110 protein-coding genes (1 of these 110 running past the window's edge) are annotated in these 115,343 nt (G+C 38.8%); 49 read left to right on the forward strand and 61 right to left on the reverse strand.

All coding sequences use genetic code 11. The annotated features are described in order from the left end of the window. Positions 1 to 252 precede the first annotated feature (252 nt). The 6 genes from tadA to ACTIEV_RS02440 form a co-directional block, all read right to left on the reverse strand. Positions 253 to 702 carry a tRNA adenosine(34) deaminase TadA gene (tadA, locus tag ACTIEV_RS02415; protein ID WP_439515977.1) on the reverse strand — a complete coding sequence of 150 codons (450 nt, stop codon included), beginning with the start codon at positions 700 to 702 and terminating at the stop codon, positions 253 to 255. A 139-nt stretch (positions 703 to 841) separates the two neighbouring features. Next, on the reverse strand, positions 842 to 1,447 hold the full coding sequence (locus ACTIEV_RS02420; RefSeq protein WP_322195500.1) for a YdeI/OmpD-associated family protein: 606 nt from the start codon (positions 1,445 to 1,447) through the stop codon (positions 842 to 844). A gap of 81 nt (positions 1,448 to 1,528) precedes the next feature. After that, positions 1,529 to 2,257 carry a 3-keto-disaccharide hydrolase gene (locus ACTIEV_RS02425; RefSeq protein WP_322195501.1) on the reverse strand — a complete coding sequence of 243 codons (729 nt, stop codon included), beginning with the start codon at positions 2,255 to 2,257 and terminating at the stop codon, positions 1,529 to 1,531. Between the two features lie 2 nt (positions 2,258 to 2,259). Further along, positions 2,260 to 2,703 carry a c-type cytochrome gene (locus tag ACTIEV_RS02430; RefSeq protein WP_439515978.1) on the reverse strand — a complete coding sequence of 148 codons (444 nt, stop codon included), beginning with the start codon at positions 2,701 to 2,703 and terminating at the stop codon, positions 2,260 to 2,262. A gap of 67 nt (positions 2,704 to 2,770) precedes the next feature. Then, the gene (locus ACTIEV_RS02435) at positions 2,771 to 3,829 is read right to left on the reverse strand and encodes a sugar phosphate isomerase/epimerase family protein (RefSeq protein ID WP_322195503.1); all 1,059 of its coding nucleotides are present in this window, start codon (positions 3,827 to 3,829) and stop codon (positions 2,771 to 2,773) included. A 105-nt stretch (positions 3,830 to 3,934) separates the two neighbouring features. Continuing rightward, positions 3,935 to 5,101 (reverse strand): Gfo/Idh/MocA family protein, encoded by a 1,167-nt coding sequence (locus tag ACTIEV_RS02440; RefSeq protein ID WP_322195504.1) that lies wholly within the window; start codon positions 5,099 to 5,101, stop codon positions 3,935 to 3,937. A 355-nt stretch (positions 5,102 to 5,456) separates the two neighbouring features. Here ACTIEV_RS02440 and ACTIEV_RS02445 point away from each other — a divergent pair, with 355 nt between their 5' ends. The 4 genes from ACTIEV_RS02445 (at position 5,457) to ACTIEV_RS02460 (ending at position 9,770) form a co-directional block, all read left to right on the forward strand. After that, positions 5,457 to 6,341, forward strand: coding sequence for a hydroxypyruvate isomerase family protein (locus ACTIEV_RS02445; RefSeq protein ID WP_322195505.1), 885 nt, complete (start codon positions 5,457 to 5,459; stop codon positions 6,339 to 6,341). Between the two features lie 110 nt (positions 6,342 to 6,451). Next, complete coding sequence (locus tag ACTIEV_RS02450) at positions 6,452 to 8,131, forward strand: GMC oxidoreductase (protein WP_439515979.1); 1,680 nt, start codon at positions 6,452 to 6,454, stop codon at positions 8,129 to 8,131. Between the two features lie 79 nt (positions 8,132 to 8,210). Further along, positions 8,211 to 8,777 carry a gluconate 2-dehydrogenase subunit 3 family protein gene (locus tag ACTIEV_RS02455; RefSeq protein WP_178888352.1) on the forward strand — a complete coding sequence of 189 codons (567 nt, stop codon included), beginning with the start codon at positions 8,211 to 8,213 and terminating at the stop codon, positions 8,775 to 8,777. A gap of 120 nt (positions 8,778 to 8,897) precedes the next feature. Then, entirely contained in the window at positions 8,898 to 9,770 is an 873-nt protein-coding gene (locus tag ACTIEV_RS02460; protein WP_322195506.1) for a sugar phosphate isomerase/epimerase family protein, read from the forward strand. A gap of 90 nt (positions 9,771 to 9,860) precedes the next feature. On the opposite strand, the gene ACTIEV_RS02465 is transcribed toward ACTIEV_RS02460, so the two are convergent. From ACTIEV_RS02465 to ACTIEV_RS02490, 6 genes are all read right to left on the reverse strand, one after another. Further along, positions 9,861 to 11,339 carry a Gfo/Idh/MocA family protein gene (locus ACTIEV_RS02465; protein WP_322195507.1) on the reverse strand — a complete coding sequence of 493 codons (1,479 nt, stop codon included), beginning with the start codon at positions 11,337 to 11,339 and terminating at the stop codon, positions 9,861 to 9,863. Between the two features lie 152 nt (positions 11,340 to 11,491). After that, positions 11,492 to 11,935, reverse strand: coding sequence for a hypothetical protein (locus ACTIEV_RS02470; protein WP_322195508.1), 444 nt, complete (start codon positions 11,933 to 11,935; stop codon positions 11,492 to 11,494). Between the two features lie 114 nt (positions 11,936 to 12,049). Then, positions 12,050 to 12,640: an LPS export ABC transporter periplasmic protein LptC gene (gene lptC, locus ACTIEV_RS02475; RefSeq protein ID WP_322195510.1), complete on the reverse strand. Its 591-nt coding sequence runs from the start codon at positions 12,638 to 12,640 to the stop codon at positions 12,050 to 12,052. Next, a complete protein-coding gene (locus tag ACTIEV_RS02480; protein ID WP_322195511.1) occupies positions 12,633 to 14,006 on the reverse strand; it encodes a hypothetical protein in 1,374 nt (457 codons plus the stop codon). The genes lptC and ACTIEV_RS02480 overlap by 8 nt, the downstream gene beginning before the upstream one ends. Beyond that, on the reverse strand, positions 13,972 to 14,706 hold the full coding sequence (locus tag ACTIEV_RS02485; RefSeq protein WP_439515980.1) for a type III pantothenate kinase: 735 nt from the start codon (positions 14,704 to 14,706) through the stop codon (positions 13,972 to 13,974). Before ACTIEV_RS02485 ends, ACTIEV_RS02480 begins: the two co-directional genes overlap by 35 nt. A gap of 8 nt (positions 14,707 to 14,714) precedes the next feature. Continuing rightward, complete coding sequence (locus ACTIEV_RS02490) at positions 14,715 to 15,356, reverse strand: LON peptidase substrate-binding domain-containing protein (RefSeq protein WP_439515981.1); 642 nt, start codon at positions 15,354 to 15,356, stop codon at positions 14,715 to 14,717. A gap of 134 nt (positions 15,357 to 15,490) precedes the next feature. On the opposite strand from ACTIEV_RS02490, the gene ACTIEV_RS02495 reads away from it, so the two are divergent. Next, a complete protein-coding gene (locus ACTIEV_RS02495; protein WP_439515982.1) occupies positions 15,491 to 16,363 on the forward strand; it encodes a glycosyltransferase family 2 protein in 873 nt (290 codons plus the stop codon). Here ACTIEV_RS02495 and ACTIEV_RS02500 read toward each other — a convergent pair. After that, a complete protein-coding gene (locus ACTIEV_RS02500; protein ID WP_439515983.1) occupies positions 16,323 to 17,549 on the reverse strand; it encodes an O-antigen ligase family protein in 1,227 nt (408 codons plus the stop codon). The two genes, ACTIEV_RS02495 and ACTIEV_RS02500, sit on opposite strands and share 41 nt — an antisense overlap. An 84-nt stretch (positions 17,550 to 17,633) precedes the next feature. On the opposite strand from ACTIEV_RS02500, the gene meaB reads away from it, so the two are divergent. Then, the gene (gene meaB, locus ACTIEV_RS02505) at positions 17,634 to 18,539 is read left to right on the forward strand and encodes a methylmalonyl Co-A mutase-associated GTPase MeaB (protein ID WP_439515984.1); all 906 of its coding nucleotides are present in this window, start codon (positions 17,634 to 17,636) and stop codon (positions 18,537 to 18,539) included. Positions 18,540 to 18,548: 9 nt separating this feature from the next. After that, entirely contained in the window at positions 18,549 to 19,472 is a 924-nt protein-coding gene (locus tag ACTIEV_RS02510) for a glycosyltransferase family 2 protein (protein WP_439515985.1), read from the forward strand. On the opposite strand, the gene ACTIEV_RS02515 is transcribed toward ACTIEV_RS02510, so the two are convergent. Together ACTIEV_RS02515 and ACTIEV_RS02520 are read right to left on the reverse strand one after the other, a co-directional pair. Further along, on the reverse strand, positions 19,469 to 20,365 hold the full coding sequence (locus ACTIEV_RS02515) for a glycosyltransferase family 2 protein (protein ID WP_439515986.1): 897 nt from the start codon (positions 20,363 to 20,365) through the stop codon (positions 19,469 to 19,471). The genes ACTIEV_RS02510 and ACTIEV_RS02515 overlap by 4 nt on opposite strands. Positions 20,366 to 20,382: 17 nt before the next feature. Beyond that, positions 20,383 to 21,261 carry a glycosyltransferase family 2 protein gene (locus tag ACTIEV_RS02520; protein ID WP_439515987.1) on the reverse strand — a complete coding sequence of 293 codons (879 nt, stop codon included), beginning with the start codon at positions 21,259 to 21,261 and terminating at the stop codon, positions 20,383 to 20,385. A 127-nt stretch (positions 21,262 to 21,388) separates the two neighbouring features. On the opposite strand from ACTIEV_RS02520, the gene ACTIEV_RS02525 reads away from it, so the two are divergent. Further along, the gene (locus ACTIEV_RS02525) at positions 21,389 to 22,138 is read left to right on the forward strand and encodes an FkbM family methyltransferase (protein ID WP_439515988.1); all 750 of its coding nucleotides are present in this window, start codon (positions 21,389 to 21,391) and stop codon (positions 22,136 to 22,138) included. Here the strand turns inward: ACTIEV_RS02525 and ACTIEV_RS02530 are convergent. Beyond that, on the reverse strand, positions 22,135 to 22,389 hold the full coding sequence (locus ACTIEV_RS02530; RefSeq protein WP_439515989.1) for a hypothetical protein: 255 nt from the start codon (positions 22,387 to 22,389) through the stop codon (positions 22,135 to 22,137). The genes ACTIEV_RS02525 and ACTIEV_RS02530 overlap by 4 nt on opposite strands. 194 nt (positions 22,390 to 22,583) lie before the next feature. On the opposite strand from ACTIEV_RS02530, the gene ACTIEV_RS02535 reads away from it, so the two are divergent. Beyond that, positions 22,584 to 23,879 (forward strand): aminotransferase class V-fold PLP-dependent enzyme, encoded by a 1,296-nt coding sequence (locus ACTIEV_RS02535; RefSeq protein ID WP_439515990.1) that lies wholly within the window; start codon positions 22,584 to 22,586, stop codon positions 23,877 to 23,879. An 85-nt stretch (positions 23,880 to 23,964) separates the two neighbouring features. Here ACTIEV_RS02535 and ACTIEV_RS02540 read toward each other — a convergent pair whose 3' ends face one another. The 5 genes from ACTIEV_RS02540 to ACTIEV_RS02560 form a co-directional block, all read right to left on the reverse strand. Then, entirely contained in the window at positions 23,965 to 24,090 is a 126-nt protein-coding gene (locus tag ACTIEV_RS02540) for a 30S ribosomal protein THX (RefSeq protein WP_250686738.1), read from the reverse strand. Positions 24,091 to 24,178: 88 nt separating this feature from the next. Then, on the reverse strand, positions 24,179 to 24,448 hold the full coding sequence (locus ACTIEV_RS02545; RefSeq protein ID WP_133474259.1) for an HU family DNA-binding protein: 270 nt from the start codon (positions 24,446 to 24,448) through the stop codon (positions 24,179 to 24,181). A gap of 298 nt (positions 24,449 to 24,746) precedes the next feature. Further along, positions 24,747 to 25,052, reverse strand: a complete 306-nt coding sequence (locus tag ACTIEV_RS02550) for a DUF4286 family protein (protein ID WP_439515991.1) — start codon at positions 25,050 to 25,052, stop codon at positions 24,747 to 24,749. Positions 25,053 to 25,080: 28 nt separating this feature from the next. Continuing rightward, complete coding sequence (locus ACTIEV_RS02555) at positions 25,081 to 25,848, reverse strand: exodeoxyribonuclease III (protein WP_439515992.1); 768 nt, start codon at positions 25,846 to 25,848, stop codon at positions 25,081 to 25,083. Between the two features lie 11 nt (positions 25,849 to 25,859). After that, positions 25,860 to 27,266: a hypothetical protein gene (locus ACTIEV_RS02560; protein ID WP_439515993.1), complete on the reverse strand. Its 1,407-nt coding sequence runs from the start codon at positions 27,264 to 27,266 to the stop codon at positions 25,860 to 25,862. 81 nt (positions 27,267 to 27,347) lie between these two features. Here ACTIEV_RS02560 and ACTIEV_RS02565 point away from each other — a divergent pair, with 81 nt between their 5' ends. After that, positions 27,348 to 28,079: a TIGR00730 family Rossman fold protein gene (locus ACTIEV_RS02565; RefSeq protein ID WP_439515994.1), complete on the forward strand. Its 732-nt coding sequence runs from the start codon at positions 27,348 to 27,350 to the stop codon at positions 28,077 to 28,079. Between the two features lie 66 nt (positions 28,080 to 28,145). On the opposite strand, the gene metH is transcribed toward ACTIEV_RS02565, so the two are convergent. From metH to ACTIEV_RS02605, 8 genes are all read right to left on the reverse strand, one after another. Then, positions 28,146 to 30,866 carry a methionine synthase gene (gene metH, locus ACTIEV_RS02570; protein WP_439515995.1) on the reverse strand — a complete coding sequence of 907 codons (2,721 nt, stop codon included), beginning with the start codon at positions 30,864 to 30,866 and terminating at the stop codon, positions 28,146 to 28,148. Between the two features lie 16 nt (positions 30,867 to 30,882). Then, positions 30,883 to 31,899, reverse strand: a complete 1,017-nt coding sequence (locus ACTIEV_RS02575) for a homocysteine S-methyltransferase family protein (protein ID WP_439515996.1) — start codon at positions 31,897 to 31,899, stop codon at positions 30,883 to 30,885. 237 nt (positions 31,900 to 32,136) lie between these two features. After that, positions 32,137 to 33,048 (reverse strand): DUF5777 family beta-barrel protein, encoded by a 912-nt coding sequence (locus tag ACTIEV_RS02580; RefSeq protein ID WP_439515997.1) that lies wholly within the window; start codon positions 33,046 to 33,048, stop codon positions 32,137 to 32,139. Between the two features lie 25 nt (positions 33,049 to 33,073). Continuing rightward, entirely contained in the window at positions 33,074 to 33,598 is a 525-nt protein-coding gene (locus ACTIEV_RS02585) for a YceI family protein (RefSeq protein ID WP_439515998.1), read from the reverse strand. Positions 33,599 to 33,611: 13 nt separating this feature from the next. Beyond that, entirely contained in the window at positions 33,612 to 34,211 is a 600-nt protein-coding gene (locus ACTIEV_RS02590) for an OB-fold protein (protein ID WP_439515999.1), read from the reverse strand. Positions 34,212 to 34,394: 183 nt separating this feature from the next. Beyond that, entirely contained in the window at positions 34,395 to 35,009 is a 615-nt protein-coding gene (recR, locus tag ACTIEV_RS02595; protein ID WP_439516000.1) for a recombination mediator RecR, read from the reverse strand. 141 nt (positions 35,010 to 35,150) lie between these two features. Beyond that, entirely contained in the window at positions 35,151 to 36,566 is a 1,416-nt protein-coding gene (locus ACTIEV_RS02600) for an Ig-like domain-containing protein (protein ID WP_439516001.1), read from the reverse strand. A gap of 64 nt (positions 36,567 to 36,630) precedes the next feature. Beyond that, positions 36,631 to 39,777 carry an ATP-dependent helicase gene (locus ACTIEV_RS02605; protein ID WP_439516002.1) on the reverse strand — a complete coding sequence of 1,049 codons (3,147 nt, stop codon included), beginning with the start codon at positions 39,775 to 39,777 and terminating at the stop codon, positions 36,631 to 36,633. Between the two features lie 200 nt (positions 39,778 to 39,977). Here ACTIEV_RS02605 and ACTIEV_RS02610 point away from each other — a divergent pair, with 200 nt between their 5' ends. Next, the gene (locus tag ACTIEV_RS02610) at positions 39,978 to 40,487 is read left to right on the forward strand and encodes an SRPBCC family protein (protein WP_439516003.1); all 510 of its coding nucleotides are present in this window, start codon (positions 39,978 to 39,980) and stop codon (positions 40,485 to 40,487) included. Here the strand turns inward: ACTIEV_RS02610 and ACTIEV_RS02615 are convergent. From ACTIEV_RS02615 to ACTIEV_RS02625, 3 genes are all read right to left on the reverse strand, one after another. Continuing rightward, positions 40,479 to 41,960, reverse strand: a complete 1,482-nt coding sequence (locus tag ACTIEV_RS02615) for a glycoside hydrolase family 10 protein (RefSeq protein ID WP_439516004.1) — start codon at positions 41,958 to 41,960, stop codon at positions 40,479 to 40,481. The genes ACTIEV_RS02610 and ACTIEV_RS02615 overlap by 9 nt on opposite strands. 77 nt (positions 41,961 to 42,037) lie before the next feature. Further along, positions 42,038 to 42,493, reverse strand: a complete 456-nt coding sequence (locus ACTIEV_RS02620) for a MarR family winged helix-turn-helix transcriptional regulator (protein ID WP_439516005.1) — start codon at positions 42,491 to 42,493, stop codon at positions 42,038 to 42,040. A gap of 78 nt (positions 42,494 to 42,571) precedes the next feature. Further along, the gene (locus tag ACTIEV_RS02625) at positions 42,572 to 43,603 is read right to left on the reverse strand and encodes a radical SAM/SPASM domain-containing protein (protein ID WP_439516006.1); all 1,032 of its coding nucleotides are present in this window, start codon (positions 43,601 to 43,603) and stop codon (positions 42,572 to 42,574) included. 96 nt (positions 43,604 to 43,699) lie between these two features. On the opposite strand from ACTIEV_RS02625, the gene ACTIEV_RS02630 reads away from it, so the two are divergent. Then, on the forward strand, positions 43,700 to 44,488 hold the full coding sequence (locus tag ACTIEV_RS02630; RefSeq protein WP_439516007.1) for a glycoside hydrolase family 25 protein: 789 nt from the start codon (positions 43,700 to 43,702) through the stop codon (positions 44,486 to 44,488). A 351-nt stretch (positions 44,489 to 44,839) separates the two neighbouring features. On the opposite strand, the gene ACTIEV_RS02635 is transcribed toward ACTIEV_RS02630, so the two are convergent. From ACTIEV_RS02635 to ACTIEV_RS02655, 5 genes are all read right to left on the reverse strand, one after another. After that, complete coding sequence (locus ACTIEV_RS02635) at positions 44,840 to 45,241, reverse strand: VanZ family protein (RefSeq protein WP_439516008.1); 402 nt, start codon at positions 45,239 to 45,241, stop codon at positions 44,840 to 44,842. Positions 45,242 to 45,327: 86 nt separating this feature from the next. After that, complete coding sequence (locus ACTIEV_RS02640; protein ID WP_439516009.1) at positions 45,328 to 46,131, reverse strand: anti-sigma factor; 804 nt, start codon at positions 46,129 to 46,131, stop codon at positions 45,328 to 45,330. Further along, the gene (locus ACTIEV_RS02645; RefSeq protein WP_439516010.1) at positions 46,132 to 46,632 is read right to left on the reverse strand and encodes an RNA polymerase sigma factor; all 501 of its coding nucleotides are present in this window, start codon (positions 46,630 to 46,632) and stop codon (positions 46,132 to 46,134) included. A gap of 122 nt (positions 46,633 to 46,754) precedes the next feature. Next, positions 46,755 to 47,132: a glycine cleavage system protein GcvH gene (gene gcvH / locus ACTIEV_RS02650; protein ID WP_178888299.1), complete on the reverse strand. Its 378-nt coding sequence runs from the start codon at positions 47,130 to 47,132 to the stop codon at positions 46,755 to 46,757. A gap of 100 nt (positions 47,133 to 47,232) precedes the next feature. Next, positions 47,233 to 47,589 carry a hypothetical protein gene (locus ACTIEV_RS02655; protein ID WP_439516011.1) on the reverse strand — a complete coding sequence of 119 codons (357 nt, stop codon included), beginning with the start codon at positions 47,587 to 47,589 and terminating at the stop codon, positions 47,233 to 47,235. Between the two features lie 72 nt (positions 47,590 to 47,661). Here ACTIEV_RS02655 and serS point away from each other — a divergent pair, with 72 nt between their 5' ends. Continuing rightward, positions 47,662 to 48,933 (forward strand): serine--tRNA ligase, encoded by a 1,272-nt coding sequence (gene serS, locus ACTIEV_RS02660; protein WP_439516012.1) that lies wholly within the window; start codon positions 47,662 to 47,664, stop codon positions 48,931 to 48,933. Positions 48,934 to 48,961: 28 nt separating this feature from the next. Beyond that, positions 48,962 to 49,906, forward strand: coding sequence for an alpha/beta hydrolase (locus ACTIEV_RS02665; RefSeq protein ID WP_439516013.1), 945 nt, complete (start codon positions 48,962 to 48,964; stop codon positions 49,904 to 49,906). Between the two features lie 212 nt (positions 49,907 to 50,118). Here the strand turns inward: ACTIEV_RS02665 and ACTIEV_RS02670 are convergent, their stop codons facing one another. The 5 genes from ACTIEV_RS02670 to mqnC all read right to left on the reverse strand — a co-directional run bounded on the left by ACTIEV_RS02670 (position 50,119) and on the right by mqnC (position 55,028). Then, a complete protein-coding gene (locus ACTIEV_RS02670) occupies positions 50,119 to 50,667 on the reverse strand; it encodes a L,D-transpeptidase family protein (RefSeq protein ID WP_439516014.1) in 549 nt (182 codons plus the stop codon). Positions 50,668 to 50,912: 245 nt separating this feature from the next. Continuing rightward, positions 50,913 to 51,794: an outer membrane beta-barrel protein gene (locus ACTIEV_RS02675; RefSeq protein WP_439516015.1), complete on the reverse strand. Its 882-nt coding sequence runs from the start codon at positions 51,792 to 51,794 to the stop codon at positions 50,913 to 50,915. Positions 51,795 to 51,810: 16 nt separating this feature from the next. Continuing rightward, positions 51,811 to 52,914 carry a hypothetical protein gene (locus tag ACTIEV_RS02680; protein WP_178888293.1) on the reverse strand — a complete coding sequence of 368 codons (1,104 nt, stop codon included), beginning with the start codon at positions 52,912 to 52,914 and terminating at the stop codon, positions 51,811 to 51,813. 13 nt (positions 52,915 to 52,927) lie between these two features. Further along, positions 52,928 to 53,419 (reverse strand): RNA polymerase sigma factor, encoded by a 492-nt coding sequence (locus ACTIEV_RS02685; protein ID WP_178888292.1) that lies wholly within the window; start codon positions 53,417 to 53,419, stop codon positions 52,928 to 52,930. Positions 53,420 to 53,903: 484 nt separating this feature from the next. Further along, positions 53,904 to 55,028, reverse strand: coding sequence for a cyclic dehypoxanthinyl futalosine synthase (gene mqnC / locus ACTIEV_RS02690; protein WP_250686700.1), 1,125 nt, complete (start codon positions 55,026 to 55,028; stop codon positions 53,904 to 53,906). Positions 55,029 to 55,193: 165 nt separating this feature from the next. On the opposite strand from mqnC, the gene ACTIEV_RS02695 reads away from it, so the two are divergent. The 4 genes from ACTIEV_RS02695 (at position 55,194) to ACTIEV_RS02710 (ending at position 59,463) form a co-directional block, all read left to right on the forward strand. Then, the gene (locus ACTIEV_RS02695) at positions 55,194 to 56,399 is read left to right on the forward strand and encodes an aspartyl protease family protein (protein ID WP_439516016.1); all 1,206 of its coding nucleotides are present in this window, start codon (positions 55,194 to 55,196) and stop codon (positions 56,397 to 56,399) included. A gap of 66 nt (positions 56,400 to 56,465) precedes the next feature. After that, positions 56,466 to 57,701 carry a M16 family metallopeptidase gene (locus ACTIEV_RS02700; RefSeq protein ID WP_439516017.1) on the forward strand — a complete coding sequence of 412 codons (1,236 nt, stop codon included), beginning with the start codon at positions 56,466 to 56,468 and terminating at the stop codon, positions 57,699 to 57,701. A 26-nt stretch (positions 57,702 to 57,727) separates the two neighbouring features. Further along, a complete protein-coding gene (locus ACTIEV_RS02705; protein WP_439516018.1) occupies positions 57,728 to 59,008 on the forward strand; it encodes a M16 family metallopeptidase in 1,281 nt (426 codons plus the stop codon). A 92-nt stretch (positions 59,009 to 59,100) separates the two neighbouring features. Next, on the forward strand, positions 59,101 to 59,463 hold the full coding sequence (locus tag ACTIEV_RS02710) for a phage holin family protein (protein WP_439516019.1): 363 nt from the start codon (positions 59,101 to 59,103) through the stop codon (positions 59,461 to 59,463). Positions 59,464 to 59,550: 87 nt separating this feature from the next. Here ACTIEV_RS02710 and ACTIEV_RS02715 read toward each other — a convergent pair whose 3' ends face one another. The 3 genes from ACTIEV_RS02715 to ACTIEV_RS02725 form a co-directional block, all read right to left on the reverse strand. Continuing rightward, entirely contained in the window at positions 59,551 to 59,949 is a 399-nt protein-coding gene (locus ACTIEV_RS02715) for an arsenate reductase ArsC (RefSeq protein WP_439516020.1), read from the reverse strand. A 15-nt stretch (positions 59,950 to 59,964) separates the two neighbouring features. After that, positions 59,965 to 60,816: an arsenite methyltransferase gene (locus ACTIEV_RS02720; RefSeq protein WP_322196735.1), complete on the reverse strand. Its 852-nt coding sequence runs from the start codon at positions 60,814 to 60,816 to the stop codon at positions 59,965 to 59,967. Between the two features lie 79 nt (positions 60,817 to 60,895). Next, the gene (locus tag ACTIEV_RS02725; protein ID WP_439516021.1) at positions 60,896 to 61,279 is read right to left on the reverse strand and encodes an ArsR/SmtB family transcription factor; all 384 of its coding nucleotides are present in this window, start codon (positions 61,277 to 61,279) and stop codon (positions 60,896 to 60,898) included. A 178-nt stretch (positions 61,280 to 61,457) separates the two neighbouring features. Between ACTIEV_RS02725 and ACTIEV_RS02730 the strand changes: the two genes are divergently transcribed. Then, positions 61,458 to 61,751, forward strand: coding sequence for a hypothetical protein (locus ACTIEV_RS02730; protein WP_322196736.1), 294 nt, complete (start codon positions 61,458 to 61,460; stop codon positions 61,749 to 61,751). Between the two features lie 92 nt (positions 61,752 to 61,843). Here the strand turns inward: ACTIEV_RS02730 and ACTIEV_RS02735 are convergent, their stop codons facing one another. From ACTIEV_RS02735 to ACTIEV_RS02745, 3 genes are all read right to left on the reverse strand, one after another. Next, complete coding sequence (locus ACTIEV_RS02735; RefSeq protein WP_322196737.1) at positions 61,844 to 62,365, reverse strand: TlpA family protein disulfide reductase; 522 nt, start codon at positions 62,363 to 62,365, stop codon at positions 61,844 to 61,846. Between the two features lie 560 nt (positions 62,366 to 62,925). After that, positions 62,926 to 63,075 carry a hypothetical protein gene (locus tag ACTIEV_RS02740; protein ID WP_322196738.1) on the reverse strand — a complete coding sequence of 50 codons (150 nt, stop codon included), beginning with the start codon at positions 63,073 to 63,075 and terminating at the stop codon, positions 62,926 to 62,928. Between the two features lie 19 nt (positions 63,076 to 63,094). Continuing rightward, positions 63,095 to 64,030 carry an IS1595 family transposase gene (locus tag ACTIEV_RS02745; RefSeq protein WP_322196739.1) on the reverse strand — a complete coding sequence of 312 codons (936 nt, stop codon included), beginning with the start codon at positions 64,028 to 64,030 and terminating at the stop codon, positions 63,095 to 63,097. A 39-nt stretch (positions 64,031 to 64,069) separates the two neighbouring features. Here ACTIEV_RS02745 and ACTIEV_RS02750 point away from each other — a divergent pair, with 39 nt between their 5' ends. From ACTIEV_RS02750 to ACTIEV_RS02785, 8 genes are all read left to right on the forward strand, one after another. Next, entirely contained in the window at positions 64,070 to 64,507 is a 438-nt protein-coding gene (locus ACTIEV_RS02750; protein WP_322196740.1) for a hypothetical protein, read from the forward strand. Between the two features lie 371 nt (positions 64,508 to 64,878). Next, on the forward strand, positions 64,879 to 65,073 hold the full coding sequence (locus ACTIEV_RS02755) for a hypothetical protein (RefSeq protein ID WP_250686694.1): 195 nt from the start codon (positions 64,879 to 64,881) through the stop codon (positions 65,071 to 65,073). A 76-nt stretch (positions 65,074 to 65,149) separates the two neighbouring features. Further along, complete coding sequence (locus ACTIEV_RS02760; RefSeq protein ID WP_439516022.1) at positions 65,150 to 65,515, forward strand: PadR family transcriptional regulator; 366 nt, start codon at positions 65,150 to 65,152, stop codon at positions 65,513 to 65,515. Between the two features lie 20 nt (positions 65,516 to 65,535). Beyond that, complete coding sequence (locus ACTIEV_RS02765) at positions 65,536 to 67,746, forward strand: PspC domain-containing protein (RefSeq protein ID WP_439516023.1); 2,211 nt, start codon at positions 65,536 to 65,538, stop codon at positions 67,744 to 67,746. A gap of 97 nt (positions 67,747 to 67,843) precedes the next feature. After that, positions 67,844 to 68,239 (forward strand): hypothetical protein, encoded by a 396-nt coding sequence (locus tag ACTIEV_RS02770; protein ID WP_439516024.1) that lies wholly within the window; start codon positions 67,844 to 67,846, stop codon positions 68,237 to 68,239. 111 nt (positions 68,240 to 68,350) lie between these two features. Then, positions 68,351 to 69,178: a hypothetical protein gene (locus ACTIEV_RS02775; protein WP_439516025.1), complete on the forward strand. Its 828-nt coding sequence runs from the start codon at positions 68,351 to 68,353 to the stop codon at positions 69,176 to 69,178. A 147-nt stretch (positions 69,179 to 69,325) separates the two neighbouring features. Beyond that, a complete protein-coding gene (gene gcvT, locus ACTIEV_RS02780; protein WP_439516026.1) occupies positions 69,326 to 70,411 on the forward strand; it encodes a glycine cleavage system aminomethyltransferase GcvT in 1,086 nt (361 codons plus the stop codon). Between the two features lie 108 nt (positions 70,412 to 70,519). Then, positions 70,520 to 70,915, forward strand: coding sequence for a septal ring lytic transglycosylase RlpA family protein (locus ACTIEV_RS02785; RefSeq protein WP_439516027.1), 396 nt, complete (start codon positions 70,520 to 70,522; stop codon positions 70,913 to 70,915). Here ACTIEV_RS02785 and ACTIEV_RS02790 read toward each other — a convergent pair. Beyond that, positions 70,893 to 71,297 carry a hypothetical protein gene (locus ACTIEV_RS02790; protein WP_439516028.1) on the reverse strand — a complete coding sequence of 135 codons (405 nt, stop codon included), beginning with the start codon at positions 71,295 to 71,297 and terminating at the stop codon, positions 70,893 to 70,895. The two genes, ACTIEV_RS02785 and ACTIEV_RS02790, sit on opposite strands and share 23 nt — an antisense overlap. Positions 71,298 to 71,559: 262 nt before the next feature. Between ACTIEV_RS02790 and ACTIEV_RS02795 the strand changes: the two genes are divergently transcribed. The 14 genes from ACTIEV_RS02795 to ACTIEV_RS02860 all read left to right on the forward strand — a co-directional run bounded on the left by ACTIEV_RS02795 (position 71,560) and on the right by ACTIEV_RS02860 (position 92,265). Next, positions 71,560 to 71,898: a single-stranded DNA-binding protein gene (locus ACTIEV_RS02795; protein ID WP_178889199.1), complete on the forward strand. Its 339-nt coding sequence runs from the start codon at positions 71,560 to 71,562 to the stop codon at positions 71,896 to 71,898. A 108-nt stretch (positions 71,899 to 72,006) separates the two neighbouring features. Further along, entirely contained in the window at positions 72,007 to 72,723 is a 717-nt protein-coding gene (locus tag ACTIEV_RS02800; protein ID WP_250686687.1) for a 2-phosphosulfolactate phosphatase, read from the forward strand. A 285-nt stretch (positions 72,724 to 73,008) separates the two neighbouring features. Then, entirely contained in the window at positions 73,009 to 76,779 is a 3,771-nt protein-coding gene (locus ACTIEV_RS02805) for an SNF2-related protein (RefSeq protein ID WP_439516029.1), read from the forward strand. A gap of 191 nt (positions 76,780 to 76,970) precedes the next feature. Beyond that, positions 76,971 to 79,820, forward strand: a complete 2,850-nt coding sequence (locus ACTIEV_RS02810; RefSeq protein ID WP_439516030.1) for an outer membrane beta-barrel protein — start codon at positions 76,971 to 76,973, stop codon at positions 79,818 to 79,820. A 379-nt stretch (positions 79,821 to 80,199) separates the two neighbouring features. After that, positions 80,200 to 80,901: a GNAT family N-acetyltransferase gene (locus ACTIEV_RS02815; protein WP_439516031.1), complete on the forward strand. Its 702-nt coding sequence runs from the start codon at positions 80,200 to 80,202 to the stop codon at positions 80,899 to 80,901. Between the two features lie 20 nt (positions 80,902 to 80,921). Continuing rightward, complete coding sequence (locus tag ACTIEV_RS02820) at positions 80,922 to 82,145, forward strand: argininosuccinate synthase (protein WP_439516032.1); 1,224 nt, start codon at positions 80,922 to 80,924, stop codon at positions 82,143 to 82,145. Next, positions 82,142 to 83,143: an N-acetyl-gamma-glutamyl-phosphate reductase gene (gene argC / locus ACTIEV_RS02825; protein WP_439516033.1), complete on the forward strand. Its 1,002-nt coding sequence runs from the start codon at positions 82,142 to 82,144 to the stop codon at positions 83,141 to 83,143. Before ACTIEV_RS02820 ends, argC begins: the two co-directional genes overlap by 4 nt. A gap of 17 nt (positions 83,144 to 83,160) precedes the next feature. Further along, positions 83,161 to 84,318, forward strand: coding sequence for an aspartate aminotransferase family protein (locus ACTIEV_RS02830; RefSeq protein ID WP_439516034.1), 1,158 nt, complete (start codon positions 83,161 to 83,163; stop codon positions 84,316 to 84,318). A gap of 12 nt (positions 84,319 to 84,330) precedes the next feature. Further along, positions 84,331 to 85,299 (forward strand): acetylornithine carbamoyltransferase, encoded by a 969-nt coding sequence (locus tag ACTIEV_RS02835; RefSeq protein WP_439516035.1) that lies wholly within the window; start codon positions 84,331 to 84,333, stop codon positions 85,297 to 85,299. Between the two features lies 1 nt (position 85,300). Continuing rightward, complete coding sequence (gene argB, locus ACTIEV_RS02840) at positions 85,301 to 86,083, forward strand: acetylglutamate kinase (protein WP_439516036.1); 783 nt, start codon at positions 85,301 to 85,303, stop codon at positions 86,081 to 86,083. Between the two features lies 1 nt (position 86,084). Then, on the forward strand, positions 86,085 to 87,170 hold the full coding sequence (locus ACTIEV_RS02845; protein ID WP_439516037.1) for a M20 family metallo-hydrolase: 1,086 nt from the start codon (positions 86,085 to 86,087) through the stop codon (positions 87,168 to 87,170). Beyond that, positions 87,167 to 88,504 carry an argininosuccinate lyase gene (argH, locus tag ACTIEV_RS02850; RefSeq protein ID WP_439516038.1) on the forward strand — a complete coding sequence of 446 codons (1,338 nt, stop codon included), beginning with the start codon at positions 87,167 to 87,169 and terminating at the stop codon, positions 88,502 to 88,504. Before ACTIEV_RS02845 ends, argH begins: the two co-directional genes overlap by 4 nt. A 77-nt stretch (positions 88,505 to 88,581) precedes the next feature. After that, complete coding sequence (locus tag ACTIEV_RS02855; protein ID WP_439516039.1) at positions 88,582 to 89,310, forward strand: FKBP-type peptidyl-prolyl cis-trans isomerase; 729 nt, start codon at positions 88,582 to 88,584, stop codon at positions 89,308 to 89,310. Between the two features lie 147 nt (positions 89,311 to 89,457). After that, the gene (locus ACTIEV_RS02860; RefSeq protein WP_439516040.1) at positions 89,458 to 92,265 is read left to right on the forward strand and encodes an outer membrane beta-barrel protein; all 2,808 of its coding nucleotides are present in this window, start codon (positions 89,458 to 89,460) and stop codon (positions 92,263 to 92,265) included. Positions 92,266 to 92,827: 562 nt separating this feature from the next. Here the strand turns inward: ACTIEV_RS02860 and ACTIEV_RS02865 are convergent. Continuing rightward, positions 92,828 to 93,652 carry a GLPGLI family protein gene (locus ACTIEV_RS02865; RefSeq protein ID WP_439516041.1) on the reverse strand — a complete coding sequence of 275 codons (825 nt, stop codon included), beginning with the start codon at positions 93,650 to 93,652 and terminating at the stop codon, positions 92,828 to 92,830. Positions 93,653 to 93,827: 175 nt separating this feature from the next. Between ACTIEV_RS02865 and ACTIEV_RS02870 the strand changes: the two genes are divergently transcribed. The 5 genes from ACTIEV_RS02870 (at position 93,828) to ACTIEV_RS02890 (ending at position 99,033) form a co-directional block, all read left to right on the forward strand. After that, positions 93,828 to 95,654, forward strand: coding sequence for a sensor histidine kinase (locus tag ACTIEV_RS02870; RefSeq protein WP_439516042.1), 1,827 nt, complete (start codon positions 93,828 to 93,830; stop codon positions 95,652 to 95,654). A 6-nt stretch (positions 95,655 to 95,660) separates the two neighbouring features. After that, positions 95,661 to 96,344, forward strand: a complete 684-nt coding sequence (locus tag ACTIEV_RS02875; protein WP_439516043.1) for a response regulator transcription factor — start codon at positions 95,661 to 95,663, stop codon at positions 96,342 to 96,344. 121 nt (positions 96,345 to 96,465) lie between these two features. After that, complete coding sequence (kbl, locus tag ACTIEV_RS02880; RefSeq protein ID WP_439516044.1) at positions 96,466 to 97,653, forward strand: glycine C-acetyltransferase; 1,188 nt, start codon at positions 96,466 to 96,468, stop codon at positions 97,651 to 97,653. Positions 97,654 to 97,683: 30 nt separating this feature from the next. Beyond that, positions 97,684 to 98,520 (forward strand): penicillin-binding transpeptidase domain-containing protein, encoded by an 837-nt coding sequence (locus ACTIEV_RS02885; RefSeq protein WP_439516045.1) that lies wholly within the window; start codon positions 97,684 to 97,686, stop codon positions 98,518 to 98,520. 15 nt (positions 98,521 to 98,535) lie between these two features. Beyond that, positions 98,536 to 99,033 (forward strand): deoxycytidylate deaminase, encoded by a 498-nt coding sequence (locus ACTIEV_RS02890; RefSeq protein ID WP_439516046.1) that lies wholly within the window; start codon positions 98,536 to 98,538, stop codon positions 99,031 to 99,033. On the opposite strand, the gene ACTIEV_RS02895 is transcribed toward ACTIEV_RS02890, so the two are convergent. After that, the gene (locus ACTIEV_RS02895; protein ID WP_439516047.1) at positions 99,030 to 100,067 is read right to left on the reverse strand and encodes an LLM class flavin-dependent oxidoreductase; all 1,038 of its coding nucleotides are present in this window, start codon (positions 100,065 to 100,067) and stop codon (positions 99,030 to 99,032) included. The two genes, ACTIEV_RS02890 and ACTIEV_RS02895, sit on opposite strands and share 4 nt — an antisense overlap. A 165-nt stretch (positions 100,068 to 100,232) precedes the next feature. On the opposite strand from ACTIEV_RS02895, the gene ACTIEV_RS02900 reads away from it, so the two are divergent. Further along, the gene (locus tag ACTIEV_RS02900) at positions 100,233 to 100,571 is read left to right on the forward strand and encodes a hypothetical protein (RefSeq protein ID WP_439516048.1); all 339 of its coding nucleotides are present in this window, start codon (positions 100,233 to 100,235) and stop codon (positions 100,569 to 100,571) included. Positions 100,572 to 100,653: 82 nt separating this feature from the next. On the opposite strand, the gene katG is transcribed toward ACTIEV_RS02900, so the two are convergent. Beyond that, positions 100,654 to 102,867 (reverse strand): catalase/peroxidase HPI, encoded by a 2,214-nt coding sequence (gene katG, locus ACTIEV_RS02905; RefSeq protein WP_439516049.1) that lies wholly within the window; start codon positions 102,865 to 102,867, stop codon positions 100,654 to 100,656. Positions 102,868 to 102,997: 130 nt separating this feature from the next. On the opposite strand from katG, the gene ACTIEV_RS02910 reads away from it, so the two are divergent. Further along, a complete protein-coding gene (locus tag ACTIEV_RS02910) occupies positions 102,998 to 103,933 on the forward strand; it encodes a LysR substrate-binding domain-containing protein (protein ID WP_439516050.1) in 936 nt (311 codons plus the stop codon). A gap of 11 nt (positions 103,934 to 103,944) precedes the next feature. On the opposite strand, the gene ACTIEV_RS02915 is transcribed toward ACTIEV_RS02910, so the two are convergent. Then, positions 103,945 to 104,319: a helix-turn-helix domain-containing protein gene (locus ACTIEV_RS02915; protein ID WP_322197402.1), complete on the reverse strand. Its 375-nt coding sequence runs from the start codon at positions 104,317 to 104,319 to the stop codon at positions 103,945 to 103,947. Positions 104,320 to 104,521: 202 nt separating this feature from the next. Between ACTIEV_RS02915 and ACTIEV_RS02920 the strand changes: the two genes are divergently transcribed. Next, on the forward strand, positions 104,522 to 105,367 hold the full coding sequence (locus tag ACTIEV_RS02920; protein WP_439516051.1) for a HEPN domain-containing protein: 846 nt from the start codon (positions 104,522 to 104,524) through the stop codon (positions 105,365 to 105,367). 450 nt (positions 105,368 to 105,817) lie between these two features. On the opposite strand, the gene ACTIEV_RS02925 is transcribed toward ACTIEV_RS02920, so the two are convergent. From ACTIEV_RS02925 to mobC, 8 genes are all read right to left on the reverse strand, one after another. Next, on the reverse strand, positions 105,818 to 106,393 hold the full coding sequence (locus tag ACTIEV_RS02925; RefSeq protein ID WP_322197443.1) for a hypothetical protein: 576 nt from the start codon (positions 106,391 to 106,393) through the stop codon (positions 105,818 to 105,820). Between the two features lie 86 nt (positions 106,394 to 106,479). Then, positions 106,480 to 107,163, reverse strand: coding sequence for a retron system putative HNH endonuclease (locus tag ACTIEV_RS02930; RefSeq protein WP_322197444.1), 684 nt, complete (start codon positions 107,161 to 107,163; stop codon positions 106,480 to 106,482). Next, entirely contained in the window at positions 107,147 to 108,643 is a 1,497-nt protein-coding gene (locus ACTIEV_RS02935; RefSeq protein WP_322197445.1) for an AAA family ATPase, read from the reverse strand. Before ACTIEV_RS02935 ends, ACTIEV_RS02930 begins: the two co-directional genes overlap by 17 nt. A 2-nt stretch (positions 108,644 to 108,645) precedes the next feature. Then, positions 108,646 to 110,331 carry an ATP-dependent nuclease gene (locus ACTIEV_RS02940; protein ID WP_322197446.1) on the reverse strand — a complete coding sequence of 562 codons (1,686 nt, stop codon included), beginning with the start codon at positions 110,329 to 110,331 and terminating at the stop codon, positions 108,646 to 108,648. Continuing rightward, a complete protein-coding gene (locus ACTIEV_RS02945; protein WP_322197447.1) occupies positions 110,331 to 111,668 on the reverse strand; it encodes a restriction endonuclease subunit S in 1,338 nt (445 codons plus the stop codon). The genes ACTIEV_RS02940 and ACTIEV_RS02945 overlap by 1 nt, the downstream gene beginning before the upstream one ends. Positions 111,669 to 111,674: 6 nt before the next feature. Then, positions 111,675 to 113,888 (reverse strand): N-6 DNA methylase, encoded by a 2,214-nt coding sequence (locus tag ACTIEV_RS02950; protein ID WP_322197448.1) that lies wholly within the window; start codon positions 113,886 to 113,888, stop codon positions 111,675 to 111,677. Position 113,889: 1 nt separating this feature from the next. Beyond that, positions 113,890 to 114,105, reverse strand: coding sequence for a helix-turn-helix transcriptional regulator (locus tag ACTIEV_RS02955; protein ID WP_322197449.1), 216 nt, complete (start codon positions 114,103 to 114,105; stop codon positions 113,890 to 113,892). A gap of 599 nt (positions 114,106 to 114,704) precedes the next feature. Continuing rightward, a protein-coding gene (mobC, locus tag ACTIEV_RS02960) for a conjugal transfer protein MobC (protein ID WP_322197450.1) crosses the window boundary here: on the reverse strand, positions 114,705 to 115,343 show its 3' end. 1,332 nt of this gene lie beyond the right edge of the window; the window shows 639 of its 1,971 coding nt (coding positions 1,333-1,971); its start codon lies beyond the right edge, outside the window; its stop codon occupies positions 114,705 to 114,707.

Here is a 115,343-nt window from a genome sequence, read left to right on the forward strand (position 1 = left end):
CCGAATATCGATAAATCCACCTGTAAATAACAGAACTACACACAGAATATAGCTGTGTCAATTCATATACCGTGTACTTACCGTATTCGTACTCTTTGACAACACTCTTCTTAAAGTCGTCACTAAACACCCTTTTCGGTGCGATTTTCTTGCCCTTTTTCATAACGTTGACCTCCTTTTTTGGTCAACCTTTTTTATATACGGACACTCAAATCTGCTACTTGCAGCTTGTAGCTTGCAACGTGCAGCTTTTTAACGTTTCTGCTGAAAAAAATTCTTCATCAACCATGCACATTCATCTCTCAAAACACTGCTGATGACTTCTGTTTTGGGGTGGAAGGGGGAGTGATTGGCGATGAGGTGTTTATGGAATCCATTTTTTTCATCACTGGCACCATATACAATGCGACCGATCTTACCCCAATACAAGGCACCACAACACATCAAACAAGGTTCGAGGGTAACATAGAGGGTTGCATCCGGTAAATATTTACTACCCATGCTACTGTAGGCTGAAGTGAGTGCGAGGATCTCTGCATGCGCAGTGGAATCGTTGAGTAATTCCACCTGGTTATGTCCGCGCGCAATGATCTTATTGTTCATGACCACCACCGCACCTACCGGAACTTCATCCGAATCAAAAGCCAATTGGGCTTCTTTAAGCGCTTGCTGCATGAAATATTCGTGGGATTCGGAGAGCATGGGGGGTGAAAAGTGAAAGGTGAAAAGTCAATAGTCTTTAGACATAGTCCATAGTACATGGACTAGCGTAAAAATAGTGTATAAAATGAAACATATCTAATATCTGCCATCTGCGATCAGCCCTTCGCTATCCGCTATTTCACTTGTATTTCCAATTTCTGTCTTTTCCTTCTTCCAGCCATTCGAGCATGGTGTTGAGACGTTTGATGCGGGTGGGTTCTGTTTTGGCTTCAGTAATCCATTCGATGTATTCTTTTTTATGTGATGGAGAAAAGGCTTCAAAGACTTTTTTGGCTTTAGAATTTTTTTTTAATGCTGCAATGATATCTGCCGGAACGACGATCTCTTTTGGGGTGGTTTTTGTTTTAGCGGGCAGCTTAATACCGTTTTCGTTCAACAGCACCGCCTCTTTGATGTATGCGATCATGATCTTATCTGCCGGAAGATCTTTAACAGTCGTAATTCTATCAAAATGTCCCATGGCACCTCGGTCTTTGATCTGCATGATCTTATTCGGGTCTTTCATGATGGATGCTTTCCAGAAACCAAAAGCACAATGTTGTTTAAAAGCTGCCATGCTGCATACTACCCCTTTGTATTCAAAATGTGGGAAACTCCATTTAATGGTTTCGGTGATATCCGGACAAGCTTTATGTACCAGCTTTCGGATATGTTGTAAAACAGTCTGGGCAAAAGGTGCCGCTTTTGTGATATAAGCATCAATTCGCGGGTCTGGTTTGTTCATGAGCTAATATAAAAAAACATCCGCTCTAAAGAAAGCGGATGTTTTATAAACCCTTGTAGCCTGAAGCTTGCAGCCTGTAACTCAAAGCTTCCTCACAACAATATTCTTAAACCACACATTATCTCCATGATCTTGTAAAGCGATATGCCCTTTGAAGTTCTTACCAAAAGCTGGCATGGATCTGAATTTACTGTTCGCAATTAAGTTATTCCATTGCTCATCACCATAGGTAGTTGATAAGATGGAAGTGCCATTCAATTTGAACTCTAATTTACCTTTGTTACAAATGATCTCTGCAGTATTCCACTCGCCAACGGGCTTGGTGACACCTTCTGTTGAAGCAATCAGATCATATAAATTACCGGCACGGTGTTTATCGATCTTTGCATCAGGATGTCCATCATTGTCCAGCACCTGCATTTCCGGTCCGGTATACCAAACGTATTTGTATTTGGAAGGATCATTTTGTACCCAGAAAATAATGCCGCTATTTCCGTTTTTAGCAATCTTCCAATCTAGCTTGAGATGAAAATTCTCCAGTTCCATCTCGTGTATAATATCACCCCCTCTTTTCGACTGCCAGTCTGTTTTATCAGATGCGTCTAAATGTAGGGTTCCATCTACCACTTTCCATGCTTGTCCGATAGACTCCTTGCCATAAGTTTTCCAACCCTTGGTTGTTTTTCCATCAAATAAGGATATCCAGTCTTCTTTTTGTTGAACACTATTCATGGTAGTATTATGTTCGGAAGTGCTGCCACAAAATAACATAGCGCTTAACAAGGCAGTGGTGATCCAGGTTTGTATCATAATTATTTCTTTAAGAGCATGATATATTTTACCATCGCTTTAGCGTCATCTTCACTGATGGTAGGATGTGCTGTCATAGGCACTTGACCCCAAACACCCTGTCCGCCTTTAATGATTTTTCCGGCAAGCATTGTTACATTCTCTTCTGTATTTTCATATTTCTCTGCCACCTGTTTGTAAGATGGACCGATGAGGTTATCACTTACTTTATGGCAAGTCAAACAATCTGATTTTCCTATCAGTTCCAATCCTTTTACATAATCAGGATTACTGCTCAGGTCGTCTGCAGCTGCCGTTGTGGTTGTAGCAGCATTACTTGTTTCTTTTTTCTCTTCATTTCCTCCGCATGCAGCCAGAATTGCTAACATGGAAAGTGATACTAAGTACTTTTTCACGGTGTATTTGTTTTGGTGATGAGTGAGGTTAGCAGATAGCTTATAGTTCATAGCGTATAGTTGGGAAAAAATTATTGCTATTCGCTATGAACTATAAGCTATCTGTTATCCTGCTAAGTTATTCATTGATTCCCAGAATTCTTCGGTTAAAGTTTTCATCTGATCCGGTGCCGGCAAAATCGTCGAAAGCTTTGTCGGTTACGCGGATGATGTGTTTTTTAATAAAGGGCGCACCTTCTGCAGCACCTGTCTCCGGATGTTTGATGGCACATTCCCATTCCATCACGGCCCAGCCTTTATAATCATAGGCAGCCAACTTACTAAAGATGGAACTGAAATCTACTTGTCCATCTCCCAGTGAACGAAATCTTCCTGCACGATCGATCCAGTTTTGGTATCCGCCATAAACACCTTGTTTTCCGCTGGGATTAAATTCGGCATCTTTTACATGAAACATGCGAATTCGTTCATGATAATGATCGATATAACTGAGATAGTCTAAACATTGTAACACGAAATGGGATGGATCAAATAATAAACAAGCTCTTGGATGATGATTGACTTTCTCCAAAAACATTTCATAACTGATGCCATCATGCAGATCTTCGCCGGGATGTATTTCATAACAGAGGTCTACACCTTGCTCATCAAATACATCCAGAATGGGGTTCCATCTGTTGGCAAGCTCTGTAAATCCGGTTTCAACCAATCCGGCCGGACGTTGTGGCCATGGATATACGGTATGCCATAACAATGCACCACTAAAAGTAGCATGAGCATTCAATCCCAGATTGGCAGATGCTTTGGCTGCATATTTTAATTGTTCAACAGCCCACGCTGTTCTGGCTTTGACATTACCGCGAACGGATGCGGGAGCAAAGCCATCAAACAATACATCATAAGCAGGGTGTACTGCTACGAGTTGGCCTTGCAAGTGGGTTGATAGTTCCGTGATCTCTAATCCGGCAGATTGTACAATACCTTTAATCTCATCAGCATAGGTTTTACTTTCTGCTGCTTTTTGCAAATCGATGCAACGGGCATCCCAGGAAGGAATTTGCACCCCCGTAAAACCCAATGATGCAGCCCATTTACAAATGCTGTCCAAAGAATTGAATGGGGCCTGATCACCCATGAATTGTGCTAGAAATATACCGGGTCCTTTGATTGTTGTCATGATGGTTAAGTCAAAAGTGAAAAGTCAAAAGTGAAAAGTCAAAAGTCAAAAGTGAAAGGTCAAAAGTGAAACCGTTTGACTTTTCACCTTTCACTTTTCACTTCCTTATATCTTATATTCCGTCCATTTTTCTGTTGATGCGGCTGACGCTACTACATTGTCGATGAATGCCATGCCTCTTAATCCGTCTTGGGTATTGGGGAAGTCCAACATTTCGGGGGTAGGGGTGGTGCCATCGATTCTTGCGGACAATGTTTGTGCAAAATTTCGGTAGATATTGGCGAAAGCTTCCAGATAACCTTCGGGGTGTCCGCCCGGTGTTCTGCAATTAGACGTTGCAAAAGAGCTAAGTCTATCACCATAATTACCGCCCGCTCTTAAAATTTGTGTAGGTTGATCGAGCCATTTTACAATTAAGGTATTGGGTTCATGTTGTGCCCATTCAATACCACCTTTTTCGCCATAGATACGAATCTTCAAAGCATTTTCTTCGCCTGCGGCTACTTGTGAAGCCATGAGAACACCTCTTTCGCCATTGCTCATGCGTAATAAAACATTCCCATCATCATCGAGTATACGTCCTTCAACCATTGCATTCAAATCAGCACAAAGATGGGTGATCTGTGAGCCGGTTACATATTCTGCTAAATGTGCGGCATGGGTACCGATATCGCCCATAGCACCTGCTTTACCGGATTTTTTCGGGTCTGTTCTCCAGGCAGCCTGTGCATTGCCTTCTCTTTCTGATAATTTGCTCAGCCAGCCTTGCGGATATTCCACCCACACTTTTCTAATCTTACCCAATGCACCGCCCGTTACCATGGCACGCGCTTGTTTTACCATTGGGTATCCTGAATAAGTATGAGTCAAACAAAGAATCAATCCTGTTTCCTGTACTTTTTGGTGTAATTGTTTCGCCTCATCAAGGGTAAATGTGATGGGTTTTTCGATCACAACATGAAATCCATGTTCCAATGCCATCATTGCCGGGGCAAAGTGTGCGAAATTGGGTGTAACGATGGTTACAAAATCCATACGCTGATCAGCGGGCAACTGACTTTCCTTAGTGATCATCTCATCATAAGTCAGATAGATCCGGTCTTCCGGTAAAAACAAAGAGCGACCAGAGTCTTTCGCGATCTCGGGATTGATGCTGAGAGCTCCACAACAAAGTTCAATCAGTCCATCCATGTTAGCGGCAAGGCGGTGAATGGCACCAATAAAAGCATCTTTACCCCCACCTACCATACCCATCCTGAGTTTACGATTCATGTCAATTAGTTTTTGGTTTCGGTTATTAAGCGCTGAAATATTTTAGAAATGTAAGGTTATTAAAAAAATAGAAGCGGACGAAATTTTGCTGAGTAAAACAGAAAGATAAAAGTGAACAGTTGTTCGTTTTATCATCTAATACTTTGTCATGCGTTAAACATTTTAGTAGGGGTTGAAAAAATAAAAATTACATTTAGTGGGGTTTTCTATTCTCAATACCAACGCTTATGCAAGCCATTATAGTCATATCTATTCACCCCTATTCAAGGGTATTCCACCGACAATCATTTTTTCTTTGTCGACAGCTATTGTTTAAACACTAATTCCTATATTTATTACCTGCGAAAAAACGATTATGGGAACAGATCAGAACAGAAGAAAAACGATCAAACAATTGCTTGCCGGATCAGCACTTCTTGCTACATCTGTGCCTTCTTTTGCATTAGAAGCAGAAAAAAAGTCTTCGTCTATGGCACTCAAAGGCAATATCAATCATTCTGTTTGTCGCTGGTGTTACAATGATATTCCACTGGATCAGTTATGTGTGATAGTGAAAGAAATGGGATTGGTGGGTATAGATCTGGTTGGACCTAAAGAGTGGGACATTCTCAAAAAACATAACCTCATTTCAACCATGTGTAATGGCGCCGAGATTGGCTTGGTGAAAGGCTGGAACGATCCGCAGTACCATGATGTATTGGTTAAGAATTATACTGAACATATTGAACTGGTATCCAAGGCCGGTTATACCAACCTTATTTGTTTTAGTGGGAATAGAAATGGTATGGATGAAGAAACCGGATTGAAGAATTGTGTGGATGGATTGAAAAAGATCATGTCATTGGCAGAAAAGAAGGGTGTGGTGATTCAGATGGAACTCTTCAACAGTAAAGTTGATCATAAAGATTATATGTGTGATAGCTCTGCCTGGGGTGTTGAATTGTGTAAGCGTTTGGGCTCTCCTAATTTTAAGTTGCTTTATGATATCTATCACATGCAGATCAATGAGGGAGATATCATTCGAACCATTAAAAGAGATCATCAATATTTTGGTCATTATCATACAGCTGGGGTTCCGGGTAGACATGAAATTGATGAAACACAGGAATTGTATTATCCTGCCATCATGAAAGCCATTGTAGAAACCGGATTTAAACAATATGTAGCACAGGAATTCATACCAACAGGAAATGACAAGATAGGATCATTAAGAAAAGCAGTGCAGTTGTGTGATGTGTGAGGTGGCTGATAGTCCATGGTCGATAGTCCATGGAAGCAAATTTTCACCATGGACTATCGACCATGGACCATCAACTAAAATAAACAACAAACCTTCATAAACAAAAGACCATGGCCGATCAAAATTATGACGCAATTGTAGTGGGCTCAGGTATTAGTGGTGGCTGGGCTGCCAAAGAGCTTACTGAAAAGGGGCTCAAAGTACTGATGCTCGAGCGTGGACGTAACATTGAGCACATCAAAGATTACGTGAACGCCAACAAAGAAGCATGGGACTATCCCCATCGCGGTAGAAGAACACAACAGATGATCAATGATTATCCTGTGTTGAAACGCGATTATCCTTTGAATGAAACCAATCTCGATTATTGGGTGAATGAAAAGGAAAGTCCTTACACCGAAGTAAAACGTTTCGACTGGTTCCGAGGATACCATGTTGGTGGACGTTCACTGATGTGGGGACGCCAGAGTTATCGTTGGAGTGATTTTGATTTTGAAGCCAATGCCAAAGACGGTATTGCCGTTGATTGGCCGGTTCGTTATAAGGATATTGAGAAATGGTATACTTATGTAGAACGCTTTGCAGGTATTAGTGGTAGCAAAGAAAATTTGCCACAACTTCCTGATAGCGATTTTCTTCCCCCAATGGAACTCAACTGCGTAGAAAAAGATCTTGCAAAACGACTGAAAGAATATTATAAGAATCAGCGTACCATGATCATCGGCAGAACTGCTAACCTTACTAAGGAGCATGAAGGTCGTACCAGCTGTCAGTATCGTAACAAATGCTGGTTGGGTTGTCCATTCGGTGCTTATTTCAGTACACAGTCTTCAACATTACCCGCCGCCATGAAAACGGGCAACTTAACGTTGCGTCCATGGTCAATTGTTACTAAAGTATTATACGATAAAGATAAAAAGCGTGCAACGGGGGTTGAAGTATTGGATGCTGAAACAAATCAGACCTATACTTACAAGGCAAAGATCATTTTCCTGAATGCTTCTGCATTGAACTCTGCATGGATCCTGATGAATTCTGCCACAGATATCTGGCCTGATGGCTTGGGCAGCAGCAGTGGTGAACTTGGACATAATGTGATGGACCATCACTTAGGTGTAGGTGCAGGCGGACGAGTAGAGGGCTATGAAGACAAATATTATTTTGGTCGCCGTGCCAACGGTATTTATATCCCTCGTTATCAGAACCTGTTTGGTGATAAGCGAGATTACCTACGTGGGTTCGGATATCAGGGAAGTGCTTCTCGCCAAGGTTGGGGTCGTGATGTGGCTGAATTAAGTATTGGTGCAGATTTTAAAGATGCGCTTACTGAACCCGGTGGCTGGTCTTTTGGTATGATGGGTTTTGGTGAAGTATTACCTGATCATAACAACAAGATTACACTGGATAAAAATGTAAAAGATAAATGGGGTCTTCCGGTTCTTTCTTTTGACTGTGAGTTGAAAGAAAATGAATTGAAGATGAGAAAAGATATGGAAGCAGATGCCATCGAAATGTTGACCAATGCCGGCGTAAAAGATGTAAGAGGATATGAAGGCAATGGCGTACTTGGTCGTGGTATCCATGAAATGGGAACAGCACGTATGGGACATGATCCAAAAACATCCGTTGTAAACAAATACAACCAAGTGTGGGATGCACCTAACGTATTTGTAACCGATGGCGCTTTCATGACTTCCGGAGCTTGTGTAAATCCATCATTAACCTATATGGCATTTACAGCCAGAGCTGCCGATTACGCAGTGTCTGAATTAAAGAAACAAAATTTATAATAGTGAGTAGTGAATAGTGAGTAGTCAATAAAAGTATTACTCATTTCTCACTACTGACTTCTCACTAAAAACAAAGACCATGAATAGAAGAGAAGCCCTTTCCAGCGTTGCCTTGCTGCTTGGTGGAACTATTATAGGTTCCAGTGCTTTCCTGATGGGTTGTAAATCCAGCGGAAGCGAAAGTGGTATTAGCTTTTCGCCCGACGATATCAGTTTCCTCAATGAAGTAGGAGAAACCATTTTACCTGCTACCAGTACCCCGGGTGCTAAAGAAGCCAAAGTGGGAGAATTTATGTCTGTGTATGTAGCAGATTGTTACGAAGCAAAAGACCAAACCATCTTCAAAGAAGGAATCAAGAAACTGAATGAAGCCAGCCAGCAAAAGAATGGTAAATCATTCATAGAAAGCACACCGGAACAACGTCATGAATTATTGGTGGCGTTGGATAAAGAAGCCAAAGAATACCAACAGAATAAAAAACCGGAAGACCCGAATCATTATTTCCGAATGATGAAAGAGCTAACACTGTTAGGCTTCTTTACTTCAGAAGTAGGTGCTACCAAAGCATTACGCTATGTAGCGGTACCGGGTAAATATGAAGGCTGTATTCCTTATAATAAGGGGGATAAAGCTTGGGCGACTTAATTAAATAAAAGTAAAAATTCAAAAGTCAAAAGTTAGAAATGATAGTGCAAGCTTCTTTTCACTTTTGACTTTTTACTTTTGATTTTTGACTTTTCTTTTCCATCATTTAAAATTTTCACCATGTCAACCAATCGTAGAGAATTTCTTCGCAATACGGGATTTGCGGCGCTGGCGGCTTCTTTGCCTTTTGCCGGTAAATCGTCTTCTTTTTTAAGCTCGCTTTCTCCTTATAAACCTATTGGCTCTTTTGGAATTCAGTTATGGACTGTGAAAGAAGCATTGTTTGCTGATGCGAAAGACACGCTTGCCAAACTTTCTTCCTATGGATATAAACAGATCGAAAGCTTTGAAGGTCCAAAAGGATTTTTTTGGGGTATGAAGAATACTGAATTCAAAAAATACATGGATGATCTGGGTATGAAGATCGTTTCTTCTCACTGTAACAATACAGTGGATTTTGAAAGAAAAGCTGCTGAAGCTGCTGAGATCGGCATGTCATATTTGATCTGTCCATGGAAAGGTCCACAGAAATCAATCGATGATTTCAAGCGCTTCAATGATGAATTCAATAAGTGTGGTGAGATCGCTAAGAAGAATGGTATTCGTTTCGCTTATCATAATCACGACTATTCTTTTAAAGTACTTGACGGACAAATTCCGCAAGTGGTGATGATGGAAGGAACAGATAAAGATTTGGTGGATTTTGAAATGGATATTTATTGGGTGGTTGCTGCAGGAGAAGATCCTAAAGCATGGTTCAAAAAATATCCGCATCGTTTCCGTTTGTGTCATGTGAAAGACCTGACCAAAACAGATAAAGGGAATGAATCTTGCCAGATTGGAAAAGGAACCATTGATTTCAAATCGATTTTAAGTGAAGGATCTAAATACGGAATGAAAACATTCATCGTAGAACAAGAAGCATTCACCGGAACCAACCCAATGGATAGTGCAAAGGCAAATGCAGGGTATATGCGTAAGTTTGAAATCTAGTGAATAAAGAATATTGAATAAAAAATGTCGAATGATGAAGTAAATACAACTTTCATCATTCGACATTTTTTATTCAATATTCAATATTTCCTACACTCCCAAACTCCACCCCTCTCTATACTGTCTTCTCACAAACTGATTGGCTTCGTCGAAATTGGTGATCTTCATGTTTGGACCATCCCATACTAACCTAATGTTACGACCTGGGTATGTGGTACGTCCATTTTCCATTTTCTTCTGAAGGTCATAACTACGAATGGCTAAGTTGCCCATGAGTACACTTTCAGTAAGTGGTCCGGCTACATCGAAATTAGAACTCAGGTTTTTGGCAGCTTCTGAGCCATAACCGGCAATAGCAGCTTCTACCCATGCGGCATAATGCCCATTATCGCCGTTCGGAACTCTGGCAACGGTTTGAGGTACTTGTGTGGTCTTGGTTAAGCTGGTTGGCAATAAATTGGGAATCGCTCCATAAGTGCCACACATCATCTTTCCTTTGGTACCGATGAAGATGGTACCATTACCACCATCGCCCATCATTTCATTGGGTCCTAGTTCTGCCGGACGTTCGGGTTGAATACCACCATCCATCCAGTGCATGGTAAGATCAGGTTTCCCATTCTGCCCTTTGAATTTTAAGATGATATGAGAAGCAAGAGGTCCGCATTCAGGTGCATATACTGCGTTCCAGTTTCTTTCATAACGTTTTGCCACGCTACATTCTGCAGATTCAGGATAACCAAGTCCCAATACAGCAAATGCAGGCGCCATAATATGACAGGCCATATCACCCAAAGCACCGGTACCATAATCCCACCAACCACGCCAGTTGAATGGAACGAGATTGTCTACATAATCCTTATATGGCGCTGTACCCAACCAAAGGTCCCAGTTCAGTTCTTTAGGTACCGGTAACGTATTTTTTGACCATTGGATACCTTGTGGCCATACGGGTCTGTCTGTGTAACAATAAACGGTATGTACATCACCAATTAAGCCTGCATTGTACCAATCTACCAACTGTCGAACACCATCGCCTGATGCGCCCTGGTTACCCATTTGTGTCACCACTTTATAACGGTGAGCTGCCTGTGTAAGCATACGTGCTTCATAGATATCGTGTGTCAATGGTTTCTGAACATATACATGTTTACCCAGTTGCATAGCAGCCATGGCTTGTACAGCATGCATATGATCCGGAGTGGAAACAGATACCGCATCTATATTTTTATGCTCCTTATCCAACATTTCTCGGTAGTCTTCATACACTTTGGCATTTGGATAACGCTCTCTACTTTTACCCGTTTGTCTGCTGTCTACATCACAGAGAAAGGCGATATCTGCTTTTCCGCTCTTAAAAAAACTATAAATATCACTCTCACCTTTACCCCCTGCGCCAATACCGGCAATTTGAAGTTTGTCACTGGGCGCAACAAAACCGCGACCCAGTACACTGCGGGGAACAATGTAAAACCCGGCTAAAGCGGTTAAACCATTTTTGAGAAATTTTCTTCTGGAATCATCCTGTGCAACAATGTCTTGTTGTTTCTTTTTGGAGTTTTTTTTCATAAAAATCAGTTGTTGGTTGGATAAGCAATCGAACTATGAATTTATTTAATTATTTTGATTGATAAGTATAAAAGATTAAGCCGATCATTCAGCAGCTTTTTTGTAAAAAAAGACCCTGCATGATCGGCTCAATTCATCGTAATGCGGTGGATTTATAAATTAGGCGGTCGTCTGTTTTCGATATACATATCAATACCGGTATATTTCCCGCTAACTTTCTTTAGCATACCCGTATCCACAAATCCAAACTTCTTCTGTATAGTCAAAGAATCTTCATGAATATAAGTAACCATTATCCATCTATCGCTATCCAATCGCAAGGGTAATGACTTGGATTGTTGTCCATTATGGGTGTTGATTTGTAACGCATAGATACCTCTCTTAAATTCTGTTACAGGTATCTCTTGCAACCCGGGTTTAGCCTGATATTGCCTGGGAGAGAGACTCTTATTTTTCTCTCGATCGTTCATTACAATACTGAAATCTATTTTTTCCTTACTCTCATTATTGAAAACCAAATAAGTGACGGGTCTGTAAGCTTTACATGATAGCAAAAAAATAAGTGCTAATGATAATTGGATTTTACTGAGTCGCATAGACGAATATTTACATCAAAAAATAAGCTGTTGCTTCATCGTTTGATGACGCATTTGACTAATGATGTATATAAAACGTAAAACGTTGCCTCTCTATCAAATAAAAATTGATTTTTATTGATTGAAAGTACTATCTGGAACAATGGCAAAGCTGCCGGGTTGAATATTGAAAAAGGTGATATCTGTTAGGTCTTGATTGGAGCGAAATCCATTCGCATATCTTCCCTTTTGTTTGTAAGGATAATTTTGAATCAGTGTAACAGGGGTTGTAGTATAAAACTGTGCGAGGTTTTGATCCCAAAACAACTCATCGCAATACAGCGTGTCTCCTTTTACATTATAAATGACCACCTGATCTCTTAGGTATACTTTACTTTCATTTTGTAAGTAACGACCATATTTAGCAGATAGCCTGCTTTCTACTTTCATGCTGTCATCATAAAACTCTACAAACAAAGAATTGGGAAATTCTGTTTTTCTGGCACTATCACCTTGATAGCGCAAAAGCAAAGGTGCCGTTAACTTTGCGCCAATTTTTCCATTCTGACTTAAAAAGCTTTCAATATTTTTTCCTTCTTCGATACCGGGTAGTTTTTTTCCAAAAGCTTTTACATCATTGACATCATTTTCACAGGCTAATAAAAAAACACAGCCCAACAAGCAGGCTGTGAGAAGGTATTTAATATGTTGATGATGATTAATCATACCTACGTTTCTGGAACCAAATATCAGTTAAGCTCATGCCCAAAGTAAACTGAGCATAACTTTCAGTGATATTATTTACGCCTGTACCACGCTTCCCAAATTGTAAAGCAGTATTCAGGATGGTAAATTGACGATCATAATTATTCCATTTTTTAATGGGGAATCCCGCACCCAATGAAAAGCCTGATGTTTTAAGACCATTGCCATCAGGATCGATATAATCCTTACCAATAAAAGCACCCACACGATAATTCACATTACTCCAGTAATTTCTACCATTCAATGGATCTGGAGCCAGTTGAGCACCTACTTTTAATTGCCAGCTGTTTACTAGCTGATCAGGCTGATTGTAAAAACGATACTTGCTCCATTGTGTGGTGGTATACTCTGCACCAATTGACCACATTTGAAAAGTACCGCGGTTATTGCTGGATGTTTTATGAAAAGTGATACCCGCAGCATAAGTGGATGGTAGCACAATAGTGCCTTTAATATTATTGATAACTGAAACCGTATCAATCGTAATATCACCGGCTACAGATTCGGTATAAGTTTCTCTTTTTTGATCCTGCGAAGCGGACATATTTTGATTGAGGGAATAAGTACCCCCTAATCTTACGAAATAACTATTGGTAACATTTGTTTTCTGATCTACTTTCTTCTTCAACAAGAATTCATATTGAAAACCTGTATTCAAAAAAACCTTGTTGAAAGTAGTGATGGTAGATGAATTCGACTGGAAAAAGAAAGCGGTATCACTCAGGAAAATCTTTTTGGTAGAGATTTCTCTTCTCCCAAAATTGAAACCGGTATTAAAACCAATACTGAGATTTTTCCATTTTTTACCAATTCCTAGAAAAGCTTGATTCAATCCCCCTGATCCTTCATAAATAGTGGCAAGACTATCACCAGCTACTCTTTCTCTGTTCACAACAGAGTAGTTGATACGAGTAACAGGTCTGATACCAAATGCCATACCCAAGCCTTTGGTTCTTTTTAATGGCATACCTACTGCCAGATAAGACGGATAGAAATAATTAGATCGGAACTTACCGGATGGATTTTCACTTCTTAGATTTCTGGTATCGATGGTTAATCCGATATCATAGGATACCATGAAATAATTAGAATAAGTAGCGGGGTTCATAAAATTCACCGCCTGACCCACATTATTATTGATACCATCAGAATAAGCAGCGCTTAGTCCGCCCATAGCCCGGCTGATCGAATGTAAACTGTTGAAGCTTTCGCCCAGTCCATAACGAGTGAAGGGTGAATTCTCCTGAGCGTTCGTTTGAAGCAGGGTAAATCCGGTGATCAGAATGGTTAAACTAAATCTCAGTAATGTTGTGCTCACAAATCGCATACAGGCCTTTAAAAATTAGATAAGGGTCGGCAAATATCCTGTTTTTTAGATGTGGTACAAAAAAAGCCATATCCCCCCCGGTTAATAGCACGTTAAAGTTGTTGAATTTCAATGCATAAGCGTCAATAATTCCATCAATTTCCTTGGTCATTCCCATGATGACACCACTTTGGAGATTGGTTTTGGTGTCAAAACCGATCAAAGGGAAGTGATGATCAGGTTCAACCATAGGTAATAAGGCGGTTTGTTCATGCATAGCTCTGAAACGCATGGTCATACCCGGCGAAATGCCCCCACCCAAAAACTCGTGTGATTTATTGATATAATTATAGGTGATACAGGTACCCAGTCCAATAGCCAAGTTATGCTTATGGGGGAAAAGGTACACAGCTGCAGCACAAATGGCCAATCTATCTGCACCGATTGTTTCGGGCTTACCTACTGGCGTAGTGAAAGGCAGTTTGCTGGTATGTCCGAGTTTATGAAAGCCTGTTCTTTCGGTCAGTAATGTTTCTAAGCCAACATTATGGTTGATGACAGAAGAAAGGATGGCTTTTTTTGGCTGATACTGATCCAGAATAGCTGACACTGTAGCCGTATCATCATTTTCCAGCACCAGTACTTCTTTGAGTTCTTTGCCCTCAAATACAGCGCACTTCAAACGAGTATTGCCAAAATCAAAACATAAGCTGGTATACATAGATGGGTTTATAGGTCAAAGTTAAAGCCTTTCAGTTCTCTAAAATGACCATTGAGTTGTATGCGTTCTTTTAAAGATTCCATTCCGGCTACAACAGGTAATACTTTTGATAAATGTTGTTTCAGGTATTCTAGTCGCTGTGATTCATGCAACAACCCCAATAACTCATATTCTTCCTCGAGTGAAAGTCCGGCATGATGTGCCAGATCATAACTGCACAATTCATCATCCGGTTTTTTAAAATCTTTACTCACCTGAATGAGTTTGTGTAGCTCTCGAATACCTGCTATTACTTGCGCAGCGAGTTTACTATTTTGTCTTTCATCATTATCGGGATAATGAACAATAGCACCACTGTAGAGTTTTTCGGGGATGGTTTTCACGAGTTCCAACATCCGGAATACTTTTTCTCCACGTGTACGGATATCCATTTTTCCGTCTTCATGCACTTGAACAATTTCAGTGATGGTAACCAATGTGCCCATCTCAGAAACATTGTTCTTCAGTACAATGGGGATACCAAAGGATCGATTTTCACTAAAACAATCATGGATCAATTGTTTATATCGAGGTTCAAAAATGTGGAGGTTTAATTGCTCACCCGGGAAAACAACGACACCTAATGGAAAAATGGGAATAAAATTGGTCATAGTATTTCAATACACTACGAAATAAGGAAAATAGCCGTTATCCGACAAATAGCGTCTAAAGATTCATAACCTTGTTTTCTTGAATACTTGTGTTTTGCTTTCTTGTATCATTTATTTCATCTTTACTTTGTGTTATGAAGATTTCAGGGTTTACTATTATCAAGAATGCAGTATTGAATGATTATCCGATCGTAGAAGCGATCCGTTCTATTTTACCGGTGGTAGATGAAATGATTATTCTGATTGGCGATTCTGATGATGCTACCCTTGCGCTCATGCAGTCTATAAATGATCCAAAGATTAAAATCCATCATTCCGTTTGGGATAAAAATTTACGTACAGGTGGTACTGTATTGGCTGTAGAGACCAATAAAGCTTTTCAATTGATTGATCCTGAAAGCGACTGGGCATTTTATATACAGGGTGATGAAGCGGTACACGAGCAATACCATGATACTATCCGTAAGACTTGTTTACAATACAAAGATGATCAACGCGTAGAAGGATTGGTATTTAAATATCTACACTTTTATGGAACCTATGATTATGTAGGCGATAGTAGAAAATGGTATGATCATGAAGTAAGAATTATTCGTAACGATAAAAAAATTAGTTCTTATAAAGATGCTCAAGGCTTTAGAGTAGGTGAAAGAAAACTATGGGTGAAACCAGTGGATGCTTATGTATATCATTATGGTTGGGTAAAGAGTCCGGAGCAGATGATGAAAAAAGTAAAAAATTTTACTAAGCTCTGGCATTCTGATCAAAAGCTCGAAGAATGGATGAAGTCCCCTGACTTCTGGAACTATGATGAATTCGATTCTTTGCAAAAATTTACGGGTACACACCCGGCTGTTATGCATGAAAGAATCGCCAGACAAAATTGGAATGTAGAACTCGATATCAGTAAAAAGAAGTTTTCGTTAAAAGATAGCTTACTTTATTACTTTGAAAAGTGGACAGGTATCAGGCCTTTTGATTTTCGTAATTACAGGATTTTGAAGTAGTCGGTTCTCGAAGAAAACCAGTTGGATAATTCCAAAACAAAGCTATGATCCATGCATGCATCCATACACTGTATTGGTATGCAAGATTGGTTTCTACCAAACAAGATACTATGATGGCTGCCGATACAGCACTCAATGCCATATTTCTTTTTTGAATACCTCGAATCAGCGGATAGATAAGCCATGTACTGAATAATACTAACCCTATAATACCGCTTCCCATCCACCAAAACAACCATTGATTAAATGGCCATCCAAAATCGAATGTTTGTTCAGGATAACTTGCTTGAATACTTTTTCTGATCACATCATCAATAGCAGACCACCCTATGTTATTTTGTCCGGATTGGATCAGTTGCCAAGCTTCACCATTGATTACTCTTCTGGTGGCGTCAGATAAAGTTGGATTGACTTTCCCGTCTTCAAACTGTTGCCAGTCGTATAATGTATAGGCAAGCTTTTGTTGTATGCTCGGTGATAGCTGATAAGTAATAGCGACCATTACCAGTATTACTAGTATTCCAATGATCAATCCTTTCTTTTGCACTCGGGTACCATTTATCAAAATAAACAGGGCAGTGACAAAGATCATGACCAGTATCATGATCCATGCTGTACGAATAGCAAGTAGTAAAATCGCAAGCAGTAAAAACAAACTGATCAGCCTCATTACTTTTTGATCTATGTATAAAACAAAACTGATACAGCAAGAGATTGCTACAAACATTCCAAAACGAACATGATCATGATCCATCCAAACCGCTACTGTTTGTCCTGAACCATACCTGATAAGGGCTTCCTGATAATGAGTAATGTACCAGAAAAGCGAATAACTCAACGCGATCAGACTTATCCAAACCCAATATTTCAACAATGCGCTTTGATGCTGTTTTGCCGCAATCAGGGAACCGGCAAACGAAGCAACGATGTAAGTACTTAAAGTAAGTAAATGATCAAGGTCTTCTTTGTTAAAACCATTCTGCCAGCAGCCCAATAGTGCAATGCATACAGGAGCTATTCCCCAGATCAGTAATGACTTATTTTCTTTCTGAGCAAGGTCTTTTCTAGAATGGGTAAACAGCCATATCATCCATAAAGCTGCGGATAAAGACAGGACAGCGCGGCTCCATAACAACCCTGCAAGGGAGATGATCATCAGTAGAACAGGTAGCCATGCTTTTTTCATGATATATCAACGAATGGGTGATACTCTGGAAGCAAATACTTTCTTTTGCAATAGTAAACTTAAATTTAAGCTACCGATCACAATATGTGGGATCAATTATTACAACAAATAGCATTATCTGAACCAAAAGCATTGGCCAGAAGCATTTCATTGGTAGAGAATGAAGTGGAAGGGTATGAACAATTTCTGGGGCAATTACCTGTTGGACATGCTGCCGTTACAGGCATTACAGGTCCACCGGGAGCCGGTAAGAGCACATTGGTAGATGCATTGATACAGCAGTGGGTGACTGCGGGTAAAAAAGTTGGTGTATTGTGTATAGACCCTTCTTCTCCTTTCAATTTGGGAGCGGTTTTAGGAGATCGGATACGGATGAGTGATTGGTACAATCACCCCAATGTATTTATCAGATCGTTGGCTACCAGAGGATCTTTGGGAGGATTGCATCCTCATATTATTGAGATCACCGCACTAATGCAAGCAACAGGTTTTGACCACATCATTGTTGAAACAGTAGGAGTTGGACAAAGTGAGATTGAGATTGCAGGCTTAGCAGATACTACTGTTGTGGTAGTGGTTCCCGAGGCAGGGGATGAAGTACAAACCATGAAAGCCGGCTTAATGGAGATCGCTGATATTTTTGTTGTGAATAAGAGTGACCGTCCCGAGGCGGATACTTTTGTACGCAATTTACGAATGATGTTAGCCCCTGCTTTTCATCAAACAACAACAGCTATACCTGTCATCAAAACAATCGCAACAGATAAAACAGGCTTAGTAGAACTTGCTACTGCCATTGAGCAACACCAGCAGGAAGTGCATCATTCTGAAAGAAAAGATTGGTTGCTAACAGAAAGAGCATGGAAATTAATTCAGCAACATCGCATGAAAGATATCAATAAGCAGGCTTTAAAAGACAAGATCGCATCATTACGATCGAAAGGAACATTTAACCTTTTTAGCTTTATTCATTCTTATATACAACAGTAATACTATCCTATGTCTTTTACTGCATCTGATATTTCAGTCGTGATGGCTACTTATAATGGAGAAAAATATCTCAGACAGCAGTTAAACAGTATACTTCAACAAACCATTGCTCCAAAAGAAATTCTCATCGTTGATGATGGATCTACTGATAATACGGTTGCTATCATCAAAACCTATGCGCATGATGATCGAATCCGTTTACTCATCAATGAAAAGAATATCGGATACATCAAAAGCTTTGAAAAAGGCATGTTGAATGCTACTTGTTCATTGGTGGCACTCAGTGATCAAGATGATATTTGGCTGCCTCATAAACTTGAAACATTGCTTTCGCACATGCAAGATAATATCGCTGTATACAGTGATTCAATGCTAATAAATGAAAAGGGGGAGTCGTTACTCAAAAAAATGTCTGATATCAAAAATCAGCTTACTTATGATAACTGTCTCATGTATACCATTGGTGCTTGGGCTCCGGGACATGCCATGTTATTCAGAAAGGAGCTGATTGAAAAATGTGCACCCTTTCCAACCATCGTAACCCATGATTTTTGGCTTGGATTTGTAGCATCCTGTTATGGCGGTATCCAATATGTAAATGAAGTTTTGGTTCAATACAGACAACACACAGACAATGCTATTGGAGCCAATACCCGACAGCAAGGAAAAGAGAAGCCAACTAAAAATACGAGAATAGAGATTGCCAGAAAAAGAATGCAAATGCTGTTTGAGAAATGTCCGGCATCATTACCTCATCAAAAAAAGGTGCTTGAAATACTCGCTATCACTTATCGAAAAACAGATGTTGGGAGTAGATGGAAACGAATGCGTACTTTTTTCAAATACAGGCATATTATATTAGCGTACAAAAAGAAATCATCATTTATGAAGATCTTATTTTGTATCAAAATGTTCTTTAAAATAGATGCTTAACCATTTTGAAGAACTGCATTCCAAAAGCGTTTGAAGAAGTTCTTAAGATGTATATGTTTGGGAATCTTTTGTTCTGAAAGCAGTCCGTCAAACTTATCACCCCTTCTTAAATAATATTTTGATAAGGTACCGGAAGTCATACCCCACTTAGCAATAAATGTATAATAACCTTTATTACGTTTTACCCGTTTAACAGAAATGGATCCGAAGTGATATACCCGGCTTTTTTCCAATCCTTTAAACAGACGGATACCTGCTTGCCAAAGTTTCATGGAGAAATCGGGGTCGGAATACATACCCGGACTGAATTCTACGCTATAGCCTCCCACCAAGTCCCATATATCTTTGTGCACAACGTTGGGGGGCCAGGTAGCACCCTGCCAGTCGTGAAATGGGATAGTGGCGAATTCTTTAATGAGTGTTTCTTCTTGAAATTGATCAATGGATGTTCCAAAATTTTTCTGAATAGAACAGCTGCTCTGGGCTTTGATTTCGATGGCAGTGGCTGAAAGGAAAAAATATTTGTGCCCAATTTTTTTTATTTCATCCAACATAGGCTTATCCCAGTTGGGACATACATACATGTCATCATTGATATACAATAGATAATCTGTTACAGCCAATGTTCTACAGCTATTCAGTGCATAACAAACACCTACATTTACAGGGCTGTATGAATAACTGATATCGGGTTGTGATTGAATCCATTCTAAAGTTCCATCAGATCCCTCATTTATATGAACAATGAGTTGATGTGGGTAATAGGAGTTTTTCCGAATGCTGTTTATGCAAAGCTGCAGGTAAGTTAAATTATTCCAACTAGGTATCATAATAGAGAATATGTATTCTTCTTTATGATCACTTTTATTTAAATGTTTTTTTTCAATTACCATTTGCTGCTACTATTTTATCAAACTATTTTTTTATTGACTTCATAGTGAGCATATTTCTTTTTTGCCCTTAATGTTGTGTTTTCAAGTATTCCTAACCAGTATAGTAAATAGACAATGGGTGTTATTGGAAAGCGCAATAGATCATAGAAGTATCGTTCTCTTATGTAGGTAATTTTTACTAGTTTCTCCAAAAAAAAATCAGAATGCTTTTTTGCTAAGTAGCGATGAATTAAAACATTTCTTTCGTTGTTGTCGAATTGCGCAATCATTGAATTACCTATAATACGATAAAAAAATAACTTCTCATTGATGAAATGAAAGGTAAAGTTATTCTTTGACGCATTGATCCAAAATTCCCAATCTTCAAATCCATAATAAGGCATAGCTTCATCATAGCCGCCATTTTTTTCCCATACCTCTTTTCTATATATGGCACAACCGTCTGCACAATTTCCTGTAACAAGCCCTAAATCATCAAATGGACGAACTTTAAATTGACGCTTCTTAATTGAAGTATCTCCAAAAAATTCTGGAGCAGCATATACAATGTCGGCCTGATTTTTTTCTAATAAAGGGATGGCTTTATTGATGTAATTAGGATCTATTTTATTATCAGCATCTAATGGTAGAATGTACTTTCCAACTGCAACATTTATTCCGGTGTTGCGAGCCTTGCCAGGTCCTCCATTCGTTTGATGAATAACCCTATAATTTAATTGCTTTAGACTCTCTAGTTTTTGAAGTGTTTCATGATCTGAAGATCCGTCATCAACTATAATAATTTCAACACTGTAGTTGATTTTACTGTAATCTATACTATCCAATGCTTCTTGAAGATATTGCCCATGGTTATAACACGGAATAACAATACTAACTATTGCGGGTTGCTGTGTCATTATTGATGCCTGACGGCTATAAGATTGATAACAAAATAAGCTATAATGTTTAATTTAACCAAATACTGAAAGATCAAGATGCTATGTTGTACTTTGCATTATTGTATAATCATTATAATAGGTATTTATGTCATCTCGTTTCAAAAAAATGACTAAAGCATTCGGGTTAATTGATGCAATCAAACTTTATATAAGGGTTAAACTAAAGCCTTACGGAGTATTAAGTGCTTCAAAATATAAAGGTCCTTTTTATTTGCGACCCCAAACAACCGACTATTTTACTTTCGATCAGGTCTTTTTAAGAAATCAGTATAACATTAATTTCCCCTTTGAAGTACAATATGTAATAGATGCGGGAGCTAATATCGGTTTGGCTTCTGTTTATTTTTCGCAAAAATATTCTAATTGCTCAATTGTAGCAGTTGAACCAAGTAAAGAAAATTTTGAAATTTTGTCGAAAAACATTGAACCTTATCCTAATGTAAAGCCTTTGCTTAAAGGCTTGTGGAATAAAGATGTTCATTTAATTATAGTTGATCATGGAGCAATAAAAAACTCCTTTATGGTTCAGGAAACATCCCCCAATGATCCAAATTCAATTTCCGCTATTTGTATTAGTACTATTATGCGTGAGCAAGGATGGAACCATATTGATCTATTAAAAATTGATATAGAGGGTTCTGAAAAGGAAGTATTTGAAAGCAACTATGAGCATTGGCTGCCTTTAACAAAAGCAATTGTGATAGAGTTACATGATCAAATGAAAAAAGGATGTTCCAAAGCTGTATTTGCGGCCACTAGCAAATACAACTTTTCTTTTTCTATCTCCGATGAAAACTTGGTATTTATAAATGAAGATCTGGTAGAGATGCCTTAGTCTTTAGTAGAAGTTTGTTTCTCATTTTTCATTACTTCCTGTTCTCTTTTCCACCAACGAAAACCAATGAAACCCATTATTGCAATAGGAGCAAATGCCAAATAAATAATGGCCGAGTTAAGGGCTTTGGCCGGACCTTCACCCAATTGTGAAGCAGTTTTTGTGCAAATAGAACATTGCGCGTCTACCAACTGACTGATTAGCACCAATACAACCAAAAAAACGATCATTTTCCATCCCTGCTGTTTCATACCGGAAAGTTTATGCAAAGGTAGGGATAAGTTGAAAGTCAAAAGTGAAAAGTCAAAAGTCAAAAAAATACTGTGAACCTCTGTGCCAAACTCTGAGCAACTCCTGTGGTAAAGTAACATATATAATCTTCTTTTGACTTTTCACTTTTGACTTTTGAATTCCCTTCACTATCTTTCTTGTTCAACCTTTTACCGTGAACCAACGAAGAGATTTTGTACAAAGGATCGGGCTCCTGGCCGGGGCATTTTCTGTCAATAGTCTGTTTCAGCAAGTACATGCCGCTGAATGGCAGTCTGAGCAGCAACGAGTGGCTGGTTTTAGTCCGGAACAAACGGCTATAGATGAAGATTATTGGACGGTTATTCAACAATCCTATACGGTGAATCCCAATCTGATCAATCTCAATAATGGAGGAGTCAGTCCTTCTCCCAGAGTGGTACAGGAAGCAGTAGAAAGATTCAATCAATTGTCTAATGAAGGTCCATCCTACTATATGTGGCGCATTTTAGACCAAGGGCGTGAACCTTTGCGTTATAAGCTGGCTACATTGGCGGGCTGTTCTCCCGAAGAAATTGCAGTCAACAGAAATGCTACCGAAGCACTGAATACGGTGATTTTTGGATTGGATCTGAAAGCAGGAGATGAAGTGATAGGTACCAAGCAAGATTATCCAAATATGATTCAGGCTTGGAAACAAAGAGCATTGCGTGATGGGATTGTATATACACAGATCAGTTTTGATTTTCCGATGGAAGATGATGATGCCATTGTATCAGCATTTGAAAAAGCCATCACGCCTAAAACAAAAATTTTACACCTAACACATATCATCAACTGGATCGGACAAATTCTTCCGGTGAAGAAGATTGCACAAATGGCGCATCAGCGTGGATTGGAAGTGATTGTTGATGGGGCCCACTCTTTTGGTTTACTTGATTTTAAAATACCCGACTTGGAATGTGATTATTTCGGCACCAGTCTACACAAGTTTCTTAGTGCCCCAATAGGCAGTGGGATGTTATGGATTAAAAAAGAAAAAATAGAAAAGATATGGCCCTTGGTTTGTAATGATAAACCTAGGAGTGATGACATCAGAAAGTTCGAAACCCTTGGTACCAGAAGCTTTCCAATAGAACAAGGAATAGGAGAGGCTTTGAACTTTCACAATGCGATCGGAGCAAAAAGAAAAGAAGAACGGATTCGTTACCTAAAAAATTATTGGGCGGAGAAAGCAAGGAATATTCCTAAGGTAAAAATACATACCTCATTCAAACCCGAATATGCTTGTGCAATTTGTGGTGTATCTATTGATGGCATGACACCCGCGCAATTGGATCAGGCATTATTCAATACCTATAAAATTCATACCGTTGGTATCGTCTGGGAAAACATTAGTTGTGTAAGAGTTACACCACATGTATACACCCGATTACAAGATTTAGACAAGCTGGTATTTGCGTTGGAGGAAATAGCGAGTAACAGAGTTTGAATCTTTGATTTTTTGATCTGTGATTGACAAAAGTCATTAGCTTTTCAACCAAATCAAAAAATCAAAGATCAAAAAATCAAAGATCCTAAGAAGCTTTTGCAGCAGCTTTCTTGGCTTTTGCAGCAGTAGCTTTCGCATTGGCCGGACGGCTTTTGCCGAATGAACCTTTGAATCTCTTTCCTTTAGCGGTTTTTTTATCGCCTCTACCCATGGTAATTATGTTTTAATTGATAAATAGTGAGCTGCAAAAATAGAAAAACCCCGCGAAAGCGGGGTTCAATTCTTTTTGGAGGCTTAGATTAGATCTTAGCGCTCAGTTCTTTACCGGCTTTGAAGCGGGCAACTTTTTTAGCTTTGATCTTGATCGTCTCACCAGTTTGAGGGTTACGACCTGTACGAGCAGCACGCTTAGATACAGAGAAAGTACCGAAACCTACTAAAGTAACTTTATCACCTTTTTTCAGGGTTTTAGTTACAGTATCAACAAAAGAATCTAAAGCAGCGTTAGCTTGAGTTTTGGTGATACCTGCATCTTCTGCGAGTTGTGCGATTAATTCAGCTTTGTTCATAGATGTGTTTTTAGATGTATTTTAATAAGAGAAACAAATTTATTCGCTTTTATCAAATAGCAAAATATTTTTACAACTTTATCGTCTTTTTGTGATTCCTTAAAACCCTTCGCCAACAAGCATTTCAGCCGATTGCGTATCAATTATGCATTGCATGTTTCAACACTGTTATCTCTTGAAACCCTTTATTATCAATGGTTTCAGATGATTTAAGCTGAAAAGCAGTCCCGAAGCGGGTTTCAGAGCAATATAGCGAAGTTTTGTGATTGTCAAAATGAATTTGCAAAACTATCCACACTCAATTCACAACCTGCATTAAAGAACGAAAACCAACGAATTGATTGCCCCAAATATCCAGTGCATCTTTACGTAAAGCGCTTGCGTGATGCTCAATGTAACGATTATAGTCTTCTTTGGTAGCGGCAAAATATTGAGTGGCATAAGTAGGTCCTTCGGTTTCATCCATTTCAAGCACACGTACAAAACGAAAATCTGTAAAACAACCGGTAGCCATTACTTCCGGAATATGTTTGGTTTTCATCCATTGTAGCCAGTTTTCATGAATACCCCAGGCCAATTGAATGGTTACATTATAGATATACACGATGAAAAATTTATAGTTTGTATGAGTATTAGATGATTTCTGCGTAAATCGGACAATGATCGCTGTGTTTCACATCCGGATAAATAGCAGCTGCTTTCAATTGAGGTGCTAGAGTATCTGTAATGCTGATATAGTCGATCCTCCAGCCCTTGTTTTGTAACCGTACTGATGGAAATCTTTGACTCCACCAGGAATACGCACCCGTAGCTTGCGGATGAAGCTGACGGAAGGTATCTACCCACTTATTGGCTAAAAACTGATCCATCCACGCACGTTCTTCCGGTAAAAATCCCGATGACTTTTTATTTCCTTTCGGGTCATGGATATCAATTTCCGTATGCGCAATATTATAATCGCCCGTTACAATCAGTTTCTTTCTTTTCTTTCTCAATGCTTGTACGTATGTAAAAAATTCATCCAGCCACTGGTATTTATAAGTTTGTCTTTCATCCCCACTGGTACCGGAAGGAAAATATGCATTGATGAGGGTAATATCTCCAAAATCAGCTCTGATCACTCTTCCTTCAGCATCGCTTTGATCTATACCATTTCCATAAAGTACTTGATCGGGTTTTATTTTTGTAAAAATAGCAACCCCACTATAACCCTTTTTTTGAGCGGAATACCAAAATGTTTGATAACCCATTTTTTCAATAGCACTTACATCTACATCTTCTTGATTGGCTTTGGTTTCTTGTAGACAAATAATATCTGCCGGATTGGTTGCTAACCAATCTGTAAAACCCTTTTTCATGGCGGCTCTGATGCCGTTGACATTATATGAAATGATGCGCATAGCTGTCTGATTTATCGGAAGAGACGGGAAAACCCAATCATCATCAACTGATTCAATATTTCTTTGTCTAAAGATGCATCAAAAACAGCAATTCTTTCCGGTAAAAATTTTCCCATAGCAACGGCTACATTGTTTTGATTCAGATAAAATTCTTTCAATGTGTTTTTATTGCTACACATAATCGTGAAAGGCTGATTGTGTATGAGTCCGGTAATGACATACTCTGAAAAAATTTTTCTTGAAACTTCATCAGGGTTCATTAAGAAAATACTGATACTATCATAGCCATTGCTGAGTTTATTCAGGTAGATCATTCTGTTTTCTGCTCCTAAACCGTTATTTTTTGTTTTTAAGACCCATTTATTCTCTACTACTAAACCGGTGTTTTTTATGATCTTGAATTTGGCGATTGTATCCTGGTCTTTCAATAAAAAATGTAGAGAATCGGGCATGAAACTGGTAAATACTTCGTCTTCATTTAAATAATTAAAGATAGGGTTGATCTCAATCAGCATTTTTAAAGAATAATTTTTATCTCTCAGCACGTCTCTGCTGTCTTGTTTTAACTGAACAAAATCAGAACTGTTTTGTCTACCTGTACTATTGATAGCGGTACTTATAATAGACATGTCTACAACGTTTTTATTTTTCCCTTTTGTAAAGAGTTCTTCATAAAAGGGTTCACCCAGTCGAATGAGCTCGTCGGTCTGATCTCTTTTATAGGAGGCAATATTATTTTTATTGTTTACTTGTATAACAGGATAATTACTGATGATGGGGAGTAAGAAATTATCAGCGTAGAATACCGGCGCTGCTTTTATCTCAAGCATTCCTATTTTATTTTCCGGATCCAGGATGCGCTCAAATGCGTGATTGAGCATATCTGTAAACCCTTTATTACTCAGTGAAGGAGTAGATGCTTGGATACCAAAACCATTACTACTACCTCGCGTAATGCAGATGGTGATGATTTCTTTTAGTACGATTTCTTTTTCTGAGTTGATTAATACAACAGTTAAATCAAATACGGAAGCAGTTCTTTTGAATAATGCAGAATCTTCCTTGTATTCTGGGTGTACGTAATAAAAAGTGTTGGTTTCAAATTCATATAAATCAAGGTACATATGCCATGTACTGCTGTCTGCTATGGTAAATGGTATTTCAGTAGAGCCGGTTGGTTTCAATTCGGGTAATACTGTTATGCGCAAATCTTGATTCATGAGTTGCGCATTTTTATGTTTCAGTAAGCTATTGTTCAATTGTTTGAGTAATACAGCTTTGGTTTCTTCTTGTTTTAGATACTGCATCACCGGTCCTACCATTGAGAAAGTCCTGAATTGTTCCAGTAATACTTTTTTTTGTGCGGATGCCGATAGTAAGCATGCGGTGCATATGATGACGCAGTAAAATTTTCTCATAAAACTGTTAAGGATGTTTAACTGTTTATTATTACAGCAAATTTTGTGCTAATTTGAAATTTAATCAATATAAGGATAGATATGAATAAAACAGAAAGGATTATTCCGGCCAAAGAACTCGTGTATTTGGATGGACCGAAACCCAGGATCAATGAGTTAGCTTTTGCTTGGCAGATTTTTCGCCAGTTTATTAAAGGCTTTCGTACACTCCACTTTGTGGGTCCTTGTATTACGGTATTTGGATCTGCTCGCTTTAAAGAAGATCATCCTTATTATCAGCAAGCGGTTGAAGTTGGGAAAAAAATTGCAGAACTTGGATTTACCACCATGACAGGCGGTGGTCCGGGCATTATGGAAGCAGCCAATAAAGGGGCTTTTGAAAATGGGGGGCAATCAGTAGGCTGTAATATTAAATTGCCTTTTGAACAGTACCCCAATCCATACATGCATCGATGGATCACTTTTGATTATTTTTTTATCAGAAAAGTGTTGCTGGTAAAATATTCTTACGCATTTATCATCATGCCGGGCGGATTTGGTACAATGGATGAATTTTTTGAAACACTTACACTGGCACAAACCAAAGTGATCAATGATTTTCCGATTGTATTATTGGGGAAAGACTATTTCCAGCCATTGTTAGATAGTATTGATGATATGGCAACACATGGCACTATTTCTGCGGAAGATAAAAAACTATTATTCCTCACTGATGATGTGAAAGAAGCCATGGATTACATTAAAACATACGTTCGTAAAAACTATACTGTGAAACCGAGGAGGAGATTGTGGTGGTTGTTTGAGAAAAGGTGATAAACAGAAGAATATAGAATGTAGAATATCCAATTTCGAAATTGGATATTCTACATTCTATATTCTCTATCCTTCCAACACCGGACTCAGCCATTTTTCTGCAACTTCTTTTGTCATGCCTTTTCTTCTGGCATAGTCTTCAAACTGATCTTGCTGAATTTTGCCTACTCCATAGTACTGACTTTGCGGATGCGCAAAATACCATCCACATACAGATGATGCAGGATACATGGCCAGACTTTCTGTAAGTTCTATGCCGATGTTTTGAGTGACTTGTAGTAAATCAAATAATTTATACTTCTCGGTATGATCCGGACATGCAGGATAGCCCGGCGCCGGACGAATACCCACATATTTTTCTTTGATGAGCTCTTCATTGCTGAGTGACTCATTTTGATCATAGCCCCAATATTCTTTTCTGGTTTTCAAATGCAGGAATTCTGCAAATGCTTCCGCTAAACGATCGGCCAAAGCTTGTAGCATGATCTTGTTATAATCATCATGATTCGCTTCAAATATCTTGATGTGTTCGTCAATGCCATGAATGGTGACAGCGAAAGCACCGATATGATCTTTCTTTCCGCTGCTTGCAGGAGCAATAAAATCAGCTAAAGATAAATTCGGTTGTCCGGGAGCTTTTTTGATTTGTTGACGCAGGAAGGAAAGCGTGGTCTTTTTGTCTTTGTTGGTTACAACCACATCATCATCTTCACTGGCAGCTTCCCAGAAACCAATGGTTCCTTTGGCAGTGAGCCATTTTTCTGCAACGATGGTATCCAATAAAGCATTGGCATCATTGTACAATTTAGTAGCTTCTTTTCCAACCACAGTATCAGTCAATATCTCAGGGAAATTACCATGCATTTCCCAAGCAATGAAGAAAGGTTTCCAATCGATATAAGAACGAATCTCATTCAAATCTGCATCTGCAAATACTTGAACACCTGTAAAACCAGGCGTAACAGGAGAGAAATTTGCCCAATCGATATTGACTTTATTCTGTAATGCTTCACTGTAAGGCAAGTATTGTTTGATACTTTTTTTATTATCAAATCCTTCTTTCAGTTTTACATATTCCTCAGTGGTAGATTTCAGGAAGACCTCTTTCTGTTCTTTGTTTAACAGGGAGCCTGCAACCGTTACACTTCTGGAAGCATCTAATACATGAATCACACCATTGCCATATTCCGGAGCAATCTTAACAGCAGTATGCATTCTGGAGGTAGTAGCTCCTCCAATTAATAAGGGCTGCGTCATACCACGACGCTTCATTTCTTTGGCAATATGTACCATTTCATCCAATGAAGGCGTGATCAGTCCGCTCAAACCAATGATGTCTGCATTTTCTTTTTGTGCGGCATCCAAAATTTTATCCGCAGGTACCATTACGCCCAGATCAATAATATCATATCCATTACAACCCAATACCACACCTACAATATTTTTTCCGATATCGTGTACATCACCTTTCACAGTGGCCAATAATATTTTTGCTGCACCGGCTGCTTCTGTGTTGGCAGTTCCGGCTCTGAGGTGTGCTTGTTTTCTTTCTTCTTTCTCCGCTTCAATGTAAGGAGTGAGGACTGCTACGCTTTTTTTCATTACACGTGCACTCTTCACCACTTGTGGTAAGAACATCTTACCGGCACCAAATAAATCACCCACAATGTTCATTCCATCCATCAATGGACCTTCAATCACATCCAGTGGCTTGGGATATTTTTGTCGGGCTTCTTCTGTATCTGCTTCAATATAATCAGTGATACCATTGATGAGAGAATGTGCCAGTCTTTTTTCAACAGGCTCATTACGCCAGGCTTCATCTTTCACTTCCACTTTACCCTTTGCTTTCACGGTTTCTGCAAACGCAATGAGTTTTTCAGTGGCTTCATTATTTTCGTTATTTCTGTTTAGCAGTACATCTTCACATAGATCGCGAAGTGTGGGTTCTATTTCATCGTATACCACCAATTGTCCGGCATTCACAATACCCATATCCATTCCGGCCTTGATAGCATGAAATAGAAATACAGAGTGAATGGCTTCACGTACATGGTCATTGCCTCGGAATGAAAATGAAACGTTTGATACACCACCACTTACTTTGGTGAGTGGCATCAACTGTTTGATTTCTCTGGTTGCTTCAATAAAATCTACCGCATAATTATTATGCTCTTCAATACCGGTGGCTACTGCAAAAATGTTGGGGTCGAAAATAATATCCTGTGGTGGGAAGCCTACTTTTTCAGTAAGAATTTTATACGCGCGGTGACAGATCTCTACTTTTCTTGCCTTGGTATCGGCTTGTCCTACTTCATCAAATGCCATTACAATAACAGCTGCACCAAATGCTTTACAAATGAATGCCTGTTCAATGAATTTCTCTTCTCCTTCTTTCATGGAGATGGAATTCACAATGCATTTCCCTTGTACACATTTCAATCCGGCTTCAATGATCTCAAATTTTGAACTATCGATCATGATCGGTATACGTGCAATATCCGGTTCACTTTGCAAAAGATTCAAGAAAGTGGTCATGGCTTTTACACCATCCAATAATGCGTCATCCATATTCACATCCAACACCTGCGCGCCATTCTCTACTTGTTGACGGGCAACAGACAATGCTTCTTCATACTTGTTCTCGCGAATCAGTCTCGCAAATTTCTTTGAACCTGTTACGTTCGTTCTTTCACCAACATTCACAAAGTTGGTTTCCGGTCTAACCACCAAGGGCTCAAGACCTGATAAACGGAGATAGGGTTTTATAATAGTAGCTGAACTCATGTCGTTAACTTAAAAATTAAACCAATGCTGTTTCAATTACAGGAAGTGGTCTGGGTGAAATCTTTTTAACGTGATCGGCGATATGTTTGATGTGATCGGGTGTGGTTCCGCAGCAACCGCCTACAATATTTACAAAACCTTGTTGTGCCCATTCTTCAATGAAATGAGCTGTTTGATGGGGTGCTTCATCATATTCTCCCATTGCGTTCGGTAATCCGGCATTGGGGTATGCAGAAGTATAACAAGCTGCAATCTGACTCAGTTCTTCAATATGTGAACGCATTTCAGCAGCACCTAACGCACAGTTTAATCCCACACTTAAGGGTTCTGCATGCATTACAGAGGTATAAAAGGCTTCGAGTGTTTGTCCACTCAATGTTCTTCCCGATGCATCCGTAATGGTACCACTGATCATAATCGGCAATTCAGGAATACCTGTTTCACGGAAAAATTGTTTGGCGGCAAAAATGGCACCCTTGGCATTGAGTGTATCAAAAATGGTTTCGATCAATAAAATATCTACACCGCCATCTACCAATCCTTTGATCTGTTCTTTGTAAGCTGTTACCACTTCATCAAATGTAACTGCTCGAAAACCGGGATTATTCACATCAGGCGACAGGCTCAATGTTTTATTCAATGGACCAATGGCCCCTGCAACATATTTAGGAGTTGTAGTTGGATTTTCAGCGATAAATTCTTTAACGGCATCCTTTGCACATTTTGCAGCAGCTACATTTAACTCATAGGCAAGTGATTGCATATCATAATCAGCCATTGCAATCGTTGTGCTGCTGAAAGTATTGGTTTCAATAATATCAGCACCGGCAGTCAGATATTCTTTATGAATACCTTTGATGATATCCGGTTGAGTGATGCATAATAGGTCATTGTTTCCTTTTACGTCGCAATGCCAGTCTTTGAATCCCTCACCACGATAATCGGCTTCTGTTAATTTGTGACGCTGGATCATGGTACCCATGGCACCATCAATCACCAGAATTCTTTTTTCCAATTCTTTACGAATACTCATAATTCACTTCTTTTAGAACAATCAATTGTTCATTTACTTGAGTGAACCAATAAAACGTAGGGAGAAAATTTGAGGGTGCTTTTCTGTACGTTTATTAGTTCGATTTGTCCCGCCGTAGGCGAGAGTGCAGGCCGAACAATAAACAAATCCGCCTGTGTAGGGTACAAAGATAAGTAAAATGCGATAAAAAAGCCCCTGTAATCATGAATACAGGGGCTTTTAAGTGGTTTTATCTCTTTAAGCTTTTTTCTTTCGACCAATATTGAATATTCTGGAGATATTAAAACCCCAGCGTATATCACCTTTACCCCATGATCCAAAAGTTTCATGAATAAAAGTATGTTCGTTCATGCCGATAGAGTTGGTGAAATGTAATTGGAATACGTGCCCACCTGTTTGTATATCTACTCCAATGGATAATGGATTATACGTGCCGTCGAAACGCTCTGTCTGAACAAAATATTCAGCATTGATGCTTACGCGCTTACTAACTTTTTGTCTAGCTAAAAAGCCTACAGAGAAAAGGTCTTTCGCTCCTCCCGATAAGAACAGAATTCGGTTGTATCTTGTATAGGTAGGGGAGATTTGAAGAGAAGTATTTTCATTGAACTTTCTCGCAATCATTAATTGTGCCGTATAATAAGTTCTGTCTTGGGTTTTTACATTCAAAGTCGGATCAGCATAGCGTACTCCACGATACATGACTGAGCCCAATAAAGAAACTGATACCGGTACATTTTTCACACCACTGCTTTGCCTGAGTAGTCTGTATTTTACAAAAGCATCCGCTTCCTTATTGGTTCCCGTTCTTCCAATACCAATCATTAAATTTTCTGCCAACCCAAAATCAAAGCCAATACGTGCTGCAACAAAATCCAGTCCAAATAAATTATAGAACCCTTGATTTAAAGGAGCAAAACGGTGATTGATACGAAAGTCCATGCTCCCTTTACCGGTTATTTCTACCGTTTGTGTGGTCACCAAGCGAGTGGAATAAAAAGTGTTGAGCGTTTTTTCAGTTCTGTTTTTGTCTTCCGCTGCAGCAGTGCTGTCTTGCATTTTAAACAGATCTGTTTGTTGTGCAACAGCACTAAATGTGATAAGGGTTAGGCAAAAAATAGCCATTGACCTTTTAAATAAGATCTTCATACAGGTGTTTTTATGGTGATAATGATTACTGGTATTGACAGTTGATATCTACTGTTACTTTTTCTGTAACGGAAGATGCGTCGATTTTAAAATCGCTCATGTTGATCACGAATCCGGCTCTGGCACTTGGCTTTCCAGCTTTGATTTCAATATTCCCTTTTACGGTGATGTTTTTAGTAACACCATGCAAGGTCAGATCTCCTTTTACTGTTACGGGATAGCTTCCATCTTTTGTGAAATTCACATCTTTCAGGTTCACAATATTGCCTTTAAAATCAGCTCTTGGAAACTTGCTGCTCTCAGCATATTGATCATTGAAATGCTCTTGCATTTCTGCATATTTGAATTTAAAACCTTTGATCAGCATGCTGAAAGTGATCTGTCCGTTATCAGCTATTCTGCTGGTCACTTCATTATTCACCGCTTTCACGTCTCCATCTGTGGGAGATTCAAATGTGATCTTACCATTACGTGTTCCAAATATTTTCTGTGCATCGGCTTGCATTCCGATGAAAAGAACTAATGATAAGAGCCCGATAATTTTCTTCATAATCTTTCCTTTCTTATTTTACTAAAATACCATCGTTGATAACAACATTGGCATCGGGAATATATCCCCTGCAAAAGCCTTTGAATGTAATGTTTTGTCCTACAGTCAATGCACCCGGATTTGTCTTAAAAGTACAATTGATCACTACGAATGGATCATTTGTTTTTATATCTACGACAACCTGACCATCCTGGTTTGTATTCACTGCTAATATCTCGCCCGACAATTCTATTGCTTTATCCAGATACAAAGCGTTGGCTGCGTTTTCATCTGCTTTGAAAGCATCGAATAATTGCTGCGCAGTCATTTGTACCCCTTCTTTCTGACTCACATCTTCATGCTTACGGTTGTAAACAAAAAATACAGTTGCCGCAACCGATAAAACCGCACCTAATATTCCCAACCATAACAACTTCTTCGCTTTACTGAAGTTCGTAACTACATATATCAATAGACCCAGAAATGGAAGAATTGCTACTATGATCATCCATTTTTGTCGCTGGCTCTTATCTATATCTGTCCTTTTCGATACTGTAATCACAGATATGATCATCAAGACCAACCAAATGATGCCTGTGCTGACCAATCCTGCCATTAAACCTGATATTTCCATATACTTGATTTGAATGAAAGAAACAGTTATTTTTTGTTTTAGTTCATTACCGATTAAAGATCAAAAGATAAAACAAATACTGCTCCTAGAAAAATTCAATGTTTAAACGGCAAATTAGTCGATCTTGTTTATATGAACTATTACGAAAAGTGGAAAGAAAGGTTGCTTTTGGGCAAAAAACACCTATTTCACATATTGTTGCACCGGAAGTCGATTTGCAATGCTCTTTGCTAGGGTCATTTCATCTGCATATTCAAGATCGCCCCCAAAAGCAATACCTCGTGCAATGGTGGTAATGCGACAAGGAAGGTGTGCAATTTTTTTCTGGATATAGTAGATAGTAGTATCTCCCTGGATATTTGGGTTCAAGGCAAAAACAATTTCCTCGGTCTTTTCTTTCTCTATACGCTGAACAAGTGATTCGATGCTTAACTGTTCAGGACCAACACCATCAAGAGGAGAAATGATACCGCCTAGTACATGGTAAGAACCATTGAACTGTTGGGTGGTTTCGATGGCAATCACATCTCTTATATTTTCTACCACGCAAATCATTTGCTGATTGCGCATGGAATTGGAGCAAATAGAACAAATATCACCATCACTGATATTATGGCAACGCTGACAAAATTTGATATCCCTCCGCATGCGTGCAATGGTTTCACCAAAATGCTGCACTTCATTGACTTCCTGTTTTAATAGATGCAACACCAATCGTAATGCCGTTTTTTTCCCAATACCCGGAAGCTTGGAAAACTGCGCTACTGCATTTTCTAAAAGTGAGGAGGGGAATTGCATGGCGCGAAGATAAGTGAGAAAGATACAAGCTGCAAGCTTCAAGCAACAGGCCACAAGGAAGAGACAAGATTCAAGGTACAAGCTTGGTACACCTAGATTACCGATTACCTCACTTGTAGCTTGAAGCTTTCGGCTTGAAGCCTATTGCAACGCAATGGTTGTTTCATTATCCCAGTTTGCGCGGATATTCAGCTGTCGGGGGATATAAAATACTTTCTCCGGTTGCTTTTTGATGGGTGTAAAGCTTCCGGTATCCCATTTACCGTTTTTATTTCTATCGTACAAAATTCTCAACTCATAGCTACCCGGTTTAAAGCGACGGATCTGAATATCATTTTGATTGATGGGATAGGAAGCTACTTGTTCATCATTTTGAAAGAGCTGTAATACGGCATGCTGACTGGTATCAACATTCAAAAAGCGAAAGCGAACGCTGCCGTACTCTGTTTCTTTTCGTATACTCAAAAGTAGTGTGTCTGTTTTGGGAAGTGAAGTAGCATTACTATCCAGCGCAGCATCTTTTTGAATGACCAGTTTATATGTCGTATTTTCTTTCCAAGGATAGCGGAGGGTGAATGTTTTTCGGAGGCTATCTAAAGCAACAGTGTAACCCTTTTGTAATACGTCATCATTATCTGTTAATCTCACTTTCCCGGTATCCAAGGAAAATACTTTTCTATTGAATACCATTTTAAAATCGCTGAGAAGATCTTGCATACCATTATCTAAAATGGCGATATAGCGCAATCTTTTATCGTCACGCAAAGAAGGAGGTAAGCCACTGGATGGGTCTGTAGCTTTCTTATCGGTAGTAATGGATTGCGTAAAAGCATAAAAAGTATCTATCTTGTTACTATTGCTGCCAATTTGTACCAAAGAATCTCTGAAAGCAAAGAGTGAGCTGCTGTCAAAAGTTTTATTGTAGCTTTTCCCATTCACAATATAAGCTGCAAAGGTACCGGAAGGAAGATTGTTGAATTTGAATGCGCCTTTACCATCAATTCTGGTAAAAAAGCGCGGACTTAATTTTTTGATCGCAGAATCGGAAGTGTTTTTGTGTAATACAACAATCAGTGTACTATCTACTTTACCTGTCTCAGCTACCAATACCTTACCCTCATAAGTATGGAAATCGATAGTAGGTCCGGTAGAAAAAACATAGCGAAAATTTTTTGCTACATTACTTTCATTGACATCTATGATACTGTTTCCAAAATCAATAGAATATGTAGTATTCTCTTCCAATGAATCTTTGAAGCGAACTGTTACATTTCTTAATTTATAATCAACCTGCGGAAGATTCTTGGGAACAGGAGCATAAATGATGTTTTCTGTATTCTGTAAAGACACAAATTCATCAAATGTGAGTAGAATATTTTTAGTCTTTACATTGGTAGCTGAGTCTTTGGGATTGGCTATCACCAACCGTGGAGGTAAACTATCTCTTGGACCTCCACTGGGGGGTATCATATTCGCACAAGAATTAGCCATGATCATGATCACCAAACAAAGCGCGATACCATATAAGCGAATAATGAGCGTCAAAAGATTTTTCATGCGTGGTGCAAACTTACAGGCTTTCTGTGTAGCGTTATACTCATTGAGCTAAAAATCATGTTAATCATACTGCTTCTTCCTCATTTTCATCCGGTTCATGTAAGGCAACTGCCATCTCATTGGTTTTTACGAACTCACACCAGCGACAGTCTTCTTTACCACATCCGGTATAAAAATCTCTTTTTTGAATTTTTTCCCAAACCATTTCAATTTGTGCGGTTACACTGGCAATATCCTGAGCTGTAATAACCCTTTTTTCTTTCAAATATCCTTTCTTTTTATCGGGCTCAATAAAATCGAATTCTGCACTCACCGCTTCCCAGTTTTTGGATGGGTAGTTATCGACCAATATTTTATAAAACACCGCCTGTCGCCAATAGTCTCCACCATTTGGTTCTTTCTCGCTAGGTGGATTTAATTTTTTGATTCCTTTTTCAGCATCCCCTGTTTTATAATCTACCACATTCACCTGTCTGCCATTAAATTCAAGCTTATCCAGCTTGCCTTTTAAAGGAATACCTTTTATAGTAACATTCCTGATATTGGCTTCAATCTTAACAATCTTTTCCCAATCGTGAATATAACGTTCATAATAGGCTGGTAAAACCTGTTCTCCCTGTTCAATTCTTCTTGCGAACTGCTCTTTGGTAAAATGCTCTTTATTGCGATCCATGTATGATTTAAATGCTGCCATAAACTCCGACTGATGTGGGAACTGATTATTGTTCTCCTGCATTTTCTCAAATAGCTTCTGTAAAGCATAGTGAACTGCCGATCCAAACTCGGTAGCTTCTGATTTTCCGGAAGGAACACGTACCAGGTTATTGAAATAAAACTGTAATGGACATTTCAGGTAATTATTCAACGCAGTTACATTCATTACAAACTTATCCAGCAATTGATCAATAAATGCTGCTTCGGTATGTTCGATCTCCGGTTTTAATTCTTTGCTTAGTGATAAAATAGCAAAATCAGCAATGGTTTCTGTCGGCAGACTGATCTTTTCATACGGTAATGCATGCTCTTCTCTGATTTCAGCAATGAACATCGAAGGTTCAATGGCTTTTCCATCCTTATTGGTACTGGTATAAGAAATGAACAAGTGTTGGGCTGCACGTGTCATGGCTACATAAAATAGTCTTCTAAGCTCTTCTTCTTCACTATGTACAGGCTGAGATGCAAAAATGGTATCCGGCATGCTATATCCACCTGCGGGTTTTCTTTTCTTTTCCCAGTTGGATGAGTTACATCCTGCAATGAACACGTAATCATATTCCAATCCTTTTGAACCATGTGCGGTGAGTAGATTCACCGCTCGATCCGTACCCGATACGCGAATCAATGGAAGTACTAATGATTCATCCTCCATCAAATCAAAAATATTCAGCAGTTTTTCCAATGTTAGGTTTGGATTTCGATGCGTTTCTTTTTTTATGAAGTCAAATAATCCGGTGAGCAATTGTAAAAGCCAGTGTTTATCCGGGCTGTTCATGACATAAGCCAGCAAGCCTGTTTCTCGAATACAATTTTCAAACAATTGTTGTACGGTTACATTTGAAACGTCAGTGATTAGTTTTTCTAAGACGGACTGTGCTTTTCTAAGTCCGGGTATTTCTGTGCTGAATAAATCAGGTAATGGAGCTTGTAGTTTCTCTGCGATCAACTGACGCAAAGATATTTTTTGGTCATTCGGTTTTTTTTGAGCTGCTTCAGCGCTCAGCTTTGCAATTTCAATGGATGGGATAGCGAACCATTGAAAGTGAAGTATTTCAAATAATAGCTGGTCACTGCTAAAGGCAATATGGTGTTCATCTTTGAGATATCTCAACAATTGTAATAATTGCTTACAAATTTGTTCATGAAGAATATTAATATCTCTTTTAGTGTAAACCGGTATTTGTTTTTGCTGAAAATACTTCGCCAGGTCTTCGTGTGGTTTATTTTCTCGATAAATTACACAGATCTGTCCGGGTGCCACACCACTTTGTATCAGTTCCTCCACTTGTAATGTGAGGTGGATCATTTCCTCACGTGGATTTTCATATTCTCTGATCGTAGGAAGTATTGTACTGTCATTGATCTGGGTATTGGCAGCAGTCAATACTTTACTCAATCCTTCAATTTTATTCACCAATCTTTCTTGGTTTCTCTCTATGAGTGTTCTGGATACATCCAGAATAGGTTGTGTAGAACGATAGTTGTTGGTGAGTATTACTGTATGCAATGAGTCACTGAATTGTTTTGCAAACTCATGCATATTCTCCACGTTCGCTCCCTGAAAACGATAAATACTCTGGTCGTCATCGCCCACAACAAATACATTCGGTTCCTCCCAATAACTGATCAATAATTTTACCAGCATGTTTTGGGTGCCACTGGTATCCTGAAATTCATCTACTAAAATGTACTGGTATTGTTCCTGATACCTTGCCAATACATTTGGATGGTTTTTGAATACATCAATCACCCAGTTGATCATGTCATCAAAATCATATAAGTTCCTGCTTCGCATGATTTGCTGAAAACGAGTAAACTCATTTACCGCTGCGCGAAGCTTTTCCATCTTTTCTTTTTCTTCTGCGATCTTATTTTCTTTCAGGTCTCCTTTCTTAAAAGAACCCTGATTTCTTTTATAGATAAACTCTTCGCGATTGGGTAAATCATTCAAGTAACTATCAATACATTGGTTGATGTATTCCGGCTGCCAACCTTCTCTCTTCATGTTACTGAAAAGCTGTTGGAGATTTTTTATTTCAAAATATACATCCCCTCTATATCTTTTTAATGGATGATTTTTTGGGAAACTGTCGATCAATGTTTTTAGCAAATCAATTCTTTCAAGATCAGATACAGGATCAAGAGCATTTTTTTCAAATAGAGAGAGATTATCCTGAATCACATCATTACAAAAAGCATGAAAAGTGCAAATATTTACTTTATAGGCATCCGGTCCGATAAAAGTTAATAACCTTTTTCGCATAGCTACCACACCTGCATCAGTATAGGTTAGGCATAAAATATTATCAGGCTGTGTATCTGTTTCCAAACGAAGTTTTCCGATACGGGCTCCTAAAATTTGTGTTTTACCCGTACCCGGTCCCGCAATCACCATTACCGGACCTTCGGTCTTATCCACGGCACTTTTTTGTTGCTCATTGAGTCCTCCATAAATCTTCTTGAATTGAGCCTGTTGTTGTTCACGGGTAATCATGGAATAAAGATAGAGGAATAATAGGTGCAGGGTGCTGGGTACTGGGTGTGGAAATGCAAAAGTAAATGTTGAAACCAATACTCCAATACTCTATGATAAACAAGAAATTCCCAGCCACTAAAACCTAGCACCTAGTACCTAGTACCCTGCACCAACGCGAACTTTTTGCCTCAGAAGCTGTTATTACACAAAGCAAATGCATGTCAAAGGTCTATTCGCTCAAAACCGTACAGAAAATTCCGATCTCGCTGGCAGAGGCTTGGGATTTTTTTAGTCGGCCACAGAACCTGAAAGAAATCACTCCTTCTAATCTTGGTTTCAATATCATTAGTAAACACCATGGCGACAGAATGTACCAAGGACAAATCATTGAGTATAAAGTGAGTCCCATGCTAGGTATTCCTTTGTATTGGATGACAGAAATCACACATGTGGAGGAGCAGAATTTTTTTGTAGATGAGCAACGATTTGGTCCCTATAGTTTATGGCATCATCAACACCATTTCAAGGCTATTGATGGGGGTGTGGAAATGACGGATATTGTTCATTACAAATTACCACTTTGGTTTTTGGGAGATATTGCCAATACCATTATGGTGCGCACACAACTCAGGGGGATATTTGATCACCGCTTTCAGGCGGTAGAACAACGTTTTGGGGCTTGGTCAGGTGTGCAAGAGAAACGGGTGCTGTTTGATGGCTCATTGTAATAAACGGAGCGGACTTACATTATTATCTGTATCTACAGAAGCGATCAATACATTTTTATTTTTTGTTTCCGGTAGCTTGCTTAGATCGATAATTGCGTTTTTATCACCGGGGATAAAAAGAATCATTTGACTATTTGCAAAATCAGGCTCTTCTTTTCCCTGATGCATGAATACCGCAAAACCTTTGATCTTTTCTTCTCCTTTGTAGGCAAGTTTATAGGTATGTTCATTTGCTTTTTCTACCAAAGGCTGTGGGGGAATGGTATTGTCGATCCAGGGCATTGGAGGAACCAAGGCCGGATAACGATAATAGTTTTGCTGTAAGCTATCATTCCATCCATTTGGGTTTCGGTTGAATGAACTGCTGTTGTAATAAATACTTCCCTGCACATTTTCATAGCTTCTTAGTGCCTTGATCTGTTCAGGAATTTCATTTCTGTTCTTCCAAGCATTATTGCTTCCGGCACGATAAATTCCATGACCGATGTATAAGTGTCTTTCATAGCTATGTTCATTCCACCAACGGAGTAGGATATCATAACTCGCTAAAGCATGTCCACGTTCCCAATACAGTTGTGGAGCGATATAATCGATCCATCCTTTTTGTAACCATAATAATACATCTGCATGTAGCTCATCGTAATTGGTAGGTCCCGATCTGGTTTCACTTCCCATCGGATCTTGATGTTTATTGCGCCATACGCCAAATGGACTGATACCAAATTTTACTTTTGGGTTTGTTTTTCTGATGGTTTGTTGTAGTTGAACGATGATACTGTCGCAATTACTTCTTCTCCATTCGTTTTTCGTCATTCCTTTTCCATATTGCTGAAAAGTAGATTGATCCGGAAATTCTCTCCCGGGAATTTTATAAGGATAGAAATAATCATCCATATGAATGGCGTCAATGGCATAACGCTTTACAATATCTTTTACTACTGCTGAAACATGATCGCGTACTTCCGGGATTCCGGGATTGAAGTATTTTTTATCGCCATAGGTTACAAACCATTCGGGGTGCTGTTTGCTGATATGATTGGGTGCAATGGAAGAGCGAAGAATATTGAATACAGCCCGATAAGGATTTAACCATGCATGAAATTCCATACCTCGTTTATGTGTTTCTTGAATCATGAATTCAAGTGGGTCATAATAAGGAGATGGCGGTAACCCTTGTTTCCCAGTAAGATACTCACTCCACGGTTCTAACGATGAAGGATAGAATGCATCTGCTGAAGGACGAATTTGAACGATCAATGCATTCATGCCATTGCGATGATGCATTTCCACCAGCTTGATAAACTCAGCTTGTTGCTCTTCGGTAGATAAGGTTCTTTTGCTAGGCCAGTCGATATTTTCCACCGTAGCCACCCAAGCCGCTCTGAATTCATAGTTCGGCGAGTATTGTGCTTTTGGATGCAAAAACAGAACAAGAAATAATGACAAGGGGAGTATACGCAACAAAGATTTCATATCCTAAAGATAAACCAGTCATGCGCGAAGTGACCCGTTGTGGAAGAAATCAAAATAATAAGCGTGGAAATTAACATTTAAGAGGTCAGTTCACGAACTTTATCCAACAGCTTATTGAGTGTAGCAGCTTCTGTTTCTGATAAGTTTTGCATTAACTGATCGATTTCAGCATTCTTTTTATCCAGTTTGTCCAGCAATGAAAGCCCCTTTTTTGAGATGCTGACATCTACCAGCCTTTTATCAGCAGTGCAAACTTTCTTTTCGACCAGTCCCTTTTTGAGTAGTCGCTCTACAATACGGCTGGTATCACTCATCTTATCCAGCATTCTTGAGCGTATTTGTAGAGTACTGAGTGGTTGCTGGCTCCCCCTGAGAATACGAAGAATATTATATTGCTGTGGGGTAATGTCATCCGGATCAAGCATGGTTTTGATCTTCTCATTTAACCAGTTGGCAGAATAAATGATATTCACAGAAGCCTTCTGGTATTCATTCCTGAAATGCTGTTGTTGTATATCTTTTTCAATACCCATAGCTGTAAAAATAGGTGAAAAGTGAGCGATGAAAAGTGAAAAACATAAGAAATACGCTTTCTTTCACTTTTCAGTTCCTTAATCTTGCCAAACACTCAATCCTTCACTGCAATTGGCGCAGATATCAATGTTTTTTCTGCTGGTCATCAATTCAGTTCTAAACTGTTTATAATTATCATTTTGCCAGATTTGTTTAAAGCTTTGCGACTTCAGATTACCCAGTTGATGCATCGCATCTTTATCAAAACAACAAGGAACCACCAATCCGTCCCAGGTAATTACATTGGCATGCCAAAGCTTCCAGCACCGATTGCTCAGTCCACTTTTCACTTTCATTTTTCCTTCTTTGTCTTTGGCATAGCGACTATATTTTTTATTCTCGGGAATGAGTTGGTTTGGATCATTCTCATAGTCATATACCTGTGCTGTTTTAAAGCGAACTTGATCCACGCCTATTTCCGCCCCCAACTTTTTTACTTCTTCGATCTGATGTTCATTGGGTTTCACAACTAAAAACTGAAAGAAGATAAAAGGGGTTTTGCTATTCAGTTCTTTTTTCCATTTCACGATATTGCGAGTACCTTCTAATACTTTTTCCAGTTTACCGCCTACCCGATATTGTTGGTATACATCCTGAGTAGTGCCATCAATAGAAATGATCAATCGATCCAACCCGCTTTCAACTGTTTTTTTAGCTTTTTCATCAGTCAGGTAATGTGCATTGGTAGAAGTAGCGGTATAAATGCCTTTATCATGTGCGTATTTTACCATATCCAGAAAATCAGGATTCAAATACGGTTCTCCTTGGAAATAAAAGATGAGATAAAGCAGGTCTTTGTAGATGTCATCAATGGTTTCTCTGAAAAAATCCTTTTTCAACATGCCTGTTGGTCTGGTAAACTCGCGTAATCCACTCGGACATTCAGGACATCGCAGATTACAAGATGTAGTAGGTTCAAAAGAAATAGAGATGGGATACCCCCATTGTATGGGTTTCTTGGTAAAGCGACTGATCTGATAACTGCCGTATACTTTACAAGCATTCCAAAACCTTCTAGGGGTTAGTTTGCTTAAAAAATTAATACTGTCATTCCAATTAAAATAGCCCATCGGTGTAAAATTACTAAAAACAGGCTTGAAACAGACTTTGGATCTATTGACTAAGAAATTAATATTGAAATCGCTTTTCAACGATTTTTGTACTATATGACGCGAAAGAGATCCCAAAAACGTAACAGATCACAACTTCTTTGGTTGGTTTTGTTGTTGAGTGGCTTTGCTCTCATTTTATATTTTGTTTTATGGGAGAAATGGGAAGAAAGACAAACAGCAAGGATTGAATCCGTTCGCTATAATCCGTTCGGTATACCGATGCCTTCGGGGTATGCTATCCATGGCATTGATGTGAGCAGTTATCAAGGGGTTATTCACTGGCCTTCTGTCAAAAAGATGATATCAGGAGACTTACAAATGGGCTTTGTATTTATGAAAGCAACAGAAGGATTGAATGATACCGACAAACGTTTTCACAGCAATTGGGAAAAGGCCAAAGCAGCAGGTATGATTAGGGGGGCGTATCATTTTTTTCTGGCTACTAAAAGCGGTAGACAACAAGCTCTACAATTCATCAAACAAGTTGAACTCAAAAAAGGTGATTTGCCTCCCGTGATTGATATCGAAAAACTATATGGTGTAAAGCCGGTGTTGATGCGACAAAGAGTGAAAGAATTTCTCAAAACAGTGGAAGCCTATTACAGGGTGAAACCCATTATTTATACTTCTGCTGATTTCTATGAGAGACATTTAGGTAAAGATTTTAATGAGTACCCTTTGTGGGTAGCACATTATTTTCAACCGGAAAAACCAAGGGTCCAGCGAGACTGGAGTTTTTGGCAACATAGTGAAACCGGTCGTATAGATGGCATACGCGCTGAAGTGGATTGCAATGTCTTTAATGGAGATTCGACGAAATTTAAACAAATCCTATTTTATTGACTATCAGTGTACTAGGTGTACATATTCCTGATCTTAATCCAGTTATCTCACAACGTAGTATAGATACGGTATGCTGTCATTATTCCTTTAACAAATCATTGTTAAACCATTGACATTTTCTTCTGTCTATTATATAGACCTTTGCACTAGGCAACGGTAAAGAAAGAAAAAGAATCTATTTAGAAAGGATTAACAAAATCCTGAAATCTTTTGGCACTGAATTTGCGTTTATATAAATATAAGTAAGTAGTCAATTTTCTCATAAGCAGTTAGTTTTGGTTGCGTCCCCTGTTTCCACAGGGGACAATTTTTTTACATAGACCCAAGTCTATACTGCTGTTTCTGAATGTATTAGTTAGCTTTTGCAGGTTGTTTCTGAAGGAAAAATGTCAAAGAAAAAGCCAGTGCTGCAAAGGCCCCTACACTATCTGCAAGGATATCTGCTTCTTCAAAAGATCGGTTGACGATCAGTTCCCTTTGCACAAACTCCATGATGGTTCCATAAGTAACTGATGAACAAGAAATGACCCAAAACCAGATTCTTCTTCTTCCATTATTCCAGTTGCTTTTCATAGCCGGCCAATGAAACAAAAGACTCAATAAACCAAAAAGACCGATATGTACCAATTTATCGAACTGAGGTATTTTCTGAAACCACCAAGCAGCCGGAAAATTTTTTGTGCCCGGTAAACAGAGTAAAAAGACGCTGATGATAAAGAAAATGAATGCTGGAATAAAATGAATGATTTTCAAAACAGGGAATTATTTATGCCGTGAAGCACAAAAATAAACTTCGCTTGGCAAGAAACTGTTGTGATTAGGTTAATAAGAGAAAATGCCTACCCGTTTACGCCGCCCAATACCTGTAATTGGTTCAAATTCGGAGTAGGACTACCGCCTCGTTTTTCGAGGGTGATGGCAAAAGCGGTAGCGTTACTGATATTTTTCATTTTGCAGAGACCGTTGCAAACATCTACCATTCCTGCATCTACAGGTTTTCCATCTACAATTGCCCATAATTGATATTGTGTATCAGGATTAGTTTGAGGTAAGCGATTGGCAAGTAGGTATACCTCATTGCTCTTCTTATCCCAGAAAACAGTAGCCAGCTTATTCTCATCTGCTTTCACGCCTGGTAATGACACTTTTGTGTAGGCGGGATCACTCATGATTTGCATTCCCTGATACAGATCCAGTCCCTTAGCCTGCAGGGTCTGATTCTGTGCCAACAAACTGGACTTTTCAATCAATAATGCTTGGTATTGGGAAGAAGCCTCGCGAAATTGACGATAGAAATACACATTGGTAGCAGCACTTACCACTAAAAGTATTACAGAAGCAGCGGCTACGTATCTCAACCAACCAATGGCAGGAGTAGACATCGATACCACTTTAGAAGAAGTGTCGTTATCTGCAAATTCTCCGGCAATCTCCGCTAGAATATTGGCTTTTACATGTGCAGCAGGTTGAATGGCACTGGCCATAGCATTTTGCTCGAGCAACAGTTCAAACGCATCAATAGCAGCCCTGATTTCCGGGTATTGACGTGAGTACTGTTCCAACTCGGCACGCTCCTGATCATCGGCTATGCCTAAAACATAGCTCTCAATCATTCCGCTTTCTATGTATGCCTTTATATCCATTTATGGTTTAATAATGCCTCTTAATTGTGTTAATGCTGTGCGTAGTCTTGTTTTTACGGTTCCCAAAGGTATATCCAACATTTTGGATATCTCATCTTGGGTAAAGCCCTGAAAATAAGACAGATCAATCAATACACGATGTTCCTCTTTCAGCTGGTGCACTACTTTTCGTAAACCAATCTGATCTACTTGTAATTGTGCAGTTCCTGCTGATACATATACGTCTTCCGACAATTCACGGTTTTGAAGACTATTTTGGTAGCTTTTGCTTCGAACCGTGTCAATAGATGCGTTTCGGGCAATATTCAGCATCCAGGTAAACAATCTTCCCTTGCTGCTATCATAGCTTTCTATCTGGCGCCAGATTTTTACAAACACCTCCTGAAGTACATCATTAGCAAGTTCTTGATCCTTGACAATGTTGCAGATAATGGATAAAAGGGCGCCTGAGTAGTTGTCATACAAATAGCTGAATACATGCTGACTCCGCTGCTGAAGCAAACGGACCAGTTCGGACTCGCTGTATTTTTTAGCTACTTCCAAAAGCAGGTTGGTGTTTAGTACAAGGTTAGGTAACCAATATACGGAGAAATTGTTCAGATGGATTTTAACCGCAAGAGGAATTATCCTACGAGCGCTGCATAAGCTTCACTATTCATCAAAGCTTCTACATCTGCCGGACTATTCACCGTCATTTTAATCATCCAGCCATCACCGTATGGGTCTGAATTGACCAATTCCGGTTGCTTTTCCAATAAGCTGTTCACTTCATTGATGGTACCTGCAACTGGCAAAAACAGGTCACTCACTGTTTTTACCGCTTCTACAGTACCAAAAACTTCTTCAGAAGCCAGGCTTTTACCTACAGTATTGATATCTACGTACACAATATCACCCAGTTCATGTTGAGCAAAATCAGTAATACCAATTGTAGCGATATTACCCTCTAATTTGATCCATTCATGATCTTTTGTGTAACGTAATTCAGCTGGGAAATTCATATGGTGGTTTTTATTTATTAGCAGTTAGTCCATAGACCATGGTCCATGGACTATGGTCTAATCACGTGCAAATATTGCTTAATTCCTCAACATGAAAAATTTATTCCTCGGGAAGTTTTGATTGTTGAAAATATAAGAGAACATGGTCTTTGATAAAATTCTCCTGGTCGGGCAAAGCCATTACGGGTAATTCTTTTAATTGACGGAAATGAGGCCAACCGTCTGCATCCTTTCCTTCCACCACATAATAACCACTTTGCGCAAGAACGGTGCACACGGCTACATGCATCAGGTCTTGTTTCTGTTCTTTTGATATTTTTTCCTGAATAAATCCTGTCTCCTGTAATCCAATCAGAAAAAGAATGGCTTCCAGATCCGGTTTTTTTCCAAAACGTTCTACCAGTTGGGCTTCCAACGCCCACCAACGCTGCTGCAGATCATCACTTATAAATTGCATAGGGCAAAGGTAAACGCTGAAAGCCATCCTTCATCAGCAGCTAGCCTTTATCTTTGCGCAAAATTGACCCTTATGTTACAAGTGAGTGTTCTGAGAGCGAATCCGGAGGAAGTAAAGAAAAAACTGGCCAAAAAGCATTTTAAACAACTTGAATTAGTGGATACAATCATCTCATTGGATGATGAACGTAAAAAAATTCAATTGGATTTTGATACCATACAAGCAAGTATCAATACGGCTTCTAAAGAGATTGGTAAACTGATGGGCCAAGGAAACAAAGAAGCAGCGGAGGCGATGAAAGCTGAGGTGTCGAGCTTAAAAACCGGGTTAGAACCGCTGAAAGAGAAAATGGCCATCACGGAACAAACATTGCTGGATACCTTATTACAATTACCCAATTTACCTGCGGCAGACGTGCCGGAAGGAAGAACGCCGGAAGAAAATGTAGTTGTTAGAGAAGGGGGAAATAAACCCAGCTTACCAAACGGAGCACAAGCTCACTGGGATCTCACCAAAAAATATAACCTCATTGATTTTGAATTGGGGAATAAAATTACCGGAAGCGGATTTCCTGTTTATATCGGAAAAGGTGCGAAGCTGCAAAGAGCTTTGATACAATATTTTCTGGATTTTAATACCGCTGCCGGATACACTGAATACCTTCCTCCTTTTATGGTGAATGCAGCATCTGCTATGGGTACCGGTCAGTTACCCGATAAAGAAGGACAGATGTACTATATGCCGGAAGATGATTTTTACATGATTCCAACCGCAGAAGTTCCGGTGACCAATGTGTATCGGGATGTAATTATTAAAGAAGAGCAGTTCCCGATAAAAATGACGGCTTATTCTCCTTGTTTTAGAAGAGAAGCAGGTAGTTATGGAAAAGATGTACGAGGACTCAACCGTCTGCACCAATTTGAAAAAGTAGAGATCATTCAAATTGTTCAACCTGAAAAAAGTTATGCAGTATTGGAAGAAATGGTGTTGCATGTAGAAAAGCTCTTACAATCTTTAGAATTACCCTACCATATCCTTCGTTTATGCGGTGGTGATATGGGTTTTGCCAGTGCAATCACTTATGATTTTGAAGTATTCAGTGCAGCTCAGGAACGCTGGCTGGAAGTGAGCAGTGTAAGTAATTTCGAAAGTTTTCAAACCCATCGTTTGAAATGCAGATACAAAGATGAAAACGGTAAGATGCAATTGGCGCATTCACTGAATGGAAGTTCATTGGCATTGCCAAGAATTGTTGCTTGCTTACTGGAAAATCATCAAAAGGAAAATGGTATTCAACTACCTACTGCACTGGTTCCATACTTTGGTGCAGCAATGATTGATTAAGATCACCATACATTTAAAACAACTATACATGTTATCTAAATGGCTCAAAAGAGTTGGTTTTACCTTTCTTGTTTTATTTGTTTTGGTCAATATCATCGCTGCTTTTCATGCCTATAAGTTTACGCACTTCTATGCAGATGCCAGTCCTGTAAAAAAGCCGCAGGAGATGAGTACAGTTGATAAAATGAAAGCTATCTTTTTTGGCATTCGCTATCCAAAAAGCAAAGTGGTGGATTCGCTCAATATTCCACATCAAATCATTTCTTTAAAAACCACTGATAGTGTTTCTTTAGAAAGTTGGTATGTGCCAAATGATTCCGCACGAGGAACAATAATTATGTTTCATGGACATGGCAGTAGTAAAAGTGGTATCGTTGCAGAGGCTCGAGAACTTCATGCAATGGGATATAATCTTGTGCTGACAGACTTTCGCGCTCATGGCAACAGTGAGGGTTCTGTAACTTCTATTGGTATCAATGAATCAAAAGATGTAAAAGCAGTGTATGATTATATTGTTGCAAAAGGGGAAAAAAATATCATCATCTGGGGAATCTCCATGGGAGCTGCTACAGCGTTGAAAGCAGTGGATGAATATGGGATCAAACCCACCAAAATGATCATCGAAATGCCATTTGGTTCTTTACACCTGGCTGTGCAAGGGCGTATGAAAACCATGGGACTACCCGCAGAACCCCTTAGTACTTTGTTGACTTTTTGGGGTGGACTTGAACTGGGTACTTGGGCGTTTAACCATCAGCCATCCATCTACGCGAAAAAAGTAAATTGTCCTGTTTTATTGCAATGGGGTGCCGGCGACCAACGGGTAACCGAGGATGAAACCAATGAATTATTTAAAAATATCGGTAGTCGCGACAAGGTCATGATCAAATACCTGCAAAGCGGACATGAGAGTCTTTTTAAGAAAGAAAAGGCAAAATGGGTGTCTGTAATGAGCTTTTTTCTAAATAAATGAGGGATTTTGGGTGAAAAGTCAAGGTTCAAAGGTGAAAAGTGAAAGGGTTTTGGGAAGCGGAATGTACAACTAGATTCTGCTTTTCTATTTATACCTCCGTGCAACTCTGTGCCGTACTCTGTGGTAAAAAAACCGCAGAGGTAAAGAAGTTAGGCACAGAGTTGCACGGAGGGTTGAACGAGTAGAACCCAACCTTTTCACTTTTCACAATCTCACTTCTCCCTCCTAATCGTAATCTGAGTCCCCACCGGCAGTACGTCAAAGATCTCTTCCACATATCGGTTTTTGGTACTGATACATCCTTCGGTCCAGTTTTGTAGTCCGTCAATGGCAAAATCTTCATTGGGCCAAGTGCCATGGATACCAATACTGCCTCCAATTTGAGCATTAGAAGGGATGAGCCCGGCTGCTTTTCTTTGGTTGAATTTGGCAACACTTTCTGCATTGGGATAATCGATCAATAAAAACCGACTCCATTTTTCATGTTTTCTTTTAAAAGAAATTTTGAAAGTTCCTTCCGGTGTTCGGCGATCACCTTGCATCATCTTATCACCCATATCCTTATTGCCAAAGACAACAGGATAAGTGGCCAGACATTCACCGGTGGAGTCAAAAATTTTCATCGCATACTTTGTCTTGATCACCAAAATCCGATAGGTGTCTTTGGTAGCGTGGAGTGTGTTGATGGGTGTAGGTGTTTTGAAAGAAGTGCTGCCGATACATACCGACAACAAACAGGTAGCATACATGAGGGGGCGCATAATGGTAGGGTTTTGATTCGACCCCTAAACTAAAATTACGCTGCACCGAATTTTGTTGTTCTTCGGTTAATTGACAAAAGTTTTGGTTAACAAACTTTATGTTAAAGCCGGAGGCTTTGAGCTGCAAGCCGCAAGCTTCACGCTGCAAGTATTAGAACAAAAAAACAGAGTGTCTACTTAAACACCCTGTTTTTATTTACTTGAAGCTTGCAGCTTGTGGCTTGCAGCCTACAGCTTCGCTGCTCCTACCATCTACTAAATCGAATCCCGAACGCATACGGGAATTGTTCTACGCGTGTAATGTCTTTATGCAGTTTATTCAGGCTATAGCTTCCGTACAAGCGAATGGGTCCGAGACCTACTTCGCCGATAGCTGCTAGGCGGAACGGTTCTAAGTTGAAATCGCCAGGAGATTTTTGTTTGCCTCTTTCGCTGCTCTTTTGTTTGTTGCGACTGCTGATCAAATAACCAGCACTCATACCTGCACTAATGCTGAAACCTCTTCTATTGTTGGGAGATGTATTGATATTGATCATGAATGGCACAGTCAAATAACCTGCATACAATTTATTCTTAGAGAAACTGATCGAATCATTGTATACATATGGATTTGCATCTTTTCGGTAACTCAGTCTAGAGTCGTATCTGAAATTATACATTTCTAAACCTAAGCCATATTTCAGATTCACCACATGCTTGGCTACATTTACTTTTTGCATGAAGAACCAAATATTTACATTGGTTGATTTACCGTTATTCAGTTTAAAACTGTTTTCATTTACCGGTCCATCAGCTGGGCGTAAGGTTCTGAAATAACCTCCTGCCTGTGCAGCAGTATAGTTGGTTTGATCACGGAAATTGGTGAAACCCAGGTCCATGATCCACCAGTTTGTGCTGATATTTTTTTTGGCTCTGTTTCTGCGTTCGATTCTGATATCAAAATTGCGATCCCAATCTTTCCAAACACTGTTGCTATTACTGCTATTACCATCTTTATTTTTTTTGATGATGATAAAGTTGCCCACTTTCACAGTATCTGATTCTTGTGTGTTGGAAGTACTGTCTGTTTGAGCCATAAGACTCCCCGAGAGCAGGATGCCTGCTGTTACAATTGCTAAACGTTTCATACAATGTGCTTTTCTTTTATTTTAATGGTCGTGAGGGGCCGGTTTCGGCTCTTTCTTCTTCATTTCTTTTACTTCTGAATATACTGGTTGCTTTTCTGAAGATACCACGAAGTTTGTCTTTATTGATTTCAACAGATCCAATTAGTAAACTTTTATTTTCACTGTCGGTCTCTGTATCCAACTCTTTGTATACAACTTGCTGCATCAGCGATTCAGATTTTGTTTCAGTTGGGTCTACTGTTACAGCTGTTCTAATCATTTCATTCTCCCGAATAGCCCTGGTTGCAGTAATACCTGTGAGATCCGGTGCAACAATATCTGCTTTCGCTATGCTACTGGTTTCAATGATTCCAGGATTATCAATAATAAGATCCGGTCTGTTAATTTTTTCATTCGCTACCAGATCTGTAGTATTTACAACAAGAGATGTTTGCGCCAAACCCTTATTGGGTAAAGCCGTCTTTTCATTGTTCTTACCTGCCATCGGTTGCGCAGATGAAAGATCATTCATAATAACGCTGTTCTCTGATGGCTTATTATTTGAAGCCGGTAAATCAGTATTGTTTTTTGCAATCACAGTATTACTACCCGATGCGGTTTCAATATCATTTGGCGACAATGTCCAAACCATAAAAGCAAAACCAATAACAGCAGCTGCAGCGGCCATGCGCCACCAACGCATATATACAATTGGTTTTTTCTCCTTTTCTTCTGAACGATATAATAATGCCTTATCGGGGAAAGCAATATGCTCAACGGGCAATTTGGTTTGTTTCAATTGCATGAATGATTCCTGCAATGAAGGATGTTGTAATACAAAGGTTTCAACTGCTTCTTTTTCTGTTGCACTCAGCTCATCATCTATATACATCAAGAAATGCATGCTGTGATTTTGTAAGCTGATACCTGTTGTTTCTTCTTTATATAATGCCGATTTATCAGGCATTTCAAATGCTATATCCTCCGTGAGCATGGTTTGTTGTAAAGCTTCCAGTTCATGTTGCAGATCCGGATTCTCCAGAACAAACTGTTCAACAGCCACTCTTTCGGCAGCAGAAAGTTCCCTGTCTACATAAAGCAGGAAAAATTCTTCGTAATTATGTCTGTTGATGTTGATCACTATGATTGATTTATTATAAAACGTTTTCCGGGCTTACCAGATAATTTCTCAATGTTAATCTAGCTCTGTGCAGGTAAACTTTTACCTGACTCTCATTCAAATCCATGATCTGACCGATCTCCTCATAACTATATCCTTCATAATCTTTCAGCATCACCAAACTTCTTTGTGTTTCATTCAGTCTGTTCAATGCCTCCATCAGAATTTTCTTCATTTCTCGTTTATGACCTGTTGCCTGTTCTGTTCTGCTGTTTTCCTGAAATTCATCTTTCAAATGAATCCTTTTCACTTTTCTAATATGGTCAATCATCTGGTTATAAGCCACAGTGAAAAGAAAAGATTTTGATTTACTGTTCTCTACATTTTCCCGATTCCGCCAAAGCTTTTCGAAGGCAGTTTGTACAATATCTCGCGCATCTTCTTCATGCCGAAGATTTTTAACGATGAAACGATATACGTTGTCCGCATATTGGTTCACACATTGATTGTACTCTTGTTCAGTCATAAACAGCGCGATAATTCAGTTGATTGCCTTGTATAGGAGTTATACGGACAGGCATTCGTTTTGTTACAGTGCAAAGAAAAAAAATCCTGCGTTTTAGACGCAGGATCAATGATTATCGGAAAGTTGAGACGATTAAACGGTTTAGTCCGCCGTAATGGAGCTCATCCGGACTGCTCCCCTGGGGCTGTGTTACTTGCTTTTTCTGCTTGAGCGGACAATCTTTATTATTGACTGAACACATCTTTCGGCCATTTAGGTTATTGGTCACAAAACCTGCAAACGCTAAAACGGCTACCGCTAAGCCAGGAACGAATAGATGCCTTGTTTTCATAAGCTCAGTTTAAGAATACATAAAGGTATAAGGTTGAATCTTAAACAGGAAGCTTTAAACGTTAAATGAAGTTAAAAAGTGAGTAGTGAAATGTCAATTGTGAATGGTGAATGGTCAATGAATTTCTATTTACCATTCACCATTCACAATTGACTAATAATCAATCACCTGCTCCTGAATGCGCTCAGGAATCTCTCTCCAATCATATTGCTGGCTGCGTAATTGGGGTTCGAAGCCGGCTTCGCGGATGGCGTCCTGCATGGTTTTATAGGTAAATCTGTGAGGGGCTCCGGCGGCGCTTACTACATTTTCTTCAATCATAATGGAACCAAAATCATTGGCGCCGGCATGTAGACAGATCTGAGCGGTTTGTTTACCTACTGTCAACCAACTGGCCTGAATATTTTTTACATTCGGAAGCATGATACGGCTGATGGCAATCATGCGAATATATTCATCGGTGGTTGTAAGGTTGTGTACCCCTCTGATGCGGGTCAATAAAGTATCTACATCCTGAAAAGTCCATGGAATAAAGGCCAAAAATCCTTTCACATGCTCAGGTTTGCGACTTTGCACTTCTCTGATCCGGGTAAGATGAATAAAACGCTCTTCCAAGGTTTCCACATGTCCAAACATCATGGTAGCACTGGTCGTAATGTCTAGTTTATGCGCTTCATGCATAATGTCCAGCCATTCATCTGCCCCACATTTCCCTTTGGAGATCAGCCTGCGTACCCTGTCTACCAATATTTCCGCACCTGCACCCGGCAAAGAATCCAGTCCTGCTTCTTTTAATGCCGCCAGAACCGCCTGGTGACTCATCTTTTCCAGTTTACAGATATGAGCTACTTCGGGCGGTCCGAGTGCATGTAATTTCAGGTGAGGGTACTCCTGTTTGATTTGTCTAAAGGTATTGGTATAAAAATCCAGTCCTAATTCAGGATGGTGTCCGCCTTGTAATAGCAACTGATCACCACCATATCGAAGCGTTTCATCAATTTTTTTACGGTAAGTATCCATATCGGTGATATAGGCTTCCGCATGTCCGGGTATTCTATAAAAATTACAGAACTTACAATTGGCGATACAAACATTGGTGGTATTGACATTGCGATCAATCTGCCAAGTCACTTTGCCATGTGGAACCTGCTTTTTGCGAAGTTCGTCTGCTACATGCATGAGCTCAGAAAGAGGAGCCTGTTCAAACAAAAACATCCCTTCTTCGATGCTTAAAAATTCAAAATTCAATGCTTTTTGATACAAATCAGCTAGCTGCATACCCTATCATTTCAATTGAACAACAAAGGTAGGAGGATATGGTTGATTCCTGTTGCAACAAAACAAGGCTTTTGTTTGTCCTTTCTATGAGCCGATCATCAACTCGTTGTTTGTTTATCACATAATCCTTCATCGAGTACTAAAATCAGCGTATTTTCAAATTGCATGAAACTCTTTTTGCTTGCCATTATCTATATAGGCTTGTTATTTGCCGGTAAACCTGTGTTCGCTCAGGAAGAGTTTATTATGCCTGAAGCCAGCCTGTTGACCCGTTTTCCTTTTACCCAGTTGAGTGGGGGTATTGTCATCATCAAAGCAAGAATCGATAACTACCCTGACAGCCTGAATTTTGTATTCGATACAGGAAGTGGGGGCATTTCTCTGGATTCAATGACCGTGAATTATCTCGGGATGACGAAAACCATGAGTGACCGTACCATCCGTGGTATTGCAGGAATTAAAACGGTAGAATTTGCATATAACCATACGCTGAAACTGCCCGGCCTAGAGGTAGACAAACTCGATTTCCATATCAATGATTATGATTTGTTGACCAGTGTATATGGGTTGAAAATTGATGGGATCATTGGATTCAGTTTTTTGAGGAGATTTATTGTACATATTGATTACGACAAGCAGGTGATAGAAGTATATACACCCGGTAGATTCAAATACCCCAAAGGGGGATACTTACTTCGTCCGGATTTTTCAACCCTTCCCTTGCAATTGGCTTCTGTGAAAGATGAGCGGCAGGTGATGGGTAGATTTATTTTTGATACAGGTGCCGGACTCACTTTTTTGTTGTCGAAAGAATTTGTGGAAGACAGTGTGATCTTTAAACGGAAAAGGAAATTTTACCCCACACAGGCTGAGGGCTTGGGTGGAAAGAAAATGATGGATATTACCGTGGCATCAGAAATCAGAATTGGGCCTTATAAGTTTCGAAATGTACCGATCCATGTTTTTGATGATGAGTTCAATGTAACGTCATATCCAATGTTAGGTGGATTGATTGGTAATGATATCATGCGTCGCTTTAATGTGATCCTGAATTATCCGGAAAGATCTATCCATATCAAACCCAATAATCATTTCCAGGAAAATTTTGATTATGCATACACCGGATTGGGTATTTATTTGATTGATGGTGAGATCAGGGTGATTGATATTATTAAAGGCTCACCGGGTGATAAAGCCGGATTTCAGCCGGGTGATATTATTTTCTCTGTTGAAAACAACTACACCAAAAATATCCAGACATACAAAACTTTGTTCCAAAACTCAATCGGTAAGGTAAAAGTGATCATTTTCCGCGATCAGAAACCATTGATATTGACCATTAATATCAAAGACATTCGTCGTAACCGATAAGCAGTATTCCGTGTTTCGGAATCGCCATGATTTGATTTCACTTAATTTCGCCTTTTAAGCTGAACTATGATAACATTTGAAAGATTTGTGCTGGATAACGGATTGAAAGTATTGGTACATGAAGATCATTCTACCCCGATGGCTGTTGTTAATATTATGTATGATGTAGGGGCTAGAGATGAAAATCCCGATAAAACAGGCTTTGCACATTTGTTTGAACACCTGATGTTCGGGGGTAGTATCAATATTCCTGATTATGATGAACCATTGCAAAGAGCAGGCGGAGAAAACAACGCCTATACGACCAATGATCTCACCAACTATTATTGTCAGATACCTGCTGAAAATATTGAAACTGCTTTCTGGCTGGAAAGTGATCGTATGCTGAGCTTGGCTTTCAGTAAAAAAAGCCTGGAAGTACAACGCAAAGTAGTCTGCGAAGAATTCAAAGAACACTACCTAAATAAGCCTTATGGTGATGTATGGCATCAAATGCGTGAGCTCGCCTATACAAAACATCCTTATCGCTGGATGACCATCGGAAAAGAATTGAGTCATGTTGAGAACGCTCATATCGATGATGTAAAACAATTCTTTTTCAAACATTATCGTCCGGTGAATGCCATTTTAGTGGTGGCCGGACATGTTACTGTTGAACAAGTAAAGCGATTGGCTGAAAAATGGTTTGGGGATATACCGATGGGAGATCCATATGTACGAAACCTGCCAAAGGAACCGCCACAGACAGAAAAACGTGTAAAGGAAGTACATGCTGCTGTGCCATTGGATGCATTGATCAAGACCTGGCATATGGATGCACGTTTGGATAAAGGATATTATGTAGCAGATATGATCACCGAGATATTGGGAGGAGGAGGGTCTTCCAGATTGTATCAGAAATTGGTGAAAGAAAAACAGTATTTCTCAAATCTGGATTGTTATCATTTTGGAAGTATCGATTCCGGATTGCTTACGGTGGAAGGTAAATTGGTGAAAGGAGTGAAAATGGAAGATGCAGTAACTGCAATAGATGAAGAGATACAAAAATTAACTACTTCACTCATTGAAGAACCGGAATTACAAAAGATCAAGAATAAAACAGAGAGTGTCATTGCATTTGAAGATATGAGCATCATGAGTAGGGCGAATAGTCTGGCCATGTATGAGCTATTGGGTGATGCCTCTATGATGAATACAGAGTTACAGAAGTACCAGGATATCACAGTACAAGATATTCAAGAGTATAGTCAACAAATATTTCAACCCCACAACAGTAATACGTTGTTGTATTTTGCCAACTGATCATTTAGTTGAATAGTAAAGAAGATATGATAAATAGAACCGTAGCGCCACCGATTACAGACGCAGTAGCTTTTGATCTTCGCCTGAAACCTTGCGATCGTTATACTTTGGATAATCAAGTGCCCGTATTTGCTATCAATGCCGGTGCACAGGAGGTAGTGATGATTGAATGGGTGTTTTATGCAGGAAACTGGTATGAGTCGAAAAATATCATTGCAGGTACCACCAACTTCCTGTTGAAGAATGGAACCAAACAACGCAATGCCTATTCCATCAATGAATATTTTGAATTTTATGGTGCGTACCTCAACAGAAGTTGTTACAATGAAACGGCTACGATAACACTACATTGTTTAAGTAAACATGTGGCTGAATTGTTGCCGGTTGTGGCAGAACTGCTCACAGAAAGTATTTTTCCTGAACAGGAATTGGCAATATATAAACAGAATCAAAAGCAAAGACTGGAAGTCAACTTAAAGAAATGTGATTTTGTTTCCAATAGATTGATTGATGAGTATGTGTATGGATTTCATCATCCCTATGGCAAATACACATCCACATTAGATTATGATGCAGTAGAGCGAACTGAACTTGAAAAGTTTTTCAATCGGTTTTATCAGCAGGGTACATGTAGGGTATTTGCAGCAGGGAAATTACCAACTGATTTGGATCAGCAACTTAATCGGGTATTTGGGTCATTGCCACTTAATAGTGCCGCTCTACCTGAGATCAACTATTCCTTGAATCCTGCTACAGAAAAAAAATATAGGATTATCAATGACAAAGAAGGTGTACAAGGAGCTATCAGAATTGCACAGCCCTTCTTCAACAGACATCATCCTGATTTTCCGAAAGTGCAGGTACTGAATAATATTTTTGGAGGGTTTTTTGGCTCAAGACTCATGAGTAATATTCGGGAAGACAAAGGATATACCTATGGTATCCATAGTTATTTGCAAAATCATATACACCATAGTGCCTGGATGATTAGTACGGAGGCCGGCAGAGATGTTTGTGAAGCAACAATTACCGAAGTGTACAAAGAAATGGAATTATTGCGACAGGAACCGGTAGAACAAGAGGAATTGGATCTGGTGAAAAACTATATGATCGGTTCATTATTGGGCGATCTCGATGGTCCGTTTCAAATCATCGGTCGCTGGAAAACCTATATCCTGAATGGGTTAGATGAACAATATTTCTATAATAGCATTGATACCATTCGAAAGGTAACAGCAGATGATCTGCAAACCTTAGCACAACAGCATTTGAATCCTGAGAAGTTTTATGAATTGGTGGTGGTTTAAATGGTAGTGTTGCATAGCTGCTGTTAAAATTCTATGTATACATGGACTTCAGAGAAATAAATACTATTTTGTTTCTTCTGAATGCATGAATCATGGGACGATTTTTTACAAAAACCATTGCCAGTACATTGGCAATCTTATTAGCAGCTTATATTTTGAAAGGGATTGATGTGGCAGACCCATTGACCGCCATGATTGTGGCAGTGGTGCTAGGCTTGCTCAATAGTTTTATTAAACCGGTCCTGATTCTGCTGACGATTCCTATTACGGTGATTACACTTGGGTTATTTCTATTCGTCATCAATATCATCATTGTAAACTGGGCGGCGACACTGGTGCCGGGTTTTACAGTGGATGGATGGGTATCTGCTCTATTCTTTAGTTTACTCGTATCATTTGTTACTTCCATCATCGAAGCTATTCTCGGTAAAGGAGGAGAGCAAACTGAAAGCTAAAATACTGCGTTACCTCTTTTTCTCCCGTTCTGCGGTTAAAAAGATTCAACCGCAGACAAGAGAGGCAGAGGATTCACAGCGTGATATTTATAAGGAACTAATCAATGCTTTTACTTTCTCACTGATCAAATCTCTGATCTCATTAAACTCTTTTGGCTCTAGATGTTTCGGATCCGGAATTTGCCAGTCGATGAATTGCTTGGCGGGCATCCATGGGCAAGCATCGCCGCAACCCATGGTTACTACTGCATCAAAGGGAGCAAAAGCTTCTACTTCTTGCAACGATTTGCTGTCGTGTGTACTAAGGTCATAACCCAATTCTTTCATAGCAGCAATGGCTTTGGGGTTTACGATGCCACTGGGTTTGCTACCCGCGCTATAAGCTTCTACATGTGAACCGCCATGAATAATGGCAAAAGCCTGACTCATTTGACTACGGTTACTGTTTTCTACACAAACAAATAGGAGTTTCTTTTTTTCAGACATAGATCTTGAATTGAATTATGAACAACATCCCGGAGCGCAGCATGCTGCTGCTTCTTCGGTCAATGGTTTTTCTGCGTATACTGTTATGCTGTAAATACCGGCATTGCTGTTTCTGAATGATTGAATTTCTTCAGCAGAAAAATAATTACGAAGAATATCATCCGGTAATAAAATGCTTTTTTCTTTTTGTACGGTAATGTTTTTGAAACCGGTAGCCTGAATCAGTTCAAGGTATACTTCTTTCTGAATAGCCCCAGATACACAACCGGCATACATTTCTGCAGCTTCTCTCAGTTTAGCAGGTAATTCTCCTTCTAATACAATATCAGAAATACTGAAATGTCCACCGGGTTTTAAAACACGGTATACTTCTTTCAATACATTGAATTTATTGGGAACCAGATTCAATACACAATTGCTCACTACAACATCAGCAACATTGGCGGATACCGGCATTTGCTCAATATCTCCAAAGCGAAATTCAACATTGTTGAATCCGAGTTTCTCGGCATTGGCTCTTGCTTTGTCGATCATGCGCTCTGTAAAATCAATACCAATTACTTTACCATTCTCACCGGTAATAGCACGTGCTACAAAACAATCATTGCCTGCGCCACTTCCCAAATCAATGACGGTATCACCCTTTTTGATTTTAGCGAATTCGGTTGGCAAGCCACAACCCAATCCTAAATCAGCATCCGGATTGTACCCTTGCAAACGTGTGTAATCGTCTGCCATAATATTGTATACTTCGGTGCTGCAGCCACCTGCACCACAGCAGGAAGCAGCATTGTTCTCGCGCGACTGGTCAGCTATTTCACCATATTTTTCTTTTACCAGTGCTTTTAATGCGGTTTCTGTTTGCATGTTCTTTGTTTTATTGTTATGAATAGCTGTTCGTGGTCACTATTGTATGCGATCGATCACTCGCACACAGTGATGACAACTAACAGCAGGATTTCGTATGCTGATCTTTTAGTTTATGGAACAGTCCGGTAAACTCTGCATTGAATTTCTCAAATGCTTTCCAGTTGATGCAATAGCAACTGCGTGGACCATCAACAGATCCATCAATGAGTCCGGCTTCTTTCAATTCTTTTAAATGTTGTGAAACGGTAGACTGGGCCAATGGTAATACTTCAACGATCTCACCACAAATACATTCATTCTTTTGTGCCAGCACTTTGAGTATGGCTATGCGTGCAGGATGTGCAATGGCTTTTGCAAAAGCTGCCAGGTCTTGTTCTTTCTTTGAAAATGCTTCTGTTTTAGGTGTTGCCATTTTATTATCGTTTTTATACGATAATACAAAATAAAGGGTTTTTCCCATTCATCGTACAAAAACGATAAATTATTTTTTAAAGCTAGAATTGTATATAAACTGGGTTACTACTGTTCAGCCGGTATCCAGTTCAATGGAAAGGAGTGGAATGGTGGTACTATAACCGGTATGCCCATTTCAATTATTATAAAAAAAGTGTATTTTTATAAGTGAAATCAGGATCAAAATGCGAAAAGAAAAACTTCTTATTATCTTTTTTATTTTAGGCTTTTTATTATCTATGAGTGGAGCTATCATGAAAATTATGCATTTTGATGAGTCTCCCTTGATTTTAATGGGGGGCCTTATTTCAATAGCAGCTTTTATTTTTATGAGCTTAAGTGAAATTCTACCCTCAGATCGTATCGGCGGAAATGAAAAATTCATGTGGGTAATAGGCTTTCTTTTCATGAACATTTTAGCTGGTATTTTATATTTCATCTATAGAAGAAAACGTATCATTACCCCAACAGATAAATGATAAAAGAGATCTGTATTTTGTAAAATTGCAAGTATTCTTGATGTTATTTTTTGAATGTACTTCAAGAAGTTACTTGTTAAGGAAGCAATATTTTAGTATAAGATTTTTTCTTTTCTGAGAAACTTCTCCAGTAGCTTTTCAGATAGTTGGTTTGGCTTTCCATACCAAACAATATTATTTTCATCATCAATCAAAACTGTTCTGGGTAGAACCATGGTGCCTTTGTATTCAATATGTAAGCTTCTGTGTGTACTTTTTGTTTGATCACTCACAACAACAGATTCAAATTTCACTTTCTCAAGAGTTTTAAAAGTTACTTCTGGTGGCTCATAAGTAACGGAAATGAAAACTAGATTTCTGTTCGTGAATTTATTTTGTAATCTATTGAGATGTGGAACGGCTCTAAGACAAGGTTTACACCATGTTGCCCAAAATTCAACCACTTTGAATGTATGATTGAAGTTTGTATTGGCCGGCTTGTTTAAAAGATAATCGGTTATTGTTAGTTCTTTTATTTTGGTGCCGATCATTTCAGATTGCTTTTTTGTCAAATCGAATTGAGCAAACAAAATGATTGGAAACAATAAGGTCAATATCAAAAAGACTTTTCTCATATCATTGATTATCGAATATCAATTTACTAAAAAGAGGACTTTTTAATAGCGTACTACTATTATCCTATAATAGCCCATGCCCATATTTTCTCTTCAGTGGGTTCAATACCACTTCTCAGGTATCGAATCACCTAAAGGGAGTAGATAAGGAGAGGAATTTGAAATCTATTGAATTAGTGGTAAAAGTTATATGCTTGATTTGGGATGTGATTAAAATGTTCATTTAGAATAATTTTAATTGGTATTTAGGTTTGAGCGTAATACTTTTATCATGTAATCAACGGTTACATAAAAGAAAAACCCATCTATTTGGAGTAGATGGGTGTCGATGGGGAACACATTGCAGTGTTGTAGCATTATATCAGAATGGTTACTCACTTAGCACCAGTCCTCGCCGCTTTTTTACATTCAGCTATCCTTTGGTTAGAAGGCTGATGCAAATTAAATCATTAACGCCTATTATGTGAAAATAATAGGCGTTTTGTATTAACAGTTGTTGATAAGACACCCATTTTTTGTGCTAACTACAACACTATATTTGCGACCGCAAAAAATAGGATTTATTTCTTCTTTTTAATCGGCGTATTCAAAGCCAGTTTAAGTAGTTCATCAGCAGTCATATTAACCTTTAGTGGCTTTTCCTCTTTGAGGGCTTTCTTAGTCATGGCAGGGGGCTTGCCATTGATGGGCTTATTGTTTTTGTTGGGCATGGAACTAAGTTAGCGAAACTTAGCTTTTCTTAGTCAATTTAACCCATGTTAACCTTCTTTCCATATTTTGAAGGGATAAGGTAAAGCGGTCTGCATCTTTCATTTTACGGGTATTGTATCGGTAAGAACATTCATTACAATATGCTTGTAAATGCTTGAAGCTGATTTGATGCCACGTACCATGAATAGCCCTTTTCATTACTCCCCAAAAGTTTTCTACTCCGTTAGTATGTACATCATTTCTAACCCATTCTTTTTTAGCATGAAATACGGCTGCGTGTTGGTATTGTTCTAAGCCTGTACGATATATAAACGCTTCATCTGTCATTATCCTACTGCCTTCCATTACGTTATTATAAATAGCTTGTTTTATTGGGGCTGCTTTACGGTCATCAAATGCAAACACTCTTATATCTCCATCACGTTCTTTTATTCCTACTACTGCTCCCTTATTAGTGTATGGGCTTTTCTGTGCGTACTCTACTTGCTCTGGGCTTAATCCTTTATAGTCGGACTTGTATTTACGGCTCATGTATGTTTCATCTACTTCGACAGCACCCTGTAACATTTCATTACTTACATTCTTCATCATTTCTCTAATCCTGTGGATCATAAACCACGCAGTACGTTGTGTAACCCCTAAATCTCTCCCTAATTGATGTGAACTAATTCCTTTCTTATGTGCAGTAACAACATACACAGCATTTAACCATTTAGTTAAGGGTATGCGTGAACTCTCAAATATGGTTCCCACTGTTACGCTATATTTTTTACCGCATACGTCCTGACTTGCTCCACATTTAAACCTCTTGCCATTCTCTATTAAATACGTTTTATCACTATACCCACAATAAGGACATACAGGACATCCACCCCAACGCTGCTCAATCAAATAATCCCTACAATCTTTCTCCGTAGGCATTGACTGTAATAATTCATGAAGATTTTTAAACATATAAGTTATTTTTTTGTAGCTTGTTTCAAAGCAAATTTTATGGGTATAATAAAAACACCAATAGATTTTAAAGAAGAAAATGTTGCAGTCAGAATAAGTCGTTTCAATGAAACAATTATTGAAAGCAGAATAAAAGAATTAGATAGTTCGGATAACTTGTTTGTGCTTGTATATTTTGGAAACACAAAAAATACAGAGCAATTAACCGAAAACCGATTGATAACCGACTTCATGATTGTAGTGAGGGATGGGAAAACAGATGAAGCCATCATATTTGCTACAATCACAGCCGTATTATACAAGGATGAAATAATAAACGAGCCTAATGACTTATGGATATTAGTAAACAAGTGTTTTAATCTGCTAAGTGATGCAGTAAAGGAACTTGAATTAAAGGATATGAATGGTAGTGTATTAGTCATGCCACAATTTTTACTTGCTCCTGACCAATTTAAAGGATTCGTTTACCACAACTGATACAACCTTACCATCTGCTATTTCAACCTCGCAAAATAGTTGAGCATTATTTATAAAGGCTTCTGCTTCTTTCAAATCCTCTAACTCTTTATCACTCAATCCTTCTCCCTTTATATGATTTGTTGCCACTTCTCACGAAATAATACCATTCATCCTTTTGACTCGACAATGTTCTTTTATAAAACGCTGTAAATCAATATTTTATATTAAGCCTATTATTAAGCTCTGCCCATTACCTAAAAAAACTTGGTACTATGTGTTGCATAGTACCAAAAGTTTCCCCATCTTTGTGTTATGAAAGAAGGGAATCAGGGAACACCCGGAAGAACTTCAGAAAAGAAAAAATTAAAAACACTTATAAATATTAAGTCATGAAAACGCAAAACACAAACTTCTTACAACAACTGGGACAGGAACACCTGAATAACTTGGTACAAGAAGTAAAAGAAACCGTTGCTACGAATGTGAACCTTCAGAACAACAAAACAGTTTTCGGTGCCGTTGATTACTACAAGTTACAGCGCAGCCGCAGAAACAGAATTGTTAGAAGACACTTGGTTGCTTAATCAAAATTTGAATCTTTTTTAATAACGATTGTTCCATTCCCCCCGAAAGGTTTAGGAACAAACAAAAACTCCGGCTATGGATATTCAGAACACACAAAGTCAGATGCGAAAGGGTGTATTGGAGTTTTGCATTTTATCCATCATCAGGCAGGGTGAGGTTTACTCCAGTGATATCGTGGACCGAATGAAAGCTGCCAACCTGCACATTCTGGAGGGTACATTATACCCCCTTCTGACACGTTTAAAAAATTCCGGCTTACTGACCTACCGTTGGGTGGAAAGTAACAGTGGACCGCCCAGAAAATATTTCGTGATGACCGATAAAGGTTTAGAGTTCTACAATGAACTGGAAAGAACCTGGCAGGAACTGGCTGATGCAGTACACGCACTGACCATCTCCCAAACTGAAACGGCCTCCGAAAAAAATCCAACCCAACCTTAACCAACAAAACTGAACAGAAAATGAAAAAGGTAATCAATATAAACTTTCAGGGCAGGGTAATTCCCATTGAGGAGTCTGCTTATGACATGCTGAAGCAGTATGTAGAAAGTTTGCGCAAATTCTTTGCCAACGAGGAGGGTCGTGATGAGATCATCAATGATATTGAAGGTCGTATAGCCGAACTGTTTGGCGATAGCCTGAAAAAGGGTGCTACCTGCATTACCGATGATACCGTAAACGAAATCATCAAAAGCATGGGTAGACCTGAAGACTTTGAAGGCGAAGAAGGAAATGTACACGCTCAATTGGGCGGTGAAGGTGGACAGTCTGCCAATAGCGGTAGCACTGCTTCTACTGAAGCTTCTCCCAGAGGCAGATTGTATCGCGATGACAATGAAAAAATATTAGGTGGTGTCTGCGGGGGCTTGGCTAACTACCTCCGCATCGATCCAACCATTGTACGTCTGGTATTTGCACTCATTACTTTTATGGGCGGCTCAGGTATCTTGTTGTACATCTTATTATGGATCATTCTTCCGTCAAAGCCTTTAGACAATATCGTTTCTACCAAACGTTTGTACCGTAATCCGGAAGAAAAAGTAATTGCCGGTGTAGCCAGTGGTATTGCTTCTTATTTTGATATCGCTGTTTGGGTTCCAAGATTAATCTTTGCTTTCCCATTGGTAATCGGTATCATCAGCTCGATTTTCAGAGGTGTATTCTGGATGGATGATGACTTCTTCCCCGGTATCGTATTCGGCTCATTCGGTGGAACCTTATTTGTAGTGTACGCTGTATTGTGGGCGGTGATTCCGGAAGCCAAAAGTGCTTCAGAAAAATTGGAAATGCGTGGTGAGAAAGTAGATCTTAACACTATTAAGAATACGATTCAAGAAGATTTGGAAGGATTTAAAAGTCGCGCCGAAAAATGGGGCGGCGAATTCAAAGATAAAGCAACCCAGTTCGGACAAGAATTTGGTCAGACTGTAGGACAAAAAAGTCAGCAGTTTAATGCAGAAACAGGATCAGCATTGAAAAGAGGTGGTAGAAGATTAGGTGGTATCATTGCCATCTTATTCAAAGCATTCTTTTTATTCATCGCAGGTATATTGGCTTTCGCATTACTAGTTACTGTTTTAGCCTTGATGTTTGCAGGGGTTGGTGTATTCCCACTGAAGAATTTCTTCTTGGAAGGTTTCGGACAAAACTTCCTGGCATGGGCAACACTCTTATTATTCCTGGGTGTTCCGGTAGTAGCATTCATAACTTGGTTGATCCGTCGTATCATGGGTGTAAAATCCGGTAACCGTTATCTCGGATTTACTTTCGGTGGTTTATGGTTTATTGGCTTGATCTGCGGTGGTATCCTTGTCTACTCAATTGCTACCAATTTCGATGCAAGAGCTAGAGAAAAAGAGGAATTCAGTATTCAGCAGCCTTCTACCGGTAAACTCATTATCCGAGTGCCTGATACCAAAGTGAAAGTGTATGGTCGTTGGTTTAAAATGGATGGTATTGTGAGTATGAATGATGATAGTCTTTTCTTGAATAATGTAAGAGTACGTATCGTAAAAAGTCAGGATTCTGCTTATCATATCTCTGCTTTCAAATACAGCAGTGGTAAGGATGAAGGAACTGCATTGAGTAATATCAAAGAGATCTCTTATGGTATCAATCAATCTGATAGTACTATCTCACTAGATCGTGGCTTCTCTTTGAAAAAAGGAACTCGCTTCCGTAACCAGGGTGTTCAGGTAATAATTCAAGTTCCTGTTGGAAAAAGAATCCTCATCGAAAGAAATGTTTCTAGAAGATTGAATTGGTTCAGCCTAGGTTCTAACAATGATTGGGAGTGGGAAGAAGAGTGGAATAATGATTATGAAAGCTGGAGTTCTGATGTGGAATATATCATGACACCGGGCGGATTAGAAAGAGTACATAAAGAAGAGAATCGTGATAATGATAGAACTTATGGTGTAGAAGATAAATCGAAAACAATCGAACAATACAAGAAGAGCAAAGAAGAACTGCAGAAAGAATATGAGCGTAAGCAAAAAGAGGCAGAAGAACTGAAAAAAGAATTAGAAAAGCCTATTGATACCACACGCTATCGTTACAAAAAAGAAACAGTGCAAAATAGTACTGAAGTAAAAAATGTAACAGAAAACAAGTCAGAACAGCTGTTGCCAATTGAGGCATCTCGCTTACTGATGATGCAAATGGTATACTAAAGACGGTTGAAGTTGGGAAAATAAGAACCTCGTCTTGTTCTCATGATGAGGTTCTTCCCTTCTCTTTAAAATCCGCTTAACCCTTAAAACTTCCGGCATGAAAATGAAATATGTAGTAGCCATCTGCCTTTTTATCATGTTGCTTTCAGGTTGTATCCGTTACGAAACAGACAGGGTAAGACACGGCAGGGTTTCAATTACGGTGAAAGAATCAGATCACCAATTAAGAGTTGATGCCAAATTCAAACGCTCTCAAACAGATCAAGTTGCTCGTATCATCAAAGAAGAACTGGATCGCAATGCTTCTGATGAAAATATGCATGCCACCACATTCACCATTCGTGACGACGATAAATTATTCGTGAGACTTCGAAAAGGGCGTCTTAAAATTCGATTGGATAAGGATGAAAATGATGAAGTCACTTATAATCGCGTAAAAAGATTGGCAGATCAGATCAAGATTGTTATAGCTTCAGATCAGGCTCGGCGCTAATTTTCCCACTGCACATAGATGATTTCCCCACTTGCAACCGCAAATTAACCGATGGTTAATGAGGTATGGCATACGTATGCCATTCATTAAGTCCATCACAACATCATCTTTATGAAACGAACCCTTTTGAGGTCCATCTTTGTGATCATAGTACTACTTGCCATTGTTTATCTGATGGCCTGGAAGTCTCCCCAATATTATATTCCAACAACATCTTACCATACAACTGACTCCATCGTTCCTTTTGAAAAATATACAGGTGAACATGAGCGGCCTTTTATCATCAAACAAAAAAGAGCGTTGATCTTTGGTGCCACACATACAAAAGACCCCAATGATCCACAAATACCACAGATGGAAGAGTTGTGGGGAGAGTTTCATCCCACCATTGCCTTGGTTGAAGGTAGATTGGGATTGCTCCTGCCCCTATTCATGAATCCGGTAAAAGAATTGGGCGAAGGTGGATGGGTAAAAGCGCTGGCACATAAAGACGGGGTAAAGATTATGAACTGGGATCTGTCTAAAGAAGCATTGGCAGATTCATTACAACAGTATTTTACCAAAGAACAAATTGCATTACACCAAATACTAAATCCTTATTTCGGTAATCTACGTTTTGGCAAACCGGCATCTCCTGAAAACTTTATCAAGGAATACTTGAAACGTGCCTCTTTTGTAGGACTACAAGACAGTATCCGTTCGGTGGAAGATGTAGATCGTTTATGGAAAAAATATTTCCCTGCCGGACCTGATTGGCGCGATACCTCAGATGAATTCCCTTTACCCGGATATCTTGCTTCCTTCATGGCAACTTCCAATGACATTCGCAACAGACAATTGGTGACGATCGTTAAGGAGCTGACTGAAAAAGGAGAGCGTGTGTTTTTGATTTGTGGGTCTAGTCATGCTTACTGTGTAGCGCCGGCATTCCGGCAATAGGGAAGAATTTCTTGATGATGGAAAACCGGATTGCCCTGTTATAAAGGCTTTATAAAGTCTTGACAGCAGGGCAGTTCTATGATTGCTAAAACAAATATATTTCCCATCTTCCTTTCTCTTATTTTTGCGCCACTATAAAGTACAGATATGAAAAATACACCCTTCACACAAAAACACATCGCGCTCGGTGCTAAAATGGCCGAGTTTGCAGGTTACAATATGCCCATCAGTTATTCAGGTATCAACGATGAGCATGCAACCGTTCGTAATAATGCCGGTGTTTTTGATGTAAGTCATATGGGTGAATTCATCCTGAAAGGTGATAAAGCACTGGATTTGATTCAACGTGTTACTTCTAATGATGCTTCAAAACTCAGTAATGGGAAAGCGCAATACAGCTGTTTACCCAATGAACAAGGAGGTATTGTAGATGATCTGATTGTATACTGCATTGAAGAAAATAAAGTGTACATGCTGGTAGTGAATGCGTCGAATATTGAAAAAGATTGGAACTGGATCAGTAAGTTTAATACAGAGAATGTAGAAATGCATAATATCAGCGATAAGACTTGTCTGCTAGCTATTCAAGGTCCCAATGCTACCAAGATTTTACAGCCACTCACTGATATGGATATTATGAATCTGAAATACTACACCTTCGCAAAAGGGAAATTTGCAGGTGTAGACAATGTACTGGTAAGTGCCACAGGATATACAGGAGCCGGAGGTGTTGAAATTTATTTTGAAGATGTAGATGGCGCGGCAGATAAAATTTGGGATGCCATTTTTGCTGCGGGTGGTCCACAAGGAATGAAACCTATAGGTTTGGGGGCAAGAGATACACTTCGTTTGGAAATGGGTTATTGTTTATATGGTAATGATATTGATGATACTACTTCTCCGTTAGAAGGAGGCTTGGGTTGGATCACCAAGTTCACCAAAGATTTTACGGCAAGACCTATTCTGGAAAAACAAAAGGCAGAAGGTGTAACCCGTAAACTGGTTGGTTTTGAAATGATGGAAAGAGGTATTCCTCGACATGATTATCTGATCAAAGATGCAGCAGGAAATACCATTGGAAAAGTGACTTCCGGAACACAGGCGCCTTCTTTAAATAAGGCAGTAGGTTTAGGTTATGTAAACACTGCTTTTACAGCAGTAGATACTGAAATCTTTATTGAAATTCGTAATACGCCGGTGAAAGCGAAAATTGTAAAATTTCCTTTTGCTTAAAAATATAAGTTGATGTCATGAAGCCGTAACAATTCATTGTTATGGCTTTTTTATCCGGATATGGCATCATGATGACAATGGTTTTATGATTTGTATGTAGTTTTAAAAATGTTTTGTCCAAAAGCGACATATGTATTACTCTATTTGTTGATGGGTATTTCTTGTAAACCCAGACAGCATACGGCGCCTTCTATGCCGGATATCGGTTCTTTGGGAAATGAAGTAGGACATGCCATTGTCATTCCGTCCACATTACATGGACTTGCTACAGCAAGTGGTGAGAAATATGATTCCACACGTTATACCGGTGCACATAAAACCTTACCCTTTGGTACAAAAGTATTGGTAACGCATACACTCAATGGTAAAACCGTAACCGTAAAAATCATTGATCGTGGTTTGGCGGGAAGCGGACAAGTAATTGCGCTGAGTAAAGCAGCTGCGCTAAAATTAGATACAACCAAAGTGATCTCAATGCCTGTCAGGATTCACTATCAGGAATAGCCGTTGCCGCATCTTTCATAATCGAAACTTTACAAATTTGTAATTCCTGTTCTGATACTATATGATATGCATGGTCGTAACAGCAATAATAAGTTGTTCCTTCTTTGCTAATAGCGGTATGTGTAAAATAATTAAAATGAAATCCGCGGTGATACAATAATGCTCTTGGAACCTTTTCTGTTTCTTTGGTCTTATTTACACAAGAAGCCAGAATACGTCTGTTTTGCAACAACAAGTGATTGACACTTTTTACAAAGCCCTTTTCATCTATGTATTTCTTGTTGTTAAACACGCTTCTGCAATGATCATCGCAAAATTTTTTATCAATTCTGCCACGTAAAGGATGTCCACAGGTCAGGCAATGTTTTGTATTGACAGACATAAGCATCGGTTTATGTTATGAAAATACCTGCAATGGAGGAGGATATTCATTTCATGGATAAAAACAGGTATTTGTACAAGCCATAAAACTGTATTTATACCTAAAAGCACTTCATAATCGACTGACACTTTAACTCATGCAAAGCGCGTGAAAAATAAGCGATTATAAACGGAAATAAGCGGATAAATTCCGACTACAAGATGCGATCAGTCAGATATTCGTTTTGAAATCATGCAAAGCTTTTTTCATCAAAACATCTGATATGAATATGATCAAAAACAAGGTACAGCTGATCGGTCATTTGGGTCAGACACCTGAAATTAAAAAGTTTGAAGGCGGTAAAAAATTGGCCAGTATGAGTTTGGCTACCAAGGAAAATTATAAAGATGCCAGTGGAGAGAAAGTAACCGATACCCAATGGCATCAGGTAGTAGCATGGGGTAAGATGGCAGACTTTGCCGAAAAATACCTCGTGAAAGGAATTCAAGTGGCGGTAGATGGAAAACTGGTGAATCGACAGTATGTTGACAAAACAGGTGTGAAACGATCTGTCACAGAAATTCATGTACATGAGCTACTGATTATTACCCCCAAAAAGTAGTAGCCTTTCTTTCTGAGCGGCCGGCTTTTCTAGGCTGGCCTTTTTCTAGGCAGGGCTTTTCCTGCTTCAACTGCTTCTGTTTGAGTGTATATTTGCAGTCTTATGAGCATGAAACCGACATTGTATACCATTCTTTCTCCTCGACTACTGGATATATATGACGTATCAGACAGTATTGTTGTGATCATTGATGTTTTTCGTGCTACTTCTACCATTGCTACTGCATTGTACAATGGAGCGAAAAGAGTGATTCCGGTAGATGCAGTGGATAAATGTATTGCCATCGGAAAGGAGACAGGCGGTATTACGGCCGGTGAAAGAGACGGTAAAGTGATTCCAGGTTTAGCGCATGGTAATTCGCCGGCGGAATATCCTCGCTCGTTTATTGAGGGACAAACACTGGTACTCACAACCACCAATGGTACCAAATTACTCCACATGGCTTTGAATAGTGGTGCATCAGAAGTGATCACAGGTTCATTTCCTAATATTTCAGCTGTTTGCGATTACCTCATCGCACAACAAAAGAATGTGATCTTGGGTTGTTCAGCTTGGAAAGACCGTTTTAATTTGGAAGATGCCATGTTTGCCGGTGCAGTCATTCACAGGGTACAGGATCATTTCACTATTCACTGCGATAGCAGTCTCATGGCTTCAGACATGTACGGTCTTCACCAACACGATATGCAACAATTCATTCGCAGAACTACACACTGGCACAGACTCGCTTCCTACGGACTGGAAAAAGACCTGGAATACTGCGTAACTCCCGACATTGCCAATGTCCTTCCTATTTATAGGAATGGAGATTTGGTTTGTGGGTAGTTAGTCCATGGTCGATAGTCCATTGTCCATGGTAAAACCATATTTTTAGCAGTTTTAATAATCAATGTTTCCTACCATGGTCTATTGGCTATCGACCATGGACTACAGACCAACCTTAACAAACATTTCATCCACATTCCTCCTATTTCTTTTCATTTACTGGATTGCTTTCCTTTACTTTTGCAAATTGCCCTTTTCGGAGCGGCATTCATTGCTAAACAGGTACACAGGATGTAGTCATGCCTAATGCAGCTCTTCTGTTTACACTAATTGTTGATTGATTGTATGGCACTTCCATATTTGGTTAAACATATCTATAATAGCGGAACAGAAGAAGTTATCCGCAGGGGTAAAAAAATTCACGCACTCGGAAATGTAGAGTTGATAGAATATGATGAACTCATGGCCAACATCGTTTTTCGTGTGAAAGATGATGGGTATGCAACTTTTTATAAAGTACATATCAATCAATTCAAGGATCCCAAAACACTTTCACTGCGCTGCAGTTGTCCATACAATCTATCTGAAGTTTGTAGGCATAAAGCAGGTGCATTGTTTCATCTGCAAGATCTCTTAGATCGTAATCAGTTGGGTGAAAAAGAAACCAGCTATGATCAAAAACATACGGTGGTAAAAATGAAGCAGCTCGATCTTAAACTGATCAAGATGCTTTCTTCACAAGAGAGTTTTGAAAAAGCCGAAAATTATTTACGTAGTAATCGTTCCAATATTCTTGAAGCCAAAGATGAGCGTGTACTTGCTGATCTTGAGTATGAAGGCGAATCGTTTCGCATTCTTCTTCAAAAAAATGAAGAAAGAAATTTTGATACCAGTTGCACCTGTTCTTCTGATAGGGAACATCCACTCTGTATACATAAAGACATCGTCTTATTACAATTACTGCATAATTATGGTCCGGGTTATTTCGATTCGATTCGTAATTGGGACAAAGAGAAGAATAAATTATTGGCCCTGTATGGGTATTCACTCAATGATGACCTGAAAGGAAAATTTGAATTCACGTATACGGATGGAAAACCTTTTTTAAGGGTATTGGATACCAGTATTAAAAGAGTTGCCTTGAATCCAAGTACGGAATTAAAACCCAAAAGAGAGGAAGAACAAACTGTAGCTACAACTGCTATTATGCAGGAATCTGAAGAAGCTGAGAAAGAGTTACTGAAACTAGGACTCGTACTCACTTTCAATGAACAACAATATCCTTATGTTCAATTCGAAGGAGTGCAGGGAGAAGCAGATGAAGAAAAAACAAAGTACACGGGGAAAGTGGCTAAACTGGATCTCAGTCGTTTTATCAATACAGAAGTTTTTGATGAAGATGATAAAGGTTTATTACAACAGCTTCGCAAGTTGATGCCTTCAGAAGTGAGTCGTTATTTAGACCGTAACTCTCCGTTTAGTGGTATCTGGGAAAACATCATACAGCAACATGATGATGAGCTTCCTGAAGAAACCCGTCATTTGATCAATGAATACCTGCATCCTAAAGTAAAAAAATTATTTACTGAGCTTAGTAGCAGTCATTTTGTTTTCTGTTTACCTGAAAAGAAACCATTCACTACTGCCAATCTCTTAAAAGCAGAGTTGATCACTCACTTTATTAGTCCGGAATTTGAAGTCACGTACCAGAAAGGGAAATATGAAGTAGACTGTCGGGTGAAATTACCATTGGCAGATTTAAATATTTCAGAAAATGAAAGTAGCTCGGCGCTTTTGTTTCAATACCACCAACAGTTTTTTACTTGGAAAAGAACAGAAGACATATTGATACTGGAGAAATTCCTTCCTTCAGGAAAAATTATTATCCCGGCAGAAGATTGGTCGGCACAACTGCAACAATTTATATTGCCTCTGTCCAAAGAATACAATGTTCATTTCGGAAATGTGCAGAAAGAAGAAGTGAAAGATGTAAAGCCGGAAGTAAAAGTATTACTGAAAGAAAAAGGAGAATATTTATTATTCCAGCCCATATTCAATTATCGGGGTTATGATGTACGTACTTCAGATAAAGAAAAGATCATCATGCCTGTGGCTGATAAAATATTGGTCATTCAGCGAAACTTGGAAGCGGAAAAAGAGTTTGTTCAAAAGATAGAATCGCTGCACTCTCATTTTATCAGACCTGCTGAAGGAGATGTATTGGCTTTGAAAGGCGCAGAGGTATTGCGTAATAACTGGTTCTTCCTTTTTGTAGATGCAGTCAAAGAAATGAATATTCCGGTATATGGATTTGAAGCGTTGAAAAACTTTAGATTCAATACTGCGAAACCTTCTACCAAAATCTATATCAGTAGCAATACCGATTGGTTTGATGCTAAGATCGAAATTAATTTCGGTGATCAGAAAGTGACGGTAGATGAAGTGAAAAAAGCATTGAGCAATAAACAGCAATTTGTACAATTGGGAGATGGTACATTAGGGATCTTACCTGAAGAATGGATTAAAAAATATTCATTGTTATTTAGGGTAGGAGAAGGAAAGTCGGGTTCCATGAAGCTCAGTAAATACCATTTCAGTGTGGTAGAAGAATTGTACATGCAGCGTGATGAGGAAGAATTGTTTTTTCAGTTGGAAGAAAAATATGATCGACTCAAAGAAAATCATTCCATCAAAGAGATTCCGGCACCTGCGCATCTTCGAAGCATATTACGACCTTATCAGGAAAGTGGTTTCCAATGGCTGAATTACCTGCGTGAAGTTCAGTGGGGCGGTATTCTGGCCGATGATATGGGTTTGGGTAAAACCATTCAGGCATTGAGTTTTCTGCATCATCTCAAAGAAGAAAATGGATCCTTGAAAGCATTGGTGGTTTGTCCAACAACACTGATGTTCAACTGGCAGAATGAAATCGGAAAGTTTACACCTACGATTAAGTTCTATGTTCACCATGGTGCACAGAGAACACGTGATAGTCTTGCCGCTACAGATGCGGATGTAATCATTACTACTTATGGTACTTTGCGAAGTGATATCAAACAATTTGTAGAAGTAGCATTTGATTATGTAGTGTTGGATGAAAGTCAGGCCATTAAAAATCCTTCTAGCAAAGTCACAAAAGCAGCGAGTCTTATCAAAGCTAAAAACAGACTTTGTCTAAGTGGTACACCCCTTCAGAACAATACATTTGATATTTATGCACAAATGAATTTCTTGAATCCGGGGATGTTAGGAAGTGTAGAGTTTTTCAAACAAGAATTTTCAATTCCCATTGATAAGTTTGGTGAAAAAGAACAAAAAGAACATTTACGTAAACTATTGTTCCCATTCATTCTTAGAAGAACCAAAGAGCAGGTTGCCAAAGATCTTCCTGAAAAACAAGAGATGGTGCTATTCTGTGAAATGGGTGATGAACAGCGTCGTATCTATGATGCATTCAGGAATGATTATCGTGATAAAATTTTGGGAGTAGTAGATAATCAAGGAATACAAAAATCGCAACTCACCATTTTACAAGGTCTGATGAAACTTAGACAGATCTGTGATAGTCCGGCCATCATTAAAGATGAAGAAAAATTCCCCAATGTATCTGTCAAGTTGGAAGAGTTAGGTCGTGAGATCACCGAAAATATCGGTAATCATAAAGCATTGATATTCTCACAATTCCTCGGTATGCTTGCTTTGATCAAAGAAAAGATGAAGGAATTGGGGGTTGATTATGAATATTTTGATGGAAGCAGTACAGTGAATGAACGTGAGAGAGCCATCCAACGTTTTCAAAACGATGATTCATGTCGCGTATTTCTTATTTCATTGAAAGCGGGAGGCGTAGGTTTGAATTTAACCGCTGCTGATTACGTGTATATTGTAGATCCATGGTGGAATCCTGCAGTAGAGCAACAGGCGATCGACAGAACACACCGTATTGGTCAGACCAAAAATATATTTGCTTACAGAATGATCTGTACAGATACAGTGGAGGATAAAATACTCAAATTACAAGACCGTAAAAGAAGTTTAGCTCGTGAATTGATTACAGATGATGAAGGCTTTGTGAAGAACCTGACACGCGAGGACGTGGAGTACTTATTCAGTTAAGAATTGTTAGTCAGACGATTATGTGTAGTTTATTGATGACTGCTAATTGATTAAGCGACCTATCCGCGTATGTCTTTCACCGATTTTAACAAGAAGCGTCCCAACCATCCTGCTAGCTTTCCATTAATCTTTTTGCTTATTAGTCAGTCTAATACCAAAGCATAGCTTCGTATACTATAATAAACTTGAGCATGACCAAAATTCTAACTGCTATCACCTGTTTGTTCTTTGCATATACCGTGAAGGCTCAAACCAGTGCAACCTTAAAGGGTAAACTGGTAGATACGGTGGGGAAGCAATCACTAAAAGATGCATCTATCTCTATTCTGGATGCAAAAGATTCTACATTGGATGTTTTTGGACTAACCAAAGCAGATGGTAGTTTTTTGATCAGCAATATCACATTTGGTGAAATGATCGTTGATATCAAGTTTCAGGGTTATGAACCATTTTCTAAAAAGATTTCGTTTTCCAAGACCAATAGTATGGTCGATCTTGGAAATATCTATATGACTGTTGCAGCCAATGATTTGGGTAATGTTACCGTTACACAATCTGCGGTAAGAATGAAAAATGATACGGTGGAATTCAGTGCTTCAGCATTTAAGACCAAGCCGAACGCTGTTGCAGAAGACTTACTCAAGAAAGTACCAGGTATTCAGGTTGATAAAAGTGGTAATATCACTGCACAAGGAGAGCAGGTACAAAGAATATTAGTAGATGGAAAAAGATTCTTTGGTGATGATCCCAGAATGGCTACCCGTAATCTTCCTCCGGATGTTATTGATAAAATTCAGGTATTTGACCAAGCCAGTGATCAAAGTGCTTTTACCGGTTTTGATGATGGTAATCGTGTGAAAACCATCAATATCACCACACGAAAAGACAGGCGTAAAGGATATTTTGGTCGAGGAACACTCGGTTTTGGTGCCAATGCGGATGAAGGTTTGTATGATAACAGTTTTAGTTTGAGTCGCTTTAATGGTGATCGACAAATTACTTTCACCGGACAAGCCAATAATGTCAATAAACAGAATTTCTCCGTACAGGATATGTTAGGCTCTTTAGGTGGGGGCAATTTTGGCGGTGGCGGCGGAGGTGGTGGACGTGGTGGTGTTCAGGCATTTACTGGAAGTGGTGGAGCAGGTGGATTGGTTAACACATGGGCTGGAGGTATCAACTATAGAGATACTTGGAGTCCAAAGACACAATTCTCAGGAAGTTATTTCTATAATGATCAGAAAACATATCGTGATCAGAATAGCTTGGTGCAGAACTTAATTCCGGGTGCTCCTGATTCATCTATTTTCAATAACCAAACGAACTCTTCTAAAACGTATAATAATAATCATAGGATCAATTTTAATATTGAACACCAATTTGATTCTTCCAATTCTTTGATTATTAGACCCAATATCAGTTTTCAGGATACTTGGTCTCAAACCTTACAACAGACATCTTCAACTAGGGGTAAATTCACGGCATTGAATAGCTCTGATGCAAGATCTATTCGCGAGAACAATGGATACAATGGTAGTGTTGAAGCTACTTTCCGTCATCGTTTTCCAAAAAGAGGTCGAACTTATTCCATTGGTATCAATGCGGGTGGTAGTGCCAATGATGGGACTGGATCGAATTATTCGCTGAATCAATTCAATCCACCAAGTAGACCTTCTTATATTGATACGATTGATCAGGTGTACACGACTAATAGAGATACCAGAAATTTCAGTGGTACCTTATCTTATACCGAGCCACTTGCCAAAAATCAGCAACTGGAATTCAACTATAACTACTCTTACAATAAAAATAATTCGGGTAGAGAAACCATGGAGTATGATGCCGGTAGCGGTAAGTATGAAATACCGGTGATTAACTTGACCAATACTTTTGAAAACACATTTAGTTCAAACAGGTTCACGATGAACTACCGTTTGCAGAATGCGAAATACAATTTCAGTATTGGATCAGGTGTACAAGTAGGTGAGCTAGTAAGTAATAATATCACCAGAAATACATCAATTAAGCAAAACTTTGTCAACCTTTTCCCTTCTGCGAATTTCAGATATGAGTTTTCTAAGACCAAGAGTTTGCGATTGTTTTATAACGGACGTACATCCCAGCCTACCGCAGAGCAATTACAACCTGTAGCTGATAACAGTAATCCACTAAACATTCGGACAGGTAATCCAAACCTGAAACAACAATTCACGCATAGCTTTAGGTTTTTGTATAATTCATTTGATGTATTTACGCAGAAATTGATTTTTGCTACCATCAATGCCAGCTTTATCCAAAATGATATTCAGAATTCAACGGTATTTCAGCCTAATGGAGCGCAGTTGACAATGCCGGTGAATTTGAATGGAACATATAGAATCAATGGATTTTTCAATTATAGTTTCCCATTAAAAAAACCAAAGAGCACTGTTAACCTAAGAGCAATTATAGCCAGAGATCAATCACAAACATTGATCAATAATGCCAGCAACTATACACGTAATACTACATTAGGCGGTGAAGTAGGTTGGACTACTAACCTGAAAGAAGGATTTGATATGAATTTCTCATCAAATTCTTCTTTCAACATGGCCAGATATACTTTACAGCCACAACAGAATGGAGACTTCTTTACCCAAACTGTTTCAACAGAGGCAACCGCTTATTCAAAAAGTGGTTGGGTATTCTCACTTGATTTTGATTATATCTATAATGCAGGAAGAGCACAAGGATTCAATACCAGTATTCCATTGTTAAATGCAAGCATCTCTAAACAAATGCTCAAGAATAAAGCAGGTGAGTTGAAGTTTTACATGTTTGATCTCCTGAATCAAAATGTGAGTATTCGAAGAGAGATTACTGGTAACACTATTCAAGACGTATCCACAAGGGTACTGACTAGATATGTAATGGTAAGCTTTACCTATAATTTGCGTCGTTTTGGCGGTAATCAACAGCAGCAGCGTGGGCCGATAAATATGATGATGCCGGGTGGTGGTGGCAGACAAATGCAGATGATGCGAGGCGGTGGAGGATTTTAATTAGTGTACTTTTTTATATGATAATAGCCGCCATTAGTTGATGACGGCTATTTTTATGCTTACACTTGTTAGCATAGAATTAATATGCCGTTCAAAAATTTTTTGAACGATATCCCACAAACTGATATACTTTTACAGCTCCAAAGCAAATAATTATCAAACAAGTGAAGCAGATACTCACTCAATATTTATTCCTCCTGTTGAATACCCGTATTCAGGTATTCTCTATGGAAGCTGCTTTCAACTTCTTGCCGCGACCTCGACGTGGTTGCTGATAGGACGAGCAACTGGCACTTGCCCCTATCAGTGAAAAATCCCCCGGAATCAATCATCTGACAGAGAGCTGTCTTACCGTTTACGTTATTTAATTCATTATAAGTTGGAACAAAATATCATTGTTCGTGTAGCCAATGGTGGCGACACGCATTACGCGCAAACCATTACAGATGAAATGGAGTCATCTGCCAAAGCACGTGGTACCGGTATCGCTAAACGCAGTCCCGAATATGTGGCTCGTAAGATGGAAGAGGGTAAAGCCGTTATCGCACTCCTTCCAGATGGAACTTGGGTAGGCTTTTGTTATATAGAAGCATGGGGACATGATGCATTCGTGGCCAATAGTGGTTTAATTGTTTCACCACCCTTTCGGAAAAGCGGTGTGGCTAAACTAATCAAACAAACCATCTTCAACTTATCAAGGGAAAAGTATCCAACTTCCAAAATATTTGGTTTGACTACCGGTCTTGCCGTCATGAAGATCAACAGTGACTTGGGTTATGAGCCGGTTACATATAGTGAGTTAACCGATGATGAAGAATTTTGGGCCGGTTGTAAAAGTTGTATCAATTATGAAATATTGATGAGTAAGGATCGTAAGAACTGTTTTTGTACAGCCATGCTGTATGACCCTACAGATCATTATGAACCGGAAGAAACATCTACGGAATTTAAAAGGAAATCTAAACTCTATGAGCGTTTCATGAAAGTGAAGCAACATAAGTTATTGCGTGTTTTCCGAAAGAAGGAAAACGGTGGAACAACAAAACCCAAATCTTTCTTTCATCATTTCTTTAATCTTTAATCGTCTAAGCAATCCATTATATGAATCAGCTTCCAACAAATCTTCCGGCAGGTACAAAAGTAGTAGTAGGCTTTAGTGGCGGACTCGATACTTCTTTTTGTGTCAAATACTTAACTGAAGAAAAAGGCTTTGAAGTGCATAGCGTAATTGTGAATACAGGGGGCTTTTCAAAGGAAGAATTACAGCAGGTAGAGACGCATGCATATAATTTAGGGGTGAAAACCCACACGACCGTTGATGCAGTGAAAAGCTATTACGACAGTATTATTCGTTTTTTGATTTATGGAAATGTATTGAAAAACAATACCTATCCATTGAGTGTGAGTGCAGAGAGGCTGAGTCAGGCTTTGCATATAGCTGAACACACTAAAAAACTGAATGCCAAAGCAGTGGTGCATGGCAGTACTGGTGCCGGTAATGATCAGGTAAGATTTGATATGATTTTTCATATCATGATACCGGATACAGAAATTATTACGCCTATTCGAGATATGAAACTGAGTAGAGAGGAGGAAATCACTTATCTCCAATCGAAAGGTGTTGCTATGAATTTTGAAAAAGCCACTTATTCTATCAATAAAGGACTGTGGGGAACCAGTGTAGGAGGAAAAGAAACATTGCATTCCAAAGGGATGCTCCCGGAAGAAGCTTGGCCTACAAAAGTTTCAAAATCACAACCTGAAGAAGTGAAACTTGGATTTGTGAAAGGTGAACTGAAAACCATCAATGATCAACAATTTGCGCATCCAACCGATGCGATACAATACCTGCAGTCCATTGCAGGTCCATTTGGTATTGGGCGCGATATTCATGTGGGGGATACGATTATCGGTATTAAAGGACGTGTAGGCTTTGAGGCAGCAGCACCCATGGTTATTCTGAAAGCGCATCATGCATTGGAAAAACATGTATTGACCAAATGGCAATTGAATTGGAAAGACCAACTCGCTCAATTTTATGGCAATTGGTTGCATGAAGGGCAGATTATGGATCCTGTGATGAGAGATATTGAGGCATTTCTGATTCAGTCACAGGAGCATGTTACAGGAGATGTTTTTATACAACTCATGCCTTACCGTTTTGCTGTTATTGGTATTGAATCATCATTTGATTTAATGAGCAGCAAATTTGGTAAGTATGGTGAAATGAACAGTGGCTGGACAGGAGATGATGTGAGAGGATTTTCCAAAATTTTTGGTAACCAGACCGCTATTTATCACAACATTAAATCTGATAACAAATGAGTCAAATAAGAGCAGCTATTATTGGTGGTGCGGGATATACAGGTGGAGAAATGATTCGTTTGTTACTGCGTCATTCGGCAGTAGACTTATTAAGTGTACATAGTTCCAGTAATGCAGGAAAACCTTTATATGAAGTTCATAAAGACCTCATCGGAGAAACAGAACTATTATTCGCTGATCAGCCGTTTACAGAGGTAGATGTACTGTTTTTATGTGTAGGTCATGGTGACGCGAAAAAGTTTTTGGAACAGAACCATATCTCTGATGCCGTAAAGATCATCGATCTATCACAGGATTTCAGGTTGACATCCGGATCAATATTTGGTAACAGAAACTTTGTTTATGGATTACCGGAACTAAATCGAGAACTAATTAAAACTGCTCACAATATTGCTAACCCCGGTTGTTTTGCTACTGCTATTCAATTGGCATTATTGCCTTTGGCAAAAGCGGGTATATTGAGTGATGTACATACGACCGGTATCACCGGATCTACGGGAGCCGGTCAATCACTGAGTACTACCTCTCATTTTAGTTGGAGAGCCAATAATATCCAAGCGTATAAATCATTGAATCATCAGCATATTCAAGAGATCACGGCATCTATCAATCAGTTGCAGAAAGATTCTCCTTTATCTGCTTTAGGAGAGGGTCCGGGTATACATTTTGTCCCTTGGCGAGGTGATTTTACAAGAGGTATTTATACCAGCTCAATCATTGATTGCAGTTTCCCATTAGAAAAAGTAAAAGAACTGTATCGCGAATATTATCAGAAACAATCTTTTACTTTTTTAAGTGAAACGATGATCGATCTAAAGCAAGTGGTGAATACCAACAAATGTCTTTTACATATTGAGAAGCAGGGCAATAAACTGATAGTTCATAGTGCGATTGATAATTTATTGAAAGGAGCCAGCGGACAGGCAGTACAAAATATGAATCTCATGTTGGGTCTGGATGAAAAAACAGGACTGAATTTAAAAGCCAATTATTTCTAATCAATCAAGTGATCGGTATGAAACTTTTTGATGTATATCCTTTAAATAATATTACCATTAGCAGAGCACTGGGTTCCTATGTGTGGGATGACCAGGGAAATCAGTACTTGGATATGTATGGAGGACATGCAGTGATCAGTATTGGACATACACATCCACATTGGGTGAAAAAAATAGAAGATCAGTTAAAGCAGATAGCTTTTTATTCTAATTCTGTGATCATACCATTGCAACAGCAACTGACAGAGAAGTTGGGAAAACTGAGTGGTAAAACAGACTATGAACTTTTTTTGTGTAATAGTGGTGCAGAAGCCAATGAAAATGCATTGAAGCTGGCATCTTTTCATACCGGCAGGAAAAAAATCATTGCTTTTAAAAAATCATTTCACGGAAGAACCTCTTTAGCTGTTGCAGCTACGGATAATCCCGCAATTGTAGCTCCTGTAAATGAAACAGAGAATATTGTATTTCTGCCGTTTAATGATACTGCATCGCTACAAGAATATTTTGAACAGCATGGAGAAACGATTGCAGCCGTTATTACAGAAGGCATACAAGGAGTAGGAGGAATTAATATAGCCTCCGATGATTTTCTACAAGCTATCCGACAATTATGTGATCAGTACGGTTCGGTATTTATTGCTGATAGTGTACAATGTGGTTATGGACGAACAGGAAGATTCTTTGCACATGATCATGCTGGAGTAGACGCAGATATATATTCTATGGCAAAAGGGATGGGTAATGGATTTCCAATAGGAGGTATTTTGATCGCACCACATATCAGGCCTAAACATGGAATGCTAGGAACCACATTCGGAGGGAACCATCTTGCTTGTGCTGCTGCTTTAGCTGTATTGGAAATCATAGAGCAAGAGGATTTGATGAAAAAAGCAATGGTGAATGGGTCGTATATAATCGAACAATTGAAAGCGATTCCAGACATTCAAAATGTTCGAGGTAGAGGTTGGATGATTGGATTTGATGTTCCTGATGCGATCAAAGATTTGAAAAAAGTATTACTGAGTGAATACAAAACATTTACCGGAGAGGCCAAGCCTAATGTAATACGATTGTTGCCTTCTCTTGCATTAAATAAAGAACAGGTAGACGATTTTCTTCAGAGACTTCGCGAGGCCATCAAATTCATACAAACCGCTAATCCATCATCTTAATTACTGAAAAACATGAAACAATTCATTTCTGTAAATGATGTACCGGATATCAATGCACTCATTGCAAAGGCAATGGCATGCAAAGCCAATCCATTCCAATATCAAGGTCTTGGAATCGGTAAGCGTATAGGATTACTTTTTTTGAATCCAAGTCTTAGAACAAGGTTAAGTACACAAGTTGCAGCCCGTAACCTGGGTATGGAAGCCATTGTTTTCAATATTGATAAAGAAGGGTGGGCATTAGAGTTTGAAGAAGGGGCAATCATGAGTGGTAATAACGTAGAACATGTGAAAGATGCAGCACCCGTTCTTGGACAATATTTTGATATTCTTTGTATCAGAACTTTCCCCTCATTGAAAAATAGGGAAGATGATTATAGTGAAATGTTCATTCATCAATTTATTAAGTATGCGGGTGTTCCGGTGGTGAGCCTGGAAAGCGCCACACTGCATCCTTTACAATCATTGACGGATCTGATGACCATTGCGGAAGAGTTACAGGATAAGCAAATAAATCACCGCCCTAAAATTGTACTGACCTGGGCACCACATATCAAACCACTTCCCCAATGTGTAGCGAATAGCTTTGCGCAGTGGGTGAATGCATGGGGTGAAGCTGATTTTGTCATCACACATCCACAGGAGTATGAATTATCAACTGCGTTTACAAAAGGAGCAGTGATTACACACGATCAAAATGCCGCTTTAGCAGACGCTGATTTTGTTTATGTTAAAAACTGGAGCACATATACCGATTATGGTAAAGTATATGAAAACGATCCCGCATGGATGTTAACAGAGGAAAAACTAAAGTATACAAATGCTGCAAAAGTGATGCACTGTTTGCCGGTAAGAAGAAATGTAGAACTTAGTGATGAGATATTAGATAGCTCACATAGTTTGGTAACCAAGCAAGCCGGAAATCGTGTTTGGGCAGCACAGGCTGTTTTACAAACCATACTAACACATCAACAATCGTAAGGTGGAACAATTGTATGTCATAAAAATTGGTGGTAACATCATTGATGATGCAAAAAGGCTAGAGCATTTTCTGGAGCAATTTGCTGCTGTGCAAGGACATAAGATATTGGTGCATGGAGGAGGGAAATTGGCTACAAAGCTGGCTGCGCAAATGGGTATTCAACAACAAATGATTGATGGTCGCAGAATTACGGATGCGGAGACTTTGAAAATAGTGACCATGGTGTATGCCGGATATGTCAATAAAAATATCGTAGCCAAATTACAATCTAAAGATGTCAATGCTATCGGAATTACGGGTGCAGATGCAGGGATGATTCGAGCACATAAAAGAGTACATGCAACCATTGATTATGGTTTTGTCGGAGATATTGATGCAGTAGATTCAATAAAAGTACATCAACTGATTAGACAAAATTTGACGATTGTATTGGCACCTATAACGGATGATGGGAATGGACAACTATTAAATACCAATGCCGATACCATTGCCCAAGAGATCGCAAAAAGCATGAGTCATCTGTATACAACTAGTTTGATTTATTCTTTTGAGAAGAAGGGTGTATTAACGGATGTCAATGACGATAATTCTGTTATACCAGTGATAACCCCCACGCTATATCAACAATTAAAATCAGACAACAAGATTTTTGCAGGAATGCTTCCCAAATTGGACAATGCTTTTAGTGCTATTCAAGCAGGTGTAAAGCAAGTGATCATTGGAGAGGCAGAGCAGTTGAAGGAATTATTAGCAGGTAAAACAGGAACATCCATCCAATTATAGCATGAAGCCGGATATCAACATATTATTTCAGGATAGTATACAGCTACTCAAAGCATTGATTGGTACTCCTTCTTATAGCAGAGAAGAGCAAACAACTGCTCAACTTATTGAACAATTTTTTCAGCAAAAGCAAATTCCGGTTCATCGATACCTAAATAATGTTTGGGTAACCAATCATAATTTCGATCCGGTAAAGCCTACATTATTATTGAATTCACATCATGATACCGTAAAGCCTAATCCGGCGTATACCATAGATCCATTTATGCCTATTGAAAAAGAGGGTAAGCTGTTTGGATTGGGTAGTAATGATGCGGGTGGGGCATTGGTATCACTAGTAGCTGTTTTTTTATATTACTACGAACAAAAAGAGTTGCCTTATAATATTTTGTTTGCGGCAACAGCAGAAGAAGAAGTATCGGGTAAGAATGGCATTGAAGCACTACTCCCACAGCTACCCAATATCAATTATGGTATTGTAGGGGAACCTACACAAATGCAAATGGCTATAGCAGAAAGAGGATTGTTGGTGCTTGATGTTACAGCAACAGGTAAACCCGGACATGCAGCCAGAAGTGAGGGTGAGAATGCATTGTACAAAGCATTGAAAGATATTGAATGGTTTAGTCAGTATCAGTTTGAGCGTGTTTCTGGTTTACTCGGCCCTGTGAAAATGTCAGTAACAGTGATCGAAACAGCAAATAAGGCACATAATGTGGTACCTGATCAATGTAAATTTGTAGTAGATATACGGGTTAATGAATTGTATTCTTTCGAAGAGATCCTAGCAACCATTCAGCAACATGTTTCTTCAATAGCAGTGCCGAGAAGTGTAAGAATAAAATCAACTGCAATACCTGAAAATCATCCCTTGGTAGTAGCAGGGACTAGGATTGGAAGAAAAACCTATGGCTCTCCTACCACATCTGATAAAGCATTAATGCCATTTCTAACTTTGAAAATGGGTCCGGGTGATTCTGCAAGGAGTCACTCAGCAGATGAGTTTATTTATCTGAATGAAATAAAAGAGGGGATTGAATTATACATCGCACTATTGGATCAAATCATGCAAAACCAAACAGTATGAAACTCTGGCAAAAAAATACCAATGTATCATCTGCAGTAGAAAGATTTACTGTAGGCAATGATCGTGAAATAGATCTACTGCTTGCACCTTTTGATGTATTAGGATCTATTGTACACGTGATGATGTTGGCAGAAGTAGGGCTACTTACAAAATCTGAAGCGGACTTACTTGTACAAGAACTAAGAAGTATCTACAAACAAATTAACGATTCACAATTCACCATTCACGAATCCGTAGAAGATATTCATTCACAGGTTGAATTCTTGCTTACGCAAAAGCTGGGTGACATCGGAAAGAAAATTCATAGTGCTCGAAGTAGAAATGACCAGGTGCTGGTAGATATCAAAATGTTTCTTCGTCATGAAATCCAATCATTGGTAGAGGAAATGCAAACACTCTTTATTGTATTACAAGAGCAAAGTGAAAAATATAAGAACCATTTGTTACCCGGCTATACCCATTTACAACTGGCTATGCCTTCTTCTTTCGGACTATGGTTTGGGGCTTATGCTGAAAGTCTGGTAGATGATACCGTATTATTGCAAGGAGCTTATAAAGTAGTCAATAAAAACCCATTAGGATCAGCAGCAGGATATGGATCTTCTTTTCCTATCAATCGTACACTTACTACCCAATTGCTTGGATTTGACGATTTGAATTATAATGTTGTATACGCTCAAATGGGAAGAGGAAAAGCAGAGCGTACTACTGCCATGGCAATGGCGAATTTGGCAGATACCTTAAGCAGGATGAGTATGGATATGTGTTTATACCTCAATCAAAATTTTGATTTTGTAAGTTTTCCTACTGAGCTTACAACGGGGTCTAGCATTATGCCACACAAAAAAAATCCGGATGTTTTCGAACTGATTCGCTCACATTGTAATCGGATCAAAGCATTGCCGAATGAAATCATGATGATGACCACTAATTTACCCTCCGGTTATCATCGCGACTTACAATTATTGAAGGAGCATTTATTTCCGGCTTTTCAGACACTTAAGCAATGTATACAAATGTCTTGTCTCATGCTGTCTGCTATTGAGATCAAAAAAGATATTATGGCAGATGAAAAATACCGATATGCTTTTAGTGTGGAAGAAGTCAATAAGCTGGTATTAAAAGGTATTCCATTTAGAGATGCTTATCAACAAGTAGGGGCGGCTATTGAAGCTGGTAATTTTCAATCCGATATTAAAGACATGTATCATACGCATGAAGGAAGCATCGGAAACCTTTGCAACCAGAAAATTCGCTCTATAATGGAGGAAGCCTTTAATTCTTTTCATTTTGAGAAAATTAGCCAGGCTTATCAAAAGTTATTAGAAAATTAAACAGTAGCCATTCCTTTTATTCTTTCTTGGCATAGTGCGGGAAATATTGTTGTTTTGAGTGTATTAAACCTGAAATGATGCGAATATTATCACTTCTCTTTTTTGTTATGACATTGTCTGTTATTAGTTACGGACAGACAAAAGCTCCTGTAAAAGCTGCCGTTAAAGCACCTGTTAAATCCAATGCAGCCGCTCTGAATCCTTTAAAAAATAATAAAGATTCCGCCGGTTATGCTTTAGGTATCAGAATCCTTCAAAACCTGCAGGCACAAGGACTTGATGCTGTGAATGTAGTAATGCTACAAAAGGCAATGAATGATATGTTGCAAAAGAAACCGTTATTACTCAAAGAAGATGTCTTGGATCGTTGTATCGGCACATTCGCGAATGAAGTAAATACTGCAAAACTGGAAAAATCTAAAAGAGCAGCAAAGGACTTTTTAGCTGCAAATGGGAAACGTCAGGGAGTCATTACTTTACCGAGTGGATTACAATATGAGATCTTAAAAGATAATCCGGGTGGTACAAAACCTACTGCTACTGACCAAGTCAAATGCCATTACCACGGTACATTGATTGATGGAACCATTTTCGATAGTTCTGTAGACAGAGGCGAACCGATCGTGTTTTCAGTTGGAGGCGTGATCAGAGGCTGGCAAGAAGCCTTACAGCTAATGACAGTGGGAAGTAAATGGAAACTCTATGTTCCTTCCGAGCTGGCTTATGGCGATCAGCAAGCAGGACCTAAGATTGGTCCGGGTTCAACTTTAATTTTTGAAGTTGAATTGTTATCTATCGAAAAATAAGTTTGACTTTTTTTACAAAAGCTCTTTATGCTGGATAGTGTAAAGAGCTTTTGTATTCTATTAACCTTCATTAACCTTTCCCTAAAGTTCATTAACTGCATTTGCTTTGATGTACATCTACTTTTGGAACATTAAAACCAGAAGTAAATGCTTAAATACCTTACTACCTTACTCGTTCTTTTTACTTTGCCTATCTTAACTACAGCGCAGCAACCGGCAGCTGTTAAAGGAAATGTATATGATACGGTCGCTAAACGTGGGTTAGCGTATGCTACCATTTCAATCGTTCATGCAAAAGATTCTACCCTCGTAACTTTTACTCGTGCAGATTCTACGGGTAAGTTTAGTTTTAAATCTCTTGAAAAAGGGAGTTATCTTCTTTCTGCCTCTTATGTAGGCTATATTCCTGTGTGGAAAAATATTGAAGTGAAAACCGGACAGGAACTGGATATGGGACAGATCATTATGACTGATCTATTACATGGTGGTGATGTTACCGTAACAGCCAGACGAGCGCCTGTTACCATCAATAACGATACAGTAGAATTTAATACAGAGAATTTTAAGACACAGCCGAATGCTGTTGTGGAAGATCTTCTGAAACGCTTACCAGGCGTTACAGTAGACAATGATGGAACCATTCGTGTGAATGGACAAAAGGTTAATCGAGTATTGGTGAATGGGAAGGATTTTTTCACTGGAGATCCAAAAATTGCTACTAAGAACTTAGATGCGGATGCAGTAGATAAAGTGCAAGTATTCGATAAAAAAAGCGATCGAGCAGAATTTTCAGGTATTGATGATGGTAATTCAGAAAAAGCCATTAACCTGAAACTAAAAAAGGATAGAAATAAATCCACATTTGGACGTGTGGCAGCAGGTGCCGGAGGTGATGATGGTCGATATGATGCACAAACCAATGTGAATCGTTTCAATGGCGATCAGCAACTGTCTTTATTGGGAATGGGTAATAATACCAATAGACAAGGCTTTACGTTGAATGATATTATGAACTTTACCGGTGATCTAGCAAGAGGAATGCGCAATGGCGGGGGTGTGAATATTTCAATTGGAGGTGGCCCTTCTGATAATGGATTGCCTGTTACTGGTTTGGGACAAAACCAACAAGGTGTTGCCACTACCTATGCTGGAGGTGTCAACTATAATGATACCTGGAATAAAACAGCAAATGTGAATACCAGTGGAATGTTTAGTGATAGTGATCTGTTGACAGACCGTGTTACAAACAGACAAAATCTATTACCGGGAAATAATTTTGATTATAGAAGTAATAGTAGTTCAGCCAGAAAAGTGCAGCAGCAAAGATGGAATGGAGCCATTGACCATAAATTTGATACGATGATCTCTTTAAAGATCACTCCACAGGTATCTGCACAACAGAATAATACCAATACCTACAGCAGTTATACCTCTACTAACACTAACGGACAAAAAATCAATGATGGTTTTAGTGATAGTAAAACACGTTCAGAGGCTTTGAATCTTTCAGCAAATGTATTGTATCGTCAGCGTTTGAAGAAAAAGGGAAGAACTTTATCCGGTAATTTCAGTGTGAATTATAATGATAGTAAACAAACCGGTGATCTGTATACCAGAAATACCTTTTATGCAGCCAGAGTAGCTTTGCGTGATTCTATTACCAATCAAAAGAATAGTCGTAATGCCATAACCAGAAATTTTGGCGCGATGGTGACTTATACAGAACCTATTGGGCGTAAATCTTTATTAGAAATCACTTCTTTCTACAACACCAATAGTGGACAAAGTGATCGTAAGACTTTTGATTTTGATGGTATTTCAGGAAAATATGATCGTTACAATACCATTCTAAGTAATGATTTTACTAGCAGTTATAATTATGGAGGCGGTACACTGAATTTCAGATCAAATATGAACAAGTTAGTGCTTACTGTAGGATCTTCTTTCCAGGCAGCAACTTTGAGAAGCACCAATAATACCAACGGGAATGTGATAGAGCAAAGATTCTCGGATATTCTACCCAGTATGAACATTCAGTATCGAATGACATCCACAAAAACACTGTCTTTCAATCTGAGCACTTCAACCAATCAGCCTTCAACAGCACAATTACAGCCTGTTGCTGATGTGAGTGATCCATTGAATACTTATACCGGTAATCCAAATCTGAAACGTAGTTATGTACAGTCGATCAATCTGAATTTCTTTTCTACCAACATTTATACCCAAAGAAATTTGTTTGCATTCATTTCTGCAACTAAGACAGACAATGCCATCGTGAATTCTGATGTGATACAACCCAATGGCGCAAGGGTTTCTATGCCGGTGAATGCAGATGGACAATACTTTATTTTTGGTAATATCAGTACCGGATTTCCTTTAAAGAAACTGAAGTCAAGAATCGACATCGGTATCGGAACTAACTACCAGCGTAATATTGCCTTCCTCAACGGTAAAAGAAATGATATCTCTAACACAGGTATCGGGCCGTCACTGAATTATAGTTTTAATAAAGATGGGTTGATGGATATTACCGCAAGTGCAAGATTGAATATCAGCAAAGCCACTTATTCACTTCAACCCATGTTGAATACCAATTTCCTTCAACAGACGTATAATTTTGAAATGAATAATTACCTGCCTTTAGGTCTGGTAATGAATAACAGCTTTAATTACCTCGTGAATACAGGTCGCGCAGATGGATTTAACACCAGAGTACCTTATTGGAATGCCTCGTTGGCCAAGGGTTTTATGAAAAATAAAAGAGGAGAGGTAAAGCTCACGGTGTACGACATGTTGAATAAAAATATAGGTATCAATCGTACCGCCAATCAAAACTACATCGAAGATACCCGCTACAATGTATTACAACGCTATTTCTTAGTAAGCTTTACTTATCGCTTAAATAAAGCCGCTACAACAGGTGGTGCAAGGGTTATTACCAGAACCTTCTAATTCAGTTTTTCTCTTTCTCATATTTATCAGTCTCCCCTCCTGTCTAGGAGGGGATTTTTTATTACCATGCTAAGCCCCGAAAATAATTGATCACAAGCTGGATTAGTATGAATCAAATAAGCTCACGCTGAAAATAGGTAAGCACGTTCCAAAGTACAGTGAACTATTTAAAAGTCAGGTGCTTTGACGTTGAGAAGCAGTATATGATTCGTATATGTTTAATCACATAAAGCATATTAGTAGAATAATTTATTAAATAAATCTATATCAAGGTCTTTATAAAATTAAAGGAGTATTTATCTGCGCCAATCATAACAATCATGTCCAAAGGACTCCTGTGGAGATAATCCGCGTCCCATCATTCGATATAAGCAGGTGAATAAAAAAGGGTATCTCAAAAGTAAAATAGGAGCCTTGAGATTCGTTTGATGGCTTATAGTTCATGGCTTATGGATAATTGACCATAGTCCATGGTAAAAGAAAGACTCTGATAGTGGTTGGAATAAAAAGAGGCTGTATCAGACATGTGATACAGCCTCTATAAGATTCAGTTAAACGGGAATTAACCACCTATTCTAATACCACCATTTTGCATTTGTTGCTGCATCAGTTCCAATCTCATTTTTGAAAACTCAGCTGCAGTTACAGTTTTTCCTTTTTTAGGTTCTTTCAATTGTTTTTGATCTACTTGCTTTTTGAACTCTAAAGCTGTGTAAACAGTACCACCATTATCGGTATCGAGTTCAAGAATCACGCCAGGTAACTCTCCGTGGTTTTCAGGTCCAACCGGACTAGCAATATCTTGAGCGTACCAAGCAACCAATTCTATTTCGCGTGGCTGAGGGCGAGAAGTATCACGGTTTATATTGCCGCCCGGACCACCGATGACCATCATTCTCATGGGTGCAGCTTGCACACTGATTTTTCTGGTTGCTTTTAAGCAGGTATAACCAAGGATTTGTTTGGTTTCATTGGTTAGTTTCCAGGGTTGCTGAGTGATAGAGTCTACTACCAAATAGCTTTTACCTGCCAGTTCAGAGCTAAGAATTGATTTTGATTGAGTGAAATTCTTGTACAAATCTCCACCATCATTGCTACCGGCAACGGTGAACGACATACGAACACCACCACCACCAGCACCGGCACCGCCTGCAAATGGATCGGGAGCTTCATTCTCCGGGATCATTCTGTATACGGAAATACTATCACTAAAGATCAATAAGTGTTTAGAGATGCGAAATTCCGGCATCATCGCACGCATCTGTTCATTGGGCATGTTACGATGATTATTGATTTTTCGTTCATAAACAATTGTACCCTCTTTTATCTGGGCTTGTAATGCACTAATACCCATCGCAGCGGATATCAATAAAAATGCTTTCTTCATGAAGGTTACGATTTACTTTTTTTAATAATAAAATAGACTGATTGTGAGTATGTATAAATTTCCTCAAAGCTAATCCTAGCCTTTGTTAAGCATTCTTGCTCAAAGGTTAATTTAGGTTAATGAAATACCTATGAACCTAGTTGAACCCTTTACCTTTGTTGCTCACGATAACAACATGAAAAAAGTACAGCTCACCCTTTTATTGATGATGGCCACCATTTTGCTCTTGGCTGCATTCGAAGGTTATTGGCTGCATAAACTATACAAAGACGAGTATGATGGTTTACGCAAAGAAGTAGATGTTAGCTTTAGAGAAACCATGAATAAACTCCAGTTAGGCAGATTTGAAAAAGATACAGCACTAGTTGGGGAAGTATTTACCACAACACTGACTTCCAAAAAGAATAATACCACTTTTAAATCGGATGAATCAGTTAAAAGAAATACACGACCTTCTACATTTGTTTATCGGTCAATTACTTCACCGGATGTATTAAAAAAAATACCACCAGATTCCATTGAGTCGGTTACAGTATTGAAAGGAGCAGCTTCCGGTTTTAGCTTTAAGGGAGCACCCAATCCCGCTTTGATTGAGTTAATCATGAAACAATCACAAAATGCTATTGACTCTCCACGGAGAATAGTGATTAGAGTCGATAGTGCATTCCATGAAGATATAGATGGAAAAACATTTGAGAGACGTAACGGACTCACCATTAGCATCAAGGGGAAAGATACTGCTGGACTGAAAATGCTGGGCGATAGCATGGCTAAATTGTCTACCAGGGTTTTCACAATGCCAATGTTACGTGCTGCAAAAACATTGGAAGATAGAATGCGTAGAAGAGATAGTATCCGTTTTACAAAAACCATTAACCCTCCGGTAGATACTATTTTACAGTTTAGATCTCCGGTTCAAAAGACTACAAGTTCACCCATCATTCGTTTTCTTTCTAATAATAAAACGATTAACGATTCTATTCCTGTTAAAACTGTAGACTCTGCTTATAGAGTAGAATTGAATAAGACCAATAAGCAATTAAAATTTTCAATACAGTTTGAATCTTACAAAGATAGTAGTCAAAAAATATGGAATCTTAAACGCGACAGTTCAAATGCAGTTGTTACCGATAAGGTTTTTGTAGGATATACTACACCTTATGCTTACCAAGCGAAATTCGAAGACACCCAAATGTATGTATTGGGAAAAATGCAAATGCAGATAAGTGGGTCTTTATTGGTATTATTATTAGTGGCAGGATCTTTTATCGTATTGTATCGTAATCTGCTAGCGCAACAAAGACTTGCAGAAATCAAAAACGATTTTATCAGTAATATCACGCATGAGCTCAAAACACCTATTGCAACAGTAGGTGTAGCGATTGAGGCATTAAGAAATTTTAATGCAATGCAAAGTCCGGAAAGAACAAAAGAATATCTGGATATTTCTGCTGCTGAATTACAGCGATTGAGTTTGTTGGTAGATAAAGTATTAAAACTTTCGATGTTCGAGAAACAACAGATTGAACTGAATAAAGAACCTTTTGATTTGAAAGAACTGATGCAAGAGACATTGAAAATCATGAAGCTTCAGTTTGATAAACAAAAAGCAGTGGTAACTTTCACCTCCGGTGATCATAGCTTTATGTTGGAAGCGGATAAATTGCATATCACTAGTGTGATCTATAATTTATTGGACAATGCATTGAAGTACAGTAAAAACAACGCGCAGATTCAAGTAAACTTAGACTTAGTAGATCATAGATCAATTGTATTAACAGTCTCAGATAACGGTATGGGAATAGCGTCTGAATATCAGGGTAAAATATTTGACAAGTTTTTCCGTGTTCCCACCGGTGATAAGCATAATATCAAGGGCTATGGTTTGGGTTTGAGTTATGTAGCAGAAGTGATTAAAAGCCATAAAGGCTCCATCTCAGTGGATAGCGAACCGGAGAAAGGAAGTACATTTACAGTAACACTTCCGGTTAGTCATAAATAATGAACCATGCCAATCAAAGTACTATATGTAGAAGACGAGTTGTTTCTGGGAAAGATTGTGAAAGAAACACTCGAAACAAGAGGATTTGAAGTGATCATGGAATCGGATGGTGCGGATGTAATCCGCAGTTTTGAAGATGAAAATCCCGATATCTGTATACTAGATGTCATGCTCCCCAATAAAAGTGGTTTTGAGTTGGCAGAAGATATTCGCAAACTGAATGATGATGTGCCTGTAATTTTCCTCACCGCCAAAACGCAAACAGAAGATGTGGTGCAAGGATTTAAAATAGGTGGTAATGATTATATCAGGAAGCCATTTAGTATGGAAGAACTCATCGTTCGTATTGAAAATGCTTTGCGTGTAAAAAAAGAAGTACTGATTCCCGAAAATGGAGATAGCATAACCATGGGTAAATACCAATTCCATTTGAATAAACAAGTCCTCACGAAGGGTGCTACAGAAAGAAAACTCTCTTATCGTGAAGCAGAGCTGGTGAAGTATCTCTATCGTCATAAAAATGACGTAATCGACAGAAGAGATCTATTAAACCATATCTGGGGCAATGATTCTTTTTTCAATAGCCGTAATCTTGATGTATACATTACCAAAATCAGAGGTTATCTGAAAGAAGACCCCTCTCTTGAAATTATCACAATTAAAGGGGTAGGCTATCGGTTTGTTGTTTAATCTTAGTTGACAGTTGATAGTTGACAGTTGACAGCAGGAAGTTTTTCCTGTCAACTGTCAACTATCAACTATCAACGTTCCCCCGACTTTTCCTACCTTCGCATTCCATAATTGCCAAGCTATGAATGAAAAGTTTGTAACCCGTATAAGGGAAGAATTACAAGAAATAGATGCAGCCGGATTGTTCAAGAAAGAACGTATTATTACCAGCGAGCAAGGTCCCGAGATTATAGTGAATGGTAAAACCGTTTTAAACTTTTGTGCCAACAATTACCTGGGTCTTTCTTCACACCCCAAAGTGATAGAAGCTGCACATAAAGCCATTGATACACATGGTTATGGTATGAGCAGTGTTCGTTTTATTTGTGGAACACAAGACATCCATAAAGAATTGGAAAAAAAGCTGGCTGATTTTCTCGGAACAGAAGATACGATTCTATATGCAGCTGCATTTGATGCAAATGGGGGTGTATTTGAGCCACTCTTTAATGAGCAAGATGCCATTATTAGCGATGCGCTCAATCATGCTTCTATTATTGATGGTGTTCGTTTGTGTAAAGCCCAGCGTTTCCGTTATGAGCACAACAATATGAAAGATCTGGAAGCGAAGTTGAAAGAGAGTGCGGGTTGTAGAAGTAGAATCATTGTAACAGATGGTTCTTTCAGCATGGATGGAACGATTGCGCAATTAGATAAAATATGTGACTTAGCAGATCAGTATGATGCTATTGTGATGATTGATGAATGTCATTCATCCGGTTTCTTGGGTAAAACAGGACGGGGTACTCATGAATACAGAGGTGTAATGGGAAGGATTGATATCATCACCGGAACCCTTGGAAAAGCTTTGGGTGGAGCCAGCGGTGGTTTTACATCCGGTAGAAAAGAGATCATCGAAATGTTACGTCAACGAAGTAGACCTTATTTGTTTTCCAATACAGTAGCTCCTTCCATTGTAGGGGCATCTATTGCAGTATTGGATATGCTTACGGAGACAACTATTTTAAGAGATCAACTCGAATACAATACAAAGTACTTCCGCACAAAAATGACAGAAGCGGGTTTTGATATCAAACCCGGAGATCATCCCATCGTGCCAATTATGTTGTATGATGCAGTGGTAGCACAACAATTTGCAGCAAAATTGCTGGAAGAGGAAGTATATGTAATCGGATTCTTTTATCCGGTGGTAGCCAAAGGACTAGCACGTATACGTGTACAGTTAAGCGCTGCACATCAACAACAACATCTTGATAAAGCCATCGCAGCTTTCATTAAAGTTGGAAAGGAATTGAAAGTATTGAAATAACATCCACTCCAAGTGGCTAAATCTATCTGTATGAATTTTTCAAAAGTATTGCTTTCGGTATTTACCGCTATAGTGGTTTTATTCGCTGCTTGCTCACCCAATAATGTAACGGTAGAAAACGGATATCAAAAGTATTTTGATGAAAACAAAGTGACGGGTACTTTCGGATTATTTGATAATGGTAGCGGACAATTCACGATCTATAATTTATCCCGATTCAAAGATTCCTCTTATCTACCGGCTTCTACTTTTAAAATTGTCAACTCATTGATTGGTATTGAAACCGGAAGAGTTAGCAATGAAAAAATGGTGATCAAATGGGATGGGGTAGTTCGTGTAATGCCGGGTGGTGATACTGCTCATGGATGGAACAAGGATTTAACCATGGAAGAAGCTTTTGCAGCTTCCGCATTACCTTATTATCAGGAAGTGGCCCGAAGAATTGGTAAAGATACCATGCAGCGTTGGATCGATAGTTTGCAGTACGGAAATAAGCAATTAGGAAGCGCCATTGATTCTTTTTGGATCAACAACTCCTTGAAAATTTCTCCGGATGAGCAACTGGGCTTGGTAAAAAGATTGTACTTCGGTCAATTACCTTTTCAAAAACGTACCCAAGATATCGTCAAAAAAATGATGATCAGAGAAAACAATGCGAATTATCAGCTGGCATATAAGACTGGCTTAGGGTTTAAGGAAAATGGTAATCTGATTGGGTGGATTGTTGGATGGATTGAAGAAAACAAACATCCTTATTTCTTTGTACTGAATGCAGAAGGACCTGCTGATGCCAAAATGATGGATGCAAGGATGAATATCTTAAAAGGTATTTTAAAAGAGCAGGGATTTTTTGAGGGTAAACGATAAGCAATTATTGACTGGATGACAAAGCGACAAGATTATATCAGTTGGGATGAATACTTCATGGGCATTGCTATATTATCTGCCAAACGAAGCAAAGATCCCAATACTCAAGTGGGTGCCTGTATTGTGAATGATCAAAACAAAATTGTAGGAACCGGATACAATGGACTGCCTATTGGTTGTAACGACGATGAATTTCCCTGGAGTAAGCAAGGCGATTTTCTGGATACCAAGTACCCCTATGTTTGTCACGCAGAGTTAAATGCCATCCTGAATAATATTGGAATGGATTTAAAAGGGTGTAAAATCTATACAGCTCTTTTCCCTTGTAATGAATGTACAAAAGCCATTATTCAATCAGGGATCAAGGAAGTAGTGTATTTATCAGATAAGTATAATGGATCGGATACATCCATCGCTTCCAAAAAAATGTTGGGTACTGCAGGAGTTAGTTATCGTAAAGTAATCTCAAGTGTTCAACAATTACATCTGTCTTTTGATGAAACAGATGTTTAATTTGTAGTATTCAAAGCTGCTTTCACGGCCGGAGCGATTTTTGTTCCAAAAATTTCTATCGATCCCATTAAATCCTTGTGTGAAGGTCCACCCACATCCATATGCGCTGCAAATCGATCAAATCCGAGTACCTCATGTAAGTAAAGAATTTTGTCGATGGCTTCATTGGCATCACCAATAATCAGCGCTCCTTGTTTGCCTCGTCCAGCCTCATACTGCTCTTTTGTATAGGGCGACCATCCTCTTTCACGACCAATTCTATTCATCTGCTGTGCATACTGCTGAAAATACTGATCAGCAGTTGCTTTACCATCCTTACCAAAGAAAGCATGCATGTGAACACCGGTTTTTTGATGTGATGCTGGATGTTTGAAATGTGTGCAGACTTTATGATAATAATCGAATAACGGTTTGAATTGAGCCGGACTACCACCAATGATCGCAAAAATAACAGGGATACCATAAGTGCTAGCTCTTAATACCGATTCCGGAGTGCCACCAACAGCGATCCATAGGTCCAACTTTTCTTGATAGGCTCTTGGAAATATTTCTTGATAGATCAATGGTTTTCTGAACTGACCTTTCCAACTTACTTTTTGTTCCTGATTGATTTGAAAAAGCAGATCGAGCTTCTCTTCAAATAAAATGTCATAGTCTCTCAGGTCAAAACCAAAAAGGGGAAATGATTCTGTAAAGCTGCCTCGTCCGATGACCAATTCTGCACGTCCATCAGAGAGTAGATCAATGGTGGAATATTGTTGGTATAATCTCACAGGATCTGCAGAGCTCAGCACAGATACCGCACTTCCCAGTTTAATATTTTTAGTTACCGGAGCAGCCGCAGCCAATATGATCTCGGGGGCAGATACTGCATATTCCTGTCTATGGTGTTCACCAATACCAAAGAAGTCAAGGCCCAATTCATCCATCAGTTTGATTTCTTCGATCATTTGTTTTAATCGATCACCTGTAGGTTCTTGAACTCCATTCTTGTTGACATGAATATCTCCAAACATGCTAATACCTAACTCCATACAACCATTTTTTGCAAAGATAGACAGGACAAGGAACCAATGGCTCATCAATCTGTCTTTAGAAGTATCGGTATTGTTAAAACCATGTTCCTGGCAATAAAATTTTTTGAAAATTGAATTTTATACTTTTACTTTGTATTTCAAAGTGCTTTTAAAACAATCAATATGACACAACAAAATGATGCAAATTTTATTCAAGTAAACCCGATAGCTGCCGCTAAGCGTATGTTTATTGGTGCTGTTATTGCATTTGCTTTAATTCTCAGCTTATTACTCAGTGTAAAATATCCCAAGCCTGAATGGAGTACTTTATGGATGCTGAAGCCCTTGCTCATTACTCCATTAGCTGGAGCGGGAGGGGGTGCTTTTTTTTACTACATGACTCAAATCGTGAAAAATAATGTTTGGGCTAAACTGATCGCCACATTGGTAGGTATTGTTGGATATGTGATTGCTATTTGGCTGGGCTCTGTTTTAGGTTTAAATGGTACCCTTTGGGATTAATGAGTGAGTTCTTTTTAAACATAGGTTGAAGCAAAAAAAAGGTGACCATTCTTGGTCACCTTTCATTGGTTTTTCGCATTGTTTATGCTAAGTCAAAACGATCGAGATTCATCACTTTGTTCCATGCAGCCACAAAGTCTTTTACAAACTTCTCTTTAGCATCTTCACAAGCATACACTTCAGCAAGTGCGCGCAATTCTGAATTAGAACCAAAGATCAGATCAACACGGGTCGCTGTCCACTTTACTTCACCGGTCTTACGATCACGACCTTCAAACTCTTGTTGATGACTGTCTGTTGTAGCACTCCAAGAGGTTCCAAAATCCAACAAATTCACAAAGAAATCATTGGTCAATACACCCGGCTTGTTGGTGAATACACCATGCTTTGATTGATTGTAATTGGTATTCAAAACTCTCATACCACCTACAAGAACAGTCAGTTCGGGAGCTGAGAGTGTTAACAAATGAGCTTTATCAATCAGCATAGCTTCTGCAGTAGCCATTTGTTTTTCTTTGATATAGTTGCGGAAACCATCAGCTTGTGGTTCCAATACTGCAAATGATTCAACGTCTGTTTGCTCTTGTGAAGCATCAGAACGTCCGGGTGTAAATGGAACAGTTACATTATGTCCTGCATCTTTTGCGGCTTTCTCAATGGCTGCACATCCACCCAATACGATCAGGTCTGCCAATGACACTTGTTTCTTACCACTATTCGCATTGAAGTTTTGCTGAATTTTTTCCAGTGCATCCAACACTTTACTCAACTGAGTAGGATTATTCACTTCCCAGAATTTCTGAGGAGCCAATCTGATACGTGCACCATTCGCACCACCACGTTTGTCTGATCCACGGAATGTAGATGCTGACGCCCATGCGGTAGACACTAATTCAGCAACTGTTAAGCCGGAAGCAAGAATGCTAGCTTTTAATGAAGCGATATCCGAATCAGTGATCAATTCATGTGTAACAGCAGGAATAGGATCTTGCCAGATCAATTCTTCAGCCGGCACTTCTTTTCCGAGATAACGTGCACGTGGTCCCATATCTCTATGGGTCAATTTGAACCAAGCTCGTGCAAATGCATCTGCAAACGCATCCGGATTCTCATAAAAACGACGAGAAACTTTTTCATAAGCCGGATCAAAACGCATGGAAAGATCGGTCGTCAACATAAATGGAGCATGACGCTTACTTGAATCATGTGCATCCGGAACCAATCCTTCACCTGCACCATTCTTAGGTCTCCACTGGTGAGCACCTGCCGGACTCTTGGTCAATTCCCACTCATAGCCAAACAGGTTTTCAAAATAGTTATGGCTCCATTGTGTAGGTGTGGTAGTCCATGCACCTTCCAGTCCACTGGTAATGGTATCTGCACCTTTACCGCTTCCATAAGAATTGGTCCAACCCATGCCTTGTTCTTCAATACCTGCCGCGGCAGGTTCTTTACCAACATATTTACCGGGATCAGCGGCACCATGTGTTTTACCGAATGTATGTCCACCTGCAATCAACGCCACTGTTTCTTCATCATTCATCGCCATGCGACCAAATGTTTCGCGGATGGCTTTTGCTGCTAGGATTGGATCGGGATTACGATCTGGTCCTTCAGGGTTTACATAGATCAATCCCATTTCTGTTGCACCCAGTGGTGATTCCAGACTTTCCGGATTTCTATGGCTGGCAACAAATTCTTTTTCACTTCCCCAGTATACATCTTCATCAGGCTCCCACACATCTTTACGTCCACCTGCAAATCCAAAAGTTTTGAAACCCATGGATTCCATTGCCACATTACCTGCAAGGATCATGAGATCGGCCCAGGAAATTTTCTTACCATATTTTTTCTTGATAGGCCATAACAGCAAGCGCGCTTTGTCGAGATTGGTATTATCAGGCCAGCTGTTCAATGGAGCAAAACGCTGCATACCGGCACCGGCGCCACCGCGACCATCATAAGTACGATAGGTACCGGCGCTATGCCATGCCATACGAACAAAGAATGGGCCGTAATGACCATAATCTGCAGGCCACCAGTCTTGTGAATCTGTCATCAAATCTGTGAGGTCTTTTTTGATCGCATCTAAATCCAGTGACTGGAACTCTTTTGCATAATCAAAATCAGGATCCATCGGATCAGATAGTTCTGAGTGCTGACGAAGGATGTTGAGATTAAGTTGGTTGGGCCACCAATCGCGGTTACGGGTACCGCTACCGGCAACTTGTTTCAGCGAGCCGTTGTGAAACGGACATTTGCTGATGTCTCCGGCAGGATGTTGTTGTGCTGACATATGATTAGGTTTTTTATCGAATGAAACGAATGGATTGTATAGTAAAACTACAATCTTCTGAAACGCAAGATTACACAGACCTGTCAAATAAATCAAATTGATTATCTTTATAAACATATAGTTTTTATCTATGACACTCACCCAATTGGAATACATGGTTGCGGTAGATAGTTACCGTCATTTTGTACTGGCAGCAGAAAAATGTTTTGTCACACAGCCTACTTTGAGTATGCAGTTACAGAAACTGGAAGAGGAGCTGGGGGTGAAACTATTTGACCGTACCAAGCAGCCGGTAATACCTACGGAAATTGGTACCAGAATCATTGCGCAGGCCAGGGTCGTATTACGTGAAGCTGAGCGTATTCAACAAATGATCAATAGTGAGAAGAATGTGATGACGGGTGAATTGCGAATTGGTATCATTCCCACATTGGCGCCATATGTATTACCTACTTTATTCAAACAAATACGCACCAAATATCCGCAACTGGAATTGGTGATCAAGGAAACGATTACGGAAGAAGTGATTCATGAATTGAAAAATAATCGCCTAGATTGTGGGTTGGTGGTAACGCCATTGAAAGATGCATCCATTAAAGAGGAGGTCTTGTTTTATGAAGAGTTGTTTGTGTATGTGTCCCGGAAAAATGCATTGTATGATAAGAAATATGTGTTGGCAGATGATATCAATCCAGACCAGTTGTGGTTATTAGAAGAAGGACATTGTTTCCGCTCACAGGTATTGAATCTATGTGAGCTGCGCAAAAGTGCAGACCTGCATTTTAAATATGCAACCGGAAATATTGAAACATTGAAAAGAATGGTTGATAAAAGTGATGGGCTTACCATTCTGCCCGAATTAGCCGTTATGGAATTCAATAAAAATCAGATGAAGCTGGTGAAGCGATTAAAAGATCCAGCTCCGGCACGAGAGGTAAGTCTGGTTACACATCGTGATCACATCAAAACCAAACTCATTCAAACTTTGAAAGATGAAATTCTAGAGATGGTGCCCAAGCAAATGCGGCAATTGCGGAATAAGAAAGTAGTGGAGATTACGGATTGATGATGTACTTATTATCTTGAATTACGCAGCTGATCAATACTTTCACACATTTCTGCCAATAGCTGACTAAGTTCCGGATGCGTTTTTTGTAAGTTGGTGAGCAGTTCAGGGTACCTTTCTAAAAGTGGTTTTATTTTACTTTTTTTAGGTAGGCTTTTATCTACAATCACTTGCCCGGAAGCCTGCAGGTCTGTCTTGACCAAATCGTCTAAACTGACTTCGAAAAAATTCGAAATCGAAATCAGCGTATCAATATCCGGATTGTTTTTTCCATTTTCCCAATTCGACCAGGAGCTTTGCGGAATTCCAAGTATAGCAGGTATTTGCCCCTGTTGAATCTGACGGCTCCGTCTGAGGAAGTATAAATTGTTGGCTAGCAGTTTCACGGTAATCAATGGTTGTGAACAAATATTTGATATCAAGATATGGATAATATCCAAATATTGGTATTAAATTTATCCTGTGACCAAAAGTATGGCAAAATGAAATGGGTGGAAGAATATGCTGACTGACAGGATCAATATCAGCACTATTTTTTTAGAAATGGTTTAGAAAGCCAAGACTTGTACCCTAGGAAAAGGAGGATGTATGCAACCATTTGTAATGAATCAATATTCGCAGTCTACTTATCAGCAATGTTTAGTAGACTGCATTGTAAAAGCAGTTAATCCTGAAATGATTTTTCTGCTGGGTGCTGCTGTGTATCATCGAAGTAGTAAAAGTATATTCCAAACCTCAGCACCTGTTTCACAGTATATGACCGATTATATTCTGTTGGTTTTACTGGAGAACCTTGATAATAGAGAACCGCATGAATGGCAGGATAAGATTGAAAACCAAGGGATACCTGTAACCAGCATCGTATTGCCTATGTATACATTTAATGCGTGGTTGAAAGCAGGACATCGATTTGCTGTCAACGTACAACAATCTGCGGAGATCATCTATCATTCGGGAAAACATCCATCACAGGTTTCATATACAGCAAGGCCCCATGATGAAGAGATTGGCATTGAAAAATATTGGCGAGATGGAATCACAAAAGCCAAAGAATTCTTAGCCGGTTCAGAACTGTACAGAATCAGGAAACAATATGCGATGGCGGCTTTTATGTTACACCAATCGGCAGAGCAATCTTTACATACTTTATTGAAAGTAGGTACGGGATATCATGCAAACACACACAATATAGATAGGTTATTACGTTATGCAGGTCTTGTATCAGATCAAATATCTAACATCTTTCCACAAAAAACGGAGGTAGACAAACAACTATTTCATCTATTACAAAAAGCATATAGTGATGCGCGGTATAAAGCAGATTATACCATCAGTTATGATCAGCTATTGTGTTTAACAGAGAAAGTAAGATGTATGCATGAAGTATTATCGGACTTTAGGAGTGCTAAACTTTCTGGCCGTCATGTTGCTTAATTCATGAGTATCAACTTTTGAATCGACCAACAACAGCCAATAATAAAAAAGCCCACCTTCGCTTTGTAGCCGCCATAGTTATACGACGGCGGCAAAGCTTCGGCGGGCTAGTAGTCCCGGCAAGCGCAATTTCAGAACACTTGATTGATGATTTGAAACTGTTGGAGAGAATAATTAATTGATAGTTAATTGATTATATAGGTTGACCCAAAAGGAATCATTCGAACTATTTATTCTCGGTTTGTTCGAAACAGCGAAACTTCTTTGGATATCTCTCGCAGAGGAATCTGTGATGCCAAGTATAGGATGTTAGACTAAAAAAAGTGGCTGGAAATAAATTGTGCAATATTTGAATATCCTGCATAGTCTTTCGGAACCTGACTTGCATTCAATGTATCTTCTGATCTTTTCTCATAAGTTAGAAATATTTTGACTTCTACATATGACAGTTTATTTGGTATTATGTTGGCTGAGGTAAGATAATAATTCTTTCATGGTATTTTCATTGGGCAGTGAATCATCAGGATATTCACATTGTTTCAAAAGAATAATGGCTTTCTTTACGCTTACTATTCGTGTCAGATGTCCCAAGAATATTTTGCCCTCCTCTATAATTTCAATATCGTTAAGACTAATGTCAGATTTCATATCAAAATACAGTGCTCTGTGTGTGCTATTATCTACGCAGAACACCTTATAAAAATCATTTAGCGACCCAACCATGATTATCTTGTCAATTGGAAAGTGATCCTTATAGAATGCCCAAGTTTCTGAACGAAATATGCTGAACATAATGTCCAAGTCTATGGCCGGCACTTCTTTATTTCGATGCTTTTTGTATTCGGTTTTTAACTCATCAACCACTCCATTATTCCCCCGTACAATAGTGTGAAAATGGATATAAGATAATATTTCTTTATCTGTCCCGTTAACTGGAAATTTTTCGTCACCTTGGATATCACGTGCCAAGTCACCCAACAAACTGTCTTCGGAGAGTTTTGATTTGATAAGTTGATTGAGTGTCATAAATTTGGATTTAGTTGATAAGGCAGGAGCGATCTAAGCGATTACCTTACAGCAGATTTTGAGCCGTAAAATACTATGTGGTATATTCATGCATGTTTTATCTTTTTGGATAAATAATAAAAAGCTACCATGCAGAATGGCCTGTATTTGCCATCAACTTTAGTTATCCATTTCTGCCTCTCTCGCTCAAAATATTTTATTTTAAGCTCGTTTCCTGCTATCTGCCTGCTTTCAGTTTCAACATGGGATTGAACTGTCAGGTAAACTTCCCTTCGTGCATCTTTTAATGTTTGCATATTCAAATTGAGGATCTCATTGAGTTGATAGTTAATCGCAGAGTCATTGGAAACCGAGCTTATTTCACCTTCGGCATTATATTTAAATAGGGATTCACAATTTGGCGTATTTGTCAATAAGTTTATTGAGATATCATAATTGGCCTTTTTTGTGTCGCAAGTCTGTATTTTTTTGGGTTTACCCTCGTTACCTGTACAGGCACCATGAAGATTTGCATAGGTCAATTGTGCATAGGGATATCTATCCTGACACTGGTAGTGCTCTATTTTGACCTTGTAAGAGATGACCCCTTCATTGTCTATTTTCTCAGGAATACGCCGCATGCAATAACAACAGATATAACCTTGCTCGAATAACAAACTTTGTCTTAATGATTCTTTAGTTTCTGCAGAGAGTCCGATGTACAAAGCGGGCGGGTTTGCCCGGTGTTCAACTAATAAACGAGGCTCGGCTTCTTTACTTATTTTCTTCATTTTTACTTTCTTGTAAGTAATCAAGCTGTGTTTTCGCGCGTATGATTGCGGGGTCATCCTCCCCAAGAATTTCTATCAAACGCAGGTATTCTTTTTTTGAGTTCAGTAAGTCTTCGTCTTCTATATAGTTAAAAAGTACACTTAATAATTTTGCAATTTTTTGGTTTCTTCTTTCTACTCCCATCATTTCGTACAGGATCGTACTGATATCGCGTCCATAATATTTCGGTGTTATTTTAACGATCTCTCCATCTTCCATGATTTGCACATCAGAGCGTTCTGGATCAGCATTGCTTAATAGTTGAGGGGAGTGTGTTGTTATTAAAAACTGGCTTGTCGTATGTTCATTTTTAACGAACAGAGAATTAATGTCTTCAATAAAGTTTCGTTGCCAGGAAGGATGGAGGTATGTGTCAGGCTCATCAAATAAGAACAATGTGTTTTTATTAGTCACCAATTCGACCAATCCTCTAATAGTTATCGCCTGCTGTTCTCCTTCGCTTAAAATACTAAAATAGCCAGTGCTTTGTGATTCTGTATATGCAATTAATGAAAATTTGATCTCAGGTGCAAATCCATCAATATATAATGTATTTAAGACTTTGAAAAATGTTTTCTCTTCCCTGAAATAGTCCCGGATTTCAAATAACTTTTCCTGCCCGATAATCGTTATGATCAAGGAATCATTTTGCCATGCTTCGATTGCAACATTGCCGGTTGATTGTTGCTCGTCCTTTTCGATCATCAGAGGTTGACTAAGCTGATCTAAATAATCGAGAAATGTTTTTACTTCTCCTTTTGCACCCCACCAGTTGTCAATTTTATCTTTGGCCCATGTAGGTTTTTTCAGGATAATCTGAATATTATGAACACCGTCAATTTTAGCTCTTTGCTGCAGAAAATATGGTATTTCTCCGAATTCATAAGAGAGCAATGTTAAAAGGATAATTTCAAAAAGTGCCGGTTCAAAGTAGAAGAAAGGACGAGGAACATCGGTTTCCCATTTTCTAAAACTACTAGATAATTTTTCATCGTGTGGAAGACACAATTGCTTCATGATCTCGGTCTGTCCGGAATAATAAATGACGATATTGCTTGGCAGGATAATTTCCAAACTACCAAAATGTTTCTCAATTTCCTGTTCCTTCTCTAAAACAGTTTCGCCTTCTAATACCCTAACGCCAATTGTTTCATTTGATTGATCAGAAAATAAGTGAACGGTAATATGTCTTACTTTGGATTCCGCTGTCACGGAAGTTTGTGAGAACGTTTCCTCAAGTTGAAGCTGGTATTCAAGCCGGAAGCCGAATTTTGATGGCTGACGTAGAAAAACATCGCTGAATATCTGTGCAATACATTCGAGAATAGTAGACTTGCCGGATCCGTTAACTCCGATGAGGATTGTTATGTCTTTTTGGAAATTGACAGTAAACTTTTTAAGCAGCTTATAGTCCTCAATATATAGCGAAATAATATTCATATTCAGTTTGCTTTTATTTCCAATATTAAATCAAACACCGACTTAAAGTATTTGAATTCGTGATCAGCAAAGTTCACACATTCGGTATCAAGTGCCTTTTTTACGTTCGCTTTTGTAACGATAGTATCAAGGCTTTTGAAGGTCTTCAAAACATATCCTGTCAACAATGCTTTACGAAAATAATCTTCAATGTTAAAGTTGTCTCCACCTTTATAATAAGGGCGAGTTGGGAAAATGGCGACAAATATTTCTCCCTGTTTGCGGAACCTGCCGAAATCATTACTATTGAACTTGTTAGCATCGGAACGGTCAAAAATCTTATTAATTGATTCCCATCCAGCCCGGTCAGCGTCAAACAGGGCAATGATATGTTGGCCGACCTTTGGGGTGAACTTTTTTGTCATCAACTTTACTCCTTCTGCCCCACCACAAGGAAGGTACTCAAATCTCAGGTTGGCATATCGTGGCTCCGTTTTCTTCAACACTTCCAATGCTTTTTTCAAAAATGTTTCGTCAGACTTTCCTTCTATAAGTAAGATGTCATTGCTTGAATTGAGGAAGATATTTTGTTCCTGATAGCTCCAGATGCCTTTTGTAAGTTCATGTACGATTTGTTGTTTCTCTTTTGTCTCCACCTGAACATCATTGTTTTCTTTTTTTGTCAACATCGTGATGTGCTTTAAATCAAAACTGTGCGTTAGAGTGGGAGAGTGTGTTGTAATGATATTTTCTCGATTGGAATACCTAGTTAGTAGCTTTTGGATTTCTTGCTTACGCGATAGATGGATGTGACTGTCAGGCTCGTCTAGTAAAATCAGTGAGTTTTCATCACCTACGACTTCCAAGATGACCATTAACAGCAGTAGTTTTTTCTCTCCTTCACTGAGCGATTCCGCATCTAGGTTTGTATTATAATCTATTTTGATGTCGGTGATTATTTTATCGACTTTAGGCATAAATGAAATCGTTAGATACCTGAATACCTCTATCTCGGAAAGAAACTTTAGCCGGGTTTTAAACTCATCCAGATCAATTTCGATAACCGCTTCTTTATCAGGGTTTAGTGCCAGAATGAAATTTGTTACAGGATTCGGCGAATTTAGAAAGTCGTTTAGTTTGTTAATGTCAAATGTAAATTTGACGTAGTTGAAGGTTCTTATTCCCAGAGTCGTTTCGCAAAATTCTTTGATATCGGAAAAATCATTGAAATCGTAAAAATGTAAAGTCAATAATGCAATATTCCAGTAGAATTTATTAATATAGACTAGATTGGAGTTGGGGATATTTGCACCTCGTATCGCTTTGATATATTCCTCATAAAATGGCCAGTAATAATTGTCCCATAGTCGACTTTCTTCACCGCTGTAAGAACTAATCACTTGGCTGGGTAAATGCTCTGCTTTAAGGTTATCCTCGATATCATTAATCTTGCAAGTGTAGGTGTTGTTGGCATACTGGATGTCAATAATATTATTGTCTTTGATATACGTAAGCTCGTAGCTGAATTGGGGATTGAATTTCCTGTCGTACAAGCCTGCAAATATTCCGCTGATTGCCTCCAGAATATTGCTTTTTCCACTTCCATTATTACCGATTAGAACAGTTATGCCTTCTTTGTTTGTAAAATCGATCTCGAAATTTTCAAGATTTTTATACCTGCTGATTATTTTCAGTTTTTGTAATCTCATCAATTAAATATTTCTGTTTCGAAGTCTTTTTTTGCTTCGGCTACCAACAACTCAGCTTTCGATTGTAAAATTTTGATTTCAAATCTTTTTTTAGAAATCGTATCTACAATTTCCTGCTGGACATAAAGTGGGGGGACAATGACTGGTGCCTGAAGATATTCCTGTCCGTTAATATTCGGCTGGGCAGAAATTCGTTGATTTGCAGCAATCCATTGTTTAAATGTATAGGATTTTGTGAATTCAAGCAGGTATTCTGGGATAATTTTCGACTGATTAATGGTAAATTTGATGAGATAACCCGCATAGATCGCTCGGCCTAACTCTTTTTTATACAGGAATGTTTTTCCGACGGTATTGCCCGATCGGGCAATCAAAAAATCATTGTCATTTAGTATATATTTTTCGTCGACAGATTCGGGTGACACGAATTCATCGTTCAGCGACCCATCTTCATTTATGTCGGTAATACGAATGTATCTTGTCTCAGAAATTACTTTTTTGCCTTTAACATTCGCCCCATAAGTGGGCTTACCAGTAATCAGTTTGCCCAGAGACAGTATCGGATGAATTTTCGTATGGGTATTTGTCTTTATTGACCAGATATCCCACCTGTCAAGATCCATAAAGTTGTAAAACTTCAAACCGGATTTCACGTCTTTGCTGGTAGTCTTGATTACTCCTAGAGTATCCAAAAAATAATTTTCTATTCCTGATTCAAGTGCTGAAATATCATTTTTAATTTTTTCTGCGCCTTCCATTTTTTGGTAATACCTACTCAAAATAATTTGCTGTTCGGTAATCGAGGGCAATGGGATCTTCTGATTGAGGAATAGTGTAATATCCATGCGTTGCCTATTCGTACTACCGCTGCTGGAACTCTGAACAAACTTGAGAAATCCTTCAGTCGTCGTTATGAGCAATAAAAAATGTGGGTGAATTTTTTCTTCATTGATATCAAATACAGGGAAGTCGTTTGTTACGACAGCTCCGTTTAACTCAGGTGGTATCAAACCAAAAGCACCATTTCGGGCGTCAATTTTCGAAATAATAAACTGTCCGGGTTTAACTATGAATTGTTTTTTAGTGCCGATTTTCTTTCCGATCTCAGTATCCCTTATGGTGACCCCATTATTGTTCATCCTAACGGTTACTCTCGTATATACAGTATTGTCATCTATCTCAATAAGCGCCCTGTTTTTTATAAGGAATTCTCCAACTCTTGCAAGCTCATATTTTTTTGAGTAATTGAGTTGGGAATCAAGTAACGATTGAACGCTCCAATTGCCCAATTGGACCAAACTTGAAATCTTTAATATATTATTAACTGATAACTGCATTGCGCATTATTTTCCATAAAAAATATCTGATTGGCCGTTGATACCCGCCATATCAGAGCTTCTTTTTATCTCGTCATTGGTGATTAAATACTTAATCCTATTGTTATCGGTCTTCCAGAGTTTATTTGTTTTCCGATAAATTTTATATTCAGCTGCAAGGGGATTAAGTTCGTTTTCAATTGCAGATCCGGTACTACTGATTCCTGCTTTTTCGATCTGCGCTATCGGAATTTCATAATTGAATGCCGTTTTTATTTTATTCTTTATTTCTGAGTATAGTTCCTCCTCGATCTTTTTGCTAATTGTCTTTGCATCCGGTATAACATCAAGCTGGTGTGTTGTCAAGACTTCTTTTCGTATTACTGTTTCAAGTGTTTCCCACTGATTTCTTTCCTCATCTGTAAATTTTTTGAAAAACAGAAGGCTCGGTTTTACAGTCGCTCCACTGGCAATAAATACATCTTGGGGGATGGATGTAATCAATAATATTTTCGCACGACCTTCAATATAATCCCTAATTTTTTGAAGATTGGTGTTGTTAAGGACACCCTCAGGCAGGACTATTCCCATTCGACCACCGGGCTTTAATAGATTAATACAACGTTCTAAAAATAATACTTCAGTCAGGGAACTCAAGCTTCCCACTTCATACAGGCTTAAAAGTGATTTTCCTACATTATCATTAACCTGCTTTAAGGCATCGTCGTATTGTGCACCGTATAATTTCTTGTATTTTTTAATCCTAGTTGGGTCTGTGAATCTATCAGCTTCTGTAATTTTCAATGATTTTTCAACCCTGCTTCCAAAGGGAGGGTTTGTTAGGATAACATCAAATCTATTATCGAATATCCCGTTAACATTTAATAGTCCATCATTATGATGAACGCCGTTATGCCCGTCACCATGCATAATCATGTTCATCTTGGCGGTCCGCGCCATTCTAGGATTGGCATCTGTTCCAAATACACAGTTGTGAGATAGGTGGTAGTAACGGCTTTTGGGATTTTTTACATCAAACTCAGCGTTAAGTTTGGTAATTAAGCCTTGAACTTTTTTATCGATCTCTTTCTGCCTTTTCGGTGTTGATGTTTCAAAAGTGCTGTCAAAGTAGTCAGCCTTGATTTTGATTATTTCATTTTTTATTTCTAGATCAATTTGATTCCTGATATGTTCAAATGCAGTAATCAAGAATCCACCACTTCCGCAACATGGATCGCAGATTGTTTCACCTTCTTGCGGATCAAGGATGTCTACCATGAAATCAACGATCGTACGTGGCGTAAAGAACTGACCTAACTCGCCTCTGAATGTTTTACCAAGAAACTGCTCAAAAGCGATCCCTTTTACGTCGTCGGATGTGTCAGATAAGTTAAACGCTTCTAACTCTTCCACTATCATTTCAAAACTGTTACGCTTGATTTTTATTTGATCTCTCGGCTCAAAAATCCCATCAGTTTCGAACTCCCTCTTTGTGTTATCAAAAAGATATTGCATGTAATCTTGATCATACAATGCAACATCTTTCTTCAAATTTGGCCGTATAATTTGTTCATAGTGTTTTTCGTCTGATTGGAATTTGGCCTTTGAAAAAATCATTTCTTCTTTAGCGTTCCGCTCATACATGATTTTCATAAAGAGTACCTTGCTTATTTCGTCAAATGCTGCTTCAGGAGAAAGTTTGTCATTATTGCGAATGATGTTGTGACAACGTGTTAAGAGTTTAGTAAATTCTTCACGTGTAAAGGACTTGGTATCCTTGATGTATTTATCAATTCGCCTGTCATCAGAGAGAATTTCAGCCTTTGGGATATCGGAAAGTTTTTCTACTTTTTTGGGTGCATTGTCTTTTTGGATATGAAAGACTTTAGCTTCCTTCAAATTAACCGCAATAAAAAAGTTGGCATTGATAGTAGACGCAAAATTGTAACCTATAGAATAGTCGCTCTCTTTTATTTTGATATGCTCTGCTTTACATTCAACAGTAATTATGATGGAAGGGATTGCGCTTTTCAACTTATCTTTCTCTGACCTCCAAATCGCTATGTCAGCTATATATCTCTTTTTTATCTCGACGTCCTGGGCCAACTGTTCTGGCAAATAACCGTACGAATTGACCAATCGTGCAATAAACTCCTGTTTTAGTTTTTCTTCCGCAGTATTTGTCACCCAACCATTCTTTAGGGGTGCGAATATTTTATTTCCCTTTATCTCTACTTTCATGTTAGTGAGCTGTTTTAGTTGAATTAATAAGATCCCTAACATCAACTTTTAGAAGAGCTGCTATTATGATCAGGTTATCCATCGATGGCTGAACTTCATTTGTACACCAACGAGATACTGTAGTTTCATTCTTACCCAATTCTTCTGCTAACCATTTATTTGTCTTACTCTGTTCAGCCAATACTGCCTTAAGCCTATTAATTGCTTTTTTCTTCATATTAATCAGCATTTGGTGTAAATATATCTACTTTCTCATCTAATAGTATCAAAAGAAAGTCTATAGCAATAATAAACCTATAATATGTAAAGAGTAGAAGACTTACAGGATTCCGAAGATTCAAACATTGAAATTTCAATATTCATTCTCCGAATATTAGAAACAGCGAAAGATTTTCGAGTACGACTCTCGCAGAGGACTGCGGTTTTAAACGTTTATATTGTGAGATTAAAAAAGATGTTTGGAAATAAATTGTGTAATGTTTGGATTAAGTTAAAGTTGACAAACACATTTGTCATTAACTCTAATCTTACTAGTCGAACTTAAGGGAAACCCGCACAGTCAGCATCAATAAATCCTTAACAAACCAGTAAAATATTAGAATTATGCTGTAGAACTGATTTGTAAAACTGCCCCATATTCAGAAGGGTTTTCCCGAATATATTCCCGCATCTTGTTTACCCTTGGCAATACCCCGTAACAACCCATAGGGGATTTGACAAGGGGAAACAGGATTTTTTCTGTTATCTAAACTCTTTATCTGTTTATCATTGCCAGATAATTTATAATCAAAGTATTAAGAAAGCATTTGACTGAAATCAGGACTGATTGGTCCTTTCTTTATGTTTTCTAATCAAGATGGAAAGTTCTTTATCCAAGATAGATCGCACGTCGTATTTCACCTGAAAGTAGTTGTCCATAATCTCCTGATCCGTTATATCATATACCTGTGGTATCGTTTTAAATGTTGCCATCTCTTTATTCATAGCAACACTATCATTGAGAATCTCGGCATGGAACATTTTTAGTTCAATTTTTTCATCAGGGTTGTCACCAACTACACCTACAAACTGCCCGGATGACAGGGATGAAATCTTTGAAGCCGGAACCGCACTTTCCAGTTGTTTAGAATAACTAACAGATGTATCTCTTCTGTTTACTGTAATATTTTCCCTGTCTTGCAAAATCTTGCCGAATCTTTCGGATAGCGATTTGGCGGTGTCGCCACTTACTTGTCCGCTGATCACATTGGCGCAAATATCTTTGATCACATCAGCCTGTTTTCCATAGTCTTTTTCCAATTGACTAAAATCCTGCATGGCGAGTGTGGTAGCCACTTTATTACTTCGGGCGGTGGCAATTAGGTCATCCACATTGTTCACGACAATGGTTGGAAACTCGTCAAATACAAGGGAACATTTGAGTCTTCCTTTCTTGTTAATACTGCGGAGCAATCG

Origin of the sequence: Sediminibacterium sp., assembly GCF_051861365.1 — a bacterium.
Lineage (GTDB): Bacteria > Bacteroidota > Bacteroidia > Chitinophagales > Chitinophagaceae > Sediminibacterium.

What these genes read in the sequence shown, in the direction of transcription:
- tadA (WP_439515977.1), bottom strand. Translation starts at nt 702, where the DNA reads ATGCTCTCCGAATCCCACGAATATTTCATGCAGCAAGCGCTTAAAGAA.
- ACTIEV_RS02420 (WP_322195500.1), bottom strand. Translation starts at nt 1,447, where the DNA reads ATGAACAAACCAGACCCGCGAATTGATGCTTATATCACAAAAGCGGCA.
- ACTIEV_RS02425 (WP_322195501.1), bottom strand. Translation starts at nt 2,257, where the DNA reads ATGATACAAACCTGGATCACCACTGCCTTGTTAAGCGCTATGTTATTT.
- ACTIEV_RS02430 (WP_439515978.1), bottom strand. Translation starts at nt 2,703, where the DNA reads ATGAACTATAAGCTATCTGCTAACCTCACTCATCACCAAAACAAATAC.
- ACTIEV_RS02435 (WP_322195503.1), bottom strand. Translation starts at nt 3,829, where the DNA reads ATGACAACAATCAAAGGACCCGGTATATTTCTAGCACAATTCATGGGT.
- ACTIEV_RS02440 (WP_322195504.1), bottom strand. Translation starts at nt 5,101, where the DNA reads ATGAATCGTAAACTCAGGATGGGTATGGTAGGTGGGGGTAAAGATGCT.
- ACTIEV_RS02445 (WP_322195505.1), top strand. Translation starts at nt 5,457, where the DNA reads ATGGGAACAGATCAGAACAGAAGAAAAACGATCAAACAATTGCTTGCC.
- ACTIEV_RS02450 (WP_439515979.1), top strand. Translation starts at nt 6,452, where the DNA reads ATGGCCGATCAAAATTATGACGCAATTGTAGTGGGCTCAGGTATTAGT.
- ACTIEV_RS02455 (WP_178888352.1), top strand. Translation starts at nt 8,211, where the DNA reads ATGAATAGAAGAGAAGCCCTTTCCAGCGTTGCCTTGCTGCTTGGTGGA.
- ACTIEV_RS02460 (WP_322195506.1), top strand. Translation starts at nt 8,898, where the DNA reads ATGTCAACCAATCGTAGAGAATTTCTTCGCAATACGGGATTTGCGGCG.
- ACTIEV_RS02465 (WP_322195507.1), bottom strand. Translation starts at nt 11,339, where the DNA reads ATGAAAAAAAACTCCAAAAAGAAACAACAAGACATTGTTGCACAGGAT.
- ACTIEV_RS02470 (WP_322195508.1), bottom strand. Translation starts at nt 11,935, where the DNA reads ATGCGACTCAGTAAAATCCAATTATCATTAGCACTTATTTTTTTGCTA.
- lptC (WP_322195510.1), bottom strand. Translation starts at nt 12,640, where the DNA reads ATGATTAATCATCATCAACATATTAAATACCTTCTCACAGCCTGCTTG.
- ACTIEV_RS02480 (WP_322195511.1), bottom strand. Translation starts at nt 14,006, where the DNA reads ATGCGATTTGTGAGCACAACATTACTGAGATTTAGTTTAACCATTCTG.
- ACTIEV_RS02485 (WP_439515980.1), bottom strand. Translation starts at nt 14,706, where the DNA reads ATGTATACCAGCTTATGTTTTGATTTTGGCAATACTCGTTTGAAGTGC.
- ACTIEV_RS02490 (WP_439515981.1), bottom strand. Translation starts at nt 15,356, where the DNA reads ATGACCAATTTTATTCCCATTTTTCCATTAGGTGTCGTTGTTTTCCCG.
- ACTIEV_RS02495 (WP_439515982.1), top strand. Translation starts at nt 15,491, where the DNA reads ATGAAGATTTCAGGGTTTACTATTATCAAGAATGCAGTATTGAATGAT.
- ACTIEV_RS02500 (WP_439515983.1), bottom strand. Translation starts at nt 17,549, where the DNA reads ATGAAAAAAGCATGGCTACCTGTTCTACTGATGATCATCTCCCTTGCA.
- meaB (WP_439515984.1), top strand. Translation starts at nt 17,634, where the DNA reads ATGTGGGATCAATTATTACAACAAATAGCATTATCTGAACCAAAAGCA.
- ACTIEV_RS02510 (WP_439515985.1), top strand. Translation starts at nt 18,549, where the DNA reads ATGTCTTTTACTGCATCTGATATTTCAGTCGTGATGGCTACTTATAAT.
- ACTIEV_RS02515 (WP_439515986.1), bottom strand. Translation starts at nt 20,365, where the DNA reads ATGGTAATTGAAAAAAAACATTTAAATAAAAGTGATCATAAAGAAGAA.
- ACTIEV_RS02520 (WP_439515987.1), bottom strand. Translation starts at nt 21,261, where the DNA reads ATGACACAGCAACCCGCAATAGTTAGTATTGTTATTCCGTGTTATAAC.
- ACTIEV_RS02525 (WP_439515988.1), top strand. Translation starts at nt 21,389, where the DNA reads ATGTCATCTCGTTTCAAAAAAATGACTAAAGCATTCGGGTTAATTGAT.
- ACTIEV_RS02530 (WP_439515989.1), bottom strand. Translation starts at nt 22,389, where the DNA reads ATGAAACAGCAGGGATGGAAAATGATCGTTTTTTTGGTTGTATTGGTG.
- ACTIEV_RS02540 (WP_250686738.1), bottom strand. Translation starts at nt 24,090, where the DNA reads ATGGGTAGAGGCGATAAAAAAACCGCTAAAGGAAAGAGATTCAAAGGT.
- ACTIEV_RS02545 (WP_133474259.1), bottom strand. Translation starts at nt 24,448, where the DNA reads ATGAACAAAGCTGAATTAATCGCACAACTCGCAGAAGATGCAGGTATC.
- ACTIEV_RS02555 (WP_439515992.1), bottom strand. Translation starts at nt 25,848, where the DNA reads ATGCGCATCATTTCATATAATGTCAACGGCATCAGAGCCGCCATGAAA.
- ACTIEV_RS02560 (WP_439515993.1), bottom strand. Translation starts at nt 27,266, where the DNA reads ATGAGAAAATTTTACTGCGTCATCATATGCACCGCATGCTTACTATCG.
- ACTIEV_RS02565 (WP_439515994.1), top strand. Translation starts at nt 27,348, where the DNA reads ATGAATAAAACAGAAAGGATTATTCCGGCCAAAGAACTCGTGTATTTG.
- metH (WP_439515995.1), bottom strand. Translation starts at nt 30,866, where the DNA reads ATGAGTTCAGCTACTATTATAAAACCCTATCTCCGTTTATCAGGTCTT.
- ACTIEV_RS02575 (WP_439515996.1), bottom strand. Translation starts at nt 31,899, where the DNA reads ATGAGTATTCGTAAAGAATTGGAAAAAAGAATTCTGGTGATTGATGGT.
- ACTIEV_RS02580 (WP_439515997.1), bottom strand. Translation starts at nt 33,048, where the DNA reads ATGAAGATCTTATTTAAAAGGTCAATGGCTATTTTTTGCCTAACCCTT.
- ACTIEV_RS02585 (WP_439515998.1), bottom strand. Translation starts at nt 33,598, where the DNA reads ATGAAGAAAATTATCGGGCTCTTATCATTAGTTCTTTTCATCGGAATG.
- ACTIEV_RS02590 (WP_439515999.1), bottom strand. Translation starts at nt 34,211, where the DNA reads ATGGAAATATCAGGTTTAATGGCAGGATTGGTCAGCACAGGCATCATT.
- recR (WP_439516000.1), bottom strand. Translation starts at nt 35,009, where the DNA reads ATGCAATTCCCCTCCTCACTTTTAGAAAATGCAGTAGCGCAGTTTTCC.
- ACTIEV_RS02600 (WP_439516001.1), bottom strand. Translation starts at nt 36,566, where the DNA reads ATGAAAAATCTTTTGACGCTCATTATTCGCTTATATGGTATCGCGCTT.
- ACTIEV_RS02605 (WP_439516002.1), bottom strand. Translation starts at nt 39,777, where the DNA reads ATGATTACCCGTGAACAACAACAGGCTCAATTCAAGAAGATTTATGGA.
- ACTIEV_RS02610 (WP_439516003.1), top strand. Translation starts at nt 39,978, where the DNA reads ATGTCAAAGGTCTATTCGCTCAAAACCGTACAGAAAATTCCGATCTCG.
- ACTIEV_RS02615 (WP_439516004.1), bottom strand. Translation starts at nt 41,960, where the DNA reads ATGAAATCTTTGTTGCGTATACTCCCCTTGTCATTATTTCTTGTTCTG.
- ACTIEV_RS02620 (WP_439516005.1), bottom strand. Translation starts at nt 42,493, where the DNA reads ATGGGTATTGAAAAAGATATACAACAACAGCATTTCAGGAATGAATAC.
- ACTIEV_RS02625 (WP_439516006.1), bottom strand. Translation starts at nt 43,603, where the DNA reads ATGGGCTATTTTAATTGGAATGACAGTATTAATTTTTTAAGCAAACTA.
- ACTIEV_RS02630 (WP_439516007.1), top strand. Translation starts at nt 43,700, where the DNA reads ATGACGCGAAAGAGATCCCAAAAACGTAACAGATCACAACTTCTTTGG.
- ACTIEV_RS02640 (WP_439516009.1), bottom strand. Translation starts at nt 46,131, where the DNA reads ATGGATATAAAGGCATACATAGAAAGCGGAATGATTGAGAGCTATGTT.
- gcvH (WP_178888299.1), bottom strand. Translation starts at nt 47,132, where the DNA reads ATGAATTTCCCAGCTGAATTACGTTACACAAAAGATCATGAATGGATC.
- ACTIEV_RS02655 (WP_439516011.1), bottom strand. Translation starts at nt 47,589, where the DNA reads ATGCAATTTATAAGTGATGATCTGCAGCAGCGTTGGTGGGCGTTGGAA.
- serS (WP_439516012.1), top strand. Translation starts at nt 47,662, where the DNA reads ATGTTACAAGTGAGTGTTCTGAGAGCGAATCCGGAGGAAGTAAAGAAA.
- ACTIEV_RS02665 (WP_439516013.1), top strand. Translation starts at nt 48,962, where the DNA reads ATGTTATCTAAATGGCTCAAAAGAGTTGGTTTTACCTTTCTTGTTTTA.
- ACTIEV_RS02670 (WP_439516014.1), bottom strand. Translation starts at nt 50,667, where the DNA reads ATGCGCCCCCTCATGTATGCTACCTGTTTGTTGTCGGTATGTATCGGC.
- ACTIEV_RS02675 (WP_439516015.1), bottom strand. Translation starts at nt 51,794, where the DNA reads ATGAAACGTTTAGCAATTGTAACAGCAGGCATCCTGCTCTCGGGGAGT.
- ACTIEV_RS02685 (WP_178888292.1), bottom strand. Translation starts at nt 53,419, where the DNA reads ATGACTGAACAAGAGTACAATCAATGTGTGAACCAATATGCGGACAAC.
- mqnC (WP_250686700.1), bottom strand. Translation starts at nt 55,028, where the DNA reads ATGCAGCTAGCTGATTTGTATCAAAAAGCATTGAATTTTGAATTTTTA.
- ACTIEV_RS02695 (WP_439516016.1), top strand. Translation starts at nt 55,194, where the DNA reads ATGAAACTCTTTTTGCTTGCCATTATCTATATAGGCTTGTTATTTGCC.
- ACTIEV_RS02700 (WP_439516017.1), top strand. Translation starts at nt 56,466, where the DNA reads ATGATAACATTTGAAAGATTTGTGCTGGATAACGGATTGAAAGTATTG.
- ACTIEV_RS02705 (WP_439516018.1), top strand. Translation starts at nt 57,728, where the DNA reads ATGATAAATAGAACCGTAGCGCCACCGATTACAGACGCAGTAGCTTTT.
- ACTIEV_RS02710 (WP_439516019.1), top strand. Translation starts at nt 59,101, where the DNA reads ATGGGACGATTTTTTACAAAAACCATTGCCAGTACATTGGCAATCTTA.
- ACTIEV_RS02715 (WP_439516020.1), bottom strand. Translation starts at nt 59,949, where the DNA reads ATGTCTGAAAAAAAGAAACTCCTATTTGTTTGTGTAGAAAACAGTAAC.
- ACTIEV_RS02720 (WP_322196735.1), bottom strand. Translation starts at nt 60,816, where the DNA reads ATGCAAACAGAAACCGCATTAAAAGCACTGGTAAAAGAAAAATATGGT.
- ACTIEV_RS02725 (WP_439516021.1), bottom strand. Translation starts at nt 61,279, where the DNA reads ATGGGAAAAACCCTTTATTTTGTATTATCGTATAAAAACGATAATAAA.
- ACTIEV_RS02730 (WP_322196736.1), top strand. Translation starts at nt 61,458, where the DNA reads ATGCGAAAAGAAAAACTTCTTATTATCTTTTTTATTTTAGGCTTTTTA.
- ACTIEV_RS02735 (WP_322196737.1), bottom strand. Translation starts at nt 62,365, where the DNA reads ATGAGAAAAGTCTTTTTGATATTGACCTTATTGTTTCCAATCATTTTG.
- ACTIEV_RS02740 (WP_322196738.1), bottom strand. Translation starts at nt 63,075, where the DNA reads ATGCCCAACAAAAACAATAAGCCCATCAATGGCAAGCCCCCTGCCATG.
- ACTIEV_RS02745 (WP_322196739.1), bottom strand. Translation starts at nt 64,030, where the DNA reads ATGTTTAAAAATCTTCATGAATTATTACAGTCAATGCCTACGGAGAAA.
- ACTIEV_RS02750 (WP_322196740.1), top strand. Translation starts at nt 64,070, where the DNA reads ATGGGTATAATAAAAACACCAATAGATTTTAAAGAAGAAAATGTTGCA.
- ACTIEV_RS02755 (WP_250686694.1), top strand. Translation starts at nt 64,879, where the DNA reads ATGAAAACGCAAAACACAAACTTCTTACAACAACTGGGACAGGAACAC.
- ACTIEV_RS02760 (WP_439516022.1), top strand. Translation starts at nt 65,150, where the DNA reads ATGGATATTCAGAACACACAAAGTCAGATGCGAAAGGGTGTATTGGAG.
- ACTIEV_RS02765 (WP_439516023.1), top strand. Translation starts at nt 65,536, where the DNA reads ATGAAAAAGGTAATCAATATAAACTTTCAGGGCAGGGTAATTCCCATT.
- ACTIEV_RS02770 (WP_439516024.1), top strand. Translation starts at nt 67,844, where the DNA reads ATGAAAATGAAATATGTAGTAGCCATCTGCCTTTTTATCATGTTGCTT.
- ACTIEV_RS02775 (WP_439516025.1), top strand. Translation starts at nt 68,351, where the DNA reads ATGAAACGAACCCTTTTGAGGTCCATCTTTGTGATCATAGTACTACTT.
- gcvT (WP_439516026.1), top strand. Translation starts at nt 69,326, where the DNA reads ATGAAAAATACACCCTTCACACAAAAACACATCGCGCTCGGTGCTAAA.
- ACTIEV_RS02785 (WP_439516027.1), top strand. Translation starts at nt 70,520, where the DNA reads ATGTTTTGTCCAAAAGCGACATATGTATTACTCTATTTGTTGATGGGT.
- ACTIEV_RS02790 (WP_439516028.1), bottom strand. Translation starts at nt 71,297, where the DNA reads ATGTCTGTCAATACAAAACATTGCCTGACCTGTGGACATCCTTTACGT.
- ACTIEV_RS02795 (WP_178889199.1), top strand. Translation starts at nt 71,560, where the DNA reads ATGAATATGATCAAAAACAAGGTACAGCTGATCGGTCATTTGGGTCAG.
- ACTIEV_RS02800 (WP_250686687.1), top strand. Translation starts at nt 72,007, where the DNA reads ATGAAACCGACATTGTATACCATTCTTTCTCCTCGACTACTGGATATA.
- ACTIEV_RS02805 (WP_439516029.1), top strand. Translation starts at nt 73,009, where the DNA reads ATGGCACTTCCATATTTGGTTAAACATATCTATAATAGCGGAACAGAA.
- ACTIEV_RS02810 (WP_439516030.1), top strand. Translation starts at nt 76,971, where the DNA reads ATGACCAAAATTCTAACTGCTATCACCTGTTTGTTCTTTGCATATACC.
- ACTIEV_RS02820 (WP_439516032.1), top strand. Translation starts at nt 80,922, where the DNA reads ATGAATCAGCTTCCAACAAATCTTCCGGCAGGTACAAAAGTAGTAGTA.
- argC (WP_439516033.1), top strand. Translation starts at nt 82,142, where the DNA reads ATGAGTCAAATAAGAGCAGCTATTATTGGTGGTGCGGGATATACAGGT.
- ACTIEV_RS02830 (WP_439516034.1), top strand. Translation starts at nt 83,161, where the DNA reads ATGAAACTTTTTGATGTATATCCTTTAAATAATATTACCATTAGCAGA.
- ACTIEV_RS02835 (WP_439516035.1), top strand. Translation starts at nt 84,331, where the DNA reads ATGAAACAATTCATTTCTGTAAATGATGTACCGGATATCAATGCACTC.
- ACTIEV_RS02845 (WP_439516037.1), top strand. Translation starts at nt 86,085, where the DNA reads ATGAAGCCGGATATCAACATATTATTTCAGGATAGTATACAGCTACTC.
- argH (WP_439516038.1), top strand. Translation starts at nt 87,167, where the DNA reads ATGAAACTCTGGCAAAAAAATACCAATGTATCATCTGCAGTAGAAAGA.
- ACTIEV_RS02855 (WP_439516039.1), top strand. Translation starts at nt 88,582, where the DNA reads ATGCGAATATTATCACTTCTCTTTTTTGTTATGACATTGTCTGTTATT.
- ACTIEV_RS02860 (WP_439516040.1), top strand. Translation starts at nt 89,458, where the DNA reads ATGCTTAAATACCTTACTACCTTACTCGTTCTTTTTACTTTGCCTATC.
- ACTIEV_RS02865 (WP_439516041.1), bottom strand. Translation starts at nt 93,652, where the DNA reads ATGAAGAAAGCATTTTTATTGATATCCGCTGCGATGGGTATTAGTGCA.
- ACTIEV_RS02870 (WP_439516042.1), top strand. Translation starts at nt 93,828, where the DNA reads ATGAAAAAAGTACAGCTCACCCTTTTATTGATGATGGCCACCATTTTG.
- ACTIEV_RS02875 (WP_439516043.1), top strand. Translation starts at nt 95,661, where the DNA reads ATGCCAATCAAAGTACTATATGTAGAAGACGAGTTGTTTCTGGGAAAG.
- kbl (WP_439516044.1), top strand. Translation starts at nt 96,466, where the DNA reads ATGAATGAAAAGTTTGTAACCCGTATAAGGGAAGAATTACAAGAAATA.
- ACTIEV_RS02885 (WP_439516045.1), top strand. Translation starts at nt 97,684, where the DNA reads ATGAATTTTTCAAAAGTATTGCTTTCGGTATTTACCGCTATAGTGGTT.
- ACTIEV_RS02890 (WP_439516046.1), top strand. Translation starts at nt 98,536, where the DNA reads ATGACAAAGCGACAAGATTATATCAGTTGGGATGAATACTTCATGGGC.
- ACTIEV_RS02895 (WP_439516047.1), bottom strand. Translation starts at nt 100,067, where the DNA reads ATGGAGTTAGGTATTAGCATGTTTGGAGATATTCATGTCAACAAGAAT.
- ACTIEV_RS02900 (WP_439516048.1), top strand. Translation starts at nt 100,233, where the DNA reads ATGACACAACAAAATGATGCAAATTTTATTCAAGTAAACCCGATAGCT.
- katG (WP_439516049.1), bottom strand. Translation starts at nt 102,867, where the DNA reads ATGTCAGCACAACAACATCCTGCCGGAGACATCAGCAAATGTCCGTTT.
- ACTIEV_RS02910 (WP_439516050.1), top strand. Translation starts at nt 102,998, where the DNA reads ATGACACTCACCCAATTGGAATACATGGTTGCGGTAGATAGTTACCGT.
- ACTIEV_RS02920 (WP_439516051.1), top strand. Translation starts at nt 104,522, where the DNA reads ATGCAACCATTTGTAATGAATCAATATTCGCAGTCTACTTATCAGCAA.
- ACTIEV_RS02925 (WP_322197443.1), bottom strand. Translation starts at nt 106,393, where the DNA reads ATGACACTCAATCAACTTATCAAATCAAAACTCTCCGAAGACAGTTTG.
- ACTIEV_RS02930 (WP_322197444.1), bottom strand. Translation starts at nt 107,163, where the DNA reads ATGAAGAAAATAAGTAAAGAAGCCGAGCCTCGTTTATTAGTTGAACAC.
- ACTIEV_RS02935 (WP_322197445.1), bottom strand. Translation starts at nt 108,643, where the DNA reads ATGAATATTATTTCGCTATATATTGAGGACTATAAGCTGCTTAAAAAG.
- ACTIEV_RS02940 (WP_322197446.1), bottom strand. Translation starts at nt 110,331, where the DNA reads ATGAGATTACAAAAACTGAAAATAATCAGCAGGTATAAAAATCTTGAA.
- ACTIEV_RS02945 (WP_322197447.1), bottom strand. Translation starts at nt 111,668, where the DNA reads ATGCAGTTATCAGTTAATAATATATTAAAGATTTCAAGTTTGGTCCAA.
- ACTIEV_RS02950 (WP_322197448.1), bottom strand. Translation starts at nt 113,888, where the DNA reads ATGAAAGTAGAGATAAAGGGAAATAAAATATTCGCACCCCTAAAGAAT.
- ACTIEV_RS02955 (WP_322197449.1), bottom strand. Translation starts at nt 114,105, where the DNA reads ATGAAGAAAAAAGCAATTAATAGGCTTAAGGCAGTATTGGCTGAACAG.